General features: G+C 48.8%; 59 protein-coding genes and 7 pseudogenes (1 of these 66 cut by a window edge). 19 read left to right on the forward strand and 47 right to left on the reverse strand.

Translation table 11 applies throughout. The features are described 5' to 3' along the window. Both ubiD and fre read left to right on the forward strand, forming a co-directional pair. A protein-coding gene (gene ubiD / locus SOHN41_RS15805; RefSeq protein ID WP_007650916.1) for a 4-hydroxy-3-polyprenylbenzoate decarboxylase crosses the window boundary here: on the forward strand, positions 1-953 show its 3' portion. Its footprint begins 529 nt before the window's first position; the window shows 953 of its 1482 coding nt (coding positions 530-1482); its start codon lies off the left edge, out of view; the stop codon is at positions 951-953. Positions 954-1065: 112 nt separating this feature from the next. Then, on the forward strand, positions 1066-1764 hold the full coding sequence (fre, locus tag SOHN41_RS15810) for an NAD(P)H-flavin reductase (protein ID WP_007650918.1): 699 nt from the start codon (positions 1066-1068) through the stop codon (positions 1762-1764). A 138-nt stretch (positions 1765-1902) separates the two neighbouring features. Here the strand turns inward: fre and SOHN41_RS15815 are convergent, their stop codons facing one another. The 3 genes from SOHN41_RS15815 to SOHN41_RS15825 all read right to left on the reverse strand — a co-directional run bounded on the left by SOHN41_RS15815 (position 1903) and on the right by SOHN41_RS15825 (position 5292). After that, the gene (locus SOHN41_RS15815; RefSeq protein ID WP_037459380.1) at positions 1903-2433 is read right to left on the reverse strand and encodes a hypothetical protein; all 531 of its coding nucleotides are present in this window, start codon (positions 2431-2433) and stop codon (positions 1903-1905) included. Positions 2434-3104: 671 nt separating this feature from the next. Next, a complete protein-coding gene (ssb, locus tag SOHN41_RS15820) occupies positions 3105-3815 on the reverse strand; it encodes a single-stranded DNA-binding protein (RefSeq protein WP_007650922.1) in 711 nt (236 codons plus the stop codon). Positions 3816-3924: 109 nt separating this feature from the next. Further along, positions 3925-5292: an MFS transporter gene (locus tag SOHN41_RS15825; RefSeq protein ID WP_007650924.1), complete on the reverse strand. Its 1368-nt coding sequence runs from the start codon at positions 5290-5292 to the stop codon at positions 3925-3927. A 358-nt stretch (positions 5293-5650) separates the two neighbouring features. Here SOHN41_RS15825 and uvrA point away from each other — a divergent pair, with 358 nt between their 5' ends. From uvrA to SOHN41_RS15845, 4 genes are all read left to right on the forward strand, one after another. Then, complete coding sequence (gene uvrA / locus SOHN41_RS15830; RefSeq protein ID WP_007650928.1) at positions 5651-8521, forward strand: excinuclease ABC subunit UvrA; 2871 nt, start codon at positions 5651-5653, stop codon at positions 8519-8521. 210 nt (positions 8522-8731) lie between these two features. Further along, complete coding sequence (locus SOHN41_RS15835; RefSeq protein WP_007650930.1) at positions 8732-9778, forward strand: M28 family peptidase; 1047 nt, start codon at positions 8732-8734, stop codon at positions 9776-9778. A gap of 196 nt (positions 9779-9974) precedes the next feature. Then, positions 9975-11870 carry a DEAD/DEAH box helicase gene (locus SOHN41_RS15840; RefSeq protein WP_007650932.1) on the forward strand — a complete coding sequence of 632 codons (1896 nt, stop codon included), beginning with the start codon at positions 9975-9977 and terminating at the stop codon, positions 11868-11870. Positions 11871-12029: 159 nt separating this feature from the next. Next, on the forward strand, positions 12030-12398 hold the full coding sequence (locus tag SOHN41_RS15845) for a hypothetical protein (protein WP_007650934.1): 369 nt from the start codon (positions 12030-12032) through the stop codon (positions 12396-12398). 111 nt (positions 12399-12509) lie between these two features. Here SOHN41_RS15845 and SOHN41_RS15850 read toward each other — a convergent pair whose 3' ends face one another. Then, positions 12510-13700, reverse strand: a complete 1191-nt coding sequence (locus tag SOHN41_RS15850; protein WP_037459383.1) for an MFS transporter — start codon at positions 13698-13700, stop codon at positions 12510-12512. 176 nt (positions 13701-13876) lie between these two features. On the opposite strand from SOHN41_RS15850, the gene SOHN41_RS15855 reads away from it, so the two are divergent. Next, a complete protein-coding gene (locus SOHN41_RS15855; RefSeq protein ID WP_007650937.1) occupies positions 13877-14758 on the forward strand; it encodes a LysR family transcriptional regulator in 882 nt (293 codons plus the stop codon). A gap of 146 nt (positions 14759-14904) precedes the next feature. Then, positions 14905-15744, forward strand: a complete 840-nt coding sequence (gene dkgB / locus SOHN41_RS15860) for a 2,5-didehydrogluconate reductase DkgB (protein ID WP_007650939.1) — start codon at positions 14905-14907, stop codon at positions 15742-15744. Between the two features lie 22 nt (positions 15745-15766). Here dkgB and SOHN41_RS15865 read toward each other — a convergent pair whose 3' ends face one another. Beyond that, positions 15767-16381 (reverse strand): HAD family hydrolase, encoded by a 615-nt coding sequence (locus SOHN41_RS15865; protein WP_007650941.1) that lies wholly within the window; start codon positions 16379-16381, stop codon positions 15767-15769. A 29-nt stretch (positions 16382-16410) separates the two neighbouring features. After that, complete coding sequence (locus tag SOHN41_RS15870) at positions 16411-17385, reverse strand: DMT family transporter (protein WP_007650942.1); 975 nt, start codon at positions 17383-17385, stop codon at positions 16411-16413. A 258-nt stretch (positions 17386-17643) separates the two neighbouring features. On the opposite strand from SOHN41_RS15870, the gene SOHN41_RS15875 reads away from it, so the two are divergent. After that, entirely contained in the window at positions 17644-18450 is an 807-nt protein-coding gene (locus tag SOHN41_RS15875; protein ID WP_007650944.1) for a hypothetical protein, read from the forward strand. Between the two features lie 177 nt (positions 18451-18627). Then, on the forward strand, positions 18628-19740 hold the full coding sequence (locus tag SOHN41_RS15880) for an energy transducer TonB (protein WP_007650945.1): 1113 nt from the start codon (positions 18628-18630) through the stop codon (positions 19738-19740). A gap of 4 nt (positions 19741-19744) precedes the next feature. Here SOHN41_RS15880 and SOHN41_RS15885 read toward each other — a convergent pair whose 3' ends face one another. The 7 genes and pseudogenes from SOHN41_RS15885 to slyA all read right to left on the reverse strand — a co-directional run bounded on the left by SOHN41_RS15885 (position 19745) and on the right by slyA (position 26382). Then, positions 19745-20074: a cysteine-rich CWC family protein gene (locus tag SOHN41_RS15885; RefSeq protein ID WP_007650946.1), complete on the reverse strand. Its 330-nt coding sequence runs from the start codon at positions 20072-20074 to the stop codon at positions 19745-19747. A gap of 289 nt (positions 20075-20363) precedes the next feature. Continuing rightward, entirely contained in the window at positions 20364-21314 is a 951-nt protein-coding gene (locus SOHN41_RS15890) for a hypothetical protein (RefSeq protein WP_007650947.1), read from the reverse strand. A 626-nt stretch (positions 21315-21940) separates the two neighbouring features. Then, positions 21941-23008 carry a c-type cytochrome gene (locus SOHN41_RS15895; protein WP_007650950.1) on the reverse strand — a complete coding sequence of 356 codons (1068 nt, stop codon included), beginning with the start codon at positions 23006-23008 and terminating at the stop codon, positions 21941-21943. Positions 23009-23018: 10 nt separating this feature from the next. After that, positions 23019-23647, reverse strand: a pseudogene (locus SOHN41_RS15900) (c-type cytochrome). A gap of 150 nt (positions 23648-23797) precedes the next feature. Further along, positions 23798-24826, reverse strand: coding sequence for a DUF2955 domain-containing protein (locus SOHN41_RS15905; RefSeq protein WP_007650953.1), 1029 nt, complete (start codon positions 24824-24826; stop codon positions 23798-23800). A 15-nt stretch (positions 24827-24841) separates the two neighbouring features. After that, on the reverse strand, positions 24842-25900 hold the full coding sequence (locus SOHN41_RS15910; RefSeq protein WP_007650954.1) for an HlyD family secretion protein: 1059 nt from the start codon (positions 25898-25900) through the stop codon (positions 24842-24844). Positions 25901-25908: 8 nt separating this feature from the next. After that, entirely contained in the window at positions 25909-26382 is a 474-nt protein-coding gene (slyA, locus tag SOHN41_RS15915) for a transcriptional regulator SlyA (protein ID WP_007650955.1), read from the reverse strand. A 218-nt stretch (positions 26383-26600) separates the two neighbouring features. Here slyA and SOHN41_RS15920 point away from each other — a divergent pair, with 218 nt between their 5' ends. Then, the gene (locus tag SOHN41_RS15920; protein WP_037459385.1) at positions 26601-28505 is read left to right on the forward strand and encodes a methyl-accepting chemotaxis protein; all 1905 of its coding nucleotides are present in this window, start codon (positions 26601-26603) and stop codon (positions 28503-28505) included. Between the two features lie 57 nt (positions 28506-28562). On the opposite strand, the gene metF is transcribed toward SOHN41_RS15920, so the two are convergent. The 3 genes from metF to metB form a co-directional block, all read right to left on the reverse strand. Further along, positions 28563-29456, reverse strand: a complete 894-nt coding sequence (gene metF, locus SOHN41_RS15925) for a methylenetetrahydrofolate reductase (protein WP_007650957.1) — start codon at positions 29454-29456, stop codon at positions 28563-28565. A gap of 236 nt (positions 29457-29692) precedes the next feature. After that, positions 29693-32086, reverse strand: coding sequence for a bifunctional aspartate kinase/homoserine dehydrogenase II (locus SOHN41_RS15930; RefSeq protein ID WP_007650958.1), 2394 nt, complete (start codon positions 32084-32086; stop codon positions 29693-29695). Between the two features lie 11 nt (positions 32087-32097). Further along, positions 32098-33261, reverse strand: a complete 1164-nt coding sequence (metB, locus tag SOHN41_RS15935) for a cystathionine gamma-synthase (protein WP_007650960.1) — start codon at positions 33259-33261, stop codon at positions 32098-32100. Positions 33262-33473: 212 nt separating this feature from the next. Here metB and metJ point away from each other — a divergent pair. Next, positions 33474-33787, forward strand: a pseudogene (metJ, locus tag SOHN41_RS15940) (met regulon transcriptional regulator MetJ). A 100-nt stretch (positions 33788-33887) separates the two neighbouring features. Then, positions 33888-34631: a sulfite exporter TauE/SafE family protein gene (locus SOHN41_RS15945; protein WP_007650964.1), complete on the forward strand. Its 744-nt coding sequence runs from the start codon at positions 33888-33890 to the stop codon at positions 34629-34631. 88 nt (positions 34632-34719) lie between these two features. Here the strand turns inward: SOHN41_RS15945 and nrfD are convergent, their stop codons facing one another. The 5 genes and pseudogenes from nrfD to SOHN41_RS15970 all read right to left on the reverse strand — a co-directional run bounded on the left by nrfD (position 34720) and on the right by SOHN41_RS15970 (position 40194). Then, the gene (gene nrfD, locus SOHN41_RS15950; RefSeq protein WP_007650966.1) at positions 34720-35667 is read right to left on the reverse strand and encodes an NrfD/PsrC family molybdoenzyme membrane anchor subunit; all 948 of its coding nucleotides are present in this window, start codon (positions 35665-35667) and stop codon (positions 34720-34722) included. A gap of 2 nt (positions 35668-35669) precedes the next feature. After that, entirely contained in the window at positions 35670-36236 is a 567-nt protein-coding gene (locus SOHN41_RS15955; protein WP_007650968.1) for a 4Fe-4S dicluster domain-containing protein, read from the reverse strand. 12 nt (positions 36237-36248) lie between these two features. Beyond that, positions 36249-38532, reverse strand: a pseudogene (phsA, locus tag SOHN41_RS15960) (thiosulfate reductase PhsA). 422 nt (positions 38533-38954) lie between these two features. Beyond that, on the reverse strand, positions 38955-39617 hold the full coding sequence (locus SOHN41_RS15965; RefSeq protein WP_007650975.1) for a pentapeptide repeat-containing protein: 663 nt from the start codon (positions 39615-39617) through the stop codon (positions 38955-38957). A 94-nt stretch (positions 39618-39711) separates the two neighbouring features. Then, the gene (locus tag SOHN41_RS15970) at positions 39712-40194 is read right to left on the reverse strand and encodes an SRPBCC family protein (RefSeq protein WP_007650976.1); all 483 of its coding nucleotides are present in this window, start codon (positions 40192-40194) and stop codon (positions 39712-39714) included. A 614-nt stretch (positions 40195-40808) separates the two neighbouring features. Between SOHN41_RS15970 and SOHN41_RS15980 the strand changes: the two genes are divergently transcribed. Further along, complete coding sequence (locus SOHN41_RS15980) at positions 40809-41912, forward strand: phosphoribosylaminoimidazolesuccinocarboxamide synthase (protein ID WP_007650978.1); 1104 nt, start codon at positions 40809-40811, stop codon at positions 41910-41912. A gap of 351 nt (positions 41913-42263) precedes the next feature. Here the strand turns inward: SOHN41_RS15980 and SOHN41_RS15985 are convergent, their stop codons facing one another. The 6 genes and pseudogenes from SOHN41_RS15985 to SOHN41_RS16010 all read right to left on the reverse strand — a co-directional run bounded on the left by SOHN41_RS15985 (position 42264) and on the right by SOHN41_RS16010 (position 47840). Beyond that, on the reverse strand, positions 42264-43235 hold the full coding sequence (locus SOHN41_RS15985) for a ParA family protein (protein ID WP_007650979.1): 972 nt from the start codon (positions 43233-43235) through the stop codon (positions 42264-42266). 719 nt (positions 43236-43954) lie between these two features. Next, positions 43955-44644, reverse strand: a complete 690-nt coding sequence (locus SOHN41_RS15990; RefSeq protein WP_007650981.1) for a DUF4336 domain-containing protein — start codon at positions 44642-44644, stop codon at positions 43955-43957. Positions 44645-44993: 349 nt separating this feature from the next. Continuing rightward, positions 44994-45161: pseudogene (locus tag SOHN41_RS19915) on the reverse strand (SAM-dependent methyltransferase); the annotation flags it as partial. Between the two features lie 475 nt (positions 45162-45636). Further along, positions 45637-46428 carry a class I SAM-dependent DNA methyltransferase gene (locus SOHN41_RS16000; protein WP_037459394.1) on the reverse strand — a complete coding sequence of 264 codons (792 nt, stop codon included), beginning with the start codon at positions 46426-46428 and terminating at the stop codon, positions 45637-45639. A gap of 147 nt (positions 46429-46575) precedes the next feature. Continuing rightward, positions 46576-47034 carry a hypothetical protein gene (locus tag SOHN41_RS16005; RefSeq protein ID WP_007650990.1) on the reverse strand — a complete coding sequence of 153 codons (459 nt, stop codon included), beginning with the start codon at positions 47032-47034 and terminating at the stop codon, positions 46576-46578. An 89-nt stretch (positions 47035-47123) separates the two neighbouring features. Then, positions 47124-47840, reverse strand: a complete 717-nt coding sequence (locus SOHN41_RS16010) for an oxidative stress defense protein (RefSeq protein ID WP_007650991.1) — start codon at positions 47838-47840, stop codon at positions 47124-47126. A 407-nt stretch (positions 47841-48247) separates the two neighbouring features. Here SOHN41_RS16010 and rimO point away from each other — a divergent pair. Further along, positions 48248-49665: pseudogene (rimO, locus tag SOHN41_RS16015) on the forward strand (30S ribosomal protein S12 methylthiotransferase RimO). Between the two features lie 98 nt (positions 49666-49763). On the opposite strand, the gene fumC reads toward rimO, so the two are convergent. Beyond that, complete coding sequence (gene fumC, locus SOHN41_RS16020) at positions 49764-51167, reverse strand: class II fumarate hydratase (RefSeq protein ID WP_007650993.1); 1404 nt, start codon at positions 51165-51167, stop codon at positions 49764-49766. Positions 51168-51350: 183 nt separating this feature from the next. Beyond that, a complete protein-coding gene (locus SOHN41_RS16025; RefSeq protein WP_007650994.1) occupies positions 51351-51590 on the reverse strand; it encodes a ribosome alternative rescue factor ArfA in 240 nt (79 codons plus the stop codon). A 309-nt stretch (positions 51591-51899) separates the two neighbouring features. On the opposite strand from SOHN41_RS16025, the gene SOHN41_RS16030 reads away from it, so the two are divergent. After that, positions 51900-52724 carry a substrate-binding periplasmic protein gene (locus SOHN41_RS16030; RefSeq protein ID WP_007650995.1) on the forward strand — a complete coding sequence of 275 codons (825 nt, stop codon included), beginning with the start codon at positions 51900-51902 and terminating at the stop codon, positions 52722-52724. 166 nt (positions 52725-52890) lie between these two features. Next, positions 52891-55014 carry a TonB-dependent receptor gene (locus SOHN41_RS16035; RefSeq protein WP_037459389.1) on the forward strand — a complete coding sequence of 708 codons (2124 nt, stop codon included), beginning with the start codon at positions 52891-52893 and terminating at the stop codon, positions 55012-55014. 79 nt (positions 55015-55093) lie between these two features. On the opposite strand, the gene pmbA is transcribed toward SOHN41_RS16035, so the two are convergent. Beyond that, a complete protein-coding gene (gene pmbA, locus SOHN41_RS16040; protein WP_007650997.1) occupies positions 55094-56437 on the reverse strand; it encodes a metalloprotease PmbA in 1344 nt (447 codons plus the stop codon). 207 nt (positions 56438-56644) lie between these two features. On the opposite strand from pmbA, the gene yjgA reads away from it, so the two are divergent. Both yjgA and SOHN41_RS16050 read left to right on the forward strand, forming a co-directional pair. Then, positions 56645-57181, forward strand: coding sequence for a ribosome biogenesis factor YjgA (gene yjgA / locus SOHN41_RS16045; RefSeq protein WP_007650999.1), 537 nt, complete (start codon positions 56645-56647; stop codon positions 57179-57181). A 29-nt stretch (positions 57182-57210) separates the two neighbouring features. After that, a complete protein-coding gene (locus SOHN41_RS16050; protein WP_007651000.1) occupies positions 57211-59724 on the forward strand; it encodes an Ig-like domain-containing protein in 2514 nt (837 codons plus the stop codon). A gap of 243 nt (positions 59725-59967) precedes the next feature. Here the strand turns inward: SOHN41_RS16050 and SOHN41_RS16055 are convergent, their stop codons facing one another. The 17 genes and pseudogenes from SOHN41_RS16055 to SOHN41_RS16135 all read right to left on the reverse strand — a co-directional run bounded on the left by SOHN41_RS16055 (position 59968) and on the right by SOHN41_RS16135 (position 82835). Continuing rightward, positions 59968-61110, reverse strand: coding sequence for an ABC transporter permease (locus SOHN41_RS16055; RefSeq protein ID WP_007651001.1), 1143 nt, complete (start codon positions 61108-61110; stop codon positions 59968-59970). A 1-nt stretch (position 61111) separates the two neighbouring features. Beyond that, positions 61112-62329 (reverse strand): ABC transporter permease, encoded by a 1218-nt coding sequence (locus SOHN41_RS16060; protein ID WP_037459396.1) that lies wholly within the window; start codon positions 62327-62329, stop codon positions 61112-61114. Between the two features lie 74 nt (positions 62330-62403). Beyond that, positions 62404-63378 carry an HlyD family secretion protein gene (locus SOHN41_RS16065; protein ID WP_007651003.1) on the reverse strand — a complete coding sequence of 325 codons (975 nt, stop codon included), beginning with the start codon at positions 63376-63378 and terminating at the stop codon, positions 62404-62406. Continuing rightward, positions 63368-64798: a TolC family protein gene (locus SOHN41_RS16070; protein ID WP_007651004.1), complete on the reverse strand. Its 1431-nt coding sequence runs from the start codon at positions 64796-64798 to the stop codon at positions 63368-63370. Before SOHN41_RS16070 ends, SOHN41_RS16065 begins: the two co-directional genes overlap by 11 nt. A gap of 191 nt (positions 64799-64989) precedes the next feature. Continuing rightward, entirely contained in the window at positions 64990-66438 is a 1449-nt protein-coding gene (gene tldD, locus SOHN41_RS16075; RefSeq protein WP_007651005.1) for a metalloprotease TldD, read from the reverse strand. 101 nt (positions 66439-66539) lie between these two features. Then, a complete protein-coding gene (locus tag SOHN41_RS16080; RefSeq protein ID WP_037459390.1) occupies positions 66540-67394 on the reverse strand; it encodes a carbon-nitrogen hydrolase family protein in 855 nt (284 codons plus the stop codon). Further along, entirely contained in the window at positions 67318-71622 is a 4305-nt protein-coding gene (locus SOHN41_RS16085) for a YhdP family protein (RefSeq protein WP_007651008.1), read from the reverse strand. Before SOHN41_RS16085 ends, SOHN41_RS16080 begins: the two co-directional genes overlap by 77 nt. After that, positions 71622-73088 carry a ribonuclease G gene (gene rng, locus SOHN41_RS16090; RefSeq protein WP_050801850.1) on the reverse strand — a complete coding sequence of 489 codons (1467 nt, stop codon included), beginning with the start codon at positions 73086-73088 and terminating at the stop codon, positions 71622-71624. The genes SOHN41_RS16085 and rng overlap by 1 nt, the downstream gene beginning before the upstream one ends. A 196-nt stretch (positions 73089-73284) precedes the next feature. Further along, complete coding sequence (locus SOHN41_RS16095; protein ID WP_007651010.1) at positions 73285-73869, reverse strand: Maf family protein; 585 nt, start codon at positions 73867-73869, stop codon at positions 73285-73287. A 2-nt stretch (positions 73870-73871) separates the two neighbouring features. Continuing rightward, a pseudogene (mreD, locus tag SOHN41_RS16100) lies at positions 73872-74359 on the reverse strand (rod shape-determining protein MreD). Continuing rightward, on the reverse strand, positions 74359-75369 hold the full coding sequence (mreC, locus tag SOHN41_RS16105; RefSeq protein ID WP_007651012.1) for a rod shape-determining protein MreC: 1011 nt from the start codon (positions 75367-75369) through the stop codon (positions 74359-74361). Before mreC ends, mreD begins: the two are co-directional and overlap by 1 nt. Before the next feature lie 44 nt (positions 75370-75413). Beyond that, the gene (locus SOHN41_RS16110; protein ID WP_007651015.1) at positions 75414-76463 is read right to left on the reverse strand and encodes a rod shape-determining protein; all 1050 of its coding nucleotides are present in this window, start codon (positions 76461-76463) and stop codon (positions 75414-75416) included. A 342-nt stretch (positions 76464-76805) separates the two neighbouring features. Then, entirely contained in the window at positions 76806-80543 is a 3738-nt protein-coding gene (locus SOHN41_RS16115) for a DUF6701 domain-containing protein (RefSeq protein WP_007651017.1), read from the reverse strand. Beyond that, positions 80533-80983 (reverse strand): annotated as a pseudogene (locus SOHN41_RS16120) (MSHA biogenesis protein MshP). The gene SOHN41_RS16115 and the pseudogene SOHN41_RS16120 overlap by 11 nt, the downstream one beginning before the upstream one ends. Beyond that, positions 80973-81827 (reverse strand): PilW family protein, encoded by an 855-nt coding sequence (locus SOHN41_RS16125; RefSeq protein ID WP_007651021.1) that lies wholly within the window; start codon positions 81825-81827, stop codon positions 80973-80975. The pseudogene SOHN41_RS16120 and the gene SOHN41_RS16125 overlap by 11 nt, the downstream one beginning before the upstream one ends. Further along, a complete protein-coding gene (locus SOHN41_RS16130) occupies positions 81827-82357 on the reverse strand; it encodes a type II secretion system protein (protein WP_007651026.1) in 531 nt (176 codons plus the stop codon). Before SOHN41_RS16130 ends, SOHN41_RS16125 begins: the two co-directional genes overlap by 1 nt. Continuing rightward, positions 82347-82835, reverse strand: a complete 489-nt coding sequence (locus SOHN41_RS16135; protein ID WP_037459391.1) for a type II secretion system protein — start codon at positions 82833-82835, stop codon at positions 82347-82349. Before SOHN41_RS16135 ends, SOHN41_RS16130 begins: the two co-directional genes overlap by 11 nt. Positions 82836-82872: the final 37 nt, after the last annotated feature.

Here is an 82872-nt window from a genome sequence, read left to right on the forward strand (position 1 = left end):
GCCAACAGTTACTGGGTAAAAACAAGCTGATCATGCGTTGGTTATCCCACCGTGGCGGCGCGTTAGATTTTGCTGATTTTAAACAACAATTCCCCGGTGAACGTTATCCAGTTGTGGTCGCACTCGGTGCCGATCCTGTGACCATTTTAGGTGCCGTCACCCCAGTCCCCGACTCCATGAGCGAATATGCTTTTGCCGGTTTGCTGCGTGGTGAACGTACCGAGGTCTGTAAGGCATTAAGCTGTGACTTAGAAGTGCCCGCCACCAGTGAAATCATCCTCGAAGGCTATATCGATCCTGAGGAACTGGCGGAAGAAGGCCCCTACGGCGATCACACGGGTTACTACAATGAAACCGATAAGTTTCCAGTGTTTACCGTTACTCATATCACGCAGCGTAAAGATGCCATTTACCACAGCACTTACACTGGCCGTCCACCGGATGAGCCCGCCATGCTGGGGGTGGCATTAAACGAAGTGTTTGTGCCGATTTTACGTAAGCAATATCCTGAGATCGTTGATTTTTATCTGCCGCCTGAGGGTTGCTCGTACCGCATGGCAGTGATCTCCATCCGCAAACAATATCCGGGACACGCCAAACGGGTGATGATGGGCGCTTGGTCTTTCCTGCGCCAATTTATGTACACTAAGTTCATTGTTATCGTGGATGAAGATGTGAACTGCCGCGACTGGCAGGATGTGATCTGGGCGATCACCACCCGCATGGACCCAAAACGCGATACCGTGATGATCGAAAACACCCCGATCGACTACCTCGATTTTGCCTCTCCCGTCGCGGGTTTAGGCTCAAAGATGGGACTCGATGCCACCAATAAGTGGGAAGGTGAAACCAACCGCGAATGGGGCACACCCATAGTGATGGACCCAAAGGTTAAACAAAAGATCGACTCAATTTGGGATGAGTTAGGCATAGACGACAGCCCAACCCTATAATTCAGCTTAAGCACATACTCAAGTACCCACTTAAGCCAAGAGAATAGGCCGCGAACGGCCCTAATGTGACACCTTAACGACAATAGATTAAGAAAGGTGTAAAGGAAGTTTGATGAAAACCATACGTTGTAAGATAGAGAAAGTCAGCCCCTTTAACGATGCCGTATATCAAGTATTGTTAAGACCCGAAACCGCCTTCGATTTTCAAGCGGGACAATACTTATGTGTTGTTATGGGTGAAAAAGATAAGCGCCCCTTCTCTATCGCGTCAGCGCCCAATGCCGAGTTTATTGAGCTGCACATTGGCGCGGCCGTCAGCGAAAGCTATCCAATGCAAGTGGTTGAGCGTTTAAAAACCAGCAGCCATATCGATATCGAAGCCCCAGGCGGCGAAGCTCACCTGCGTCACGAGAGCATTCGCCCTCGCCTGTTAATCGCCGGCGGTACTGGTTTTTCCTACATAAAGAGTATCGTCGAGCAGCAAATCGCCCTAGGTCAACAGATTGAAACCACACTCTATTGGGGCTGTCGCACCCAAGATGCGATGTACTATGAAAGCATCGCCCGCCAGTGGCACGACACCTACCCTTGGCTACACTTTGTCCCCGTTGTCGAACAAGCCCCCGCCAATTGGCAGGGTAAAACCGCCAATCTGTTAGCCCAAATCAAACAGGATTTTGTCAGCTTAAACGGCTATGACATCTATATCGCCGGCCGTTTCGATATGGTGGGTGCAGCACGGGAAATCTTCCGCGAGATTGGTGTAGAGGAAGCGCATCTCTACGGAGATGCGTTCGCGTTTATCAAATAACGCGATAATTTGTTAGCTGTGGCTAGCTAACGTCAGCTTAAACAATAAACCCCAGTTTTTACTGGGGTTTTGTTTAACGTTTAATAAGAACCTCTTTATCACAAGGCCAATCATTATCTCCTGTAGGGTAAAATTGACCTATTGAAGCTCAATCGACACCACATTAGTGACACCTTTAGCTAACGTTATCATCCCTGAAGTATAGAATTTTCCAGCGTCGCTCTGAGCCTTCAGATAATAAACGCCACTATTGATAACCATGGTTTCTGGACGGTGCATCGTCAGCGGCTCATCACTTAACCAGCCATTACCGTCAACCGCATAAAAGTAAGTCGTACTCTCCATCGCCGCCCCACTGTCTTGATGGTATGCCAACACCCTGACCATAGTCATGCCCTTAGGATTTTTCTCCTGAGCAATAGAGCGGATCGCACCGCGTTCCTGAGACATCTTAGTATTCTCAGTAATATAGAATGGTTCGGAGCTGTTTGAGTATTGTTGGCTCTGATGCTCATAAGTGGGGATGGAACTACTACCAGATTTGCCGTCTGAAATACCTGTACTCGCGATACCTGCTATATCAGACACAGAATCGGCGATGTTTCTTACATCGGTACTCTTACAAGCTGTGAGACTTAAAACAAGGGCGCATAAAATAGTTTTTTTCATTGCGTTTAATCCATTAAATTAATACCAGTCCATACCGCACATTGTATTAAGCAAGCGAAGCTCATTACAAAGTACTACTTAGGTAACCTATTATTACCATTGGTTTTTTAAGTAGGGTAAATTATCAATGAGAATGTCATTCGTCAATAACCTAACAAACAATTAACCAAGAAAGTCATAATGCTTAAGATGATTTCACCATATATCAAGAATGATTGATGTGCAGGGTTGCAAGTGAATTCTTTAGGAAAACGGCTTGATGCATTATTGATAGACCTAATCTTTCCTAGATGACGTACTTAATAATTGATGTTAAATAAGGTTTTATATCGCTAAAATTTAAGCATTTATCCAAGATGTCTAACTTTGTAGACTCGCTTTTAGGGGCTCTTGCAAGCTTACAGATAAACAGGAACCTTAACTGAATTAAGCACGACTATGGAAGTGACCGTCCGTGACATGGATGTCACGGTCGAGCACACATGGATGTGCTTGCTGCGTGTCACTGGAATGGTAGTGCTTAATTTATGGATACTAAGGTTCAGTGAATGCCCCACAAACTTCCTTTTAAACACAAAAAGCAAAAGCCCCGCAAATAATTGCAGGGCTTTGATAATATTAGACAATAGCAGTCTTTACACTTTACCGACTACGCGTATCTCAGGTAAACGCTAGAACGGGATATCGTCATCCCAGCCATCATCCAAATCTGGAGTGAAGTTTTGCTGTGGCTGTGGCGCTGGACGTTGTGCAGGTGCTGCTGGCGCTTGATAAGCTGGAGCAGCCTGTGGCTTAGGCGCATAACCACCTTGCTGTGGTTGAGCGTGAGGCTGTGCCTGCTGCTGACCATACGTTTGCTGGGCAGGTGCTGGCGCAGCATATTGTTGCTGTGCTGGCGCTTGGTAAGCAGGTGCCGCTTGAGGCGCTGGCGCATATTGATTTTGTGCAGGAGCCACCTGTTGTGGTGCAGATTGGTAACCCGCGTTTTGTGGCATGCCGCCGCCCATTGGCGCGCCTTGAGCTTGGCCACCTTGACCACGACTACCTAGCATTTGCATGCTACCGCTTTGATCGATAACCACTTCAGTGCTATAGCGATCTTGACCACTTTGGTCTTTCCACTTACGGGTTTGCAATTTACCTTCGAGGTAAACCTGTGAACCTTTACGTAAATATTCGCCTGTAATTTCAGCTAATTTGCCGAACAGAACCACACGGTGCCATTCAGTACGCTCCTGCTGCTGACCCTGTTGGTCTTTCCACGATTCGCTGGTCGCCACTGTGATGTTAGCGACTGCGTTACCGTTTGGCATATAACGTACTTCTGGATCTTGTCCCAAATTGCCAACCAAAATTACCTTGTTAACACCACGACTGGCCATTGAAATCTCCTGCGATTCTTTAAATAATCTATTAATTCAGTATGTTGTTTATAGATGCTGCCATAGAGGAAAATCTTCATCCCCAAATACTACAGGGCAGCACCACATATTATTGAGCAGAGCCTAACACAGCTCGAGCTTCTCTTAAATCGAAATGCTCGTCGACCTTAAGATAAGCGACTTTTTCATCCAGCACGACGATGGCTTCAACGACGCCCATCAGTTGAGATAGCTGAGTCGCCATATCCCGCGCCTGTGCCTTGTCTTTCACTTCGGCTTCTAAGGTGTAACTTTTTAACAGCACAGGGTTTTGCATGCCTAATGTCAAGAATAGCCAGATAGACATTAAGATCACGGCAACGATAAATACCCCGACAGCCCCCACTAGCTGGAATGCGCCGCCACCGAGCATACCACCACAAAAAGCCCCTAAAAACTGGCTAGTGGAATACACACCCATGGCCGAGCCTTTTTCGCCAACCGGGCAAAATTTGGCAATCAAACTGGGCAGTGAGGCTTCTAAATAGTTAAACCCAGTGAAGAACAGCACAACGGCAAAACTCAATACCCAGAGATTGCTCGAAAATGCGGCCATCGCCAGTAATGCCACTATCATGATCACTAAAGCAATTTGGAACATCGCCTTAGTATTCTTACGCTTAACCCCGATGATAATTAACGGCACCATCAGGAAAAAGGCCCCCACAAAGGCGGGGAAATACAACATCCAGTGTTTCTCCTTCACTAATCCTGCATCGACAAGATCGAGTGGCAAGGCAACAAACACTGCCGTAAGGACTAAATGCAGGATAAAAATCCCCGCATCTAATCTAAAAAGTTGAGGGTCGGTTAACATCCGTTTGAGCTTAGCGGGTGTGGCTAAGGTATCCCCCTTAGGGGCCTGCGAAATGGGATTCGGCACTAAAAACTGCACTATCACCATACCCAATAGTGCAAGAGCCGCCGTTAAAAAAAACAACCCCGTTAAACCTAAATGCTGCGCCACTATGGGCCCGACTAACAAGGACAGGGCGAAGGAACCGCCGATACACATGCCAATAATCGCCATGACCTTGGTACGTTGTTCATCGCGGGTCAAATCCGCGGCCAACGCCAACACGGCGGCTGCGATTGCCCCCATACCTTGTACGGCTCGGCCAAACACTACGCCATAAATCGTCTCGGCATAGGCCGCGATTAAGCTACCTATGGCAAACAACACAAGGCCGGCGAGGATGATAGGTTTACGACCGTACTTGTCGGATAACATTCCCATGGGGATCTGCAAAACGGCCTGAGTCAAGCCGTAGGCACCGATGGCAATTCCCACCCAAAGTGGTGAGAAACCTTGCAGATGCTGACCATAAAGTGCAAAGACGGGCATAATCATAAACAAGCCCATCATGCGTAAACCAAATACACTGGCTAAAGAAAACGCGACTTTTTTCTCAGTACTCGAAAGTCCGTTGTTACCCATGTTTTTGCCCTAGATTGATGCCTTTTAGGGAGCGCATGTTATCACATCCCAAAGCTTTTGCTCAAAAGGAAATCGTGGCCTAAACCACAGTGTTAACACTGGTTATTTATTTCTAAAAATCCGCGATTGTCTATCAATAGGCGGCTGCAGATATACAAAATCTACCCAACGCCAAGCGCTAACAGATAAAAAGCCCCGTGGCGCAAAGGGCCAAGCCGTTAAGATAGGCTTGCTCGAGTTGAGGCCCACTGAGGAACACCCATTGGGCTCGGGTTTAGATCACAGAATCAGCTAAACTCAGCGGCAGAACTGTGCGATACTTGTGCTCATTTTTTTAAGCATAAGACTTGAGCGATAGATGGATAAGATTGAAATACGCGGCGCACGCACCCACAATCTCAAAAATATCAACCTGACTATCCCAAGGGATAAACTGATTGTTATCACAGGGTTATCAGGTTCCGGCAAATCTTCCCTTGCATTTGATACTTTATACGCCGAAGGCCAGCGACGTTATGTCGAGTCCCTGTCTGCCTATGCTCGCCAATTTTTAAGTTTGATGGAAAAGCCCGATGTGGATCATATCGAAGGCTTAAGCCCCGCCATCTCCATCGAACAAAAATCCACTTCCCATAACCCACGCTCAACCGTGGGCACTATTACCGAAATCTACGACTACCTACGCTTACTATTTGCCCGTGTCGGTGAGCCGCGCTGCCCCACCCACGGCCAACCACTGGCGGCACAAACGGTTAGCCAGATGGTGGACAAAGTGCTAGAGATGCCCCAAGACAGCCGTTTGATGTTATTGGCTCCGGTGGTCAATGGTCGCAAGGGTGAGCATGTTAAATTACTCGAAGGTTTAGCCGCACAGGGTTATATCCGCGCCCGCATCGATGGAGAAGTCTGTGACTTAACCGATCCGCCAACCTTAGATCTACACGTAAAGCACACGATTGAAGTCGTGGTCGACCGCTTTAAGGTGCGCGACGATATTGCCCAGCGCCTCGCCGAATCCTTTGAAACCGCACTCGAGCTTTCCGGCGGGATTGCGGTCGTCGCCAGTATGGACGACGCCGACAATGGGGTTAAGCCGGACGAGCTTATCTTCTCCGCCAACTTTGCCTGCCCCCACTGTGGTTATTCAATGGCGGAGCTCGAGCCACGGATCTTCTCCTTCAACAATCCCGCGGGCGCATGCCAAACCTGTGATGGTTTAGGGGTACAGCAATTTTTCGATCCGGAACGCGTCATTACCAACACTGAACTGTCACTGGCGGGCGGGGCGATTCGCGGCTGGGATAGACGTAACTTCTATTACTTCCAGATGCTCAGTTCGCTCGCCGAGCACTATAAGTTCGACGTCGAAGTGCCCTTCGAACAACTGAGTGACAAAGTGCGCAAAATCGTACTTTATGGCTCTGGGAAAGACAGTATTGCCTTTAAATATATGAATGATCGTGGCGATGTGGTGGTGCGTAACCATCCCTTCGAAGGCATTCTAAACAATATGGATAGACGCTACCGCGAGACCGAAAGTAACTCGGTTAGGGATGAATTAGCCAAGTTTATCAACACCCAAGCCTGTCAAAGCTGTGGCGGTTCCCGTCTGCGTGAGGAAGCGCGTCATGTCTTTATAGGCGATCTTAACCTACCTAAGTTGACCACTTGGTCGATTGGTGAGGCTCTAGACTATTTTGAGAAGCTCGAATTTGCTGGTCAAAAGGCGCAAATTGCCGAGAAAATCCTTAAGGAAGTGCGCGACCGCTTAGGTTTTCTGGTCAATGTGGGGCTGAATTATTTAAGCCTGTCACGCTCCGCCGAAACCCTCTCCGGTGGGGAAGCCCAGCGCATTCGCCTCGCCAGCCAAATTGGCGCAGGACTGGTCGGGGTGATGTATGTGCTAGACGAACCCTCCATCGGCCTGCACCAAAGGGATAACGAGCGTCTGCTGCAAACCCTGATCCACCTGCGGGATTTAGGCAACACTGTGATCGTGGTGGAGCACGATGAAGATGCGATCCGTATGGCGGACCATGTGATCGATATCGGCCCCGGTGCCGGTGTGCATGGTGGTGAGGTGATTTGCGACGGCCCGATTGAAAAAATTATCGCCTGTGAAGCCTCGGTCACTGGGCAATATATTTCCGGTAAACGCAATATTCACATCGATACCCCCCGCACCCCCTTTGATGCTAGCCAAGTGATAGAACTCTTTGGCGCCCGCGGCAATAACCTGCGCAATGTGGATTTAACGATTCCTATTGGCCTATTCACCTGCGTAACGGGCGTTTCAGGCTCGGGTAAGTCAACCCTGATCAACGACACCTTCTTTAAGATCGCCCACAGGGAATTGAACGGCGCGACCGTAGATGAGCCCTCCCCCTATGACCGCATTGTCGGTATGGATCAGTGCGATAAAGTGGTCGATATCGACCAAAGCCCGATTGGCCGCACGCCACGCTCAAACCCGGCAACCTATACGGGCATATTCACCCCGATCCGCGAGATTTTTGCTGGCACTCAGGAGTCGCGTACCCGTGGTTATCAGGTTGGCCGCTTCTCCTTTAACGTCAAAGGTGGCCGCTGTGAGGCGTGTCAAGGCGATGGCTTAATCAAGGTTGAAATGCACTTCCTCCCCGATGTGTATGTGCCCTGCGATGCCTGTAAGGGCAAACGCTATAACCGCGAAACCTTAGAAGTGCGCTATAAAGGTAAAAACATTCACGAAGTGCTGCAAATGACGGTGGAAGATGCGCGGGAGTTTTTCGATGCAGTGCCAGCCATTGCCCGTAAACTGCAGACCCTGATGGATGTGGGTCTATCCTATGTCCGTTTAGGCCAAAGCGCGACCACGCTGTCGGGCGGTGAGGCCCAAAGGGTCAAACTCGCCAAGGAGCTTTCCAAACGGGATACGGGTAAAACCTTGTATATCTTAGATGAACCGACAACGGGTCTACACTTTGCCGATATCCAGCTGCTGCTTGACGTATTGCATCGCCTCAAATCCCACGGCAACACGATTGTGGTGATTGAGCATAATCTGGATGTGATCAAAACCGCAGACTGGATTATCGACTTAGGTCCAGAAGGCGGCGGTGGTGGCGGGATGATTTTAGCCACAGGCACACCTGAAGAGGTGGCCCAGCATCCAAGCTCCCATACGGCGCGTTTCCTAAAGCCGCTACTGGAGCGAGATGCCCAGCTTGCAAGCGCAGCCAAGCGGTAAGCATGCGATGCGTCTTAAATAACTGTTTCGAATTGTAGATCACTTTATAGGGAGCAGAGTGTCGGTAAGCCGGCCCTCTGCGCCATGGTGAGCATCGCATAGCGATACGCTGCGAACGTGAGCCATGGAGGGCAAACTGGCTGTTGTGTATGGATGCATTTGGCGCGGAGGAGCCCTCAGCGCGTTAATTCAACATCGATAAGGATAAGGATGGATAAACTGGTACAAGCCTTCAAACTCCTTTGCCTGCGCACACCAGCTGGGCGTTTTGAACCGCGCCTACTCTGGGCGATATGCTTGTTTGCCGCCTTAAATGGCTGCGCCACCCGCGCCCCCGAATCCTGTTCGCGCCATGATATTCGCCTACATTGGGCCGATCCTGTGGCATTGGAACAAACGGTGAGAGTGCTAAGCTCCGATGAATTTGAAGGCCGCAGAACCCAAAGCCAAGGGGCAGCCAAAAGCCGCGACTATCTCAATCAGCAATTTAAAGACCTAGGCCTCACCCCTTGGGGAGAACGCTTTGAGATCCCCTTCGAATACCACACGTTATTCACCCGGGAAACTGGGGCGAATATGGTGGCCATAGCCCCAGCCCAGAACCCCACTAATGCATGGCGAATTATCGTGGCCCACTATGATCATTTAGGGATAAGTGGCGGCAAAATTTACCATGGCGCCGATGATAATGCTTCGGGGATCGCCGCCATGCTCGCCATCGCCCAATATTGGCAGGAGCAGCAAAAGCTACAAGCCAGGAATGCAACTATAACCCTGCCCAATATCAATCTGATGTTTGTGGCAACGGACGCCGAGGAGCCAGGGCTCTATGGCAGCATCGCCCTAGTGGAACAGCTAAAAACACGCATGCCCGAGGCCAATATTCAATTGATGCTCAATTTGGATATGATAAGCCACCCAGGACGCCCCTACGGCATTTACCTCGAGGGCAGCCGTAACTTCAATCAATTTCAAGCGTTTAAACCGCAACTTAATGCGCAAAATCACCTGTGTATCAAGCCCAGTCACCCGAGGCCTGTGGGTCGTAGTATCCAAAATACCGATTGGTTGAGGGCCTCGGATCATTACCCCTTCCACAAAGCAAACATTCCTTGGTTGTATTTTGGTGTTCCGACCCATCCGCAATACCACACTCCCCAAGATACCGCCGACACAGTAGATTTCATGTTTCTCGCGGCAGTCACTGAGTCGGCCTTTGAATTAATGCGATTAAATGGCGACTTTTTGAAAAATTAACAGGAAGTGGCGCGTTTCTTGCTCAGTTTTAGTAAAAAACCGCCTAAAATAGGGCATTTATCCTCACATCGATTGGTAAAGTGTGAGACATGCTGCTATAATCTGGCGTTTTCGGCGCGGGAAATCGACACGGGGTTGATTTTCTGTCTGTGAAACTTAAGCGCAAATCCGTGCGCATCCACAAGGCTACAACCCAATGTCATCCGATGAAAGAACTTTCCGTGAACTCGGCCTATCCGAGAATTTGTTGCGTGCTCTTGACGAGCTAGGTTATGAAAAACCGACGCCAATCCAATCAGCCAGTATTGATCCACTTATGGCTGGCAAAGATATTTTAGGTCAAGCGCAAACAGGTACAGGTAAAACTGGTGCCTTCGCGCTGCCGCTACTAAACAAAGTCACCAGCCAAACAACACCGCAAATTTTAGTATTAGCGCCAACGCGTGAATTAGCGGTCCAGGTTGCTGAAGCATTCAGTAGCTATGCCAAATTTATGAAGAATTTCCACGTACTGCCAATTTATGGCGGTCAAAGCATGCAACAACAGTTGAATGCTCTGAAACGTGGCCCACAGGTTATCGTTGGTACGCCAGGTCGTGTTATGGACCACATGCGTCGCGGTACCTTGAAACTCGACTCATTAAAAGCACTCGTGCTCGATGAAGCCGATGAAATGTTAAAAATGGGCTTCATCGACGATATCGAATGGATCCTTGAGCACACGCCAAGCGAGCGCCAACTGGCGTTATTCTCTGCCACTATGCCAGAGCAAATTAAGCGTGTTGCTAACCAGCATTTACGTAGCCCTGTGCATGTGCGTATTGAGTCTAGCCAAACGACGGTTGAGTCAATTGAGCAGCGTTTCGTACAAGTATCACAACACAACAAACTTGAAGCCCTAGTGCGCGTATTAGAAGTTGAAAATACTGAAGGTATTATCATCTTCGTCCGTACTCGTAACTCATGTGTTGAGTTAGCCGAGAAACTCGAGGCCCGTGGCTATGCGTCATCACCACTGCACGGTGATATGAATCAACAGGCCCGTGAACGTGCAGTTGAACAACTCAAACGTGGCAAGTTAGATATTCTGATCGCCACCGACGTTGCCGCCCGTGGTCTTGATGTTGAGCGTATTGGTCACGTCGTTAACTACGACATTCCATATGATGCCGAAGCCTATGTTCACCGTATTGGTCGTACAGGTCGCGCCGGTCGTACTGGTATGGCGATCCTGTTTGTGACTAGCCGTGAAATGCGCATGCTGCGCACTATCGAGCGCTCAACCAACAGCCGTATTTCACCGATGAAGATCCCAAGCCCAGAGACAGTTGCAGAACGTCGTCTGTCACGCTTAGGTGAGCAATTGGCTGAAACCATGAACACAGATCTGGACTTTATGAAAGATGCTGTTGCGCAATTATGCCAACAGTTAGAAGTCGATACCGATCTTCTGGCCGCAGCTTTACTGCACCAAGTTCAACAAGAGCGCCCACTGCAATTGCCTGCGATTCAAGAACGCGCCCGTGATGAGCGCAATGAACGTAGCGACCGCGGAAGTGATCGTGGCGACCGTGGAAGTGAGCGTGGTGAACGCAGAAGTCGCGAACCGCGTCCAATGCCAGCAAGCTTAGGCTCAGCTGAAGCATTGAAAGATAATCCAGACTTAAAAATGTGCCGCTATGTTATCGACGTAGGTCGTGAAAATGGTGTGGGTGTGGGTAATATCGTTGGCGCTATCGCTAACGAAGCCAACATCGACAGCCGTTATATCGGTGCCATTCAGTTATATGATGCAGTGACCACAGTTGATCTGCCTGATGGCATGCCAAAAGACGTGTTACAGCACCTGAAGAAAGTCCGTGTTTGTGGCAAGCCATTGAACATCCGCGAAGCTGGCGATCAAGTATTTGTGGACTCAGGCCGCGGTGCACGCTCAGAGCGCCCATCGGGTGACCGCAAGCCACGTGGCGACCGTCCAATGGGTGATCGTAAGCCTCGTGCAGCCTCTGGTGACAAGCCATTTGCAGACCGCAAACCCCGTGCAGATAAACCTGCCGGTGAGCGTAAGCCACGTAAACCACGTGAAGAGTGATCTGACGATCTTCTAGCTTAACTAGAAACTAAAAAAGGAGCCTAGGCTCCTTTTTTGTTGGCTTGACTTTGTCTTAGTTGACCTGAGTTTGTTTGCCTTTACTCAGGATAAGGCTTAGTGTTTAATCCCCAGTCTGTTTAACCCATTAAACAAAAAACAATGAAAAAAGCCTTCACCGCCGGATTATTATCGGCCTTTATCGCCCCCGGCAGCGGCCATTTTTACCTAAAGCATAAACGCACCGCGCTAGTATTTTTTGCCTTAGCTGTCGTGAGTCTTATGCTATTGCTATCGCAAATCTATCAAGTAGCGCCAGTGATCGCCTTAGATATTCAAAATGGCACCTTACCCCTAGATATCGGTGTGATTTCCGCCGAAATAACCCAACAAACGCAGACCACAATCGCTAATGCCAATGAACTGCTGTACGGCTTTATCCTCTGCTGGCTAATAGCCCTATTAGATAGCGTACGCTTAGGGCTAAAACAAGATAAGCGGGATGCACTATCTAGTAAAAACACCGCATAGCAGATCCTATTAAACGCTATTGGAATCAAATCTATAGATAAAATAACCCAATGGCTTTCAATGAAAGCCATTTTTGCTTTAGAACAATATGTTAATAGAAACATGCTCGAATCACTGAATGACCACACTGCTATCAATTTTGCTTGATTGAGTATCTAAATAGCCACTCACACGGGTGAGTAACAGCGCGCAGAGCACCACCAGCGCACCAATCCAAGGTGTGTGCATCAAACCTAGGTTGGTCACTATTATCCCGCCGCCCCACGCGCCTAAGGCAATACCGACGTTAAAGGCGGCGATATTTAAACCCGAAGCCACATCAACCGCACCGGGAGCATAGCTTTCGGCGAGTTTCACCACATAAACCTGTAAACCTGGGACATTACCAAAGGCAAACGCGCCCCAGACTAAGATGGTCAACACAGCCGCAATCGGGTTGACCGCGGTAAAGTTAAACAGCAACAACACGGCGGCGAGGCCAGCAAAGATATAACTCAAGGCTTTTACTGGGCCCATTCTATCGGCCATCTTTCCGCCCCAGATATTCCCAAAGGCAACGGAGACACCGTAAACCAACATGATGGCGCCAATCGCACTGGCATTAAAACCTGTGACTTGCTGCAAAATCGGCGCAAGGTAAGTGAACGCCACAAAGGTGCCACCGTAACCCACGGCAGTAATTGCAAACACCAATAACAATCTCGGCTCGCCCAATACTTTGACTTGCGTGAGTATTCGGGCCGTACTGGCTTGCTTTAAGTTATTCGGCACTAAAAATGCGCTGCCGACTAAGGCGATAAAACCCAGTAATGCCACCGCTAAAAAGGTCGACTGCCAGCCAAAGGTCTGGCCGATATACGTCCCCAGCGGCACGCCTGTCACTAAGGCAACGGTTAAGCCTGTAAACATTATGGCAATCGCACTCGCCGCTTTTTCTTTGGGGACTAAGCCGGTGGCGATAGTCGAGCCAATCGAGAAGAACACCCCATGGGCCAGTCCTGTCAGGATCCGCGCGGCTATCAGAGTTTCGTAACTCGGCGCCTGCCACGCCAACAAGTTACCCGCCACAAACAGCGACATGACCGACAACAACACGGTTTTACGGTTCCAGTTACCCGTTAGCGCCGTCAGCACAGGTGCGCCAATCGCTACACCTAGGGCATATAAACTCACCAATAACCCCGCCGAGGGCAGTGAGACATTTAAATCCTGTGCCATAGTTGGGATCAAACCTACTATGACAAATTCTGTGGTTCCAATGGCAAAGGCGCTGAGCGTCAATGCGAGTAAAGCTAAGGGCATGATAGTGTCCATCCAGTGAGTTAAAACATCTGTGAGCGAATATTGATGAGCTAACACTCGGCTCACGTTCAGATGGGGCTATCATGGCCGCAAAGGTTATTGCTAAAAAGCGTGATTCTTACAAATGATTTTTGCTATAAATGCAGTTAATCACCTTTAAACTTGGAGACGACTGAGTGCTAACACGGTCAGATGATTTGCAGATTTTACTCACAGTTGTAGATACAGGCGGGTTTTCGGCGGCAGCAGAAGCGCTGGATATTCAAGTCGCCCGGGTATCGCGGGCGGTCACTCGCCTTGAAAGCCAACTGCAAGTCACGCTACTCAACCGCACCACACGCCGAGTCGAACTCACTAATGAGGGAAGGCAATTTGTCGATACGGTGCGGATTGGCTTACAAACCCTGCAGCAGGCCGAAGAGGATCTTATCGCCCGCGGCGAGCGCCCTAAAGGTCGTTTAAGGGTCGATGCCGCGAGTCCCTTCGTGCTGCATCAAATCGTGCCCTTAGTACAAGAATTTAAGCTGGCCTATCCCGATATCGAGCTTGAACTCACCTCCAACGAAGGCTTTGTCGATCTGATAGAGAAACGCACCGATGTGGCGATCCGTATCGGCAAGCTGACCGACTCGACTCTGCACGCCAGACCACTGGGTAAGAGTAAGCTGCATATCGTGGCCTCAAGCGCATACTTAGCCCAGCGCGGCCTACCGAAGAATATTAGCGATCTGCCCCACCACTGCCTTATCGGCTTTACGGGTTCGAAAGTGCTCAACCAATGGCCCTTAAAGGGCGTCGACCAAATCACACCTAATGTGCGCGCCAGCAACGGCGAAACCGTGCGCCAATTAACCTTATCGGGCAATGGCATCGCTTGCCTGTCGGGCTTTATGGTTAACGACGACATTGCCGCGGGGCGATTAGTCCCATTGCTCGAGAGTGAACACGTGACCAATGTCGGGCGGGAGCAAGTGAATGCCGTCTATTATAAAACCTCAACCGTTGCACGGCGGATCTCGGCTTTTATCGATTTTATCCAGCCCAGATTGAGTCTGTAAAACCACGCGGTTCAATCGGCGATGCGTAAAGTGCAGCAGAGCATTATTGTGATATTGGCAAATATGATTTGTGTTTTATCGACTTTATTGGCAAAGCCTGATGGGCGAAAGTAGCGTCATCAGCATTATTCAGTATTGGAAATATTATGACTCAAACGCACACAGACTCGACCGCATCCCACCCATTTACTATGCCTATGCTCGGCACTGGCACCTTTAGACTCAAAGACCAAGCGGCATTCGATGCCGTATTAATGGCTCTCGAAGAAGGCTCGCGCCATCTTGATACCGCACAAATTTACGGTAATGAAGCCGCCGTTGGCGAAGCGATTAAGGCTTCTGGCGTTCCCCGTAGTGAACTCTTTATCACCACTAAGGTATGGACAGAAAATCTAGCCGCAAACCGTTTCGAAGCCAGCGTCAGCGACAGCTTAACCGCGCTACAAACCCAGTATGTCGATCTGCTATTAATCCATTGGCCGCTTAAGGACGAACACGTGCCGATGGCAGATTACCTTATGTCATTAAAAACCATGCTGGATAAAGGTTTCACCCGCCGTATTGGGGTATCGAACTTCACTAACGCCCAGTTATCCCAAGCGATTGAGATATTAGGTGAAGGAGTGATTGTCACCAATCAAGTAGAAGTGCATCCGTATTTGGTTAACGCAAAAGTGACTGAGTTTTGTAAGCAGCACAATATCTTAGTGACGGGCTATATGCCTTTTGCCTACGGCGCTGTATTACAGGATGAATTAATTACTCAGATTGCAAAAAAGCACGGCGTCACCACGGCTCAAACCATACTCGCTTGGTTAAGACAACAAGGGTTCGCCACGATCCCCTCATCGACCAAACGTGAGCATGTGCGCAGCAACCTAGCAGCGGCAAAACTCATGTTATCGGCAGCGGAAATCGAGGCTATCAGCGGATTAGATCGCAATCATAGGGTGGCTAATCCAGACTTCGCCCCGCACTGGGACTAAGTTCAAAACAGGCGAACAGAGCCTAATCGCCCACTGTCCACGCTTCAATAAAGCTATGGTAGCAAGCCACCAGCATATCGGCGCCCTTGGCATAATCGGGAATAATCTCAGGACAATAGAGGGCGCAGCGGCTCCCCGCATTACGCGCGGTTTGCAGATCGAACAGATAATCGCCCACATATAAGATATCCGCGGGCGCGAGCTGCCACTGCTGGCAAATAAGATAAATCCCTTCGGGGTGTGGCTTAGGCTGTGCATCATAACGCGTTAACACCAGCGCGATATCTATGCCGAGCTTATCGATAGTGATCTGCGCCGCCTCCGGCATATTGCGGGTCAAAATAGCTAGGGGCAGTGACTTAGCCCGTAGGCATTCGATAAGCTCCCTCGCGCCATCAATCCAACGGGCATTGAGCGAGCTTTGTCTCTCGTATTCATGGACTATTTCTAACGCCTGAGCCTGTGCTTCACCCGCACTCAGGCCCTCTACATGGGCCAAGATATCCGTGCCTGAACTAATCCCCAACTCACGCCGCAGCCCTGCAAAATCCGGATTGGAATGTGCAAGCGTGCCGTCGAGATCGAAGATCACGCCACGAATATCGCTGAGTCTGACATCGGTTAATCGAGTGATCACTGGCCATCCCCATAGGTAAAAATAGCGGTTTAGACAGCCTGTAAGCGCTTTGCCTGACGATTGCGGTACATAGGCAGCAATTGCACCACCATCACAGACACAATAATCACGCCAATCCCCAGCAGAGATAACCCATCTAACTCATCGGCGTGGAAGACTTCTGGCCACCAGCCAATGCTCACCACCAATGCAGTGGCACTAAAGCTAAATACTGGCGTTAGGGCCAGCATGGCACTCACCTGTGCCGTCGGCCAATACTTCATCGACTGCCCAAAACAGCCATAGGCGATCAAGGTGTTGGCGGCACAAAACAGCGCCACCTGCCAGTCAAAACTGTCCATGTTGGCGAACTGGCTAAAGTCACTAAAGGGCGCCATAGCAAAAATACCTAGGCCATAAATAACCAATAGTACGTTCGCGGGGGATAAGCGGTTCAGCAGGGATTTTTGCAACAGGGCATAGGTAGTCCATGACAGGGCCGAGAACTGAATAATCATCACCCCAATCCAAACTTGATGATTGCTCGCGGCCGAAAAATCCAAATAAGGGTGGAAGAACATCAACATACCTAAAGCCAAGGTCGCAAAACAGCTGAGCTGCACCGCATTAAGCCTTTCCTTAAAAAATAGCACGCCACCGAAGGCGAGGAAAAAGGGCGATGTTTGGAAGTTAAGCTGGGCGGCCCCAGGAGCAAGATAGTCAAGGGAATACACGAATGACACATAATTAAGCATCAAAAATAACCCAGCAAGACAAAGCCTTAGCCAAACCTTGGCATCAAGCGCCGCAAACTGTTTCAAACTGCCCGCACTCCATTGGATCAGTATGCTGACCACCAGTGCAACCAGAAAACGAAACCAAGTCAGGGTCACAGGATCGATAAAAGCACCCGAGAGCTTTAAGGCGATTGGCAGCATGCCCCAAAATAACACGGCAACAGAAATAAATAGCAGACCAAGTTGAGCATGGTTATTTGCCAAGTGGCCGTTATGGCTCTGGTTCACGGATAAGTCCCAGTAATACTGCAGAAAGGAATGCCATTCTGGCACTGAGCGAGTCCAAGATCTAGCCTAGACGGCGATTAAAGTCTTTGATGAATTGGATACTTTAGCTGACACCTATTTACTCGCCTCCCACTGCAAGGGCAAAGCGCAGACATGTCTACAATTCAGTTTTATAAAGCCATTTTTAAGACAAAACGGTATATTTAGCCTACTTCGCCATTTAGGGCCGTTTTGAGTCGCTATTTTTTAGGATAAACCATGCCACACTCAATTAATCTTAAACAAGATCAATCCATTATTAATGCCGCAGCCAAAGAGCTAGCCGAAAGGCGCGCCTCTGGCATAACGGGAGAGCTATTGGCAGAAGCATTAAGACCCAAGCACTTTGAACAGGCATTTGCTATCCAACAAGCCGTAGCCAACGTCTTGATGGCGACTCAAAATAATCCTATTGCAGGTTGGAAATGCCTATTACCTACGACCGATAAAACCGTTGTCGCCCCTATTTATCAACAAGATGTGTATCATCAGACACCATACTGTCCATTATATCCTTCAACCAAAGGGCTCGCCCGGGTCGAACCTGAACTCGCCTTCGAGATAGGTGTCGATTTACCTCCTAGAATGGCACCCTACACCGAGGCTGAAATCGATGCTGCCTTAGGTAAGACTCGTCTTGCGCTCGAGTTAATTAAGAGTCGCTACCACACCCCAAGCACAGCTTGCCATTTGGATGCCCTCGCCGATGGCTTAGTCAATCAAGGCCTATGGTTAGGGCCAGAGCTTGAGCTATCTGATGATATAGAGACTGGCCATTTCGACCTTAACGTCAATATAGCCGATAGTGAAGTTCTGCAAAAAAATGCCATTCACCCCAATGGTTTCCCCAAAGCAGGACTCTACTGGTTAGTTAACTTTTTATCCGCCCAAGGCATTGGTCTAACGCAAGGGCAATATGTGATCACGGGCTCCTACGCGGGCGTGCTCGATCTGCCATTGGCACAGGTCTGCCACTTTGAATACGGCGCGCTCGGACAATTTGCAGTGACTTTTACTGCCAAATAATCCGGTCATTAAGCGATAAAACCAATAAAGTAAGCGACCCAGTTACAGCTGGGCTCGCTTATTTTCACTCTAAGTGCTCAGCATCCCTCCCGCATAATTAACAAAAAGCCCAGTCAACTTGTCTCATAACTGACATCTATGTATCATCTAATCTCATCAATAATAAGGATATATAGAATGTCGCACGGAAAAATGCTGCCAATTACCTGCCTTCTTGCCCTCACCTTAGGCACATCTCTTAGCGTACACGCCTCAGAAAATAGCTTTGCCAAAGCCTACCGCGACTATCAAGCCTCCGTAGAAAAAGGCGATGTTGCAAATATTGAAGCGAGCGCAAAAAATGCTTATCAGCTGGGCGAAGCTCAATATGCCAAAGACAGTGTCGACTTAGCTAACCTCGCCATAAACTGGGCCAGCGCCATAGAAAAGCAAGTCGCACCTAATCCATTTGTGGAACAAAATCTGTCACAAACGGCTAAGGCACATGAGTTATACCAACTTGCACTCGCCAACTATAAGGCCCATTACGGCAAAGAAGCCATCGAGCTTATTGACCCTTTACTCGGTGCAGCACAAACCGCCGTTGAAGCCAAAGCAGCAAAGGGCTATTTGCTTGATGCGATTGATCTCGCAGAAAAATCCGATAAAAAGAAACTGATCGCCGATGTGAAAATGGCCGCCTTTAATCGTTTATCCAATACAGAGCTATACACTCGAAGTGTGAGAAGTTATGCCTTTGATGCCTATGATATTTATAAAGAGATTTTGCCAGAGAACGCCATAGCCAGAGTCAAGGCAACCTATATTGTGGGCGCCGTTGAATTTGCGGAAAAACATGATAAAAAAGCCGAACCTTTACTACAAGAAGTGGTTAAACAGTTCGAGGTACTTAATTACAGTCATCCCTATGCCTTGAGTGCCCACGCTTATTTAGTGGAACTCTATGAGCGTCAAGGTAAAAGAGAATTAGCGACAGCCCACTGTATTGCCATAGGTAGTATGCAACCCTGGACCGACGAACAAGAGCAAAAGCCACTTTTCCGTCAATTTCCAAACTATCCAATGTCCTACGTCCAACAACGTAAAAGTGGCTGGGTTCAGCTAAAATTTACCGTTGATGAGCAAGGCTTTGTGAAAAATCCTGAAATTATTGCCTCTAAGGGCGGCGCTTTATTTGAAAAAGAAAGTATTGAGACTCTCAATAAATGGCGATACGCACCTAAGTTTGAAAATGGTAAAGCCGTTGCAGCGCAAACTAGTGTGCAGCTGGATTACACTATAGAGAATTAATCCATTATTTAACTTCATAACCTAGCCCATCGCTCACTGTCGATGGGCTTTTTTCATCCTGCGCGCCAAGTTGGCTCTGACTAAGCCCCTGCTTAAGTTGGCTTAAACAAGCTTGGCAAATACACGCATCGGCGGACGGTAAAATGTCGCTGATTGCCGTTGACTGCAAACCTGATGCTTGCGCTTGCAAGGAGGCTAAAGGTGGAAACGTTTGCTGCGAGCACCAACAGTCCTCAATACCCTGACCTAAAATCACCGCACATTGATTCGCGCCTTGGCACAGAGGGCAAATTTGCGCAGTTTCTAACTTAGGTTGTTCCAATGGCTGAGACACGGTAATCCTTATTGCAAGATAAGTTGTTATAGCGCGGAGATCATAATGGTTTTTCCATTAACGTTGGAATAATATTTCCATCATCAAGATACTCATATCGATTAAGCGTGCCAATTAACACCTAGGTATTTATTGCCCTTTAATTGACTGTATTCATCAAGTGGTTTCTAACTGAAACCATATTTGGTGTATTTATTTAGCTCAGTAAGCCGCATTCCTGCGTCATAAAAAATGTATTCACGGATTCATGCATGGTGAATGCGAAAGGTGAGTTGAAATCACGTTAATTTTATGACTTTGTGAACTCTTTAAAGAATTTATCCTGTCTTTCAAATTGAGCGTTTAATTCTTCTTCAGTGATATCAGACAGAGAGTCATACCAATGCTGTATTGAACTGATATTTGTATCTGTTTCTTTTATTCTAGCTATAAGCTTCTGAAAATTATCTGGTATCAAGCAGGCTAAATTTTCAGCTTGGACTGGACTATAAAACCCCGACATTGGTGGATTAATGCCAAATTTACGCTCCATGTCAAAACCAACTAAAAGTACAGGATTGCTTAATGCAACCGTGAGGGCTATTAATTCAACTGTTTTCAGGTAGTAAGAAAGACTCTGGCTACATGCTTTATTATCAAATTGCGGGACGCTCATTCCATTTATATGCCGAAACCTTGGAGATATAATGTTGAAGCTATTTTCCAAGCCATTTACATGAATAACATTACAGATATCCCAATAATGCTCTAATAAAACGTCTGTCCATGACTCGTCATTATCTTGATCATACTGCGGAGTTGCCTTTTTTAGTGCACTTAACGCACGCTTAAAATTTGGTGTACCGTTATCTGAAACCGAATGCATCCACTTTTTTGCCTTTTCTGGCTCAGTACTATCCAAGACAAAAAAACTGCCCGCCACTACAAGTTCTAAAGCTCTCCTTAAAGAATCAAAAGCATTTTTGTAGTTGCCCTGAAAGATCACCGTCAAACAACTATCCAACTCATGTACCGCTTCAACCCACGGGAAAATGCTTACTTTTTCTAAGTGGTCGACTCTTGCCGTAGGAGCTTCCATTAACTCATGCTTACAAAATGACTCAGCCTGCTCAAGCTTTTCGAGGTTTGGATAGTCATTATAGATATAGTTAGAAGTCTCTGTAATAACACTTTCCATACTAGAGAGCAGTATATCTCGTCTAGCGTTAAAACTTTCTTTTGGTAGGTTGAATGGATTCAAGGTCAACTCTTTTTAATAAATTTGACGTGGTACATACGATAACTGAAAAGATAGTTACCCACCAAAAATTAGAGTTCAATACTTTCCAAATCAGTTGATTATTCCTATCAATAAAGAAATACAGTAAGGTGTAACAAGAGTTTGTTTCCTTTGACCAAAAACCAGCGTAAATCAGCTTCTTAGAAAACGTAGAGAGGGTTCGACTCCCTCGATACGTTTTACGCGTTTAAGATAGGTTTTGAAACCAACAGACCACACTGATGCCAGAAAGGCGAGTCATGGTGATTTACAAGACGACCGTCCGCCCCATGGCCGCTTTTTGGCATCCATGCCATTGCGGCATTTGTGAATCCTTTCACATCAGACGGGGCGGTCGAGCATCCACGGATAATGGACTTGAACAACATCCATGTTTAACAGCCAGTTCGCCATCCATGGCTCTCGTTCATAAGCTTAGAAACCCGAGGTTTCTATTCACCATGTCGGTGAGCCAATGCCATGACAAGCCTAAACTCGAAAACTTATTAATAAAAAAAGCCAGCAAAGCTAAATGCTTGCTGGCTTTTCTGTCTAATCCATTAACTCACTTTACTTCATCACACGAGCACTTAATCAAAGAGGTTCAACTAGGACTTCTTAGGGAAAATCGGGTAAGACTCAGTGCCTAGCACTTTGCCATCGACTTCGACACCGTAGTAGTCATTGTCGTTATGGTATTTTTCCTGCGCCTGCTTCACATCACCCTTGTTGCGGGGATCCTGTGGACGCTCATGGGAGTTAATATAGGCCGCAACATCCCAAGCCTGTTGATTGGTGAGCTGGATACTCTTAGCAAAGGGCATGTTTTCATAGATAAAAAAGGCTGCCGTATTCACCCTGTGCATGCCTGCGCCCCAGTTGTAACTCATAGGCCCCCATAATGGCGGCAGAGAGTAAACACCCGCAATCGCTTGGCCTTGACCATCGGCGCCATGGCAAGCTTGGCAGTGAGCTGTATACACGGCTTTGCCGCGCTCGGGTGAGAACGCGAGTTCAGGTTTAGGGATCTCAGGATAACCACGACCAGGCAAGCTAGCACGTTGCTCAACTGTCATTGCCTTAGCCAATGTTTCTGGGAGTGGGAAATCCTCCCGTTTGCCACCTTTAACGAGTTCAGCATCGCTTAGCTCAGGGACTGGGTCGCTAATATTCGCTGCATCCATCAAGCCTCCCATGCCTAACCAATAGGCGTAGGCCGACAGTGCCACTAGCTCTGGGCCTCCGGCAGGCGGCGCTTTGCCATTCATGGAATAGTTAAAACAGCCCTGAATACGTTCTTCAAAACTACTGACTTTATTGTCTTTTTTTCGATAAGCCGGATAAGCAAAGTACGCGCCCCATAGGGGTGATGCATTAGCTTTACGGCCTGCATCCATATGACAGTTAGCGCAATTAAGCTCATTACCCACATACTTATCACGCAACTGCTGGGTATTCACAAACAGCTGATAACCCAAACGTACTTTGTCACCAAAGGCACCTTCGGGAATCGCACTCAAAGGCCTAGGGGTGAGGTAGGTTTGATCTGCAACTTTAGGGAAAGAAGGCAGCGGGGCTTGTTTATCTGGGCGCTCTTGTACTGGCTCCGTTTCAGCTTGCGCCTGCACGGTTAATGACCCCAGCGCGGCCAGTAATAACATTGCGGAATATTTCATGGCCAGCTCCTTATTTTAAATTAGCAAAGTAGTTAGCTAAGGCATCAACCTCGGCGGCGGTCAGCTTGTTGGCAACACTTGCCATCATGCCATCCACATCGCCCTTACGGGTTCCAGCCTGCCATGCCAATAATTGAGTTTTAATATAACTCGCCTGTTGACCAGCTAAGCGAGGAAATAAGCCACCACCTAATGCAGAAGGACCATGGCAGGTCACACAGGGCAGGGTAAACCACGGGACCAGTCGCCTTGGTAGGCTAAACGCGCGGTATCGTCACTGAAAGTGACTTGCACACCGCGAATAACAGGCTTGACGTCAGTGGTTGGCTTAGCGGAGAAATAACTGGCGACTTGTTCGATGCCATCCCCTTGAAGGGTCATCGCCATCGGCATCATAGTCGCATTTTGGCGCACACCGGCCTGGAAATGCTGTAATTGCGTCGTGATATAGTCTTTTGATAACCCAGCTAATCGAGGACCGAGGGGCTCAATTCCCTCACCTTCCACTCCGTGGCAAGTCACACAGATTTGTGCTGGTTGTGGGATCACGGTTGCGCCTGCTGCAAGGGCAACCGACGCCATAGCGTAACCGCTTAATAGTGTTAAGCCTGTGGCTAATGTTTTAATTTTAATGTTCATTTTCTATCCTTGAAGAGAGTTAGGCTCTAAGCATAGGAGGTTTTTATTAAGTTAAGTGCTCACACGTCTAGCAGACGCTAAACGAATTTTGAGTACCTTACTACTCGAAGGGACGAGTAACAAGCATTAAAAAAATCTAATATTAGTTTGTTAATAACCAAACCTTGTTGATTCGAAACTATTCAATAACTTATGGATCAAATAACAGAGGAGTAATGTGGCGACTATCGCCACAAAAATGCTGCTCACCCGATAGAGCGCACTGAAAATCAGGTCATTGCCCGGAGTAAGATATTGGCCAAATAGGATACCGAGCGTGGTCATAGCACCAAAACCGACACCAGAACCACTTGCCTCCTTGACATGGACTTGGCTAAAGATCATCAGCCCAATCCACAGCAAGGGCACGATTAATACCAATAACCCTGACCAATCATAGAGGAACAATTGCACTAATACCCCAAATGACACTCCCAACAGAGTGCCGATGGCCCGTTTACGGGCATAGTCGAGTGCGCCATTCCAATGCATTGGGAATAGCAGCAATAGGGTCGTTGCCTGCGCCGACATTGAATCCCGTAGATCAAATACTTGAAATACTAGGAACGATGCCGTCGCTATAGTCGCGCCGAGTAACGCTTCATGGCGCATCCGATTTAGCGCCTTAGGTCCAGGCTTGTACGCGGCCCTTGGCTCGACATCGGGCCAGAGTGCCGTCATAGCGTAGGCGATGATCACCGAGAGTGCCGTCGCCCAAAAATTACTGAAGATTAAATCGTTTAAATCGACGCCGGGATAACTGGCAAAGTGCAGCATGATACTCAGGCTCAGCACACCGTTGGCACCAAAGAGGAACAAACTACCCCGGGACATGGCCGCAAAGCGATATAAAAATAGTAAGAAGACTATGGGAGCCATCATGCCGGGATGACTGCCAAAGACACCTCCGAGCAAGCCGACTTCGAGCCCAGCCATGGCCGATGAGGCCAATAACTGGCGCATCGCATGGCCACTCATCACGGGGACTAATCCCAGCAATAACATAGGGGTGACAGTGAAAAATACCCCGTTACTCCACCCAAAAATCTTACATAGGGTAAAACCAATCGTCCCCCCTGTCGCAATGCGCAAGCATTGGCGTAAATCATTGGCCGTCAATGGGCTATGGCGTAGTAACATGCTCTTCGCCCTATATTAATAGATATAATGCAGCAGGCTAATCACCTTAATCTGCACTTTAGCGAGCAGACTAAACAGACTATTCTCTGGCAGCAATTGCACTGTGGCGCGCGCACCCGCTGGCAGATCTTTCATTCCATTACCCTCCAACATTAAGTGCAATCTGAGTCTTTGGGCATCTCGTACCCAACGATCCGATTCCTGCGGCGCCGCTAAACGGCCATTGGCATCGAATTGCCCCGCACTCACGCCTGCATCGACACTGCTAACCTGGGCACGGTACAAACGACCAGGCTCGCCATCGAACGCGATCAAAGCGGTAGAAGAAGCGTTAACTCCGCGTAAACTTTTTTCACGAAAATCAGCAATAATGTCAACTTTATCAGAGACTAATGCCAGCAAAGGTTGGCCGACAGCAGCAAAGCTTCCCACTTCCAGTTGCAGGTTAGTCACTATCCCATCCTGATCGGCACGAATTTGGGTATAGGATAAATTCAGCTCCGCTTGCTCTAATTGGTTTTTAGCCTGGCGCACCTTGAGGTTTTCTTCACCATACACCCCACGGCTCACCTTGAGTTTTTCTAGACGGGCATCGGCTGCTAGCAGATTGGCATGTGCTGCCTCGGCATCGCTATCGGCCTGATCCCGCTGCTGTTGCGATACACCATGGGTGACATATAGGGCATCGAGACGTTTTGCTTCTCGGCGTTTTTGCTGTGCCGTAGTTCGGCTCGCATTCACATCCGCCCTAGCAGCTAAGAGTGAAGCGTCTAACTCGGCATTGTCTTGGCGAACTTGCTCTAGGGCCAACTTAGCCTGTGATACGGCTAACTCAAAGGGTGTTGGGTCGACTTGAAACAGTAAATCGCCCTTCGCGACCACTTGGTTATTCTTCACATTAATGGTTTGAATCTTGCCACTGATCTGCGGCGTCACCTTAGTCACCACTCGGGTGGCCATCGCCTGGGGTGTTAATGGCATTACAGTGTCGGCAAACATAAAATAGCCAAATACCAGTACAAAACCGAGCATGGCGATTTTGACAAGGCGGGCAAATTGTTGATCCGGTGTCATCTTATTTCTCACTCAATAATTTCTGTGCTCTTAGCCAACTTGGCCAAGGCGTTATCACTGATTAGGCTAATAATGCGTTCGAACTCGCCAAGCTCACCGGCGCTGATCCCTGCTAATAAATCGCCCCGAACTCGGATGATCCGCGCCTCCATTTGCTTTAACACGTCTTTACCCTCTGGCGTTAACGACACGATTCGGGCGCGCTTGTCTTTAGTACAACAATGACGCTCGACTAAACCTTGCTCCTCTAACTGCCCTAAAGTGCGCATCAAAGAAGCCAATTCAATTTCTAATGCATCAGCCAACACTTTCTGGCTGATATTGTCGCCTAGGCGCAGTAACTTCCACAGTGCCGTCCACCTAGGATGGGTTAATCCGAGAGGTGCTAATTCAATATCGGCGACCGTGCGCCACAGCCGATGGAGACGCCCTAAATGTTCCGCGAGGGATAACTCCTTTAAACGCTCTAATTCTGTTTGCATCACGCTTACCATTTTACTTAGCCTGCTAAGCATTATACTTAGTTAGCATGCTAAGTAAATGTGATCCACGAAAAAAAGATCTGTGCACGCTGCCACGAAATTCACAAAAAATCGAAAAACAACTGAGAAAGGCTAAGCCGCTCCCAAATATAAAAGCTGTATCTCTATAATATTCAAAAAGATAATTAGGCAGACATACGGATATTTGGAGGTTAGCTGTGAAGAATTTGAACATTAGCACTCGGATAGTTTTGGGGATCAGCCTACTGCTATTCGCGGTGATGAGCTTTATCATGCCGCTGGTGCTATCGGAATTCAGTCGCCAAATTCGCGGATCTGAACAACGAGAACTGCACAAGCTGTACGAGACCGCCGTGGCCAATATCGCCTCATCGGGGCAAAGAGCGCAGGCGATGGCAACCTTGATCTCATTAACCCCAGAGATCCAGAGCAGTTTTGCCGAGCGCAACCGTGAGGAGCTGCTGCAACGCACACTGCCGTTATTTAGCCGTGTTAAACAAGATTTTGCCGTGCAGCAGTTTCAGTTTCACACCCCACCTGCCACTTCATTTTTGCGCCTGCATCGCCCCGAAAAATTTGGCGACGATCTCACCGTGATCCGTAAAACCATTGTCGAAACCAACACCCAAAAACAACCGCTTAGGGGCTTAGAATATGGGGTTGAAGGCTTAGGGATCCGTGGTCTAGTGCCGATGACTTACCAAGGGCAACATACGGGCTCGGTGGAATTTGGCATGTCCTTTGGCCAAACCTTCTTCGACCATTTTAAAAATGCCTACCAAGCAGAGATCACCCTCTTGCTCCCAAAGGACGGGCAATTTACTCCCTTTGGCGGCACTTTCACCACAGACACTAATGCCGCAAATGAACTCAATAACGTGATGCAAGGTGCCGAGGTTATCCGCACCATCGACTTAGATGGCAAGAGCTTTGCCCTGTATCGCCATGGGATGAAGGACTATTCGGGTAAAACCTTCGGGGTGCTAGATATCGCGTTGGATAGAAGCCACTCAGAACAAGCCATGTCCGACATTCGCTTAAAACTCATTATCATAGGTTTTATTGCCTTCTTAATCGGAACCGCGATTGCGTGGTTTATCGCTAAGAGCATTACCCGTCCAATTGCCGAAACAACCAATGCGCTCAATGACATTGCCGAAGGTGAAGGTGATTTAACCCGCCGCATCGAAGTGAAGAGCAGGGATGAAATCGCCCAACTTGCCCAGGCCTTTAACCGCTTTGCCGAGAAGATCCACGCCACTGTGGCTCAAGTGTCAGACTCCACCAGCCTGCTCGCAACATCGGCCGAAGAAATGTCCGCCATCACCCATGAAACCCAACAAATGGCAAACCGGCAGCACCTCGAAACCGAGCAAGTCGCGACCGCCATGAACGAAATGGCCACGACAGTGCAAGAGGTCGCCCACAACGCCACCGACGCCGCCGATGCCGCAACCCATGCCAGTGAGTCTACCGAACAGGGCAAACTCTTAGTCGAAAGGGTTATCTCGACTATCAGTCTGCTCGCCGATGAAATTGCCCATGCGGCCAATGCCATCAATGAACTCGAACGCAATACCACGCAGATTGATTCGGTATTAGTGGTGATCCGCAATATTGCCGATCAGACCAACTTGCTTGCCCTCAATGCCGCCATTGAGGCCGCCCGCGCCGGAGAACAGGGTCGTGGCTTTGCTGTGGTGGCGGATGAGGTGCGCACTCTCGCCAGCCGCACTCAAGCATCAACCACGGAAATTCAGCAAATGATTGAAGCATTGCAACAGAGTGCCAAAGTCACCGTCAGCACTATGAATACCAGCACGGCCACCACACAGAGCTGTGTGTCACTGGTACATGAGGCGGGTGAAGCCCTCGAAGCCATTACCCAAGCCGTGTCGACCATCAGCCAAATGAACATTCAAATAGCCAGTGCCGCCAACGAGCAGTGCGCCGTCTCGGCTGAAATTAATAAAAACATCAATAATATTAATGACATTACCACCAATGCAACCGAGAGTGCCGTGCAAACCGCACGGGCGGGAGACGAATTAGCGCAGCTGTCGATGCGCTTAACTACACTGCTATCCCAATTTAGGATTTAGGATTACGCAATAAAAAACGCCGCGTTATGCGGCGTTTTTTATTGGTATTTGAGTCGGTTATGCCACCTTTGGGCGAACCCCTAAGGTATGGCAAATCGCATAGGTCAACTCGGCGCGGTTGAGGGTGTAGAAGTGGAAATCCTTCACGCCTTCACGGGATAACACTTTGACCATATCAATCGCCACGTTTGCACCGACTAATTGGCGTGTTCCGGCATCGTTTTCTAAACCGTCGAACTGCTTATGTAGCCAGCTCGGTAAAGACACATTAGTCATGCCCGCAAAACGTTTTAGCTGGGTAAAGTTAGTCACAGGTAAGATACCGGGGACAATTTCCACATCGATACCCGCGGTGACACAGCGGTCACGGAAACGCAGGTAAGACTCGACGTCGAAGAAGAACTGGGTGATCGCACGGCTGGCACCCGCATCGATTTTACGCTTGAGGTTAATCAAGTCCGCCTGAGCGTTAGCGGCATCGGGATGCACTTCTGGATAGGCCGCCACCGAGATATCAAAGTCCGCCACGGAGCGCAGTAAACGCACTAAATCTACCGCAAAGCGGGTTGGTTTTGGACTGCCAGCGGGTAAGTCACCACGCAGCGCCACTATGTCGCGAATGCCCGATTTCCAGTAATGCTTCGCCAGTTCTAGCAGTTCTTCATCGCTGGCATCCACTAAGGTTAAATGTGGCGCGGCGACCAGGTTAGTTTCCTGCTGAATCCGTTCAATCACGCCATGGGTGCGGTCACGAACCCCCGAGTTAGCACCGTAGGTCACTGATACAAACTTAGGATTCAGCGGCTCTAAACGGCGGATAGAGTTCCACAGGATCTGTTCCATTTCGGGGGTTGATGGCGGGAAAAACTCAAAAGAAACATTAATATCGCCATTAAGCTCAGATAAGCTCTGGTTTAGCGAATGTGAATGTTGTGCGTAATGAAAAGCCATGTGTATTTCCTCAACCGCCCTTGGCACGACTCACCGCCCATGGCACGACTCTATAGTTCAGTGGTTCTAACAAAGTAGACGTTTGGACGTCTATATGTCCATATACTAGAGAAACTGGGGTGTAAGTCAAGCCAAAAAATCCCCATTTACGGTAATTTCTGCCCCAGAGATGAGTCTATTTATTCTAGACAATAAAAAAGGACTCAAATGAGTCCTTTAAGTTTTTGAATTTAAATTTATTCTTGCAATAGATCGCGGCAGATCTGCGTCAGATCCGATTGTACCGCCGCCGCGGTCACCTCACGGCCAGCACCCGGTCCACGGATGATCAAAGGATTGCCTTGGTAGAAAGCGGAGCGGATCACAAACACATTGTCCCCCGGCGTTAAATTGGCATAGGGATGATTAGCATCAATCCACTGTAACCCCACTTCAGCCTTGAGCTCTGGGCCGCTATTATCTAGGGAGGCGACGTATCTGAGCACCTTATTTTGCTCCGCCGCCGCACCATATTGTTGTTGCAATTCATCGTCTAATTCAGCGATCCGCCCAAGGAATTGCTCCAAGGGAATATCGGCCAAATCGGCCGGCACTAACGAACGCAATTCAATATCTTCAAGCTCGATTTCAAGACCGATTTCACGGGCCAAAATAAGCAATTTACGCTGCATATCGCGGCCAGACAGATCGTCGCGTGGATCGGGCTCGGTAATACCTAAGCCTCTAGCTTCAATCACTAATTCAGAGAAAGGTTTGCTGGTATCGTATTTTTCAAATAACCAGCAAAGGGTACCCGAAAAGATGCCGCCCACGGCCTCAACGCTATCACCGCTATTACGCAGATCATTTAACGCATGTTGGATAGGCAAGCCTGCACCGCAGCTGGCGTTATAGCGCCAAAATAGGCGACGATTACCCAATTGTTGCTTTAACTCGCGATAGAAAGGCAGAGGTCCCGAACCTGCGAGTTTATTCGCGCTCACCACATGGATGCCGCGCTCAAATAACTCAGGATATTGCAGAGTCAAACTGGCGCTGGCACTGATATCTAAGGCCACCAGCTCATCGCAGTTAACGCGCTCTAACTGTTCGAACAAGTGCTCGTACTGCCAAGGTGTTGCTTGCGTATCGAACTCAGTCTGCCAATTGGCTAAGTTAATGCCAGCGGATTTGATCAAAGCCTTGCTCGAGCTAACTAATCCCACTAACTCAACCTTAGTCTCCAATTCATGGTCAAGGGAGGGCGATACTGACTTAAACAGATTTACCCAAGCTTCACCTATATTGCCCACCCCGAGCAGCAGGACACCAATGCGTTTACGCGGCCCAGCGCAGCGGCGGTGCACCTTTTGGGTTAACAGATTCACCTGTGACTGAGGCACTAGCGTTACTAAGCTTAAATCACCACTAAACAAAGGTTTAGCATCGCGGTTCAATAAACGGGAAAAACCGCGACGGTAGTGTTCGGCATCGGCACTGACTAACGCCACTAGGCCGAGATCTGTGTTGATCTGCTGATCGCTGATCCCTAATGCTTCAGCCTGAGCATCGAGTAATCTTTGTACTTGTTTTTGATTTTCAGCGGTATAAGCAAGCTCAACCCTTTGATGGGCCGATACCCAGTGGGCCAATGGTGTTAAACCCGCTACGATCAATGAATCCAATAAATGGGTTAATTCACCCGTAAGCTTAAAGCCGAACAGGACGACAGCATTGAGGTTAGTCACCACGGGCGCGCTCGCCGACGAACTGTGGGGCGCTATCAAAGTAAAATCGGTGTGGGACGCATAGCTGGAGCGCACCGCTAGACTCACCTCGGTATTAAATAACGGCTGCAAAGTACGCGAATGCAATACGGGTGAGCCTAAACGCGCTAAGCGGTCAGCCTCGGCAAGTGACATGCTTTTCAGCAATTTGGCATCGTTGATCTTATTAGGATCGGCGTTGAACACCCCTTCCACATCGGTCCAAATGGTCACCCGTTCAATATCGGCAAGGCTAGCAATCAGGCTGGCGCTAAAATCTGAACCATTACGGCCGAGTAATAGGGTATCGCCACGCTCGTTGGCACAGATAAAACCTGTGATCACTAACCGCTCGTTAGGATGGGCAGCCAGTAATGCCTGCACTTTGGCGCGGGATTCCTGCACACGAATTTGCGGTACCGCGGCTTCATCGGCGACTAAAATTGAACAGGCATCCACATGGCTTGCCGCCACGCCAGACTCGCGCAGCAGCGCCGCCATTAAACGCGCCGACCAACGCTCGCCAAAGCTCACCACATGGTTAACTTGGTAGTCGTTGCGTTCGTTCAAGGACAATAAACTGATGAGTTGCGCTTTATCCGTGGTTAAACGCTCACGCAGATCCCGGGCCTGTTCATTCGACAATAACTGCTCAATCAGCCCCTGCTGATAGCCGATAAGCACTTGCAACTCTTCCTGCCAAAGCTCACCAGCATCACGCAGTGCTAATAATTTATATAGGAAATTCGTGCTCTTACCCGCAGCAGAAACCACCACTAGATCATCACTATGGCCGTGGGTTAACAGGATATGGGCCACTCGGCGATAACAATCGGCATCCGCTAAACTGGAGCCACCAAATTTATGTAAGTGACAACGTGCCATCTGGTAATCCTCTACTGGCAAGCCGCTACGGCGGCTAATCCGGCTTGAATATCTGCAACTAAGTCGTCGGCATCTTCAATACCGACCGACAAACGTAATAGGGTATCTTTAATGCCCGCCTCACTGCGCGCCTGCGGCTCCATCGCCCTGTGGGTCATAGTGGCGGGTACAGCGACTAAACTTTCGACGCCACCTAAACTCTCGGCCACGCTAAATAATCTCAGCGCAGCTAAAAAGGCCACAACCTCGGCCTCGCCGCCCTTAAGCTCAAAACTCAGCATAGCCCCAAAGCCCTTCTGCTGTTTGGCGGCAATCGCATGTCCTGGGTGATCCGCAAGGCCTGGGTAATAGACTTTGCTCACTTGGTTGCTTTGGGTTAATACCTCAAGAATGCGCTGGGCATTGGCTTGATGTTCACGAATTCGCACCGCTAGGGTACGTAGGCCGCGCAGGGTTAAGTAACTGTCAAAGGCCGAGCCCGTTAAACCTAAGGTATTTGACCACCAATGTAAGCTTTCGCCAATTTGTGCATCTTTGGCAACCACAGCGCCGCCGACCACATCGCTGTGACCATTAATATATTTAGTGGTGGAATGGATAACGATATCCGCGCCCAACAATAGGGGTTGCTGCAATATCGGCGATAAAAAAGTGTTATCGACTACCACCAGCGCACCGACCTCATGGCTCGCCTTGGCGATAGCTTCGATATCCACCACACGCAATAGTGGGTTCGATGGAGTTTCGAGCCATACCATCTTGGGCTTTTGCGCTATGGCAGCGGCGAACGCTTGGTCGTCGGTTTGATCGACCACAATCAGCTTAAACTGGCCTTTCTTCGCCAAGTTGGTAAATAAACGGTAGGAACCGCCATAACAATCGTGGGGCACCACCAATAGATCATCGGGGCCAAGCAAGGTGGTCACTAAGGTGATGGCCGCCATACCCGTGCAGGTCACCACGGCGGAGGCACCTTGCTCTAACTTGGCCAGTGCTTCACCTAAAATACAACGCGTTGGGTTGCCTGAGCGGCTGTAATCAAACTCACGGGGATTTTTATGACCATCGAAGGCGTAATTAGTCGACAAATAAATCGGTGGCACAACGGCACCATATTGGGTATCGCTCTCGATCCCCTGACGCACGGCCAGCGTGGCTAATTGACGCTCTGTCATAGGTGAACTCCTAAATTCGATAGACGAGTAGAGATGTCTGGACGTCTAAATGTACCTAAGCCCAACGCCATCGTCAATAGGCGTTAAGACGTTTAGACGTCTAAACATAAAGAAATCTGTTTGCAATCCCCAAGAAATAGTAGCAATAATTTGACTGTTGTTTGTAAGGGTTTAAAATCTGCCCCGAATTTAGCGTTATAACAGGTGAGTCAATGACTGAATGGAATGGGGAATACATCAGCCCCTATGCTGAACATGGCAAGAAGAATGAACAAGTAAAAAAATTACTGTGTCTATTCCGCTCAAAGTGCTAAAAGTCCTCACGGACGAACGTACTCGTCGTCAGGTCAATAATTTGCGTCACGCCACCAACAGCGAGCTGTTGTGTGAGGCATTCTTGCATGCCTATACAGGCCAGCCTTTGCCTAATGATGCCGACCTCTCCAAGGACTGTCCCGACAGTATTCCAGCAGAAGCTAAACGCCTGATGGACGAAATGGGAATAGAATGGGAAGACATGGAATAACGCTCACGCGTCCATAATCCTGCCACAACTAATTATTATTAGGGATCGTTAATACTCATCCAGTAGAGTAACGATCCCTATTTTGTTTTGATGGAATCCTATGTTCTCCTTGATAGATCCACAAACGCTCGCGATTGCGTCTGTGATTGTATTCTTAGGCGCCTTCACCCAGAGTTTGATTGGGTTTGGTCTTGCCGTCGTGGCTAGCCCGCTGCTGTATATTGTCGATCCCGAATTAGTCCCCGCCCCTGTGATTGTGATGGGATTTACAATCGCCCTACTCACCCTATTGCGTGAACGTGGCCACCTAGAATTCAATGACTTGCAATACGCGCTGATGGGTCGTGTGCCTGGTGGTTTTATCGGTGCCAGCCTATTGTTATTTGCGCCACAGCCCATCCTAGGTCTCGCCATTGCGACCATTGTGGCGGTTGCCGTGGTGTTGAGCCTGTATAAATTCAGCTTACCCGTGAATAAAGTAACCCTGTTTGGTGCAGGTGTGGTATCGGGGATCTTTGGCAATATCGCAGCGATTGGCGGCCCTCCGATGGCAATCTTGTTGGCGGGTAAGGATGCCGCAAAATTTCGCGCCGCGCTTTCGGCCTTCTTTATCTTTAGTTCGACCATAGCATTAGTCATTCTTGGGGTGATGGGCCTACTCGAAATCAAGCATTTATGGTTATCTTTGATGCTATTACCCTCGGTATTTTTAGGCTATTTAGTGGCGGGCACATTGGTGGGAAACGTCGATAAGCATAGGACTAAGATGGCAACCTTAACCCTCTGCGGTATCAGTGCCTTAGTGCTTACGGTTAAGTCTGTGATTGAGTTATTGCCGCAATAATTTCTTGTCAATCACAGTCATAAAAAAGCACCGATAAACGGTGCTTTTTGCTTGCAGGGTGCGGTGATTTACGTCAGCAGTATTACAGTTAACTTAGATAGCTTTGCCCTGCGTACACAATAAAGTGCCTTAAGGCGAGCACGCCGGTTAAGCTGGCGCAGGCAACCATGATCATCGCGCCCTTAGTATGGCGAGCCGCGGCGGGTAGCAGCATAAACAGCAGTGGAATACCAAAGCCAATACCGACAACGCCTATCCAGAACACGCTTGCCCATAGTCCAGAGGTTAATGACGCTAAGGCTGCAGCCGCCGCGCCGCCCTTGAAGTACAAGGCGCAGAACAACATGAACAGGAACAGGATTTCAATCGCCATCACTGGCAGCTCTAGGCCATGCATTTTGGCTAAGGTCTTGTCGTGGCTGTCAGTCTTAAACATCACCAGCGCCAGTACTGCATTTGCCGCAGCGCCCGCCGATAGACCCGATACTAAAAATAGCGCAGGCAGTACCGCAGTGTTGAGCATAGGGTAAGCATTCATCGCCGAAATTAAGAAGCCAGTGTAAGCCCCCACGCCAATGGCGAGGACAAATAACAATACCTCAATCGGTTTTCGAAATGGCATAAGTAACTTAGCGATAGGCGCTAGGAAACCTAAACCCCATTTTGGCAGTTCATCCCGCAGCACAATAATGGCGTAGGCAAAGGCTAAGGGAGAATAAGCCAGTAGCGCTAGTACCCCAATCGCCATCACAGACTGGAAGTTATAGTGAATTAAGATCAGCCAGAAGTGGAATGGTTTGGTTAAATCAAACACTAAGCAAGCTAAACCTAAGCTAATTGCCACAGGTCCAATAATGGCTGCCGCCTTCAAAATACTGCTTTCGGCTCCCGCGCTGAGTTCCTTATTCGCCCAACGCAGGCCAATGCCAATCAATAGACTGCCCGCGGATAACCCCGCCATAAACAGATAAACGGCGATGACCCAGTGCCAAGTGACGGGATCATATTGCGCCATGTCGCCCCAAGTATTGTTCATAATCAAATCCCCCCTCTTTTGGTAGGAACGCGATATACCCTAGGCTTGGTGCCTAAATGGGTCTTATCTTGGTATGTTATTTTAGTGTTGAGCAAGATGGCGACTTCACTGCGAGGATCATTAGCATCGCCAAACACTAAGGCATCGGTTGGACACACAGTCACACAGGCAGGCTCTTCGCCCCGCGCTAACCGCGTGTCCTTACAGAAGTTACACTTATCCGCCGCCTTGGTTTCTGGGTTCATAAAGCGCACTTTGTAGGGGCACGCCGCCACGCAGTACATGCAGCCGACACACTTCTCGGTATGGATAGAGACAATGCCATCCTCGCCCACATAGGCCGCGCCCGTAGGGCACACCTTAACGCAGGGTGCATCTTCACATTGCTGGCAAGATACCCTGTGATATTTGAAATGCAGATTAGGCATCTCACCAAAGGGGCCTTCCACACGCACTTGCAGACGAGTCACGCCTTCGGGTACGCCATTTTCACTGCGACAGGCCACGTTACAGGCTTGGCAGCCGATGCACTTGTTCTCGTCGTGCACCATTACATATCGTTTATTCATTTAAGCCTCCGATTAGCGCTTTGCCAGCGTGACGCCCGTGGTGTGCACTGTCATGCCACACACAGGGGCTGTTTGATGGGGCAGTAGGTTTCCGCAGTGAATGCCTTTGCCTGTCGCTCTAACCAACTCTTTGTTTTTAGAACCAAAGCCCATATAGGCAAACACAGTATCTTGGCGAATACCCGGCGTGACTAAGGCATGGCCTTCCTCGGTGCCAACACTGCTGGTGAGGCGGATTGGGTCGCCATTGCTGATCCCTAACTTGCCCGCAGTGACGGGGTGAACCCAAATCGCGTTATCCGACATCAGGTTAGCGAGCATAGGCACATTGTGGGTGGCGCCATTGGTGTGCACCGCCACTTTGCCTTGGATAAAGTACAACTCATCGGCTTTTTTAAGATGCACTTCGCGGAACTTGATCACCCCACGGCCCGGTGCCATGGTTTCGACCTTAGCGGAGGTCAATTCAATCTTGCCGCTGGGGGTTTTAAAGGTGAGCAAGCTGCCGTAGGTGCCATCTTCATCCACGGGCTTGGCATTGGCATAGGCCTTAGTAAACTCGGCCACCATCTTAGGTTCGCGCAGCATGATGGGCTTACCGAAGCTGACAAAACCTTCGTCTTTGATGCGGCGCAGCAGGTCAGTATCGCGGTTTACCTGCAGCATTTGCAGGGTTTCCATGTTTTCCCATGGATAGAATTCACCCAGCCCCAGCTTATGGCCGATATCCTTAAAGATCTGCCAAGAAGGCTTAGTATTACCTAAGGTTTCAACCGCCCGTTGGCGCACATAGTAGGCGGGATTTTTGCCGGATTTGTCGGCAATTTCTTCGTCACGTTCAAGGTAGGTGGATTCGGGTAGAATCACGTCCGCATAGGCGGCAGTTTCGCTGATATACACATCACACACTGCAATAAAGTCGAGCTTTTTCATGGCTTCAACGACGCGCGCCCTGTCTGTCATGGTTTGCATTGGGTTGGTACGTGACATCACCCAGCCGTGTAACTGGTAGGGCACAGCGCTTAAGGTGGCATCGAGAATGGTTTGGTAAACGCCGCCCGATGTCCACATCATGGCGTACTGTTCTTCCACTTGATCGATACGTTTCGCTGCCGGTTTTGGCATGTCTTTCACGCCGGGTTTGGCCAATACGGGCGCAACTGCTTCACCGGCAAGCTTGTTGTAATCACCGGGTTTCTGACCGATATAAATCCCGCCCTTACGCTCGATATTGCCAATCAAGACGTTCGCGGCGTACAGGGCGCGGCGCATCTCAAACTCTTCGGTGGTAAAGGTGGCTCTGTGACCAAAATCGACCACGGCATGGGGCGCCTTGGCCGCATATTCGTGGGCGATGCGGCGAATGTCCTTGGCGGGCACATCGGAGATGGTTTCGGCCCACTCAGGGGGTATAGGCTTTGACTTCGGCGGCAAAGGCGTCGAAACCTTCCACATAGCGCGCGACAAAGGCCTTGTCGTAAAGATTATCTTCAATCAATACATGGCATAACGCCAAGGCGACGGCCACGTCGGTTCCGGGGCGAATGGCGTACCATTCATCGGCTTTATCGGCCACGACGGAGAATCTTGGCTCGAACACGACCAGCTTGGCACCTTTGTCCATCTGCGCCGCCATCATGCCGCGGGTTTCGGACATATTGATGCCTTCGTACAGGTTATGGCCGAAGTTAATGATGTATTTAGAATTACTTAAATCACGTTTGACCTTAGTGCCAAAAATAGCCTTAGCGGCAATTTCATAACCGCCAGGGCAAGTCGACGCGTGGGTAAAGGTATTGGGACTACCAAAGGCGGTCGCAAGGTGAAATAGATGCTTTTCCTGTGAGCCAGATTTTGACGAGAATGCCACGGCCTCTGGGCCATGTTCTTTTTTGATTTTATTTAGATTTTCGGCGATGAGTTGATAAGCCTCATCCCAACTGATCTCGGCCCATTTGCCTTCGCCGCGCTCACCGACCCGCTTTAACGGTTGTACGATACGCTGTGGATCGTACAGCAAGCTATGGCCAGCGCCGCCACGGGCACACACTTTACCGCCAAAGGATTTGGCAGCCTTGTTGCCAGTGATGAAAACGTTTTTGCCCTCAATCACCCGCGCCGAAATTGGGCAGCGGGTCGAACACATCTCGCAAATACTGGCAATGTCCTTGCCCATACCCTTTAGCTGTTTGTTTTCTAATGCCGCTAAGCTGCCCGGCAGCAGACTGGCTAACGCACAGGTTGCCCCGCTCGCCCCTGCCCCCTTTAAAAAGGTTCGCCTATTAAGCTCAATCATAGTTGCCTCCATCACGCTCATCCCACCCGTCAGTCGCCGTATTTGGCGCCATCGAGCCGAGGTTTGCTCACTGATTTGATTACTTTTTTAGTTATAAAAGCGTAAAAACAGCGCCACCATATCTTCAAAATACAGGCATCCGCTGAATACACTGCTCATCCACGATGATTGTTATCCCGAAAGAGATGGGCGGATATTGTGGTAAACCACATCGGGAAGCTGGGTGTGATCTATCGCAACTAAAACCTAAGACTGACCTTGAAATACGTGAATAAGATCAATAGGTCCTAAAACACGGGCAGAAAAAAGCCGCCAGCTTTGGATACTGGCGGCTGAGAAGAAAACTGACATTTCAATCAATTGCGATAACCCTAGCAGGATAAGAACATCACGCTTGCGGGCCCAAACTGATTACAATCGCATTAATCCATTAACTCTATATCGAGGCAGTTGAGCAGCCGAATCGCTTCGTCGCGGCTAAACTTAGCGCCTTTGATTTTATTGTTAAAAATGTCGATATCGTAATTGGATGCCTCGCTAAAATCCGCCTCCAATAATTGAGTTCGGCCAAACAGACTATGGCTAAAATCCGTGTAGGTGAAATTGGCTTGGTTGAAACTGCCCTCACGAAAATCGACATCGTGGGCCTTGCACTCTTCGATGATGATTTCATCGAGGGACAAACCTAAAAATGAACAGTCATTTAGGATGCATTGCTTAAAGGAAAAGGGCGCGGCAAAGGATAAACGCGACCATGCGGCGCGAGTCCAATCGATACCGACTAGCTTACATTCCTCAAACTCCACCCCGCTGAACTGACACTGGGGCACCTTCACTAAACTTAAGTTGCAACGCACAAAGCGGCAATCGATAAACTTGCACTTACGGAAAGTGCTCTCGCTAAAATGGCAGTCTTGAAAGCAGCAATCCTCGAACTCGATTGCCTGTAACTCCTGCGCGAGTTCCGACAAGCCATTGAACTGTTTTGATAAAAAACTATTGCCCTGCAAAGCCGCGCTTGAGGCTAATTGCGATGGCGCAGGTTGTGATTGTGCAAACTGAAAGACTTCTTTCTGTGACGACATAACACCTCTAATCCTGCCCAATCCCCAACAAGATGATAATGCGGGCAATTGGGCTAGGTACGACTTAATGTTGACTCTCTGATAGGGGCGCCAGCTAGAGACTCGCGACGAGTTCCTCAAGCTGATCGGTCGCCTTAGACCAACCCTGATGAAACCCCATATCCTCATGATTCTGCCTATCTTCGCTATTCCAATGTAGCACCCGCGCAGTGTACTTGGTCTTACCATCCATAGGTTCAAACGTGATGGTTGCCGTCATAAAGGCCTTATCGGACGGCACCCAAGCCTCGGTAAAGGCATCGGTAAATACGATACGCTCATTCTCAACCACCTCGAGATACACGCCACGATTTGGGAAATCTTGCCCCTCAGGGCTACGCATCACAATCACATTTGAACCACCGGCACGCACATCTAAGCTCGCGCTAGCCACAGTCCACGGCCTTGGAGTAAACCAAATTTTGAGAAGCTCAGGCTCGGTCCACGCACGGAACAACTTTTCCGGCGGCGCATCGATAATCCGCTCTAATACTAGCTCTCGTTGATTATCATTATGTACATGCTGACTTGTGCTCATATTCCCTCCATTGGATATTTGGCTTGATGGTCTTGTGGACTGCAACTGTGTCATAAACTCGCACATCGACACGCTAAAATACAGTTCTTCAGTATTCGATGTTTGTCGTCAAGATGGTGCTTATTATTGCGCTTAATTAAGTCATCGCTAGGCAAATCCTTGTGCCCGCTAGACTCAAGCCACAGAACTATGCAAAGAGCAATGCAAATAGCCGTGGCAAATTTTGTCAAAAAAGGTAAAATGTCGCCAATTTTTCGCGGCTGTCTAACAAGGTTCTCTCGGATTAATGGTTAGCATTTTCGAGCAAAATGACACGGGCCCAACCCGCTTTTGCAGACCACTTTCACTGTGGTGCCAACCTTGCCCTGCGTTTGTTCCATCCCTTGCCTTATCTCCAGCAAACACCATTCAAACACCGCCCGAAAATACCACTTTTGCTGTTCAAGATTTAAGATCAAATCCCACCAACAGACTCACCACATTAAATGGTAAGTCGCTGGTAAATAATAAAAAGGTTTTACTAAATCAGGCGCTCGCCCGAAGCATAGCCCTAGTACAAACCGACACCTATAACAACCTTATCCCTACACTCTCAATCCAAAGGAATACTCGTCATGAGTCTTGCTGATTCCGTATTAGCCGTAAATAACGATTTGCCTATCCGCACCGACAGCCCTGTCCACAGCGGTAAGGTTCGCAGCGTTTATTGGCTAACCGATGCCGACAGCCGTCGTTTAATCAAAACCAAAGGTTATAACGTCCCCGAAGATACCCCGCTCGCCATCATGGTGATAAGCGACCGTATCTCGGCCTTCGACTGTATCTTCCACGGTGAAGGCGGTTTAAAAGGCATCCCAGGTAAAGGCGCGGCGTTAAATGCCATTTCTAATCATTGGTTTAAGCTATTTGCCGAAAACGGCCTAGCCGACAGCCATATTTTAGATATTCCGCATCCCTTCGTTTGGATAGTCCAAAAAGCCCGCCCCATTAAAGTCGAAGCCATTTGCCGCCAGTACATCACAGGCTCAATGTGGCGCGCTTACTCTAAGGGCGAGCGCGTATTCTGTGGTATTACACTGCCAGAAGGCTTAGAGAAAGATCAAAAGCTACCAGACTTACTGATCACCCCTTCGACCAAAGGCATCTTAACCGGTATTCCGGGTGTGCCTGCGCAGGATGATGTGAATATCAGCCGCAGCGACATCGAAGCCAATTACCAAGCCTTTGGCTTTGAAAAGTTGGAAGATATCGACCTGTACGAAAAGCTGTTAAAAGATGGTTTTAAGGTGATCTCTAAAGCGCTGGCCGACCTTGACCAAATGTTTGTAGATACCAAGTTCGAGTTTGGTTATGTGACCGACAAGAATGGCAACTCAAAACTGATCTATATGGATGAAGTCGGCACCCCAGACTCATCCCGTATTTGGGACGGCGCCGCCTACCGCGATGGCAAAATCTTAGAAAACTCTAAGGAAGGCTTCCGTCAGTTCCTGCTGAATCATTTCCCCGATCCGGATATTCTGCTCAACAAGGACAGAATGCCTGAGCGCGAAGCCCTCGCCCGCGATAATGCCCTGCCATTAGAAGCCATGATGGATGTGTCTCGCACTTATACTGGCGTTGCCGAGAAGGTGACTGGCGCAGCGATTCCACTGCCAGCAAATCCCAAGGCAGATATCATTAAGATACTCAAAGAGGAGTATGATCTGATTGTTTAATCAAATCATTGTGGGATGGGGAGTTTTCCCATAGCTGAATAGCAGGAAAGGCGCTTAGGCGCCTTTTTGTTTGCTTTGCAAAAGCAGCTTTTCCAAACTTCGTTTGGATCAAAGTCGTGGGGCTTCACCCCACACCCGACCAAGGAGGACTGCTCGTCCTATCCTCCTTGGATGCTCCAAGACGCCCCTAGCGAAGTTACATGCATTAGATACTTGCTTCGTGCTTATTCGAAAATAGCTAACGCCCTTCAGCAACTTCGCAGGAGATTAGTGAACTCCTGAAGTTTCGGTATTAGCTGTTAACCTCAAAATATTTCTGCCTATTCCATCTTTTTTAATAAAAAATAATGCCTAGTCAACAATTTCAATAAACTTTAACGCCAGTTCACGAAATTCATTGTTACAATTTTTTACATACTCATGGTGACCACCAACTACACCATCTTGACTTGTTAATTCGTAGATCGGTTTTTGAGCATCCTGCGCCATTGGAATTAAACTATGGTAGTTTTTAAATTCCCCAAGCTGATAATTAGCAAGCTTAAGCACTCCACTTGTTCCAAGAGGAATAACAACATATTTATTAATGTACTCTGGCACTTGCTGACCCCATCGGTCCCAAGCCTTCGTTTTTCTATTACGATAGTTATTAAATTGCTGTAGTACGTACCCAGAAAATTTTGGTTTCCCATGAGGGACATCGAATTGAAGATCGCCAACACGACGCATAGCATCAGAATAGACTCGAATCCATTCTGACAACACTCTACCTAAATTTTGCGAGCCTCTTAGCGAGAATAAATCAGGCACCATTGGTACAAAAATATTGTCACAATCCAGCAACACCGCACGATTTAATGCTCCAAAGTTTGGCCCTACATCGAAAATGACATAATCAATATCTAGATCACTTGAAGCCAAATTTACAAGTCTTGTGATTGCAGAAGATGCTCGATATCCACGCTCTTGACCTGCCAAAACTTGTGTCCAAGCTTCCGATAAAAGCCCTTCATAGTCACTTAAAAGAAGATCGCCCGCATACAACCAAACGTCTCGATTTTCTAACTTGTGTGGTGAGAAGAACTTTACATCTCCAGAACCTGAAATTATAGGCTCAACTGCATCGTAAATTGAGGAGCCACTGTCAGACCATACCTTATCAATCTCTTCGTCATTTAATATATGAGCTGTCAAATTGCATTGTGGATCTAAATCTACGAATAAAACTCGCTTTCCAAGTTTTTCAAGCATGTAACCGATATGAAACGCAAAGGTGGTTTTACCTACACCACCTTTATTATTGAAAAATGCAATTTTTTTCATTTATAAATCCTAATATGAAGGGAAAAGCAATCGATACCGAAATAAATCAGGCCACCCATTTTAAAACAACAACATAATGCACTTTTGATATGGGTTCAAGTAACGGCAAGCCGCCATAAGCTACTTCCGCGCTAAAACGGAAAAAAGATAAAAGATGGATAAAAGATGGGACAGACACAAATCTTTTGAGGTTAACCAAAAAGATGGGACAGGCATAACTCTCATGGGATTACGGCCAACACCGCGGTGACAGAAGTTCACCTCCCCTCGGAGTTGCCACAGGGCATTGGTGTTCGTTGCGTGATCGAGGCATGGTCGTTCTCGTGCATCGGACCCATAGGGAAATGGGGAATGTCAGAATGATGTATGGAACATCATTGACCATGCACTTCACGACATGCAAGCATCCTGCCTATCAGATGCCGAGATAGCGTCAGTCGAATCAGGGACGTCTGACGCGATAGCATAAGGACGCTAATTGCCCAAGGGGCTTTCAACTCCGTTAGGGGCGTCATGGCCGCTTGTGAAAACAATAGCAAGGAGGATCGGACGAGCAGTCCGCCTTCGTCGACTCTTGATTAAAAATCAGGGAGTTAAGCCACACGACTTTGATTTTAAAAGTACTCAAAGGAAAACAAACTGTACTCGAGGTTGAGATAAGCGTTTCCTAGGTTTCAAGGGCATAAATTGAAGGCCTAATATCCAATCCAAAAACCACCTTACCCTTCTAACCATGCAAATGACCTTTGCAAAAATGCCTTGGCGTCTTGTTCAACAATCAACCCGTGAGCCATCACTATCCTTTGAGGTTCCCAAGCCAACATCTTTACCAGATGGGTGCGCGCTTGCTGCTTGGCAAACATAAAACTTAAACGCCAATCCAAGGGCATTTTGCCATTGGGAGCGAGTATGCCCGCGCCTCTGGCGAGAAATCGCTGCAAGGCATTAAAGGCATCTGGGGAAAAGTTTTCGATAAGATCGGTCACTATCAAGGTGCCAGAGGCTTTATGAAAGAATACGCATTCCTGCATAAAATGAGAGCCCGTAAATAAAAGTTGGTCAATATCAGTTGCCCACATGGCTTGAAATTCAGCGGTAAATAGCCCGTCAAAGTGAAGATCTGGCCGCTTTGTTTGAACTTCCGAAGTGCCAAAACTTTGTGCCTGCGGATAAGTTTGCTGCCAATCCTGTAAAAACAAATGGTGCAGATGGTTGGGCGCAATAAGATAACGAACTTCGCCTAATGCTTCGACCAGTGCTTGAAGTTCAGGGGTGAGTTTGATTGGGCTATGTACCCACAAAGCGCCATTATTTAAACGGATCACTGTCATCCGAGTGGTATAGGGCAAGGTAAAAAATGGTACGGCTTCACCATCAAAAATCCACAGGTTCTCTGCTAGTTGCTTCATATCAACTCTCCATGCTGCCAGTCATTCCATCAATAATAGCGTTCGCTTTACCGTACATTGAAGCACGAAATCAGCCGCCAGCCATCATCACAACAGAATGAAAAGAGAATAGAGAAGCCAAAGCACCCCAGACTATTTTGTTTTAAGGGCTAACAAACCTTACTTAAACCCAATGAATCGCCCTTGCCCTTCGACGTTGCGAAGAGGCATTGCGACGATTTATTAAAAAAGATCGGGTATGGCTGGGGGAATTAAGGGAGTAAACGCTTTTCTATTTTGGTCAGATCTTGATTAAGAATCTGTGGGGCTTAGCCCCACGACTTTGAGTTGCCCAACCTTCAACCCAAGGTCAAATCTTCACACAGACAAATAACGCATTACCCGAGGTTAAATCCCATGGGACGATTTTTTCATAATCGTGTTCAAAAATATGCACTTCAAAATACGGCGCGAGCAACGCTTGTAGCTCAGTAAAACTGGTGGCGACCATGGCATGTTGATCCTGCCATAACTCTGTTTGGCGCAGGCTCTCCTCGGCATTAAGCTCTAAATCAGTGAGCCGACTGAAAGGCTGATTACTCCTCTCAATACTCAGATTTAAAAAGATGGGACAGGCATAACTCTTATGGGATTCACAGCCGACACGGAGTTCACAGACGTTCACCTCCCCTTGGAGTTGCCGCAGGGCATTTGCGTTCGTTGCGTGAGCGAGGCATGGATGCCGAGATAGCGTCAGTCGAATCAGGGACGAGCGTCTGACGCGATAGCATAAGGACGCTAAATGCCCAAGGGGCTTTCAACTCCGTTAGGGGCGTCTTGGAGAATCCAAGGAGGATAGGACGAGCAGTCCTCCTTGGTCGGGTGTGGGGTGAAGCCCCACGACGTTGACTTTGATTTAGTCTTCTAACAGGACTAATAAAACTTAAGCAATTTAATGTTCTAGCACGAACGTAAGGGCTAACATCCCAAGTTGTCACACCTTCAACCCAAGGTTAAATCTTCACACAGACAAATAGCGCATTACCCGATGCTAAATCCCATGGGACAATTTTTTCATAATCGTGTTCGAAAATATGCACTTCAAAATATGGCGCGAGCAACGCTTGTAGCTCAGTAAAACTGGTGGCGACCATGGCATGTTGATCCTGCCATAACTCTGTTTGGCGCAGGCTCTCCTCGGCATTAAGCTCTAAATCAGTGAGCCGACTGAAAGGCTGATTACTCCTCTCAATACTCAGATTTAGCGACTGCTTCTCCCCCTGCCCACTGTAATGCCAGCCGGATTCGAAGGCGAAATGACTACCATCAAACTCGGCAAAATGCTTAATCGAGGCGGTGTTATCGATCCTGTGTTTATCGACCGTGTTAAAACAAAACAGTCCCCCCTCATTGAGGGCGCGGTGCACACTCGCAATACAGCTTTTAAGGCGTTCGATACCCGCGCTGTAATGAATGGAATATAAAAAACAGGTAATAAGATCAACGGGCTGTTCGACATAAAAGGCCGTCATATCCTGTAGATTAAACTGCGCTTCAGGGCAGCGACGCATGGCCATATCGAGCATAGGCTGATTGATATCTAGGCCGCTGCATTGATAACCAAGATCGATAAAATGCCGCACATGGGGGCCAGTACCGCAGGCTAAATCGAGGTGTTGTTTGCCATTATTGCCCAAAAATTGATGCAATCTATGGATGCTCGCGCTCTGTTGTTGATAGTTGATATCGGAGCACATTAAATCGTAATAGCCGGAGAGATCGGTATAAAGCGCGTTGGAAGACATAGCTGCGAATAGGGGCATGGGCAATTAAGGGTGGCGCATGATATATCAGTTAGCCAATATCAGAAACAAACAATTGCCCGTACGACTGAATCCATCTAGGGGAAAATAGTGAACTCACCGCAGACCTCGAGCTCACCCTCACATTATCTACTTGCAGGCACATCTCGCTGATTGCTCGCAAGGTGGCGCAGCCGCGACTTCGCACATACCCGCGGTTTTACCTTCGCCGACACACCAAGCATTGCAATCAAAGGTATCTGGATGCCCTAAGTCATCACTGTGGCCGTGTATTTGATCTTTGCCAGGATTAGATTCGACTAACAAGCCGTCTGGCAGGCAGGCTTCGCCAAACATCCTGCCATTAGCCGTGCCCTGTTCATCGGTGCCAACATGGCAACCAGCAACACCAGGGGCAACGCCGTCACTGTCCTTCCACCAGCTCCTTTGCCCCTGTTGCCAATCTGAGGGTTTAAATTCTATGGTGCCCATGGCACCAGCCATTCCCTTAGCGTCATCAGAGGGTTCACCGATTTCACCGTGGGCTGATACTTGGCCAGCCAGCAAGGTACAAGATACAAATAAGACTAAAGCTGTAAACTGTTTCATAACACCTCCTATGTTTGAGTCCGAATAAGCTTAGCCCTATATCTCGATACCGCCACTTTTAGCCCTATTTAGCTGGCAGCGACACACATCTATTGGATTTTATAAACTACTTCGACTCTGTCTTCGATAGTCACCCGGCCATATTGGTAACTCTCGGCAACGGCGCCCGCATAATCGGCTTTGGCGTTCATACGCAGCATGACAGGTTGCACTGGACGTTGATCGTAGTAGCGGATCTGCCAGATCTTACCGAGGTTTTCCCCAAAACCCTGTGCGAGAGATTCGGCTTTTTGCTTGGCATCCGCTATTGCAGCTTGGCGGGCTTTAGCGACATATTCGGCTTCTTTACTCGACTTAAGGGCAATATTGTTCACTCGATTCATGCCCTCTTCTAGGGCCGAATCTAAAATGGTATTCAATCGGGCCAGATCCTTAACCGTCACCGTAATTTGGCGGCTGGCAATATAACCCGTGAGTTCAGGGGCCTTATCCTGAGCATACACATATTGCGGTTGCAGATTTAAATTGGCGCTTTGGATTTGATCCTTTGCCACACCGGCTGCGGTAAGGCGGGCGATAAATTTCGCGACAGCCGTATCGGAACTGTCCTTCGCGGCCTTGGCGGTTTTTTCCGTTACGGCCACTTCAACATTTAAGTCCGCCATATCTGGTTCAAGCTGAATTTGGCTGACGCCCATAGTTTCAATATGCGGGAAATCAACCTCGGCCGCGAGCGTTTGAGGTGCCATCAATGCGCTAGAAAAAAGACCCGCCGCAACCCAAACCGCTAAAAGAGAATTTTTCATAACTTACTCCAAAAATGAAATCTTAATACCATTGCCAACTTAAGCTATCACTTCAAGGGGCAAAAACCAGTGTCAATATGTAACGGCTCTAGAACCTAGAACCTAGAACCTAGAACCTAGAACCTAGAACCTAGAACCTAGAACCTAAGATAGTGACTCTACAAACGGGCGAAAATTTAAAAGGGGTTAATTTTTCTGAAAAATTTTTAGCTCTTTCTATCCAGACGGGTTCGACTGCGGATCTTTGGCTGATATGCCTATATCCACACCCCAAATAGGTCATAGGGTTAACTGGCATATTCAGTGCCACAGTTGTACACTTTTCAGCCAAAGCTACTGTACCTTTTAATCACTTCAGGTATAATCCGCCAACTTTTTTAAGGCAGCTTATACCCCAGCGAGAAACCATGACTGTTGAAACTTTTAAACCCAAGCAAACCACTACGCTTGATATCCCAGTAAAACATTAGAAGCCGCCAGCTCTGATACAGTTGCCACTGGAAATCGTATTGGTTTTGTGTCCTTGGGCTGCCCGAAAAACCTAGTAGATTCCGAGCGTATTCTGACCCAACTCCGTATCGACGGTTACGAAGTCACCAACAGCTATGACAATGCCGATCTGGTTATCGTCAACACCTGCGGCTTTATCGATGCTGCGGTGGAAGAGTCTCTGGACGCCGTGCGTGAAGCCCTAGAAGAAAACGGCAAAGTGATAGTCACAGGCTGCCTTGGTGCCAAAGAAAACCAAATCCGCGAAGTGCACCCAGATGTGTTAGAAATCACTGGCCCACACAGCTATGAAGCCGTGTTAAAGCACGTTCACAAATACGTGCCTAAGCCAGAACACAATCCTTTCACGTCATTGATCCCACAAACTGGGGTTAAGTTGACGCCTAAGCATTACGCTTATTTAAAGATTTCAGAAGGTTGTGATAACCGTTGTACTTTCTGCATCATTCCTTCGCTACGTGGCGATCTCGACAGCCGCCCGGCGGGCAGCGTCTTAGATGAAGCTAAGCGTTTGGTAGAATCAGGCGTGCAAGAAATTTTAGTCGTTAGCCAAGACACCTCGGCCTACGGTAAAGACAAGGGCGGTCGTACCGACTTCTGGAACGGCATGCCAGTCAAGCAGGACATTACTAGCCTAGCGCGCCAACTGGGTAAGATGGGCGCTTGGGTGCGTCTGCATTATATCTACCCCTACCCATGGGTTGACGATCTGATCCCGCTGATGGCCGAAGGGTTAATTCTGCCTTACTTAGATATTCCAATGCAGCATGCAAGCCCGCGCATCCTCAAGATGATGAAGCGTCCTGGCCGTGTTGACCGTCAGTTAGAGGCCATTCAACGCTGGCGTGAAATCTGCCCGGATCTGGTTATCCGCTCAACCTTTATCGTCGGCTTCCCCGGTGAAACCGAAGAAGACTTCGAAATGCTGCTCGACTTCTTAAAAGAAGCTCGCCTCGATCGCGTGGGTTGCTTTAAGTATTCTGAAGTCGATGGCGCTGTCGCCAACACCATCGCCGAGCTTATCAGCGAAGACGTGAAAGAAGACAGATACCACAGATTTATGGAAGTCCAAGCCGAGATCAGCGCCGAGCGTTTAGCCCGTTTCGTTGGCCGTACTATGGATATTCTGATCGATGACGTAGACGAAGAAGGCGCCATTGGCCGCAGCTTCGCCGATGCACCTGAAATCGACGGTATGGTGTTTATCAATGGGGAAACTGAGCTGGAACCAGGCATGTTGGTTCGTGCCCGCATCACCCATTCAGATGAACACGATCTGTGGGCTGAACTAGTTGACGCCGATGCCGAGGACTAAGCATTAAGCGAGATTCTAGGCTCTAGGGCCTAGAATCTAGCAGCTGCGCTCTTTGCAGCGGCCTAGCAGGGCGAAGCCCGCCCTGCTTTCTACCTTCACTATACATCTGGCCCTAACATCTTATTGGCATCGACCCAAAGCTCAAATTCTTGTGCTGTGACGAATCCCAGCTCCAACGCGGCTTGGCGCAGCGTCTTATGTTCACTATGGGCTTTTTTAGCTATCTTAGCGGCCTTTTCATAACCGATATGCGGATTCAGCGCCGTGACTAGCATAAGCGAGTTTTCCACATGCTTCGCAATCTGCGGCTCATTCGCCACTATGCCGAGCACGCAGTGATCGTTAAAGGACTGGCAAGCATCCCCCAATAGGCGCCCCGATTGCAGCACATTGGCGATAATCATCGGCTTAAACACATTGAGCTCAAACTGACCATTACTGCCGCCAATGCCAACGGTGACATCATTACCCATGATTTGCGCGCACACCATGGTCATGGCCTCGACCTGAGTCGGGTTCACTTTACCCGGCATAATCGACGAACCGGGCTCATTTTCAGGCAGTAATAACTCACCAATCCCGCAGCGTGGGCCAGAACCTAACATCCTAATATCATTTGCGATCTTCATTAAACTGACCGCCGCAGCTCTGTAGGCCGCCGACAAAGAGACTAATTCATCGTGGGCGGCAAGGGCGGCAAACTTATTCGACGCAGTAACAAAGGGCAAGCCCGTGAGCCTAGCAATATTGTCAGCCACCTTAACGGCGTAATCCTTATGGGTATTTAACCCAGTGCCCACGGCGGTCGCCCCTAAGGCTAACTCTGCCACCCGCTTGAGACTGTGCTCAATGCCTTCGATGGCATAACTTAACTGCGCGGCGTAGCCCGAAAACTCTTGGCCTAAGGTTAACGGTGTCGCATCCATAAAATGCGTGCGGCCAATTTTAACTATGTCCACAAACTCCTCGGCCTTCTTATGCAAGCTCTGCTGCAATAACCTCATGCAGGGCAAAACCAGTTCAACGGCTTGACGATAGGCGGCAATGTGCATGGCGGTGGGAAAGGTATCGTTGGAGGATTGCGAGCGGTTAACATCGTCATTGGGATGTAAACATTTAACAGTATCGGTGAGTTGCCCGCCCGAGAGCACATGGCCCCGATAGGCGATCACTTCATTGACGTTCATATTGGTTTGCGTGCCCGAGCCGGTTTGCCAAATCACCAAGGGAAATTGCGTATCGAGTTCGCCCGCAATCAGCTCATCACACACTTGGGCAATCAGCAGGGCTTTACCTTGGGTCAAAGTGCCAAGTTGTTGATTGGTGATGGCGGCGGCTTTCTTTAAATAGCCAAACGCATGGATCACTTCAATCGGCATAGATGCTTCAGTACCGATACGAAAGTGCTGCCGCGAGCGCTCGGTCTGTGCGCCCCAATAACAATCCACGGGGACATTAACTTCACCCATAGTATCGTGCTCGATTCGATATTGCTGCGCCATAGGCATCTCCTTCGCTATAGGTTAACCATACTCGCTCAAGGCAAGAGTACAATTTATCCCCAGTTAATTAATGCCAGACTAATGAGTTTGCACAAAAGAAACTATCGAAATAAGGATGATTGAAGCAAAGAGATGGATGTTGAGGCTAGCACTAGCAGGATGAATGAAGAGCAAAAAAGCAGATTAATAAAAACTCAGGCGTAGAAAGTCGAAAGGGGTATCGCCCCTGTGCTGATACCCCTTCCGGTTACTCATTTTAAATGCCTTGTCTTTACGGTTATAGGACCCTTTGCCCTTTTTCGCCTTTTCGGTGCGTGTCCGAAATAGGGGACTTGTCACGATAGCTTTGAGAGCATTGTCTGTGATGGTGCCTCGACCACTGTCGTGTTCCATCGCCACGACCGCCATTTTTTGTTTGCCCATAGCAACTCCAAATAGAATGAATCAACTCGCTAATACATTAAGCATCGGCTTAACGGCGATACTATAGCGCAATATTTTGCGATGTGCATAGTTTGTGCAATGTAACACAACAAATGGCTTTTCGTTGTAGAAAAGTATGATAGATTATTCCAATAAAAATAAGATATTATCTTAACTATCAATAGGCTTTCGCCGCTTTTAAAGTATTCCCCATGATGTTGCACCAAGCACTATTAGCCGATCTCAAAGGGCACCCCCTGAGTCATAGATGGAGAGGGAGATCACTTTGATATCCACACCGAGCAAACTTTGGTTGAGTTTTTTTGGGGGTTAATCGCCTTACTACCCACATTCAGCCACGCCTTTCCAAGCGTCGAGCACTGCGTGCTGACGATGGGATATCGCACGAGTGAACGCCTACCTTTTATCGAAGCCGAGCCCAATGACGGTGGGATCTATCAAGATATTTATCGGGTCGCCGCACAGAAAATAGGCTGTAAACTTAAGGTAGTTCGCGCCCCCAAATTACGGATTTTGCGAGATTTAAGGCTTGGCAATATCGACTTTTATCCCGGCCTGAGCTTTACGCCGGAACGGGCCCAATATGCCACCTTTATCCCGAATGGCCTTTCGGAGCGCGACATTGGCATTACACGGGCTGGTGCCGCCGATCTTCTCTCAATAGAGCAACTCATTCAGAGTGGCATGATACTGTTAATCGCCCCAGGAGGTTATGATTTTGGCGGTTTAATCCATCGTATGCCAACGCGTAAACCGCCAGAATTAAATGTGCCTAACGCCTTGAATTTCATACTCTCAGGTCAGGGTGATCTGTTTATCTATGATCAAACCACCCTAGGCTATTACCTCAAAAACCGCGATAAAACCCAGTTTAAGTTACATTACCATTGCTGTGATGTCCCCAAAGCCATGTACTTAGGCTTTTCCCGAAAGAGTCGCCACTATCGAGCGCAGCAAAATCCCAATTTCAATGCAGATCACCCCATAAGCCCAGACAACAGTCCCACAATGCTCGACCCCAATTCCAAGGCCTACGAGTTTGCTAAGGTATTGGCAGCAATGGATGCCAACGGCGATACCCAGCAAATTTATGCCCGCTACTTGGTTGATTAAAAAGCAAATCCCTCCCAATAATGGCTTCTAGTAATGTGCACTGAAATATAGTGCACTGAGACATAGTCGAGTGCCCCACAAGCCAGCACATATCCTGTGTGCGACAATATGCCGCACCTGCATCACTTGGATGATCTTTATAATGCAGCGCAATTTATCCAAGTGAATGGAAAACAATAAAATGGCTGCACATTCTTACCCTTTTAATACCTCTGCACTCTATTCATCCCTCGCTATTGCCCTAGGCATCACACTCGCCCCACAGGCCATGGCTGATAACAGCAATGTCGCCAATATCGAGCGCATTGAAGTCCATGGTCAGCAAAATGACCAGCAGAAGCTCTTAGGCTCAGCCGAAAATTTACTGAAAGACCAAGGTGTCGATTTTTCCGAGGCGGGTGGCGTATCGGCACTACCAGTGCTCAATGGCATGATGGGCGATCGTATTAAAGTGCTAGTTGATGGCGCGGATATCACAGCATCTTGCGCTAACCATATGAATCCGCCGCTTTCCTATGTTTCAGCCAATCAAATCGCCCTCGCCGAAGTGGTGGCAGGCGTATCCCCCGTCAGTGCAGGCGGAGACAATATTGCCGGTGTGATTAAAATCACCAGCCTAGCGCCACTGTTTAATAATAGTGACGATATCAAATGGGAAAGTGGCAATATTTCAACTGGATATCGTAGCGTCAGCGACACATTACTGCTCGGAGCGAATGCGGCAGTTGCCAGCAAAAATGTGAGCCTAAGCTATCAAGGCGCCTATGAAGATGCTAACAGCTATAAAGATGGCAATGGCGATAAAGTCATAGATACCCTGTACCGCTCACAAAACCATGCCCTCTCCGCTGCTTGGCGCGATGAAACCCAAGAGCTAGCCATTAAACTCACCCATCAGAATATTCCATTTCAAGGTTTTCCTAATCAATACATGGATATGACGGATAACAAGAGCTATGGAGCCCTAGGTCGTTACACACTAAAACTCGAGGACGATGGTGAATTTAGCGCCCAATTAAACTGGCACGGCGTGAAGCATAAGATGGGCTTTTTCACCCCAGAAAAAACCGGCAAGATGCCCATGAATACCGAAGGTGATGATACTAGTTACCAACTGCACTGGCGCTTACCCATGGGAGATAACAGTACGCTACTTGTTGGTCAGAAATATTATAGCTATCAATTAGATGATACTTGGCCAGCTGTGCCCGGCACTATGATGGCCCCCAATGACTATATCAATATCAACGATGGCGAACGCCGCCGCGCCGCCGTGTATGGTGAATGGCAGCAAAATTTAAGTCCAAGTTGGTGGTTGTCGGCGGGGGTTCGCTACGAGTATGTCACCACCAATACGGGTGAAGTCCAAGCCTATAACTCTATGATGGGTATGCCCAATGTCGATGCCGAGGCCGCCAAAGCCTTTAATGCCATGGACAGAAGACGTGATGATAATCTGATCGACGCGACATTACTGGCACGTTATCAAGTATCTACCAATCAACAACTTGAATTGGGATTAGCCCGTAAAAATCGCGCGCCGAATCTATACGAGCGCTACAGTTGGGGCCGCGGCGTGATGGCGACGACTATGATTGGCTGGTATGGCGATGGTAATGGCTATGTCGGCAATCCGGATCTTAAGCCAGAAACCGCCCACACCTTAAGTGCAGCTTACAAGTTCAACGGCGATAGCTGGCAAGCCTCTACCACGGCCTGGTACACAGCGGTGACTGACTATGTCGACGCCGAGGTGATAGGCAGTTTTAATCGTACCAGCACGCCCGATGGCAAACGTAATATCCTAAAATTCACTAATTTAGATGCCAATCTTTACGGAGCCAAATTCAATGCTCTCTATGAACTTGCCGAAACCCGCAGCGGTAAATGGCAAGTGGAGGGGACGGTGAATATTACCCGTGGTGAGCGGGATGAAGGCGATGAGCCTTTATATCAAATCAAGCCGCTGCAAACCGAGCTAGCACTGCAACATCAGTTGGGTAACTGGGAAAGCAGTCTTGCATGGCAATGGGTGGCGACTAAGGATAGGGTTGACTCTCGCCGTATCGAGAATGAAACCGACAGCTATTCCTTGCTTAACTTGAATAGCAGTATGAAATGGCAGGATCTGACCCTCACCTTCGCCATCAATAATCTGTTCGATAGCTATTATGAGCTCCCCCTAGGCGGAGTGAGTGTGGCCGAATTTAAGGCCGATAACACTCATGGCTTTAATCAAGTGGCTGGTGCGGGACGCTCATTTGAACTGGGCGCAAGCTATGCATTTTAGACGTGGCCGATAAGTGTAAACAAAAGGGCAAACGATAATGCGTTTGCCCTTTTTATTAGGAATATCACAGCTAGATTAATTAGTTACCCGCGATTTTCATCTCAGATAACAAGATAGCGCCGGTGCGAATCGATGAGCGCAGATCAAAATCCTGACTCACGGCTTGCACGCCACGGAACATATCTTTTAAGTTACCGGCAATGGTGATCTCTTCCACTGGGTATTGGATCTCGCCATTTTCGACATAGAAACCCGCCGCACCGCGGGAATAATCCCCCGTCACCATATTAACGCCTTGGCCCATGACTTCGGTCACAATCAAACCTGTGCCCATACCCTTCACCAGCTCGTCGAAGGTTTGCCCCGTGTGGCCGAGTGTCCAGTTATAGATCCCACCCGCATGGCCAGTGTTGGGTAACCCTAGCTTACGTGCAGAGTAACTGGTTAACAGATAGGTTTCTAACATACCACGGTCGATAATGCGTCTATCCTGGGTCGCTACACCTTCGCTATCGTAGTTGGCACTGGCTAGGGCGCCCAATAGATGGGGTTGTTCCTCAATATTGAACCAATCGGGGAAGATTTGCGTGTGGATGGCATCCAATAGGAAGCTGGATTTACGGTATAAACTGCCACCACTAATGGCACCAATTAAATGGCCGATTAAGCCCGTTGCTATCTCGGGGGCCAATAAAATCGGTAAGCGGGTGGTGGCAATCTTGCGAGCACCTAAACGACTGACCGTCTTCTGCGCCGTCTTTAAACCTACCGCTTCGGGTGCAAGCATCTCACTGAATTTACGGGCGATAGTATAATCGTAATCCCGTTGCATATTGCCATCACTGTCTTCCCCGATCACGCTGCAACTTAAGCTATAACGTGAGCTGCAATAACCGTTCAAGAAGCCATGGCTATTGCCATACACTTTAACCGACGTGTGGGCATTCGCACTCGCGCCATCGGAATTATTGATCCGTGGATCGGCATCGAGTGCCGCGGTTTCGGCGCGGATCGCGAGTTGAGCGAGCTCCTCGGGGGAAATATCTTCAGGATAATACAACTTAAGATCACGAATTTGCGTCGCCATTAAGGCTTTATCGGCAAGGCCACTGAAGGGATCGGGCGAAGTATAACGGGCGATATCGTCGGCCGCTTTTACCGCGAGGGCTATGGCTTCTGGACTTAAATCCGACGTCGATGAACTGCCCTTACAGCCGTCGCGGTAGACCGTAATCCCTAGCGCCCCATCTTTGTTAAATTCAACGGTTTCAACTTCTTTTAAGCGGGTTGATACCGACAGGCCCTGTTGCTTACTGATCGCCACTTCGGCAGCGTTCGTTCCTAATTTGTTGGCATATTCGAGTGCCACGGCAACCGCATCTTTCAGCGCGCCCAATTCACTATCGATTCTGTTCAAAGACACAAAGCTACTCTTTCGTTATCGGCAATGGCGCTAGCATAACAAACACAAATCCCATTCACATTAATTATTAGTGTGACACTAAATGGCGGCTCAACATTGGGCTCAGGCACAAAAGGTGTCGTGGTCTTTGTTTCAACACATTCGCCTAGGTGATTTTTGGTTGGAGATGTTATTATTAGTAGGTTTTTTACTTGAGGTTTTATCTATATGAAGATTGTTGGTGATTCAGAGCATTTTAAACAGCCCTACGACATTGATGAAGATTATGTCAGTAGCAAAACGTCGGACAAGCGTGATAGTGAGGCTGTTCAAAAAATTGGTATGGAACTGGTTTCACTGAGCAAGACTCAGCTAGATAAAATCGAGCTGGATGAGTTTTTGTATGATGCTATCCTGCAAACGCGCAAAATCAAGGTCAATACTGAGGCGTACCGTCGCCATATGCAGTATATCGGCAAATTGATGCGTAATTTTGATGTTGAACCTATCAAGGCCGCACTGGCGATTGTGCTCAACAAAAACAACAACGAAACCGCAAAACTGCAGATGTTTGAGAAAATGCGTGAACGTTTGTTAACCCAGGGTGATGCCGAAATCCAAACCTTAGTGGAACATTATCCACAATTGGATCGACAAAAGCTGCGAACTTTGGTGCGCCAAGCGACCAAAGAACTGGCCAAAGGCACCGATTCAAAATCTTCAAAAGAGCTGTTTAAATATCTACGCAGCGAAATCCAAGACTAATTAACTCCTGCCTCACAAGGATGTTGCTTATGCGACTTAGCAAAACGTTAGCGGTATTTTCTTGGGCATTACTGGGCGCGATCGCGCTCAGTGGTTGTAATGGCGCCGCCGATGGCACTGATACTGACGGTACAACCGACAGCTACAGTTTAACCTTGGGCTATAAAACGGTCATCAATGGCAAGTGTGCCGATACGACAACTATTCTCAGTTTTACTACCGATGCGAGTTTTTGTGCCGTCGCCACCCTAAAAAAAGGCTCGAGCAAACTCAGTGGGCAGCTTGTGAGCTTCAGCTCCACCACAGGGACAGTGACCCCAGCCACTAAACTCACCAATGCCGATGGGATTGCCGAAGTCATAGTGTCAAATCCGGCCCTAACGGAAGAAGCTGGTACTGTGACCGCCAGTTATACACCGAGTGATGCAGAGGCGATAACGGCAAGCCGCAATTACGAATTTATGGGTTCAGGGAGTAACACTCAGGTTGAACCCCTTAAACTCAGCGCCAGTATTTTAAATAGTTCAGCCTTAGTGACTCGCTTTAAAGTCGATGAGGCGGTGCAACTCCAAGCCATATTACTCGACAGTGAGAGTCAGGGTATTGCCGACGCAAAAGTGACTTTTAGCGCAGGTTCAGCGGTGCTCAACCCCGCCAGCGCACTCACCAATAATCAAGGGATTGCCCAGGTCACTTATACCCCGAGCGCCACAGATTTAGGGGCAAATACCCTAACAGTAACCGTGGATTATCAGGGGCAATCGCTGCAAAACAGCAGTCTGTATGAAGTGCTAAGTAAAGATGCCGTCAATCAAGAAGGGACGCTGAAATTAGGTTCATTCAATGGTGCTGTCTTTACCGAAGGCAAATTGACGAGCACCTTAACGGCCGATACCAATGGTGCATACAAAATCAGCGCGGGCGGCAGCTTTGGGGTGACAGCAAGTTTAGTCTTAGAGGCCAATGACGGCACTATTACGCGCGTGCAAACCCCTTCTTCGATTAGCTTTAGCTCTGACTGCACGACTAACAATAGTGCGACCCTCGATACGCCAGTCACTACGCTATCGGGTAATGCCAGTTCGACCTTCCAAGACACCAGTTGCAGCGGCAATAGCGAGCGTAACGATCAGATCCTTGCCACGACAGTGGCAGGGAATCAAACCTTAACGGCCAGTCTGCCCTTTACCCTGCAACGCCAAACACTTGCCAGCTTAAGTTTTGAATCGGCCGAGCCCACACAAATACGCATTAAAGGTGCTGGCGGCACAGGTTCAAGCGAATCCTCTTTAGTCAGCTTCAAAGTCACCAGCGCCAACGGCCAACCCGCGGCGCAGCAAGCGGTCAGCTTTACCTTAGATACTGTCGTCGGCGGTTTAAGTTTTGCCAATGGTACCGCGAATGCGCAAAGCCTGACCAACTCCCAAGGTATCGCCAGTGTACGCGTATTATCCGGCACAGTCCCCACACCCGTGCGCGTGGTGGCAAGTGCCATCGATGCCGATACCAATGAAGTGATCACGAGTCAATCTGAGCAGTTAACGGTCAACACAGGCTTGCCGCAACAGCTTGGATTTAGCTTGGCGACCAGTAATGCCAACCCTGAAGCGGGTAATATTGATGGTGAGAAAGTCACAGTAACAGCTAGACTGTCCGATAGCTTTGGTAACCCAGCGCCCAACGACACCACAGTGAACTTCACCAGTGAGGGCGGCCAAATAGAGCCAAGTTGCCTAACCCAAAATGGCGCCTGTAGCGTGACGTGGACCTCAAGCTCTCCTAGACCGCAAGACCATCGCATCACAGTCTTAGCCTACGCCTTAGGCCATGAAACCTTCTTCGATACCAACGGCAACAACCAATTTGATAGCACCGACGGCGGAGCCATTGCCAAGGCCTGCTTATTCAACGGCACACCCGTGGCTTGTAGTGGTAATGGTTTAGATGTAGAAACCTTCCACAGTCAAGGCTTTAGCGATCTGCCAACCGCCTTTCGCGATGACAATGAAAACTTTGCCTATGATAGTGGCGAACGCTATTTCGATAACCTCGCGAGCAGCAGCTACAAAGCTGCCGATATGAAGTTTAATGGCCCACAATGCCAAGGTACGCTCTGCGGCACTGGCCAAGCCAATAAGACCTATGTTCGTAAGGCTGTGGTGATGGTTATGTCGGGTTCGAATGCCTATTTCTCACTCTGGCAGGATGACGTTAAAGTCTATGAAGATCGCCAAGGACAAAATATCCTCAACAATCTTAATGCATTAACGGCAATCCCCGCGGGCCAAACCTCGGTATTTAGGGTCAAACTCTACGACGGTGCCGACCAGATTTTACCATCGAGTACAACGCTGAATATTGCTGCGAATAAGGGTGAGTTAGTCTCAACCGCTTATACTGTACCTAAGACGACTAATGCTAATACGAGTGTGACCGAGTTTTCCCTTAAGAATACCGGAGCCGCCAGCAGCCAAGTCGTGCTCACAGTGAAGACTCCAAGCGGGGTCGAAACACGCTTAAAATTCGATGTGCTATTAGAGTAACCGCTAGCAGTAGCGACAGGGATAACAGACAAGCCTGTGGTGGCTATCTTAAAGATATTCCACCACAGGGATTACATTAGACACGCTAGTTGTTGATCTCAAGGGAGGCTTCCCTGAGGCTCTACCGCGCTGTTTATGGCGAACTTGCGTAGCGATACCCTGTTTGTCCTCTAAAACGCCCTACAATTCAAAACAAGCCAGTTCGCCAGTCTCTCTTTACACTTTGATTATTAGAAGCTCACGTTAGGTGGCTTTCAATAACCTCGCCCTGCGCTTAATACCCAACATCGCTAAGCCAACAAAGACGACAAATAAGCCCCAGAGTTGTAGCCATTTTGGCATCACACTCACCCAACTTGCACCCATTTGATTAAGTTCTAACATGCCCATAATTGCAGGGATGGCGGGAATAAACTGCGAGCCTAAGACTAGCGGTTCGGGGATCAGTGCTATCGGCCAAACGAAACCAGACACAAATAGAATAGGCATAGAGATCAGCAATAATACTTGGGTCGGTAAATCGCGGCGGGTAAACAGGGTGCTCATGGCGACCCCTGCCGCTGCGGTAGCCAATAAAAAAGGCAATAACCACAGCGCGACTAACCCCAGTTCGGCCTGAATACTCACCCTATACCAGTGAAAACAATAGCCGACATAAAAGCTGGTAAAAACGATATAAATCAACATAAAGGCAAAAATTCGACCACAGACCAATTGCACCGGTGATACCTGCTGCCAATACCCCCTATGGCGCCATTGTCCCGCCCCTAAAATCCCAGTACCAATCAGTAAGGTTTGATGCAGGATCAACAAAAACAGGCCGGGCACCACATAGGGCGTATAACCTAGGCTAGGGTTAAAGGCGGGCACACTATTAAGGTGGAGCGAGTTTAAGCTCTCCTGTGCCAACTTAGGGTTTTGTCCTTGGGCGAGCATGCCTATCAACTGCACTTGCTTACCCGCATCCATCCCCGCACTGACCAAACCTTCGGCAACCGCGGAGTAAATTAAGAAGTAACTGGCATCACCGCCATAGCTTAAAGTCACCCCTTTACCGAGCAGCAAGTCGCGGCGAAATCCTTCTGGGATCACTAATAATCCATGGGCTTTACCCATATCAATCAATCGCTTTGCCTCGGTTATCGAACCTACTTGCCCTATCACTTGGATTTTTGCGCTGGCATCACTATGACGAATAAGCTGACGGCTAAGGGAGGAATTGTCTAAATCCACGACGATGAGCTGTTGCTCGGTCGGCACTTGATTTAGATAGGGCAAGGGATAGAGCACCGAATAAAACAATACGCCACCAAACAAGGTCACGGCTATCGCTTTATCGCTAATAATGGCTTTAAGCTCAGTTAAGATCAGTCGCCAAAAATTCATCCTATAGCCCCTTCACAGCGAATGCTGCGTCCGAGTCAGATTCAGTCGCCACACTATTAGCACTCACAGTAAGAGGCAGTAATTTACGCGACAAAAGGTAAATCAACGGCAACAGGCAGATAAATCCCCAATAACTGCTCATTTGAGCTGCCACGGTTGGCCAAGTGGCGCCGTAGCTCACTACACTAACATGGGACTCAATATAGTGGCTCGATGGCATAATCAGCCGCCACCATTGGGCTAATTGGGGCATCTCATGGGTGGGGAAAGTGATCCCCATAAATGCAAAGGCGGGGGCAAATAAGGCGGTGCAAAAACTGATGACTCGCGCACTGTCTCGCATCAATACAAACACTAAGAGCACTAACAGCCATATTGCTAGCAACATCACTAACTGTGCTAAGAGTAACAGGGCTAGACTGCCCGCCATCGGCAGCGCCAGATACAAATACAGCCAAGTGAGAATGAATCCCCCCTGCAGCATTAATATCGGCGTAAACAAAATCACTTTCGCCAGTACCTTAGGCCAAAAGTGCTCGGTTAATTGATTGGATATGCCAGCGAACTGTGTCACTTGAGCTAAGTGCAGCTCTCGGTTGACACTGTTGGCCATGACTAGCATAGATAACAGTTGCCACAACGCGATCAGCACTGGGGGCACTAAGAAGCCTATATAGTTGTTATTTCGATTAAATAACGCCGTGGTTTGGCTTTTAACTGGGCTTAAATTCACCGCCACTTGGGACTTAGGTATCCCCTTAGCTAGCTGTTTTAAACCCGCGACCTGCAATAACCCCTCACCTAGGGCTAACTGAATTTGGCTTGAGAGTAATTTACCCACCAGCAAAAATTGGCTGTTGTAGCGCACATCGATAGTGGGTTTGTGGCCTGTGAGCAAATCTTTTTTCATATCATAGGGAAAGACTACAAGGGCGTAGACCTTTGCCTGCTGCATCGCAGTGACAGCCGAGGATAGATCGGTAAAGCTTTGCGGATCAGTGACCGGATTAGCCTTAAGCTGGCGGGTCAGCATACGGCTCAATTGGCTATGATCTTGATCGACAATCGCCACGGGCAGTTGCCTAGGCAACCCAGCGCTAAACAGCCACCAAAGGCATAGCACGCTCAGCAGCGGGATATAACTGATCAGCGCCAACTGCCAAGGATCGCGCCAGAGGGCGTGCAGCTCACGGCGAACCAAGGCGATCAGCCGCGCCATAAAGCTCAGCTTATGCGGTTCGCCCTTCATATTGTCCACCGCCTTGGCTCGGGGCATAGGTTCGGTCACAGCCTTTACTCGCCACGCAATAACACTGACATGCCAACCCTTAGGTTCGCTATCGGCTCATTTGGGCGCAACTCCACCTCGAAGGTTCGCATATCAAAATCATGGCCGCTCTCGGTCGAGCGCCATGTCGCAAAATCCCCCATCACACTGATATGGGATACAGTGAATGCCACATCAAGCCCGAGTGCAGGAATATTCAGTTGAATTTTATCGCCTTTATTAAAGCGTTTAAGCTGATCTTCACGCACTTGGAACACGGCCCAAGCATCCTGCATATCGATCAGGCTCACCACCGGAAAACCGCTCGGTGCCAGTTCTCCCGACTGCAATAAAACGTCGCTAATTTCACCGGACTTAGGCGCGCGCATTTGTGTATCGGCCATGATGGCGCTGACCTCTTTGACTGCGCCTTCGGCCATACGAGCATTGCCAGCGGCTGCGGCTTTAGTCTCGGCCCGAGCCCCTTCCTGCGCCATTTGGTACATGGCAAGTGCCGCTTGCTCTGTATACTTTGCCGCCTGCCATTGGGTGAAGGCTTCATCACGTTTTTGCCTTGCTGCCACACCTTCATTGAACAGGTTTTCAACTCGGTTATAGGTGGTTTTAGCCAGCGTTGCCGCCGCTTGTGCTTTGAGCCATTGCTCTTTGGCGGCCATCACCTCTTGGCTGCGGGCACCATTGTTGGCTTCAAGCTGCATCGCCTTAGCGGCATCGCGGCCACCTTCGGCCTGCATCAATTTAGCATCGAGCTCAGGGCTTTCGATCGCAAATAGCAAATCCCCTGCGGTCACACTATCACCGCGGCGAACTAATACCTGTTCGACCCGGCCCGGCACTTTTGATGACACGTTATATTCTCGGGCCTCAATTTGCCCCTGCAACAGGCTCGGCTGCGGACTGTAAGCCAGCTTGAGGCCATAGGCTAAGATAAGGCCTAATGCCACCAACGCCACAAGGGCAAGCATTCGGTTAGCGCGCATTATTTGTCTCCTGCATCAAGCGACTATCGGCGGTGCGACCGATAAATTCATCTAATTGACCACTGATGGCCATTAATCTGGCGTAGGCTTGCACATAGCGATATCGGGCCGCTAGTTGCTGGGTTTTTACCCCGCTCAATTTGAGTTCGGCATCGACTCTGTCGATGGAGGTTGAAAGCCCCTGATTAAAGGCGATGTCCCTCAGGCGTAGATTTTCAGTTGCCAACTCCAGCGAGGTATCGAGCGCTGTGACTTCTTCCTCTGCCTGTAATAGCTGGCGGTAACTTTGATCGACTAACAGGCTCAAGTCTTGCCGCGTTTGCGCCTTGGTATAACGGGCCTGCAGCAGCGCACTCTTTGCCGCTTCCACTTTGCCACTGCGACCGTCACGGCTCAGGAGTGGCACTTTCACGCCGACACCGACGATCCAATCCGGTTCAATCTGAGAAAATAAACTGTCGTCTTCGTACAGGGTGTAATTACCAAAGAGGAACACTGTCGGATGGTATTTACCCTGCTCTAGCGAAACTAAGCCATTGGCCTGCGCTTCCTTCGCCTCTAACAACTTTAGCGCCGGATGCTGACTAAGGGTGACTTGGGTTACGTCCCCTAAAGAGGGCGCATGGGGCAAGAGGAATAATGAGGACTGGGTTTCCAGCAGGGCCGTCGCGCTCTGTTGCAACATGCGCGATAGGGCGATCACCGCCATCTCATGTTGTCGGCGAGCGCTGCCTAAATTGACCTTGGCACTGTCTAAGGCGACTTGAGCATTGAGCCGCTCCACCTTAGCTATTTGCCCTTCACGCTCTAACGCGAGGGCATGGTCAAGGTGTTTAGTGAAGGAGTCTACAAGCTCGGTTTGGGTATTCACTAGGGCCTTAGTGACGTCAACGGCGTAGTATCTGTCCACCAACTGAGTGAATAAGTCACGGGTCGTTAGCTGCAACTCTTGCTGTTTCTCGGCCACCATAGCCGCATGTATGCCTTGGGCGGCGGTGATCTGGCCTCCAGTATAGATAGGCCACATGGCTTGTAAGCTTGCACGGAAGATATCCTGCTCGGTAAAAGGCGTGACAAACATTGAACTCGGGATCCCCGCCAGTACGCCGCCAAGGGCTGGCGGCAAAGTCGCAGGGTCAAGGGAGGCTAAGGGATTGAGATCCCTTAAATCTAATTCGATAGGTTTGTCGAGGTGGGTATAGCTGCCATTTAGGCTTAAGGAGGGCAAATTCAAGCTCTCGCCCGCCGCTTCTTCTCCCTTAGCGCGGTTCACTTCCTGCGATTGCGCTTGCAACTTGTCGCTCACCTTGAGCACTTGTTGCCAAGCCTCGGTGAAGCTGATGGGCTGCGCCGAGGCAGCCAAAGGCTGTAGACAAGGCAGTGGCAATAAACATAGCCAAGCCACACGTGATAGTTTCATTAACACCTCTAGAGTAGTTACTCTAATTTCCTTTGCGAATGATAACATTCATAGCGGGCAGCAGCTAGAACTCGACTCCTTAAGTGTGGCTTAACGCTAGTCGAAGAAGCACTTAAGCCGTCATCCTCGCGAACGCGGGGATCCAGCTTTATGTACTTATACTCTAGGTTCTAGGTTCTAGATTCTAGCTGTTAAGCCGTGCCGCCCACGGTGAGCTTGTCGAGTTTTAGGGTCGGTTGACCGACACCGACGGGCACACTCTGGCCATCTTTACCACACACACCGACACCTTTATCGAGCGCCATATCATTGCCCACCATGGAAATCTGCCCCATGGCTTCGGGGCCGTTACCAATTAAGGTTGCGCCCTTAATCGCTTGAGTGACTTCACCATTTTCAATCAAATAGGCCTCTGATGCCGAGAACACAAACTTGCCCGAGGTAATATCTACTTGGCCCCCGCCAAAGTTAGGCGCGTAAATGCCCTTCTTCACCGACTTAATGATCTCACTCGGATCCGACTGCCCCGCCGTCATATAGGTATTGGTCATGCGTGGCATAGGGAGATGCGCATAGGATTCACGGCGACCGTTACCCGTGGGGGCAACGCCCATCAGGCGCGCATTCAACTTATCCTGCATATAGCCCTTTAAGATACCGTCTTCAATTAATACGGTTCTCTGGGTTTGCACTCCTTCATCGTCGATGCTCAGTGAGCCACGACGGTTGGCTAAGGTGCCATCATCCACCACAGTCACTAACTTAGAGGCCACCTGCTGGCCGATCATGCCGCTGAAAGCACTGCTGCCCTTACGGTTAAAATCGCCTTCTAAACCATGTCCGACAGCTTCGTGTAACAATACGCCCGGCCAACCATTACCTAGGACCACAGGCATCTCGCCCGCCGGCGCATCGATGGCATTCAGATTGACCTGTGCCTGACGTACGGCTTCACGGGCAAAGGCGAAGCACATAGGTAAACCCGTGTCATCGCTGGCCATTAATACGCCGTAGTCATGGCGACCACCGCCACCGGCACCACCGCGCTCACGTTTACCGTTTTCCTCTAGGATCACGCTACAGTTAAACCGCACTAGCGGGCGGATATCCGCCGCCAGCGTACCGTCGCTCGCGGCCACTAGAATTTCTTCGTGCACGCCCGCAAGGCTAACAACCACTTGGATAATACGGCTATCTAAACTGCGAATAAAAGCATCGGCCTCTTTCAGCAGATTGATTTTTTTGACTTCTTCCATGGCCGCTATGGGATCTAAGCTGTCGTATAACGCTAATACTTTTTGACGTTTAAAAGCTTGCACCTGCGTTTGCTCACCAAGGCTTGCAATACCACGGGCTGCTTCGGCCGCCGCACTCAGAGCGGCGGGAGTGATATCGTCGGCATAGGCAAAACCGGTTTTTTCACCACTGATGGCACGCACGCCCACTCCGCGCTCAATATGGAAGCTGCCATCTTTGATGATGCCGTCTTCCAACACCCATGATTCATGGCGGCTACCTTGGAAATAGAGATCGGAAAAATCGATTTTGTGCTGATGTATGATGTTTAAATAGGTTTGTAGGCCATCTAATGCTAACCCACCCTTCAATAAACTCTGCTCTACTTGTGCTAAAAATGGCATCGATGCTCTCTCTGATCCCAAGGGATCTTACTATTCTGAGTATAAAAACTAAGCCGATTGGCTGTACTAATTATTTTTAAAATCAATAATAAAACTGCTTTCTATCCGTTGTGCTTTCCGGTGCTGGATTTTAAACAGGGTGCGATAAAACGATTATGCTGCATAACGGGCATTTTACGCCGAATACTGTGCACCTCGGCTAAATCGACCTCAGCATGGACCCACCCCGTTCCCGCCTGGCGCTGGGCAATAATATTTCCCCAAGGACCGACGACCATACTCTGTCCCCAGGTTTCTCGGCTACCTTCATTATGGGCTCCCCATTGGGCAGCGGCTAAAATAATACATTGGGTTTCGATGGCCCTCGCCTGCAATAACACCTGCCAATGGGCTTCACCCGTCACTTTAGTGAATGCCGAGGGAACGGTAATGATTTCAGCCCCCGCCAGGCGCATCGCCCTAAAGAGGTCGGGAAAGCGTAAATCATAACAGACAGTCAGGCCAATTTTGCCAAAAGGAGTGTCGATAACACTAATATGATCGCCGGGGCAAAAAGTTTCACTCTCGCGGTACTGCTGGGTACCATCGGCCACATCCACATCAAAAAGGTGCAATTTATCATAACGCCCTAAGGTATCACCTTTATCATCAAACAGATAACAACGGCTATACACGCGGCCATCTTCGGCAAGAGCCGGAATAGTGCCCGCCACCATAAATACTTGGTAGTTAGCGGCCAATGCACTTAGCGCCAATTTAAGCGGGCCTTGATCGATCTCTCCAGCATAGGCAAGTTGTGCACTTTCATGGCCGCCAAAAAGCAGGCTGCACTCGGGCAACACGACTAAATGGGGCGCATCGGCATCCCGTACTAGCTCTTTAAGCTGCGACTCGATAAACAGCAGATTGGCGCTGACGTCGCGACTGCTCTGACATTGCAACAGGCTGATGTGCATGGTTATCTCCCTGAAGTTGCTTAATGGGTTCAACGGTGGGCTCGACCTTAGGTGGCTCCAGCATAGGCGTTTCAACCTGAGGTAGTGGAGGTAACAGGGGCTTAACAGCCCCTTGTTCAGTAGATTTCTCGCCTGCTACTGACTCGGGGGAGGCCTCTTTGCCTCCTTCGAGCACTTCCCCCTCGATCGCTGCGGGTGCCACTCCCTCAACTTGCTGCGTATCGGCTTCTGCTTCGGCACGAACATCATCCGCTGTAGCCGAATTCGATACGGGCGCATTCGATTCAATCGCCTTAGGCGCTATCGGTTGAGTATTAAGATCGTCACCTTCGGTGGGTACCGCAACGCCGGCTGCACCAACCATAGGTAGAATAGACTCTGGAATTTCAATCTCTTTACTCTTACGCTCGAGTTCCTCGACAATGGGATCGGCCATAGTTCCCGTGACCCTAAAGCGAATTTCGGAGATTACCTCGATCACAGGCTCAAGCACTTTGGTTAGCGCAAACGCCCCTAAGCCCAAGGTCCAAGCGCTGGTACTGAGCAAGACGACGGTCGGCACGCTGGATGCCAATTGCGGCACAAAGCGAATATCGTAATTTAAACTTTCAGTGGTGAGATCCGTATAGCCACGCACTTTCATATTGCCTGCGATAGCATCCATTTCAGTATCTGTGGTTTTCACTACCCCATTGTCAATTTGCAGATTGCCGCCAAAGGAGTTGAAATACATTCCCTGCCCAAACACATCACTAAAATCGAGGGATAACTTACGTACCAAAGAATCTAAGCTGAAAAGGGAAAAAATCCGGGCGCCCTTATCACTCACCTGGGATAAATGGCCTTTCCCCAATTCAAATTTCACTTTGCCATTTAACGTTTCGAGGGAGAAGGCATAGGGTGCGCCCAGCCAAGAAAGATCGGCCTTAACCTCAAGTGGCGCCTCATTGACACCAAGGTCTATACCCAATTGATTAGTTAGATAATTAAACTGAGTAGCCTTTAACGCTACGCTCAGTTCGGTGTTGTTATGCCCATCCTGTTGCCGCCAGATGCCAGTCCCCTGCAAGTTCACATCTGGGGTGCTTAAGGATAAAGTTTGGATCCGATAACCCGACGCCTGTGGGCTAGCCTGCAACACTAACTGGCCAAAGGGCTTATCGAAGAAGTGAAAATCATCCACATTCACCGCCACCGGCGGTAAGTTCGTTAGGACTTGGTCCGCACCAAAATCCGCCTCAACCTCTTTTTTTACCTCTGGAGAAAAGTAAAACCGACTCGCCACCACCTTAAGCCCCTGGGTCATCCAATTGGGGTAAAAATCGACCCAACCTTCAAACTCACTGGCACTGGCATTAAAGCGCCAGCCAGTATCATTAGGTTTAGCGTGCAATATGAGTCCTGTCAGGCCTTGACCCAGTAAATCAAATTTGCCGATATTGGCATCTATCCCCACAACGGGTGGGAACAAATTCTGCCGAGGGACTTCTTCGTCGGCTAAGATCCCCGAACTTGGGGGCTTAGCATCCTCAGTAACGAAGGCGTTAATCACGGGCAACCAATTGGCTAATTTGCCACTGGTCATATCAATTTGGATATGTCCAAGCTCGGCAATACGGGCCTCATCTGCATCGAATAACCGCCCGAGCAGTAGATCAAAATAGCTAAAACGTGCGCCTGTATCCGCCTCGAAACCACCGACAAACTCAGCCTGTTTGTCGAGCCTGACCATAAGAGTGGCGCTTTGTTGGTCGCCAACAAACTCGGCCAAGAGCGGCCTAGGCTCGTCCGTAGGTTTAGCGAAAGCGCTCGGCAATGTTAAAGACGTGCCTACTAGGTCCGAATCAACCTTGGCCTCTATCTGATAACCTTGGTCATTAAACAGCATATTTAGAGTGCCATTCCAAGCGAGCTTACCTTGGTAGAAGTCGCTCAATGGATTATGAAGCTCGGCGGGTAACCGATTAAGATCCCAGCGACTTTTCATCTCCACATTCAAGCCATAATCTTTACCCACGGGCTTAGTATCAAAACTGAGTTCTAAGGGCTGCTCGAAGAGTTTTGCCTTAATGCCTTTGCCCTCAAGCTTGTCATTGGCAAATTGCACCGTTCCCGTCACACCCGCAAGCGAAATACCGGGCTCAGCAATATAGACAGGGGTATTGTCAAAACCAATTTGGCCGCGGATATCTTCATGTTCACCTTCATAGAGGGGAATACTGATATCTAAATTTCCGCTCACGGCGCCTTGAACTTGCACTAGCTTTAGGGTGTTACCGACGGAATCTGCCAGAGGTGATGCCTGTAATACCTGAGTCGCCGCAAGGCCTTGGGTCGCGAGTTCTGCCTGGATCTTCAATAGTGAATGTATGCCCAGTTCGGGAATAAACACATGGGCACCATCGGCGACCACATCCATTAACTTGCCCTGATTGACCCAAATATCCATTCGAGCATTTTCGAAAAGGGCATCGAGGGACAAGTCAGTCACGGCGGGCCAATCGGGTTGAAACAGATATTCGGCATCGGTGAGGGTAAAGGCGGCCTGAAATACACCCGAGTTGTCATTGAAGGGGAAATTAGCTAACGCCCCCTGCCATAGCACCTGCGCATTTTGGCTTTGCCCCGCCTTAATTGCACCATCGAGATATTCGGCCAAGGCACTACCCATTGCCTTGACGGGAAAATACTTGTCGGCATTGGCGGCGTTTTTCACCGCAACATTGGCGGCCAGAGACATCGACATCGCCGCCCTAAAATCCAATTTCAAGGCCGCATCGATACCTATATCTTGGTTTTCAAACTGCACCTTAGGCAGGCTAAGGCTTAACTGCTCGGTATCAAATAGGCCGGTTAGTTGGCCACCATTGAAGCTTAAAGGCGATTTAAATTGATCGCCAAAATCCACAGTGTAGGCTTGCTCCTGCAATGAAAAGATTAAGGTTTTATCCTGCCAGACTAAGTCAATGTCCAATGGGCTGATATTGGGGACCCCACCCAGTTTTAGCCAATGTAGTTGGTTAATTTCCGTGCTGGCGAGCAAAGGTTGTTGCTCATTTTGGTATAAACGGATCGGGCCGACACTGCCCTCTGGTGAGAGATGATACCACTGCTGGAGCGCGGCCAAATCGACACCAGGGACCAGAGGCATAAGTGGAAAGAGAGTCTGCAAATCAAGCCGATTAATATAGCCGAATAACTCCTTGTCTTGTCGTTTAAGACCGAGTGTCAGCGCCGGCCAATGCACGCCATTGGTGATAAAATCCAGATCCGAGCTAACAAGCTTCCACCCTTTAGATTCAGGTAGCCAGGCAATACTGCCCGATTGGATCTCAAATTTCTGTGGCTTATCCTCCATCGACCACTGTAACCAGCTAGGTTCAAACTGCACCATACCTGAGTTGATACTGCGATGGGCAAAACTAAACCACGCCTTAAGGTTCACGACCCCTTCTAAGGGCAACTTTTGACTCGGATCGTAGGGATGTTGCTGACGGGATGCCCATTCACCTAAATCTAAGGATTGGGCGGCAAGATAAATTTGTCCGCTTAACGTGTCAGGAGCCGCACCGTCACCCTTGATATCCAATTGCAGGCCAAGCAACTCATTGTCGGAGGCGTTATTATCGAGGTAGATATCACCCGCACCGCGATGATGCTCGCCATTATTACGCCAATTTAACTGCCGAATGTGGATAGGACGATATTGATTATGCAGGCTCAAAAGCTGCACTGAGGTATTGGTCAAGGAAAAACGGTCAAGTTGTTTTAGGAGTAACCTGTAGAGCCAATCGGTTTGGGCGGCTTCACTCGGCGCGCTAGTAGGCGTGATATCGGTTAATTTATCGATATCGAGGGCGACATTCACCCCTTCAAAATTCACATCTTCAATCCTTGGACTGCGCGCCAGTAAGGATTGCCAAAAATCGAGCTTGATTTGAACATTTTTGACAATCACAGTGACGGGTAGTTTGTCCTGGGGCGGGATGATCAGATTGACGATACTGATCGCAGGCCCAAAGGCTTGCCACTGGGCGGACAACTCCTCGACTCGCACCTCGATTTGATATTCACTTTTTACATAATCGACAAGCCGTTGCCGCACCTCATCAACCTGAGGCAATAATCCGCGGATCAGGCTAACGGCGAGCGCACACAGAACTAAGAATATCGCTAGCAGCTGCCAGCAGAAACGGCTCAGTTTTTTAGCGGTAAAAAGGGTTGCCACTACATCATCACCACATCGTATTTATGCTGGGAATACATGGGCTCATTCTGCAAACGAATGCGTTTACCTATGTAAACCTCGAGTTCAGCCACTAAATGACTCTCATCGCCGCTTAAGCTGTGGTACACGGCGGGCGAGCAATAGAGTAAGAACTCATCGGCATCGTATGCACGGTTTAATCGAATAATTTCACGGAATATTTCGTAGGAGACAGTCTCAACCGTCTTCATGCTACCTGTGCCATGGCAGGCGGGACACTCGCCACACACCACGTGCTCTAAGCTCTCTCGGGTGCGCTTACGGGTCATTTCGACTAGACCTAAGCCTGAGAAACCGCTCACATTGGTTTTCACCCTATCCTTGGCTAAAGCACTATTTAAACTATTGAGTACACGGGCCTTGTGGTCATCACTCTGCATATCAATAAAATCGATAATGATAATGCCGCCAAGGTTACGCAGGCGCAATTGCCGCGCAATGGCTTGGGTCGCCTCAAGGTTAGTGTTAAAGATGGTTTCTTCAAGATTGCGGTGACCCACAAAGGCGCCGGTATTGATATCGACCGTGGTCATGGCTTCGGTCTGATCGATAATCAGATAACCGCCTGATTTCAGCTCAACTTTGCGCCCAAGGGCACGTTGGATTTCATTCTCGACATCGTAGAGATCGAAAATAGGCGCAGGCCCCGAATAATGCTCAATTTTCTCGGCAATTTCCGGCATAAATTCTTGGGCAAAGGATTGCAACTCAGCAAAGGTGCGGCGCGAATCCACCTGGATCCGATCAAGCTCTGTGCCGACAAAATCACGCACAATCCGCACCGGTAGCGCTAAATCTTGGTATAAGAGTGCCACGCCACGGCGCTGACGTCGCTCACTCACCTTAGACCAGACTCGGCGTAAAAAGGCGGCATCCTGTGCTAGTTCATCTTCCCCAACACCTTCGGCGGCGGTGCGAATAATAAAGCCACCATCTTCATCCACATAGGGTAAAGTGATCTTCTTGAGGCGACTACGTTCTTCTTCAAGTTCGATACGCTGGGAAACGCCCACATGGCTAGAGCCGGGCATAAAGACTAAGTAACGGGAAGGCAGGGTGATATCCGTCGTCAGGCGAGCACCTTTAGTACCCAGCGGATCTTTCACCACCTGCACCATAATATCTTGCCCCTGACGGACTAGCTCGGCGATATCACGAACAACGAAATGGCCTTTCTCCACATCGGCGACACATTCGGTATGCGGCACTATATCGGAGGCATGTAAAAAAGCAGCTTTATCTAAGCCTATATCCACAAAGGCGGCTTGCATACCGGGCAATACTCGGCTGATTTTACCTTTGTAAATATTACCAACTAACCCCCGCTTCATGCGGCGTTCAATATGCACTTCTTGCAACACGCCGTGCTCGACTAGCGCCACGCGTGCCTCGGACGGGGTTACGTTAATCAGTAATTCTGAACCCATCTTGCGCTGTATTTTATTTGGATTTAAGCGACTGGTATTCACGACTCACCCCATTCGGGAAATTAAATTAATTAATCGAAACAGTACATTCTCTAAGCATGAAAACCGATTATACCCAAGCGACCTGAAGATACGAGTTTCAGCATCTTCAGGCTGTTTGGGTATACGCATTTTTAGGCAACTGAAATGCTCAGAGTTACACTAATCCGACACTCGCCAACAACTCGCGGGTCTCGACCAAAGGTAACCCTACAACGCAGGAGTAACTGCCTTCAATCGATTCGACAAAACACCCCCCCAATCCCTGAATGCCATAGCTGCCCGCCTTATCCATGGGTTCCTTCGAGGCGACATACGCCTCGATATCCGCATCGGTTAGTGTGCAAAAACGCACTTGGGTCTCGACTAAGCGCACCTGGGTGTGTTCATCACAGGCCAAGGCAACAGCTGTCATCACAGTATGTGTCTTACCCGACAATGCACAGAGTATACGTTTTGCATCGGCTTCATCGATAGGCTTACCTAAGATCTCGTTTTCAAGCACTACGATAGTATCAGAACCTAATACAGCAGGTTGTGACATACCATGACATAATGCACGTCCAGCCTGGGCTTTCTCGGCGGCAAGACGTTGCACATAATCCCGTGGCGCTTCACCTTCGAGGGGAGTCTCATCAATGTCGGGAGCCACCTGAACAAAACTAAAATCAGCGCGTCCCAAACCAATATTCACCAGCAACTCTTTACGACGGGGAGAAGTTGAAGCTAAAACTAAATTCACCGTTAACGAACCTTATAATGACGTCGAACCCGACGTAAAATCCAAAAATCCAAGGCCAAATCACTAAACCAGAAATCGCGGGTAAAAAGAGATCCGAGTGAAACACGGCACCATCCATCACAAACTCAACCCAGTAGACGACTAAGTGATAAATACAAATCAACACCATCACCACCAGCGACTGTTGCCACTTAGGAAAGTTTCGCAGCCGCTGACAATGCAGAATCGCAATGTAGATCACCAGCGACATCGCAAGGGAGTGCACACCTAAGGTCGCGCCAAGCAAAATATCCAATGCGAGTCCTAGCACCCAAGCAGTCAGGATGTTATATCGGTGGGGCAGCGCAATTGACCAATAAATCAAAATCATCAATAGCCAATCGGGACGCCAAGCCTCGACAATCGTAGGCAAAGGCATAATTTGGCTTAACAGTCCGACAAATAAGGTCAGCCATACCACGAGTCTGCCATTTGCAGCTTGTAAACTCATTAGTGCACCTCGGCTGGCGGTTGAGTGGTGGCAGCGCCCGATGCACCATTCACATTTGTTGCAGCGCCCTGCGTCATGTTCGCCGAGCCTTGAGTGCTGTTTGGCTCACCATGGGTCGTATTGGGGTCCGGTTTAGCCTCTTCAGGCGGATTATCCGCCGCAGGCACAGGTATTTGATGCGGTAAGGTCACACCCGAGTCGGGGGATGGCCAAATCAGCAATAAATAACGAATGCGGTCGAGGGCGGCTAAGGGTTGGGCCGTCACCCTTGCATAACTCTGTCCATCCTCGGTCTGCACTTCGATCACCCGTGCGACGGGATAACCTTCTGGGAAGCGATTACCTAGGCCCGAGGTCACTAACAAATCGCCCACGCGAATATCGGTACTCTTAGCCACATGACGCAACTCAATCTCATCGAGCTCACCCGCACCATTGGCGACTAAACGCACATCGTTACGGGTAATACGCACGGGTAAACCATGGGACACATCGGATAGCAAGAGCACGCGGCTGGTCATCTCACTGACCTGCACTACTTGACCGACAACGCCCTGGGCATCCACAACAGGTTGTCCGACAAACACCCCACTGCGAGAACCGTGATTGAGCACCACATAATGGTGGGCAGGATCGCTGGCCACTTCCATCACCTCGGCCACCATCTTGCGGGAGTCTTGATATGCGGGCGAGCCAAGTAAAGCGCGCAAACGCTCGTTCTCCTGACGCAGGTGTTCGAAACGCTGCAGGCGCTCACTCATTAATAACTGTTGTCTTAACAGCTCTTTATTTTGCAGCGCCAACATATTACGGGTCGCAAAACTCTCAGACGACCAGTCGAGCATAGCGCCGGGAAGACTGGCGAGATACTGAATGGGACTTAAGGCTGATGACAGGGATTCACGGGCAGGATCGAGGCGGTGATTAGCAACGAGCAAAATCACCGACAAAATTATTGCCAGTGTTAAACGGAATTGGTTCGAAATACCACGAACAAAAATAGGCTTCATAGGAAAGCTAAGGCGGTGATTAACCGCCCCATTCCGAAGTTAGATTAGGTTTCTTCGGAGAACAGATCGCCGCCGTGCATATCAATCATTTCGAGGGCTTTACCACCGCCGCGGGCTACGCAAGTCAGAGGATCGTCCGCCACCATGACCGGAATTCCGGTTTCTTGCATTAATAAACGGTCTAAGTCACGCAGTAAAGCGCCACCACCGGTTAACACCATGCCACGCTCAGAGATATCAGAGGCTAATTCTGGTGGTGATTGCTCTAATGCCACCATAACCGCACTCACAATGCCCGATAATGGCTCTTGCAGCGCTTCTAAAATTTCGTTGCTGTTCAGTGTAAAGCTACGAGGCACTCCTTCGGCCAAGTTACGGCCGCGAACTTCGATCTCTAATACTTCATCGCCAGGGTAAGCAGTACCAATTGTGTGCTTAATACGTTCAGCGGTAGCTTCACCAATTAAGCTGCCATAATTACGGCGAACATAATTGATAATGGCATCATCAAACTTGTCACCACCGATACGCACGGAGGATGAATATACCACACCGTTCAAGGAGATAATCGCGACTTCAGTCGTACCACCACCAATATCGACCACCATAGAACCCGTCGCTTCAGAGACAGGTAAACCCGCACCAATCGCCGCCGCCATTGGTTCTTCAATCAAATACACTTCACGGGCACCTGCGCCCATGGCTGACTCACGAATGGCACGGCGTTCAACTTGCGTTGCGCCAACGGGAACACAGACTAAAACCCTTGGGCTTGGGCGAAAAAAGCTGTTGTTATGCACTTGCTTGATAAAGTGCTGCAGCATTTTTTCCGTCACATAAAAGTCAGCGATCACACCGTCTTTCATTGGACGAATAGCTTGAATATTGCCGGGTGTTCGCCCTAGCATTTGTTTGGCTTCTGTGCCGACTGCGGCGACAGATTTCTGACCAGAGCTGTTACGCTCACCACGTATAGCAACAACAGAAGGCTCATTGAGGACTATGCCTTCGTCACGAACATAAATTAATGTGTTAGCTGTACCCAAATCGATCGATAGATCATTAGAAAAAATGCCACGCAGCTTCTTGAACATGTAACTAGCCTGTATTCTGTGGAGTCAGAAGAAAAGAAAAATCAGCTAACTTTATCAATGCCACCCTGATTCCACAAGACCGTTGAGGTTAACAATCGCTAATGGAGTGATTTTTTTTCAAATGCGCCCCTCAAAAACAGTATTTAACCGGAAAACACGCTTTATTGGCTAAATTTAAAACAACCAAAAACCGAAAGACACTCAAGCTCGCAACATAAACGAGACATTCCTTTTGCATTCTCAGTGTCCACTCACCCGCCCTCGAGTGTCTAAAAAACATCCAGGCTATAATTTACCACTAAAGCGATGTACAAATTTAGTGGGATAGATTACTAAAACTAATTAATTGACCTCCCGCCAGTAGATGATTCTGTCATGGCCTCGGTAACGGCCAAAAAAGGCACTCGCACGGGGATCGGATAAAGCCGTTGGTGTTATGTCATTCCAGTTCCAATACCATTCGAGCCATGTGGGCACATCTAATGGCGCCGTCACTTGTCCGCGGTATAAGTTGCCACTTGAGGTTAGTGCTCGCCACAGCAAATCGAATTGGCCCATTTGAAATGCCGATGTCGCACCGGAACGGTTAATGCTCTGCCCTGTGGTTAAATCTGGGTCAAAGTGATAGCCAAGGCCAGCGTTATCCACCTGCGAACCTAAACCATAGGTGGCGACAGTGCAGCTATCATCCCCATTTAATACCCAATTCGCCCCATTCCAATATTCGGTCCGAGTCGGCATCTTCAGGGTTTCGGTCTCAGGGCCGTAGGTGTTGTCCATGGTGGCGCGGCCATGACGCAGAGTTTGAGTGCTGATGTTCTTAGCATTACAGAGAGTGCAATTGCCTGCCGTTGCCGCATCCATATCCGGTGAGGCCACATAGGCATAGATACCATTGGGACGCGGATCGTTATCCAGCACTTGTACCCCAATATCGAGCGACTCGAAGGGGCCATCTTGATATAGATTCGTCGTCACATTCGGAGTCACTCGGTTTAAATAAGCCCGGTAAGCACCATCGACCGTCGCCACACCTTGGATCCAACTCGCCGCATTGACGGGCAAGGCACTTAAGCGGCTCTGTAAGTCGACACCATTGTTATTGTTTTCACCCACCAACTTTGCCGTCGCTAGGGAAAATGGTGGGAAATAGTTTTGCGTCACATCCCCACCGATATTGAGCGCACTTAGTGTCATTGACATAGGGAACGGCTGATCCATATAGCTAAAGCTGCCACAGGCAGAAATAACAGAAACATCACCCACTAAAAACCTGTCGGGCACAAAACGACCTAAATTGGCAGAGTAAGCAATGGGAATATTTAAACTGCTTGCAGCGCCCAGATAGTTCGGCGTCGCCTGCGCCGCGATTTGGAAGACCCCTACCTCACCCATAGTCTGATTATTAAGGCTATTGAGATTATTCGTTTGCGCAGTGTGATGATAGGATCTCACCCCTAACACCCCATTGTGCCCGCCACTGGCTATGGCCGGCGCAACCACTTGACTGGTGAGTGTCATAGTTGTATCGCTAAAGTTAGTTGTTGGCAGGTTACCGCTGCAAAAATCGGGATCACTATCGGACTGCCAAGCCACAGCTTGCACTGTCATACCAAAATCTTGCCCCGCCTTGCGATAGACATTACAGCTCATATTGGCACTTGGACAAAGGGCGCTGGCATCCACGGGTTTGACGCATAATCCCGCCGGCACACTGACAAATTGATCAGAGCCCGTCATCACTAAATCTTGTTCATCCCCTGTTCCAGTGTATTTAGCCTCTAACTGCAACTTGCCCGCATCGGGGTAATTGACTGAGATACTGGACTGCCCTTCGACATCAAACACTAGGTTTAATGCCGTGGGCGCAGTGCTCGAGGTGCCGATCGCCGAACTATTAATAGTGACGGCCTTAGGCGAGATCGGGGTACTTGGCGTTTGATAAACACTCCAAAAATTTAAAGTCTTAGTCTGATTTTGAAAACTCGGCACACATTGCTGGGTTGCATCGGATTTTTTTACCGCTTTGACTAACACATCGACGGGTTTATTAGCCAGTTTATCGGGTACATCGAAAATAAAACCGCTATCGGCAAAGGTGAGTGAGCAATTATTTTCACTTAACGCGCCCGCCCCAATCCGGCACAGGGTTTTACTTAAAGGTTTGGTTGTCGGGCTAGAACCTTTTACGCCCAAGGTCACGATACCTGGGGTGTTACGTCTTAGCTGTAACTGAGTACTGCCATTATTAAAGCTCACTTGATTACCGCCAATCCATATGCCTTCGGAGGTGGATTCGGGTAATAGGGTCGCCGTCAAAGGATCGGTAAAGAGCTGGCTACAACTGGCATTGGCACAGGCTCTTATGGTCACAGTCTCTGGATTACAGGTTAATCCCTGCCCCGTATGATCAAATTCGAAGTGATCGATTTGGGCACCGATAGGATTCGATTTAAGTGCACAAATCTGCACATTATCAATCTCATGGTTGTTATTCGAGCCACCAGTCGAACCAGTAAGTGAGAGTAAGAAATCACTCGGGATCGCCGCTTGTCCAGTTTGCGCGATGGCATTAAAGGCGGGAATTAAGGTGACAAATCCTGACCCCGTATTACGCTCAATCTTCACCATCGACTGACCCGAGACCTGCGAGTCTATGGTGATTTTATATCGGTGCGCAGGCGAGACATTGTTGCCATCGACCGTGGGAGATAAACAGTTGCCACTGGTATTGCTAGTACCGTTATTACAGGTGCCCCGCAAATAGCGGTATCCAGAGGTGCCAGCACCAGAACCTCGCACCGCAACCGACTGACGACGCTGACCGATATTGTAACTACCGCCTTCGCCGGAAAAGTTACCAAACTCATCGATCCCGACACCCAACCAACCGCCAGCAAAACCGCTAATACCGGGTTTAAAGCCATAACCTAAAGGCCCACCAAAGGCGCCTGGCTGAGGTGTAATGGCGGCGTCTGATAACACCAGCGCGATACCATCGGCACCACTGCCACCATAGGCATAATGGTTGAATTGGATCTCGACTAAGTTATTGGCGGCGGGGAATAATCTTTGATAGGTCGAGGCGGTGGATTGATCTGATTTCGCCTCCGTTAAACGCATACGACCGCTGACAATGGCCGGAGTGAAGCTGCCACTACTGCGGGAAACAACCCAATCATTACTTAAAGCACTCTGGGAGAAATTATCATTAAAACATTGAAGCGGCGGTAAACCATCATTAATTTTGCCATTAGTATTAATTTCTAAGTAACGACTAGTGACACGTCCGTTAATAATGGCATCATTATTAACGGCGATTTTATTATCACTGTAAACACGCCCATTTAATAATGTTGACCCAGTTAAACTAACATCGCCATAGGCAATAATTAATGCCGAAGCGCTATTAGCCTCATTAAACTTCGCACTATTTAATCCAAATGATTGCAGAGTAAATATTCTGACATTACCCTGCAAAACAACTTTAGCATTCTGGTTTAACGTAAAATTTCGAATCCAGTAATCCCCTTCGGGTAATACGAGTGTTGCCCCACTTCCAAGTTCGATCGAGTTAAATCGGTACTCATTTTGGCTGGCTGATAATGTAAGAGAGCAAGCTGAATAAAGTGCAATGTTACTAAACTGATTTTGCCCATTCGCACCAAGGGTGAGTTGTTCTCCAGTATTACAAGAACCCACACCACCACCGTTACCATTACTAGATAAAAACGCATTATTCCCAGTTAAATTTAAACCTCGGATATCCGAATAATCTATTGTGCATTTACGAACGCCACCAAAGCCATCATCACAACTACTGTTTGAAAGTCCGCTGCCATCATTGCTCGAGCAATAATCTAAGCTTTCACCGCCAGTACCATTGATTATGCCGAGGTTATTTATCTGAAGCTGAGGATATGAAATTTGATGACACACATTTGAGTTATTACCATGGTGCCCTTGAGCAACTTTGGCAAAAATCACGTTCTGATCTATAGGATCGAATGCCATTGAAGATGTTGAAAATATCAACATTAAGATAGCCATTACGGCGTGATAAAAATGCTTAATTGCCACGGGCTTCTACCTCTACTTGACGGCTAACACGGGTATCTCCACTCTCGCACACCGCTTGGCTCTTAATGTGGTACTGGGTGACAGAACCCACAAAATAGAACGTACATTGTAAAGTCACGCTACAGGCATGAAAACCTACCACAGCGGGGGGCGTCCAAGTGCTATTTGCCGAACAAACGCCCACGGTACCATTAAGCGGGAATAATTGCGCCAGCGCCGCATCGGCACCGCTATTCGCCGCGGCTAATGCCCCGAGTTCCCCACACTTCCTGAGTCAACCCAGTATCCGCATCTTCGACTATGTTAATCAGGGCTGACGCCAATAGAAACATCACTGTGATAACAAAAATGCCAATAATGAGTGCGCTTCCGCCTTGGTGCATGGGCAAGGTCACCCTACGAGGTCTTGGGCGCTGCGGGCTAAAAATGTTAGGGGACATTGATCACCTGCACTTGATGTCGATATTGGAAGGTTTCACCATTAACAGTAAATCTAGGCTGCAAATGCACCATGGCATTATTCACTAAGGTGGATGGCGTTAATGCCATTGGCAAATCACTGTTATTGACTAGGCTATTAGCCATATTTTGCGCCATCAACACCCCCGTCCCCATATCGATAGGGCGAGGCTGACTGCCATTAAACTGATAACCCGTATAACGCTGCAACACTAGATCATTACTACTGACGGCCTTTTCAAAACAATAACTCACGGGAGCCGAGCCAAAATAAATCCGCTGCCGCGGTGAAGCCTCGGCAAAACGAGTTGACGCCATAAAGATAAGAGTGACTTGATTCCCAGATGTAGCAATGGTTTTTATCTGTGCCCGTTTTTGTCTGGCACTGTTATAGACATCGCTATCGGTCAAAGGGTAAATCCAAACATATTGGTTGGCCGCGATCTTACTGGTCACATCGTCTAATATCACAGTCCCCGAGATTGCAGCGACATTAGGTGCAATGGGCATAGCTAAATAAGTCGTGCTGGCTTCGGTAGGCACAAATTCAATACATTGGTAGGTTAACGAATCGCTATTAATACGCACACTGCTCGGCAAGGCGCTGCGCAGCTCACGGGTCATGCGTTCGACGGCAAAACGGCTCTGGCTTAGCACTTGGTCAACCGAGCTCGATTCGACAAAAATTCGCGTACCAAAAATAATAAAACTGCTCACCCCCACCACTAAAATACCCAAAATTAAGATAACGGTAACCATCTCGACCAAGGTAAATCCTCGAGCGGAGTGTCTAGCATGGGGTAAAAAAGCGGGTTGGGAGCCCATTAGTAATTACTCCTCACTATATTGTAAGTAATCACTTCGCCATCGGGTGTTGTCACATTAATAGTCACGAGTTTAGTATTAGGCCCAGTGCCATAGGCGACAGTGACACTTAAACGATAGTTAGGATAAGCCTGCGCATAGGTTTGGCTTGAGTTGAGCATAGCCTTGGTTTCATTTAAACCGTGGTAATCGTCAACATCGTCATAATCGTTGCGACTTTCTCCAGATTCACTGCCTAATACCGTAGAACAACCCATCCCTAATGGGCTATCGCAGGCGGGTACGCCCCCATTGGCATTAGTCTTTTCATCGTAGCGCTTACCCCAGATTTCATTCATCACCGAATGGGCCAGCTCAGCACTTTGCACCCTATGTAAGGTCTTCGCCGCACGATCCGCCTGGGGAAATAGCATACTGCTGAGCATCACTATGGCAATGGCGATCACTAACATGCCCACCACTAACTCAATCAGGGTAAATCCCCGGGGGTGAACAGGGCTTAATCGAATACCTCTGGCGCTAATTGGCATAAATGTAACCCTCGCTAGAGATATTGATGATCACAGTCTCATTGGCGATGACGTTAATACAGTTGCCATTACAGCCTAACAAAGGCCTGCCATGGGGATCAAAATCAATATTAAAACCTCTAGCATCATTACTCACTAATGCAAGGCTCGCTCCGCCTTGGAATGCTTGAGCATAGAGTGGATCTGGTGAGAGCGCAGCCCCGGTGCAACCGCTGTTATCACGGCTTGCAAAGTGACTCGCCTGATAACCTGAACTCGATATGGCAAGGCGATAACATCTATCGGTATTATTGAGGGCCTTTTGCTGCACTTGACGCAGTTCGGCGATAAATTCATTACGCAAACTATAGGCGCTATAGGATGATTGGGTAAACAGACGTGGCAAGACAGTCACAGCCAAAATCGATATCAAGATAATGGTCGTCACTAACTCAACTAAGGTAAATCCAGTCTGTTTCGCCATGGGAAAATTAACCATTGTCCATATTAGGTTCTAGGTTCTAGGTTCTAGGTTC

Source organism: Shewanella sp. HN-41 (assembly GCF_000217915.1).
Lineage (GTDB): Bacteria > Pseudomonadota > Gammaproteobacteria > Enterobacterales > Shewanellaceae > Shewanella.

What these genes read in the sequence shown, in the direction of transcription:
- fre (WP_007650918.1), top strand. Translation starts at nt 1,066, where the DNA reads ATGAAAACCATACGTTGTAAGATAGAGAAAGTCAGCCCCTTTAACGAT.
- SOHN41_RS15815 (WP_037459380.1), bottom strand. Translation starts at nt 2,433, where the DNA reads ATGAAAAAAACTATTTTATGCGCCCTTGTTTTAAGTCTCACAGCTTGT.
- ssb (WP_007650922.1), bottom strand. Translation starts at nt 3,815, where the DNA reads ATGGCCAGTCGTGGTGTTAACAAGGTAATTTTGGTTGGCAATTTGGGA.
- SOHN41_RS15825 (WP_007650924.1), bottom strand. Translation starts at nt 5,292, where the DNA reads ATGGGTAACAACGGACTTTCGAGTACTGAGAAAAAAGTCGCGTTTTCT.
- uvrA (WP_007650928.1), top strand. Translation starts at nt 5,651, where the DNA reads ATGGATAAGATTGAAATACGCGGCGCACGCACCCACAATCTCAAAAAT.
- SOHN41_RS15835 (WP_007650930.1), top strand. Translation starts at nt 8,732, where the DNA reads ATGGATAAACTGGTACAAGCCTTCAAACTCCTTTGCCTGCGCACACCA.
- SOHN41_RS15840 (WP_007650932.1), top strand. Translation starts at nt 9,975, where the DNA reads ATGTCATCCGATGAAAGAACTTTCCGTGAACTCGGCCTATCCGAGAAT.
- SOHN41_RS15845 (WP_007650934.1), top strand. Translation starts at nt 12,030, where the DNA reads ATGAAAAAAGCCTTCACCGCCGGATTATTATCGGCCTTTATCGCCCCC.
- SOHN41_RS15850 (WP_037459383.1), bottom strand. Translation starts at nt 13,700, where the DNA reads ATGCCCTTAGCTTTACTCGCATTGACGCTCAGCGCCTTTGCCATTGGA.
- dkgB (WP_007650939.1), top strand. Translation starts at nt 14,905, where the DNA reads ATGACTCAAACGCACACAGACTCGACCGCATCCCACCCATTTACTATG.
- SOHN41_RS15875 (WP_007650944.1), top strand. Translation starts at nt 17,644, where the DNA reads ATGCCACACTCAATTAATCTTAAACAAGATCAATCCATTATTAATGCC.
- SOHN41_RS15880 (WP_007650945.1), top strand. Translation starts at nt 18,628, where the DNA reads ATGTCGCACGGAAAAATGCTGCCAATTACCTGCCTTCTTGCCCTCACC.
- SOHN41_RS15895 (WP_007650950.1), bottom strand. Translation starts at nt 23,008, where the DNA reads ATGAAATATTCCGCAATGTTATTACTGGCCGCGCTGGGGTCATTAACC.
- SOHN41_RS15905 (WP_007650953.1), bottom strand. Translation starts at nt 24,826, where the DNA reads ATGTTACTACGCCATAGCCCATTGACGGCCAATGATTTACGCCAATGC.
- SOHN41_RS15910 (WP_007650954.1), bottom strand. Translation starts at nt 25,900, where the DNA reads ATGACACCGGATCAACAATTTGCCCGCCTTGTCAAAATCGCCATGCTC.
- slyA (WP_007650955.1), bottom strand. Translation starts at nt 26,382, where the DNA reads ATGCAAACAGAATTAGAGCGTTTAAAGGAGTTATCCCTCGCGGAACAT.
- metF (WP_007650957.1), bottom strand. Translation starts at nt 29,456, where the DNA reads ATGGCTTTTCATTACGCACAACATTCACATTCGCTAAACCAGAGCTTA.
- SOHN41_RS15930 (WP_007650958.1), bottom strand. Translation starts at nt 32,086, where the DNA reads ATGGCACGTTGTCACTTACATAAATTTGGTGGCTCCAGTTTAGCGGAT.
- metB (WP_007650960.1), bottom strand. Translation starts at nt 33,261, where the DNA reads ATGACAGAGCGTCAATTAGCCACGCTGGCCGTGCGTCAGGGGATCGAG.
- SOHN41_RS15945 (WP_007650964.1), top strand. Translation starts at nt 33,888, where the DNA reads ATGTTCTCCTTGATAGATCCACAAACGCTCGCGATTGCGTCTGTGATT.
- nrfD (WP_007650966.1), bottom strand. Translation starts at nt 35,667, where the DNA reads ATGAACAATACTTGGGGCGACATGGCGCAATATGATCCCGTCACTTGG.
- SOHN41_RS15955 (WP_007650968.1), bottom strand. Translation starts at nt 36,236, where the DNA reads ATGAATAAACGATATGTAATGGTGCACGACGAGAACAAGTGCATCGGC.
- SOHN41_RS15965 (WP_007650975.1), bottom strand. Translation starts at nt 39,617, where the DNA reads ATGTCGTCACAGAAAGAAGTCTTTCAGTTTGCACAATCACAACCTGCG.
- SOHN41_RS15970 (WP_007650976.1), bottom strand. Translation starts at nt 40,194, where the DNA reads ATGAGCACAAGTCAGCATGTACATAATGATAATCAACGAGAGCTAGTA.
- SOHN41_RS15980 (WP_007650978.1), top strand. Translation starts at nt 40,809, where the DNA reads ATGAGTCTTGCTGATTCCGTATTAGCCGTAAATAACGATTTGCCTATC.
- SOHN41_RS15985 (WP_007650979.1), bottom strand. Translation starts at nt 43,235, where the DNA reads ATGAAAAAAATTGCATTTTTCAATAATAAAGGTGGTGTAGGTAAAACC.
- SOHN41_RS15990 (WP_007650981.1), bottom strand. Translation starts at nt 44,644, where the DNA reads ATGAAGCAACTAGCAGAGAACCTGTGGATTTTTGATGGTGAAGCCGTA.
- SOHN41_RS16000 (WP_037459394.1), bottom strand. Translation starts at nt 46,428, where the DNA reads ATGTCTTCCAACGCGCTTTATACCGATCTCTCCGGCTATTACGATTTA.
- SOHN41_RS16005 (WP_007650990.1), bottom strand. Translation starts at nt 47,034, where the DNA reads ATGAAACAGTTTACAGCTTTAGTCTTATTTGTATCTTGTACCTTGCTG.
- SOHN41_RS16010 (WP_007650991.1), bottom strand. Translation starts at nt 47,840, where the DNA reads ATGAAAAATTCTCTTTTAGCGGTTTGGGTTGCGGCGGGTCTTTTTTCT.
- fumC (WP_007650993.1), bottom strand. Translation starts at nt 51,167, where the DNA reads ATGGCGCAGCAATATCGAATCGAGCACGATACTATGGGTGAAGTTAAT.
- SOHN41_RS16025 (WP_007650994.1), bottom strand. Translation starts at nt 51,590, where the DNA reads ATGGGCAAACAAAAAATGGCGGTCGTGGCGATGGAACACGACAGTGGT.
- SOHN41_RS16035 (WP_037459389.1), top strand. Translation starts at nt 52,891, where the DNA reads ATGGAAAACAATAAAATGGCTGCACATTCTTACCCTTTTAATACCTCT.
- yjgA (WP_007650999.1), top strand. Translation starts at nt 56,645, where the DNA reads ATGAAGATTGTTGGTGATTCAGAGCATTTTAAACAGCCCTACGACATT.
- SOHN41_RS16050 (WP_007651000.1), top strand. Translation starts at nt 57,211, where the DNA reads ATGCGACTTAGCAAAACGTTAGCGGTATTTTCTTGGGCATTACTGGGC.
- SOHN41_RS16055 (WP_007651001.1), bottom strand. Translation starts at nt 61,110, where the DNA reads ATGAATTTTTGGCGACTGATCTTAACTGAGCTTAAAGCCATTATTAGC.
- SOHN41_RS16060 (WP_037459396.1), bottom strand. Translation starts at nt 62,329, where the DNA reads ATGGCGCGGCTGATCGCCTTGGTTCGCCGTGAGCTGCACGCCCTCTGG.
- SOHN41_RS16065 (WP_007651003.1), bottom strand. Translation starts at nt 63,378, where the DNA reads ATGCGCGCTAACCGAATGCTTGCCCTTGTGGCGTTGGTGGCATTAGGC.
- SOHN41_RS16070 (WP_007651004.1), bottom strand. Translation starts at nt 64,798, where the DNA reads ATGAAACTATCACGTGTGGCTTGGCTATGTTTATTGCCACTGCCTTGT.
- tldD (WP_007651005.1), bottom strand. Translation starts at nt 66,438, where the DNA reads ATGCCATTTTTAGCACAAGTAGAGCAGAGTTTATTGAAGGGTGGGTTA.
- SOHN41_RS16080 (WP_037459390.1), bottom strand. Translation starts at nt 67,394, where the DNA reads ATGCACATCAGCCTGTTGCAATGTCAGAGCAGTCGCGACGTCAGCGCC.
- rng (WP_050801850.1), bottom strand. Translation starts at nt 73,088, where the DNA reads ATGGGTTCAGAATTACTGATTAACGTAACCCCGTCCGAGGCACGCGTG.
- mreC (WP_007651012.1), bottom strand. Translation starts at nt 75,369, where the DNA reads ATGAAGCCTATTTTTGTTCGTGGTATTTCGAACCAATTCCGTTTAACA.
- SOHN41_RS16110 (WP_007651015.1), bottom strand. Translation starts at nt 76,463, where the DNA reads ATGTTCAAGAAGCTGCGTGGCATTTTTTCTAATGATCTATCGATCGAT.
- SOHN41_RS16125 (WP_007651021.1), bottom strand. Translation starts at nt 81,827, where the DNA reads ATGGGCTCCCAACCCGCTTTTTTACCCCATGCTAGACACTCCGCTCGA.
- SOHN41_RS16130 (WP_007651026.1), bottom strand. Translation starts at nt 82,357, where the DNA reads ATGCCAATTAGCGCCAGAGGTATTCGATTAAGCCCTGTTCACCCCCGG.
- SOHN41_RS16135 (WP_037459391.1), bottom strand. Translation starts at nt 82,835, where the DNA reads ATGGTTAATTTTCCCATGGCGAAACAGACTGGATTTACCTTAGTTGAG.